Origin of the sequence: Centipeda artemidis DSM 19719 (genome assembly GCF_000426665.1) — a bacterium.
GTDB classification, from domain to species: Bacteria; Bacillota; Negativicutes; order Selenomonadales; family Selenomonadaceae; genus Centipeda; species Centipeda artemidis.
This window is the reverse complement of record NZ_AUFU01000001.1, coordinates 346,030-461,372: the sequence shown is the minus strand read 5'-3', so window position 1 is coordinate 461,372 and position 115,343 is coordinate 346,030. Positions and strand designations below refer to the sequence as shown.

The window sequence follows — 115,343 nt, the reverse complement described above, 5'->3', positions numbered from 1 at the left end:
GCAGAGAGCCTGATGAAGAAGATTGAGGCGCTCAACGAGAAGAACGAGAAGAAGGTCGTGCGCACGTGGTCACGCAGCTCGACGATCTTCCCTGACTTTGTTGGACATACCATCGCCGTCCATGACGGCCGCAAGCATGTTCCCGTGTATGTCACGGAGGATATGGTCGGACATAAGCTCGGTGAATTTGCACCGACACGCACATTTAAGGGTCACGCAGGCGAAGAGCGCAAGACCTCGCTGCGCTGATAGAGAGGAGGACGATTCGTGGCACAGGAAGTACAGGCTACCGCCAAATACATCCGTATCGCGCCGCGCAAGGTTCGCATCGTGATGAACCTCGTGCGCGGCAAGAGCGTCGCCGACGCTCTCGCAATCCTGAAATTCACGCCGAAGGTCGGCGCGGATGCCGTGGAGAAGGTGCTCCGCTCCGCCGTTGCAAATGCGGAGAACAACTTCGACATGGATGTGGATCGACTGTTCATTTCCTCAGCTTTCGTTGACCAGGGACCGACGCTCAAGCGAATTCATCCGCGTTCCCGCGGACAGGCGTTCAAAATCTTGAAGCACACGTCCCATATCACGGTTGCCGTAAACGAAAAGTAATAAGGAGGGAAACAGTTTGGGTCAGAAAGTAAATCCCCATGGCATTCGCCTTGGCATCGTCAAGGATTGGGATGCCCGCTGGTATGCAGATAAGGATTTCGCGCAGAATCTGCACGAGGACATTAAGATTCGCGATTACCTCAAGAAGAGCCTCCAGACCGCAGGCGTGCCGCGCGTTGAGACCGAGCGCAGCAAGAACCGCCTGAAGCTCACCATCCATACGGCTAAGCCGGGCATGGTCATCGGGCGCGGCGGCTCAGGCATTGAGCAGATCAAGGAAGGCCTCAAGGGGCTTACCGATAAGCGCGTTGACATCAATATTGCAGAAATCAAGCAGCCCGATCTCGATGCGACGCTCGTCGCAGAGAACATCGCCGCGCAGCTCGAGCGCCGCATTGCGTTCCGCCGCGCGATGAAGCAGGCGGTCGGACGCACGATGCGTCTCGGCGCAAAGGGCATTAAGATCGCCGTCAGTGGACGTCTCGGCGGTGCGGAAATCGCACGCCGCGAGTCCTACCGTGAGGGCAGCATCCCTCTGCACACACTTCGTGCAGATATCGACTACGGCACGGCCGAGGCGCACACAACCTACGGCCGCATCGGCATTAAAGTTTGGATCTTCAAGGGCGAAGTGCTCCCTGATAAGAAACAGCAGCCGAAAGCCGCCAAGGAAAGGAGCGAGGCATAATGTTACTCCCAAAGCGCGTTAAATACCGCAAGCAGTTCCGCGGCCGTATGAAGGGCAAGGCACAGCGCGGCAACACGGTCAGCCACGGTCAGTACGGCCTCGTCGCCTTGGAGCCCGCATGGATCACGAACCGCCAGATCGAGGCGGCACGTATCGCTATGACGCGTTACATCAAGCGCGGCGGTAAAGTTTGGATCAAGATTTTCCCGGATAAGCCGGTCACGGCAAAACCCGCCGAGACCCGCATGGGGTCCGGCAAGGGCTCGCCCGAGTACTGGGTTGCCGTCGTGAAGCCCGGCCGCGTCCTCTTTGAGATGGACGGCGTCGCACGCGATGTGGCGGCGGAGGCAATGCGCCTCGCGGGACACAAGCTCCCGATCAAGACGAAATTTGTCGTACGGGAAGAACTAGAGGGCGGTGAAGTGAATGAAGGTTGATGAGATCCGCGGTCTGAGCGCCGACGAGCTCACGGAAAAACTCGCGTCGCTCAAGGAAGAGCTCTTTGGCCTCCGTTTTCAGCACGCCACAGGACAGCTCGACAACCCGATGCGTATCAAGGACGTAAAGAAGACGATTGCCCGCATCAAGACCATTCAGCGCGAGCAGGCGAACGCCTAATCGAGAGGATGGGGCAGCAGCCGAAAAGATACGCAGAAGGAAGGAGGCTCATCCAATATGAGCGATAGAAACGTACGCAAGGTAAGAGTCGGCAAAGTCGTGTCCGATAAGATGGACAAGACTGTTGTCGTCGCTGTCGAAGAGCTCGAACAGCATAAGATGTATAAAAAGCCGGTCAAAAAGACCGTGAAGTTCCACGCACATGACGAGAAGAACGACGCCCACATCGGCGACCGCGTGTCCATCATGGAGACGCGTCCGCTCTCGCGCACGAAGCGCTGGCGCGTCGTTGAGATTGTCGAGCGCGCGAAGTAAGGAGGAAGCAATCAATGATACAGCAGGAAACAATCCTGAATGTCGGCGATAACACAGGAGCCAAGGAAATCCTCTGCATTCGTGTGCTGGGCGGCTCGTACCGCAAGTATGCCAACATCGGCGACGTGATCGTCGCATCGGTAAAGTCGGCGGCGCCGGGCGGTACCGTGAAGAAGGGCGACGTCGTGAAGGCGGTCGTCGTTCGCAGCGTGAAGGGCAAGCGCCGCGCCGACGGTTCCTACATCCGTTTTGACGAGAATGCAGCAGTGATCATCAAAGACGATCACACCCCGCGCGGAACGCGCATTTTTGGACCCGTTGCCCGCGAGCTGCGCGAGAAGGATTTCATGAAGATCGTCTCGCTCGCTCCCGAAGTACTTTGAGGAGGAGGTGTTATTTTGTCGCTGGCAAAGCTGAATGTCAAGAAGGGCGATACGGTTCTCGTTCTTTCCGGCAAGGATAAGGGCAAGCAGGGCAAGGTCATCGAGGCGCAGCCCAAAAAGGGCAAGGTCATCGTCGAGGGCGTCAACAAGGTGAAGCGCCACACGAAACCCAGCCAGAGCGCCCCGCAGGGTGGAATCATCACGAAGGAAGCACCGCTCTTCGCGAGTAAGGTGCAGCTCGTCTGCCCCGCCTGCGGTAAGGCCACGCGCATCGCACACCGCTTCGTTGACGGGCGCAAGATCCGTGCCTGCAAGAAGTGCGGCGAAGCGATTGAGCAGTAATCTTTAGCGGAAAGGAGGAATACGCAAAGTGGAAAGACTCAAGGAAAAGTATCAGAAGGAAGTTGCCCCGGCGCTGACCGAAAAGTTCGGCTATAAGAACGTTATGCAGCTACCCAAAGTCGAGAAGGTCATCATCAACATGGGCGTCGGCGAAGCCGTCGGCAACCCCAAGGCACTCGACGCCGCCGTGACGGATCTCACCGCAATCGCAGGTCAGAAGCCCCAGCTCACGCGCGCGAAGAAATCTCTCGCCGCATGGAAGCTGCGCGAGGGTATGCCGATTGGCTGCAAGGTCACGCTGCGCGGCACGCGTATGTATCAGTTCCTCGACAAATTCATGAATGTGGCGCTTCCGCGCGTCCGCGATTTCCGCGGCGTCAGTGAGAAGGCGTTCGACGGGCGCGGCAACTACGCCGTGGGACTGCGCGAACAGCTCATTTTTCCCGAAATTGACTACGATAAGATCGACAAGATCCGCGGCATGAATATCGTCATCGTCACGAGCGCGCATACCGACGAAGAGGCCAAAGAGCTGCTCCGTCTCATGGGTATGCCGTTCCGCGCGTAACCACAAGGAGGAACAACTGTGGCAAAGAAGGCAATGATTGAGAAATGGAGCAAAGAGCCCAAATTCTCGACACGCAAGTATAACCGCTGCAAGATCTGCGGACGTCCGCACGGATATATCCGCAAATTCGACATGTGCCGTATCTGCTTCCGTGAGCAGAGTTACAAGGGCGCCATCCCTGGTGTAACGAAGGCAAGCTGGTAAGACAAACACAAAGGAGGATATCGATTCATGGCAATGACTGATCCTATTGCAGATATGCTGACCCGCATCCGCAACGCAAACTCGGTCTACCACGAGAGCGTCGCAATCCCGGGGTCAAAGGTCAAGACCGCGATTGCAGAGGTCTTGAAAAAAGAAGGCTTCATCAAGGATTATACCTTCAAAGAGGACGGCAAGCAGGGCGTTCTCACCGTCACGCTGAAGTATGGAGCAAAGCGTGAGCATGTTATCTCCGGCCTAAAGCGCGTCTCGAAACCCGGACTGCGCCAGTATGCAAAGCACGATGCACTCCCGCGTGTCTACGGCGGCCTCGGCATCTCCGTGATCTCCACATCGAAGGGGATCATGAGCGACAAGGATGCACGCAAGGCAGGTCTCGGCGGCGAAGTGCTCGCATTCGTATGGTAATGCACAGGCAGGAGGTGTAAGAATGTCAAGAATTGGAAGAGCACCGATTGACATCCCGTCCGGCGTTACCGTCACGGTCGGTGCGGATAATCTCGTGAAGGTCAAAGGCCCGAAGGGCGAGCTTTCACGCGTCATCCATCCGGATATGAAAATCACCGTCGAAGGCGCGGTCGTTACGGTCGCACGTCCCTCCGACGATAAACAGCACAGGTCGCTGCACGGGCTTTCCCGTAGCCTCATCCACAACATGGTGGTTGGCGTGTCGGAAGGCTTTACAAAGACCCTTGAAATCAGCGGCGTCGGCTACCGCGCGGCAAAGCAGGGCAAGAACCTCAATCTCTCGCTCGGCTTCTCGCATCCCGTAATCGTCGAACCGCCCGAGGGCATCACGTTTGAGTGCCCCTCGGCAACCGTGATCACGATCTCCGGCATCAACAAGGAGACCGTCGGTCAGACCGCCGCAGAGATTCGTGCCCATCGCGAGCCTGAGCCGTACAAGGGCAAGGGTATCAAGTACGCCGGAGAGCATGTCCGCCGCAAAGAGGGCAAGGCCGGTGCGAAGGGAAAGAAATAAGAAGGAGAGGAGTGACACTCTGTGCTTATCAAACAGGATAAGAATAAGGCGCGCCAGAAGCGCCATCTGCGTGTACGCAACCATATTGCGGGCACAGCTGCGCGTCCGCGTCTCAACGTGTTCCGCAGCCTCAAGAACATCTACGCACAGATCATCGACGATGAAAAGGGCGTGACGCTCGTCTCCGCGAGCTCCAAGGACAAGGATTTCGCGCAGTACGGCGGCAATGTTGCGGCGGCAAAACTCATCGGCGAGGCTGTTGCAAAGCGCGCCCTCGAAAAGGGCATCACCGAGGTCGTCTTTGACCGCGGCGGCTACATTTACCATGGCCGCGTCGCTGCTCTCGCCGAGGCGGCACGCGAAGCCGGACTCAAATTCTAAAGGAGGGAAAGCATGGCTAGACATAACGAAAACGAGACGCCGGAGTTTGAGGAGCGTGTCGTATTCATCAACCGCGTATCGAAGGTTGTCAAGGGCGGCCGCCGCTCCTCCTTCAGCGCGCTCGTTGTCGTCGGCAACAAGAAGGGCAAGGTCGGGGTCGGACTCGGCAAGGCCGCAGAAGTGCCCGAAGCAATCCGCAAGGGCGTAGAGGATGCAAAAAAGAGTCTCATCGAGGTTCCGCTGCGCGAAGAGCGCACGATCACGCATGAGATCACGGGCATCTTCGGTGCCGGCCGCGTGCTCTTAAAGCCCGCGACCAAAGGTACCGGCGTCATCGCCGGCGGCCCCGCGCGTGCGGTGCTCGAGCTTGCGGGCGTCCGTGACATCCTCACGAAGTCGCTCGGCTCGTCCAACCCGAACAACATGGTGCGCGCCACGATGGAAGGCCTCCTCGGGCTTAAGAGCCCGGCGGAGGTTGCGGCTCTGCGCGGCAAATCCGTGGCTGAGATCTTTGGCTGATAAGGAGAAACGAACATGGCAAAAGTCAGAGTTACCTTGACCCGAAGCCTGATCGGTCGTCCTGAGACCCAGCGAAAGACCGTGAAGTCCCTCGGGCTCCATAAGCGCAATTCCGTAAAAGAGCTTCCCGACACGCCTGCCGTGCGTGGACAGCTTCATAAAGTCTCCCACCTCATCACGGTGGAAGAGATCGCAGACTGAAGAGGGGAGGCTAAGAATCTATGAAACTGCATGAACTACAGCCTGCCGAAGGTTCGAAGAAGACGCGCAAGCGCGTCGGACGCGGCATCGGCTCCGGACTCGGAAAGACGTCCGGCCGCGGCATGAAGGGGCAAAAGTCCCGATCCGGCGGCGGCGTCCGCACCGGGTTTGAAGGCGGTCAGATGCCTCTCTATCGCCGTCTCCCGAAGCGCGGCTTCAAGAACATCTGGGCAAAGACCTTTGCCGAGGTGAACGTCGGGAGCCTGAACTGCTTTGAAGAAGGTACGACGGTTGACCCCGTTGCCCTCATTGAGGCGGGCATCCTCAAGAATGTCCGTGACGGCATTCGCATTCTTGGCGACGGCGAGCTCACGGTTAAGAACCTCACCGTCCGTGCGAACGGCTTTACACAGTCGGCAGCGGACAAGATCGCAGCGGCAGGCGGCAAAGTCGAGGTGATCTAAGGTGCTCGACGCCCTTGGAAATATCTTCCGGATTCCCGAACTGCGGCAAAAGATCATATTTACACTCATCATGTTCGCCGTGTTCCGCATGGGGACGCATATTCCCGTGCCGGGCGTCGACCCGAGCGCGATCGAACAACTCTTCGCGCAGGGGACACTGTTCGGACTGCTCGACCTCTTTTCGGGCGGTGCGTTCAGTAAATTTTCCGTATTTGCGATGAGCATCACGCCCTACATCAACGCAGCCATCATTATTCAGCTCCTCAACGTCGTTGTACCGACGCTTGAGCAGTGGTCGAAGGAAGGTGCGGAGGGGCAGAAGAAGACGACGAAGGTCACACGGTATCTAACGGTGGCGCTCGCATTCTTTCAGGCAATCGGCATGTCGATCGGTCTTAAAAGTGCGATCCTCAACCCGAATCCCGTGAATATCCTTATCATCGCCATCACGCTCACTGCAGGAACCGTCTTCCTCATGTGGCTCGGCGAGCAGATCACTGCGAACGGGGTCGGCAACGGGATCTCACTGATCATCTTTGCCGGTATCGTCGCGGCGCTGCCGAAGAATATCGGCACGATCTACGCTTACCTCAAGGCGGGCACGATCAGTTATTTCAGCGTCTTTGCCTTTGCCGTGATTGCACTGGCGATGATCGTCTTTGTTATCCACATCGAGACGGGCTTCCGCCGTGTTCCGGTGACCTATGCAAAGCGTGTTGTCGGCGGACGCATGGGGGCGGGGCATTCGAGTCATATTCCGTTCAAGGTCAATCAGGCGGGCGTTATCCCGATCATCTTCGCTTCGTCGGTGCTCATGTTCCCAATTACCGTGGCGCAGTTCATCGACATCCCGTGGGTCAAGACCGTAGCGAGTTATCTCGAGTGGGGCAAACCGCTCCAGACGACGCTCTACGTCCTCATGATCATCTTCTTTACCTATTTTTACACATCCGTGACAGTGAAGATCCAGGATATGGCGGACAACCTCAAGAAATACGGCGGATTTGTCCCCGGGCTTCGCCCCGGACAGGCGACTGCGGACTATCTGGACTATGTGCTGACCCGCATCACGCTCGCGGGAGCCTTCTTCCTCGCATTCATCGCCGTCCTGCCGAATATGGTAGCGGGGGCGACGCATATTCAGGGCGTGTACTTCGGCGGCACGGCGCTGCTCATCGTCGTCGGCGTTGCCCTGCAGACGATGAAGCAGATCGAATCCATGGTCGTTATGCGCAACTATGAAGGCTTCATGAAATAAAGGAGAGTCTATGCACATCATTTTAATGGGTCCCCCGGGTGCCGGCAAAGGCACACAGGCGACGAACCTTGTAAAACGATACGGTATTCTCCACATCTCCACGGGTGATATGTTTCGTGAAGCAGTGAAAGAGGGAACACCGCTTGGCAAAGAGGCCAAGTCCTATATGGATGCGGGCAAACTTGTGCCGGACAGCGTTACCATCGGTATTGTGCGGGAGCGTCTCAGCAAGCCCGACTGCAGGAAGGGCTTCATCCTCGACGGGTTCCCGCGCACCGTGGAACAGGCGGATGCACTTGGAGAGATCCTAAAGGATAATGGTCTTCAGCTCACGGCGGTACTGAACATCAACGTACCGACGGAAGACCTCATCGAGCGTGCCGTCGGACGGCGTATCTGCAAATCCTGCGGACACTCCTTCCATGTGAAATTTAACCCGACGAAAGTCGAGGGCGTCTGCGACGACTGCGGCGGCGAAACTTATCAGCGCGCCGACGACAGTGCGGACACCATGAAGAGCCGTCTTTCCGTCTACGAATCCTCCACGCGTCCCCTGATCGAGTACTATCGGAAGGCCGGCGTCTACAAGGAGATCGACGGCAGACAGGACATCGCAAAGGTCGAGGCGGATCTTTCCGCCGCCCTTGGGGCGTAAAAGGAGCGAAAGGGAAGTATGTCAAAACAGGATGTCATCGAGGTAGAGGGACGAGTCGTTGAAAAACTCCCCAATGCGATGTTCCAGGTCGAGCTTGAGAACGGACATGTCGTCCTTGCTCACGTTTCCGGAAAGATACGCATGAACTTCATCCGTATTCTGCCGGGCGACAAAGTGACCATTGAACTCACCCCGTACGATCTGACACGCGGACGAATTACCTATCGCTTCAAATAAAAGATAATAGCGCAACAAGGTATGCAGCGTAAAAAATCTTTTCATCAAAGAAATTTTGTGCTAAAATAGGAAAGATCGACTTGAACGCAGGCAGGACGGAAGGAGGAAGCGTCGTGAAAGTAAGACCGTCTGTCAAGAAAATCTGTGAAAAATGCAAGATTATCAAGCGCAAGGGCCGTGTTATGGTCATTTGCGAGAATCCCAAGCATAAACAAAGACAAGGATAAAAGGAGGTGTAATTATGGCACGTATTGCCGGTGTAGATTTGCCCCGTGACAAGAGAATTGAAATCGCCCTGACGTACATCTATGGAATCGGTCTCACGACTTCGAAGAAGCTGCTCGCGATTGCAGACGTGAACCCCGATGCCCGTACGCGGGATCTCACGGAGGATGAAGTCGTCAGACTTCGCGATGCCATCGACAAGAACGCCGTGGTCGAAGGAGATCTTCGCCGCGAGGTTCAGATGAACATCAAGCGTCTCGTTGATATCGGCTGCTACCGTGGCCGCCGCCACCGTCTCGGCCTGCCTGTCCGCGGACAGAATACGAAGAACAACGCGCGCACGCGCAAAGGCCCGAAAAAGGCCGTTGCAGGCAAGAAAAAGTAAAGGAGGCTCGTAGAGGTGGCTGTTAAGAAAACAACACGTTCCAAGAAAAAAGTTCGCAAGAACATAGAGTCGGGCGTTGCACACATCAGCTCGACGTTCAATAATACGATCGTTACGCTCACGGATAAGAGCGGCAATGCACTCTCTTGGGCGAGCGCCGGCGGCCTTGGCTTCCGCGGCTCCCGCAAGAGCACCCCGTTCGCGGCACAGATGGCTGCGGAGACGGCGGCAAAAGCTGCAATGGAACATGGACTCAAGTCCGTCGAGGTCTTTGTCAAAGGCCCCGGCGCCGGACGCGAGGCGGCAATCCGCTCGCTGCAGGCCACGGGACTTGAGGTCAACATGATCAAAGACGTGACGCCCATCCCGCACAACGGATGCCGTCCGCCGAAGCGTCGCCGCGTCTAACAGGAGGTGTATGTAAAGCATGGCAATAGATAGAGTACCGGTCTTAAAGCGCTGCCGCGCCCTCGGCCTCGAGCCCGCCACACTCGGCCGCTCCCGCCAGTCCACGCGCCAGCTCCGCCGTACGAACCGCAAGGTTTCCGAGTACGGCCTCCAGCTCAAGGAAAAGCAGAAGGCAAAGTTCATCTACGGCGTCCTTGAGCGTCAGTTCCGCGGCTACTACGAGAAGGCAAAGAAGATGTCCGGCGTCACCGGCGAGAACCTCCTCAGCCTCCTCGAACGCCGTATCGACAATGTTGTGTTCCGCCTCGGCCTTGCCAACACGCGCCGTCAGGCGCGCCAGCTCGTCCGCCACGGTCATTTCACCGTGAACGGCAAGCGCGTTGACATCCCTTCCGCACTCGTACACGAGGGCGATGTGATCGAGGTTGCCGAGAAGAGCCGCGCAAGCGCATTTTTCAAGGAACTCAAAGAGAGCAGCAATGCACTTTCCGCTCCCGCATGGCTGACTGCCGATCAGGCAAACCTCACCGGCACGGTGACACGTTTCCCGCATCGTGAGGAGATTGACGTTCCTGTCAACGAGCAGGCCATCGTCGAGCTTTACTCCAAATAATGAATGTGAATGTGTCTGCATTACGCGTTTATTATGGAGGAGGCACATAGATGACAGATATCGAGAAACCGAAAATCGAGATCACGGAGATCAGCGAGGACGGACGCTACGGGCGTTTCGTCTGCGAACCGCTCGAGCCTGGATACGGTACGACGTTCGGCAACAGCCTGCGCCGTATGCTCCTCTCCTCGCTCGAAGGAGCGGCCGTGACATCCATTCAGATTGACGGCGTGCTTCATGAGTTTTCCACCATCCCGGGCGTACGCGACGATGTCACGAGCATTGTGCTCAACATCAAGCAGCTCTGCCTCAAAATGCAGGGCAGCGATCCGCATACCATCCGTATTGACGTGGCGGGAGAGCGTGAAGTCACGGCGGCCGACATCGAGTGCGGCAGCGACATTGAGATCCTCAATCCGGAGCTGCACATCGCGACGCTGAACGCGACGGGCAAACTCAAGATCGAAATGACCGTCGAACGCGGCAGAGGCTATGTCCCTGCCGATAAGAATAAAAAGCCGGATGACTCCATCGGCGTCATTCCCATCGACTCCATCTTCTCGCCTGTCCATCGCGTCAATTACACGGTGGAGGACACGCGTGTCGGCAACGTCACGGACTATGACCGCCTGATCCTCGATGTGTGGACGAACGGCTCCATCCGTCCGGAGGAAGCCGTGAGCAAGGCGGCCGCCATCCTCGTCATGCACCTGCGCCTGTTCCAGAACATGGACGGCAACGTGGTCGAGGAGGAGGAGGAAGTTGCGAACTTCCCACCCGAAGAAGTGGACGACAGCGCAAAAGTGCTCGAGATGACCATTGACGATTTGGATCTTTCCGTTCGTTCCTTCAACTGTCTCAAGCGTGCGGGGATTAACTCCGTCGCCGATCTGACGCAAAAGACCGAAGAGGACATGATGAAGGTACGCAATCTCGGGCGCAAATCCCTGGATGAAGTGAAGAAAAAACTTGAGGAGCTTGGACTCTCCTTGAGACAGGAAAACGAATAACGATAGGAGTGGGAACACACATGAGAAAGCTCGGACGCAATTCTGCGGCCCGTAAGGCACTCCTGAAGAGCATCCTCACATCTTTCTTCAAGTACGGACGCATTGAGACGACTGAGGCAAAGGCAAAGGAGCTGCGCTCCCTCGCGGACGGCCTCATCACGCTCGCAAAACGCGGTGATCTCAGCGCGCGCCGTCAGGCCATCGCAGCACTGGCAGAGGAAGATGTTGTGCGTAAACTCTTCGGCGAAATCGCAGAGAAGTACACTGACCGCAAGAGCGGATACACCCGCATCTTGAAGCTCGGTCCCCGCCGCGGCGATGCCGCCCCGATGGCGATCATCGAGTTGGTCTGACAAAAGAATACGGTAATAAAGAGCCGTCGTATCGAAAGATACGACGGCTCTTTTGCTGTATTCAGAAGAAAATTCATTTATCTATGTAAACAAAAAGTTATTATCTCAATAAATGATAGAAATATATCAAAATATAAAATATAAAATGAAATAATACTTGCATAAATGTATCAACGGTGATATACTTTCATCAAGGTTATCCGGAAACCAAAATTTCTGAGCGGTATAGGGCATCGATCTAAATTTGGCGATGCAGACAGCAGAGAAAGGAGAGAAACATGGACGAGCAAAAGGATTATACTGAGCTCATGAAGAAGTTCAATCGGTATAAGATGGAATCGCTCGTAGGTATTTTTGTGGGCTATGCAGCGTATTATATCGTACGCAATAACTTCATCTTTTCCACACCGTACCTCAAAGAAGAACTTCAGCTCAGTACAACGGAAATCGGGCTCTTGAGCAGCTGTATGCTCATCACGTACGGTCTGAGCAAAGGTTTTATGAGTGTGCTGGCGGATAAGTCTAATCCAAAATACTTCATGGCGCTTGGCTTAGTACTCTGTATTTTGGTCAATATCCTCATGGGATTCAGCACGAGTTTTTATATTTTCGTGGCGCTGGTCATTCTCTTGGGGCTTTGTCAAGGAATGGGCGTCGGGCCATCCATCATTACGGTCGGTCATTGGTTCTCTCGGTCACAGCGGGGGCGTGCGAGCACGACATGGAATATTTCGCACAATCTTGGCGGCGGTCTGGTGTCGCCGATTGTCGGTGCGGCACTGGCATGGCTTGGGACGGAGCATTGGCGGATTGCGGCCTATATCGTTCCTGCGGTCATTGCCCTGCTGTGCACAGGGGTGGTGTTAAAGCTCGTCAAGCGGCGTCCGGTCGAGGAGGGATTTCCGCCCGTTGAGGAACTGACGCATGAGGATTCAGTCACGGAAAAACTCCTCAAGAATGCCCAGGAAAAGCCGAAGGACATGTCGGCGTGGCAGATTTTCTATAACTATGTGTTCAAAAATGACAACTCATGGTACCTCGTGCTTATCGACGTCTTTACCTACATGGTTCGCTTTGGGATGATCACATGGATTCCGCTCTATCTGCTGACGGTCAAAGGGCTGTCGCGCGAGGAGATGGGCGTCTCGTTCATGCTCTTTGAATGGGCGGCGATTCCGTCGACTTTAGTGGCAGGATGGCTCGTTGATAAGTATTTCAAAGGGAAGGTCATGCTCCTCCCTCTTGCATGTCTTATTGTTGTATTCCTCTGTGTGTTCGGCTACATGCAGTCGTCCTCTGTCTTTGCGATCACGATCTTTGCGACGATCACGGGTTGTCTTATCTATATCCCGCAGTCCATGGTAGCGGTACAGGCGATGGAGGTCATACCGAGTTTTGCACTCGGGTCGGCGGTCGGTCTGCGCGGCTTTATGAGCTATCTTGTCGGCAGCTCGATGGGAACTACGCTCTTCGGTTTTGTGGTCGATCGCTTCGGCTGGGACAGCGGCTTTTACCTCATCATGTGCGGCGCTGTGCTCTGCATGACGTTCTGTTACCTGTCGCATCGCGGTGTACAAAAGATTTATGGAACGCAGCAGTAAAATTCCTTAGAATGGGTCGGAAAGGAAGTGTGATGTGGCAAACATCGGTGTTTACGGGATGGGCGTCATGGGCAGCAATCTTGCGCTCAATTTTGCAGATCACGGCTTTTCTGTCGCTGTCTGCAATGTTACGCCGGATCTCACGGATAAAGTACTCCGAGAGCACCCGCATGAACAGATCAAGGGATATTATGACCTGAAGGCGTTCGTAGGAGCGTTGGAGCGTCCGCGTCGGGTCATTATAATGATCCTTGCAGGGAAGCCCGTGGACGATGTGATTGACGAGCTGCTCACGGTGATGGAGCCGGGCGACATGATTTTGGACACCGGCAATTCGTACTTTGAGGATACGGTGCGCCGTGCGGCATATGTCGAGTCAAAGGGGCTGTTCTATTTTGGCGTCGGTGTTTCCGGCGGAGAACGCGGCGCGCGCTTTGGCCCCGCCGTTATGCCCGGGGGAGATGCTGACGCCTATGCGCATGTCGCACCGTTTTTTGAGGCGATCGCAGCACGTGCGGCGGACGGCGTTCCCTGCTGTGCCTATATGGGTACGGACGGTGCGGGTCACTATGTCAAGATGGTGCACAACGGCATCGAATATGCGGATATGCAGCTCATTGCAGAAGTGTATCTCCTGCTCAAATATGCGGGCGGCTGTGACAATGCGCAGATGTCCGATATATTTGAGGAGTGGAATACAGGCGAGTTGAGGAGCTTCCTTGTCGGCATTACGTCCAAGATTCTGCGTGAACCGGATGATCTCGGGAGCGGTATGCTCATTGACCGGATTATTGATCGTGCGGGACAAAAGGGGACGGGGCGCTGGACGAGCATCGAGGCACTGCGCGAGGGTGTTGACCTGTCCTTGATTACGGCGGCGTGCAATGCTCGTGTTCTGTCCAACTGTACGGCAGAGCGTGCGGCTGCCGCTGCAGGGGTCGGGACAGAGCCGTGCGCGGATGTCCCGGCGAATTTTGTCGAGACGGTGCGGCGGAGCCTCTACATAGGCAAGATTATTGCCTACACGCAGGGCTTTGCGCTTTATCGTGCGGCGGCACGTACGCACGGATGGCATCTCGACTATGCCGGGATCGCACGCATTTTCCGTTCCGGCTGTATCATTCAGGCAGAGCTTCTGGGGCATATCGCGGCGGCATACGAGAAGGATCCGGAGCTGCCGCTGCTGCTCCTGGATGAGTTTTTCCTTACACGGATTCGTTCGTATCTGCCTGATCTGCACAGTACCGGCGCATATGCCGCGGCACACGGTATCCCGGTGCCGGCACTGTTGAGCGCCGTGAGCTATCTTGACATGCTCTGCGCTCCGCAGATGGGGGCGAATCTCATACAGGGACAGCGTGATTATTTCGGGGCGCATACCTATGAGCGCACGGATCGTCCCGGTAGTTTTCATCATCAATGGGATCATGTGATTCAATCGTATTGATGAAAAAGCCTTTTGCGATAAACAGCCCGTACATGATGTGCGGGCTGTTTTGCTATGGGAAAATATGAAATTGTGCTATAATGAATTACCGGAGGAAGGGGGAACGGCATGGCGGCAGAACAGATGGATCGATTTCCTCGGATTCGAACGGCATATGGGAGTCTTACCAAGGCGGAAAAACGCATTGCCGATTATATTGTGCAGCATATGGAGCATCTGGTAGAGTGCACGATCTCGGAGGTTGCCGAGGATACGGGGACGTCTGAGATTACGGTGTCGCGCTTTTGCAAGAAACTCGGATGCAGCGGATGGCAGAGTCTCAAGATCGCCGTCGCAGTCGAACAGTCCGCCGAGGGCGGCGCGGAGAGCACGGATATACACGCCGACGATTCGTTTGAGAGCATTACGGCAAAGATTTTTCGCAATATCACGGACGGTTTGCAGGATACGCTGAAACTGCTCGACTATGCGGCAGTAGAGCGAGCGGTGGAAACGCTCATCGGAGCAAAGCGCATCGCAGTCTACGGCGTCGGCAACTCGGCAAATGTATGCCGCGACATCGAGACCCGTTTTCTGCGGTTTGGCATGGCGATACGGGCATATTCGGATACCCATATGCAGATCACATCCGCAGCGCTGCTCGGTGCGGGCGATGTTGTAATTGCGGTATCGCATACGGGCGATACGGTTGAAATCCTTGAGAGTGTAAAACTGGCGCAGAGCCGCGGGGCAGTGATCATCGCCGTCACAAGCCATGCGCGTTCCCGGCTTGCGCGTGTGGCTGAGATTGTCTTGGTCGGTATGGGACGCGAAGTACACTACCGATCAGAAGCTGTCGCTTCACGGCTTGTCCATCTTGCAATTGTCGATGTGCTTTATGCGGGCATTGCGCGGCAGATTCCCGAGCAGTACCGCGAGAATCTGCGGAACATGCGTAAGGTGATCGCAGAGCACCGATTGTGAGCGGATTACAATGCCGAATCCTGTACGAGAATGTCCTTCAGACGCTCTTCGTCCTCGGTGACGAAGAGCGTTTTTTCGTTGACGAAGCGGACGAATCCGGGGACGGCACCGGCAGGTTTCTTGACGAAGCGGATACCGGTGTAGTCGACGGGGACGTTCGAGGAGCCGCGCGCCTTGCTGAAATGTGCGGCGAGCTGCGCGGCGAGGTGGAGCGTCTCGTCGGCGACGGGTGCGCCGCCCGTGCGCAAAACGACGTGCGAGCCGGGGATGTCGCGGACGTGGAGCCAGATGTCGCTCGGCGCGGCGGTCTTAAAGGTCAGCGCGTCGTTCTGCGTGTTGTTCTTGCCGACGAGGATGCGCGTCCCGTCGGGCGCGGTGAAGGTAAAGGGCTGCGCGCGGCGGTCTTTGCTGCGCTTCGGCAGTTTCTCATGAAGATAACCGGCCGTGATGAGTTCGTCTTCGATCTCCGCGATCTCGGCGAGCCGTGTGGAGACCTCGAGCGATGCCTCAATGCTCTCGAGATGACGGATGCTCGCGGCGCAGCGTTCCTGCTGGACGGCGAGGAGGGTGCGGGCGCGTTTGAGCTTGTCGTATTTTTTGTAATACGCCTGCATATTTTGGATGATCGTGTGCCGCCGGTCGAGCGGGATGGTGAGCTCTTCGCCGCTCTCGCTGTAGATGTTCGCGACGGTGATTTCAGCATCCGCATGATCTTGGTACTGATACTGATAGGTCATAAGGTTGTCGGCGTAAATTTTTTGCTCCTCGGCGTTCTCGGCGGCGGCGATCTCCTCGTCGAGCTTGCCGTATTTTTCGCGTGCGCGGGCGAGCTCTGTGCGTACGAGACGGCGGAACCGTTCGCGGTCGGGGATGACGTAGCTGCCGAGCCTGCGGTCGGCGTCGATCATGAGGGCGCTGACGGTCGGATAGGAGAGCCGCCGCGTGCCGGGCATCTCGCTGAGCGGGAACGCTGCCATCGCCGTGATCTTGCCGTTTTCATCGAGGCGCAGGGAGGGGGCGGGCTGCTCCATGAGCGCGCGGAGCTCGTCGAGTACAGCGGAGAGCGTTACAAAATCTGCCTCGTCGAGTGTGGAGACGGAGATATTCGGCGCGAGCCCCGCCATAAAGCAGACTTCCTTCGCCGAGACGGGACCGAATCCGAGACATGTTCCGATGAGCGCTTGAAAGAGCTTTGCTTCGGTTTCCGACTGTACGCACGTGATGATGTCGTCGATATTTGCCGAGAGCAAATCCATTTTATCCTGCGCGGGAGGGAGTGTATACGGCAGTCCCTTCAGCACAGTGCGGACGCGGCTCGAGTTCTCGCCGATACGGCGCAGCGCTTCGACGATCGTGTCGCCCTCGGTGAGGATGATGTTGCTGTATTTGCCGATGAGCTCGAGGGTGAGCGTGCGCGTGACGATGCGTCCGCCGCCCGCGATGACGTCGATGTCGAGGTGCAGGATGCGGTCGCGCCCCTCCTGCCGGACGGCGGCGATGCGCCCCGTCTCGAGCTGTTTGCGCAGTACCATGCAGAACGTCGGCGGTTCGGGCGGGTTCTCGGGGGCGGTCTCGATGATGTACGCCGCAGGATTGGCCGCGTTCGTGTTGATGTAGAGGAGGAGGTTTTTGCCCGGCTGACGGACGGAGAAAACAACGGACTGTTTGTTGGGCTGGGTGATCTTGTCGATGCGCCCGCCCGTGAGGGCGTCCGCGAGCTCCGCGGCGAGCGCGGACATGGAGAATCCGTCAAGGCTCATAGCAGTATCCTTCTTTCGTAAATCGTGTCGGGGAAAATTATAGCACCCGCGGGGCGGAATGCGCAAGCGTGCCTTGCGCCGAAGGGAAAATCATCGTATAATACAGCAAGAATAAATGAACGGAAGGCAAGGAAAAACGATGGAATTTACCAAATGGCAGGGCTGCGGCAACGATTTTGTCGTCGTGGACTTCCTTGATCGGGAGCCCGTGGACTTCGCGGCGCTCGCCGTGCGCATGTGCGACCGGCATTTTGGCATCGGGGCGGACGGGCTGATGGTCGTTTTGCCGTCGGAGACGGCGGATATCCGGATGCGCGAATTCAATCCGGACGGAACGGAACCCGAGATGTGCGGCAACGGCATCCGCTGTTTCGCGCGCTATCTCTACGAATACGGGCGCATCGAGAAGGAACAATTCACGATCGAGACGCTCGCGGGCATCATGACGCCGCGCATCCTCATAGAGGACGGAAAAGTGACGGCGGTCGAGGTCGACATGGGCGTGCCCGTGCTCACAGGCGACGACATTCCCGTGCGCGGCTTCGGCACGGAGCGCGTTATCGCGGTGCCAATCACGGTTGCAGGTGAGGAGTACAAAATGACCTGCGTCTCAATGGGAAATCCGCACGCGGTCATCTTCGTGGACGATGCGGAGCATTTTCCCCTCGCGGAGCTCGGCGCGCAGTTTGAAAATCACGAACTCTTCCCGCGCAAAATCAACACGGAGTTCGTCGAGGTAAAGGATCGCAGTCATGCGCGGATGCGCGTGTGGGAGCGCGGCGCGGGTATCACGCTTGCCTGCGGGACGGGCACCTGCGCGACGCTGACGGCGGGCGTCCTGACCGGCGTGCTTGACCGCGCGGCAGACATCGAGGTCGACGGCGGCGTGATCCGGGTGGAGTGGCGCGAAGACGGGCATATCTTCATGACGGGACCCGCGGAACCCGTCTTTACGGGCGTATGGCAGGGGGCGGTATGAGCGGGACGCAGCGCAAGAGCATGACGGGGTATGGAGCGGCAACGGTGGAGACCGAGGCGTACCGCGTCACCGTCGAGATGAAGTCGGTCAATCAGCGGTTCCTCGAGATCGCCCCGCATATGCCGCGCGCATTCGGCGCGTGGGAGAGCGAGCTGCGCGAGACGATCCGCACGCGTGTTGGGCGCGGGAAGCTCGACATCTTTGTGAACTTCGAGGATCGCAGCGAAAAAGAGTACGATGTCCGCGTCAACGAAAGCCTCGCGCGCGCGTATTATACGGCGCTCGTGAGGGTCGCGCGGGCGGCGGATGCACCGCTGAGTGACGGCGTGCGCATCGTTTCAGAGCAAGACGGCGTGATCGAGGTCAGCGAGCGTGCGGACATCTCCGGTGCGCGAGAGGTGTTCATGGATGCCGTGCGCGGGGCGCTCGACGCGCTCGACCGGATGCGAAGGGCGGAAGGCGCACATATCGCGCGTGACCTCGCGCGGCGCATCGACCGCCTCGAAGAGCAACGCACACAGGTGAAGGAGATCGCGCCGCAGATCGTGGCGGAGTACCGCGCGCATCTGAGGGACGTACTCGCGGAGTTTAGGGACGTCACCCCCGACGAGACGCGCATTGTGCAGGAGGCGGCGATCTACGCCGACCGCGTGAACGTGACGGAGGAGCTGGTGCGGCTCGCAAGCCATTTTGCCCAGTTCCGCGCGATTCTCGCCGAGGACGAACCGGTCGGGCGGCGGCTCGATTTCCTCCTGCAGGAGATCAACCGCGAGGTGAACACGATCGGGTCAAAGGCAAACAATGCCGATGCACAGCAGATCGTCGTCGCGATGAAGAATGAGGTCGAAAAACTGCGCGAGCAGGTACAGAATTTGGAGTGAGTGCATGGAGATTAGACCGGTGAATATCGGTTTCGGCGACATCGTGTTCGCCGGGCGCATCGTCGCCATCGTCGCCCCGACGTCCGCATCCGCCAAGCGCATGGTGCAGGATGCGCGCGACGCGGGACGGCTCGTCGACGCGACGTACAAGCGGCGGACGCGTGCCGTCATCGTCACGGACAGCGGTCACATCGTGCTCTCGGCGCTCCAGCCGGAGACGCTCGCGAACCGCGTGGGCGGCGAAAAGGAGGATGCGGAATGAAAAAAGGGCTTCTGATTGTCATCTCCGGCGCCTCGGGGACGGGCAAGGGGGCGGTCTGTAAGGAACTCCTCTCCCGCGAGAGGGAGCTTGCCTACTCCGTTTCCGCGACCTCGCGCGCCCCGCGGGACGGCGAGGCGGAGGGGCGCGAATATTACTTCCGCACGCGCATAGAGTTCGAGGAAATGATCGCCGCAGGCGCGTTTCTCGAGTATGCGGACGTCTACGGCAACTACTACGGTACGCCGCTCGCCCCCATCGAGGAGCGGCGCGCCGCGGGCGAGGACATCCTGCTCGAGATCGACACGCAGGGGGCACTGAACGTGATGGAGCGGTGTCCGGACGGGACGTTCATCTTCCTCCTGCCGCCCTCCTTTGAGGAACTGCGACGCCGCATCACGGGGCGCGGGACGGAGACTGAGGAGAACCTTGCGCGCCGTCTGAGTGCGGCGCAGGACGAGATCCGTCTCGGCAGGAAATACCGCTACGCGGTCGTCAACGATACCGTAAAAGCTGCGGTGAAGCGCATCCAAACGATTCTCGCGGCGGAGCGGTTTCGCGCGGATATGAACCCGGCGCAGTTTGAGATAGAGAACTAAGGAACGAGGTACGAATAATGAAAACGAATGCGGAAATCGGCATGGTCAACCCCTCCACAGACGAGCTGCTGACGAAGGTGGACAGCCGCTACGGCATGGTTGTGCTCGCGGCGAAGCGTGCACGGCAGCTCCTCGAGGGCGACCCGGTCAAGTCGGAACTCGCGCGCTCGACAAAGAACGTCACGAACGCGTTTGAAGAGATCGCCGAGGGCAAGATCAGCTACGATCTTTACAAGGAGAGCATCTGACCATGGGAACTCTTGCGGGGCGCAGCATCGTACTCGGCGTGACGGGCGGCATCGCCGCGTATAAGGCGGTCGAGATCGCAAGCAGACTGAAAAAGGCGGGCGCCGAAGTCCGCGTCGTCATGACGCGGGCGGCGGCGTCCTTTGTTGCACCTCTGACCTTTCGCGAGATCACTGGGCAGGCGGTCGCGACCAGCATGTGGACGGAGATTCCCGCGCATCACGTCGAGCACATCGCACTCGCGGAGCTTGCCGATCTCGTCCTCGTCGCGCCCGCAACGGCGAATTTCATCGCAAAGGCGGCGGCGGGCATCGCCGACGACCTCCTCACGACGACCGTGCTTGCCACGCGCGCACCGCTCTACATCGCGCCCGCGATGAATACGGGCATGTGGGAGAACCCCGTCACGCAGGAGAACGTCATGCGCCTGTGTGAGCGCGGCGCGCAGGTGATCCCACCCGCAGAGGGACTGCTCGCGTGCGGTACGACGGGTGCGGGACGCCTGCCTGAGCCGGAGGAGATCGTCGCCGCTGTCGAGCGTCACTTCGCTGCGGCGGAGAGCCTTGCAGGGCGGCGCATCATCGTCACCGCAGGCGGCACGGAGGAGGCGATCGACCCCGTGCGCTACCTCAGCAACCGCTCTACCGGGCGCATGGGCTATGCCGTCGCGGCGGAGGCGGCGCGGCGCGGCGCGGAGGTCATCCTCATCTCCGCTCCCACGCATCTTGACACACCCGCGGGCGTGCGCCGCGTCAACGTGCGGAGCGCGCGGGAGATGCACGCCGCGGTCATGGCGGAGTACGAGACCGCCGACGCCGTCGTCAAGGCCGCGGCAGTCGCCGACTACCGCCCCGCAGAGATCGCCCCGCAAAAGATTAAAAAGTCGGACGGGGAACTCACGATACACCTTACGCGCAACCCCGACATCCTCATGGAACTCGGCCGGAAAAAAACACATCAGGTGCTCGTCGGATTCGCCGCCGAGACCGAGAACGTTGAGACGTACGCGCAGGGCAAGCTCGCGAAGAAGAACCTCGACTTCATCGTCGCCAACAACGTCGCCGAGAAGGACGCGGGCTTTTCCGTCGGCACGAACCGCGTCAAAATCTTTTTCAAAGACGGCAGAGCAGAAGAACATCCCCTCATGGCGAAATCCGAGCTCGCGGGCATCATCCTCGACCGACTGGCAGAAGCATTCAAGCAAAAAACGTAGGCTTAGTTGATTTTCCATAGAAGATATGCCGCGCCGCAAAGAGCAGGCGAGTGCGGCAGGCCTTCCTATGGGGGCTGCACAACAAGTTCTTCGGGAGGTGGCAGGATGACTTATACGGCACATTACGCATCCCCGCTCGGGGATATCCTGCTCGCAGAGCGCGAAGGGGCGCTCGTCGGGCTCTGGATTGCGGGGCAGGACTACGTATCCGACCTGCGTGGGGAGAGCGTAGAGGAGCGCGAGACGCCGCTCCTCGTACGGACAAAGGCGTGGCTCTCGCGGTACTTCGCGGGAGAGCGCCCCGCAATCGCAGAACTCCCCCTCGCCCCGCGCGGGAGCGCGTTCCGTCGCGCTGTATGGAATCTGCTCTGCGGCATCCCCTATGGCGCGACGACTACCTACGGTGCGCTCGCGCGCGAGATTGCCGCTCTGACCGGCAAGTCCCGCATGTCCGCGCAGGCCGTCGGCGGCGCCGTCGGGCACAACCCCATCTCCATCATCATCCCCTGTCATCGCGTTGTCGGAACGAACGGCAGCCTCACCGGATACGGCGGCGGTCTCCCGATGAAGATTGCCCTCCTCGAACACGAGGGCGTCGATATGAGCGCGTTCTTTGTGCCGAAACACGGGACGAAACTCTGATACAGTGAAACGCATAGAAAAAGAACCTGATGAATTAGCGCAGAGAGTTGATTCATCAGGTTCTTATCGTTAGGAGATGTAGTGATAACCGTGCCGCTCGGCATTGCCGAGCAGATAGAGAAAGGCAAATGCCGGAATACGAAGGAGGATTGCTCTTGTTTTCGTCATTTGCAGACCTAGATCATTTGCCGTCTTTGTAATGACAATGGCAGCCGACGCCTCGTCTGCCAGCACGCTGACGGCGTCGTCATCCGAGATGGTCGTATTTTCACGATATTTTACCTCGATGAGTATTTTTTTCGCCATCGGATAGTCAATGACAATATCGACTTCTTTGTTCTTTGTTCCGCCGCGAAAATAACCGATGGAGGTGACATATCGATAATAGAATGCGGCGACGTGTTTGTAGACGGCCGTTTCGACGATTTTCCCCATCTGAATCGGATCGGTGAGCAGAGTATCGTCCATGAGGACGGCGTTTCTGATGGCGGCGTCGGCGATGTAGATTTTGGGGCGCGCTTTGAGAACGCGCTTGCCCGCCATGTCGATGGGCCAGCTCCGATAGATGAGATTGGCGCTCTCCAGAAACCGGATGTAGTTCTCTACGGTGGGGCGGGAGACGCCGCTCAGCTCTTTTGAGAGCGCATCGACGGAGACAATCTCTGAAGATACGCTGCAAAGGTAGAGGAAGATGCGCTCCAGCTCCGTGATGTTGCGGATGGCGTAGAGCGAGGGAAGATCGCGCTTGAGCACTTTGTCGACGACATCCTCCCGCATAATTTGCTGTGCGAGAATGTCGTTGCTTGCAAGTGCAAGTTCAGGAAATCCGCCCACTTGCAGGTAGCGGGTAAAGTGCTGTTGCACCTTGGATAACTGGAGCATGATTTCGGTCTGCTGCGGACGCTGCATATAGGGCAGATCGGTCGCTTTGAGGTCCTCCGGCAGCTGCGGGCGGTCAAGTGACAGGAGGTTGCAATATTCGTAGAATGACAGCGTCGGGACGGGGATTACCGACCAACGGCCGACGCCGCTCTCTTGATTGCCCTTCATCAGCGCGGGGCTTGCAGACCCCGTTGCGACGACCTGTGTCTCCGGTGTGCTGTCATAGATGACCTTGAGCCATTTATCCCAGTCCCGAACGTATTGAATTTCATCAAAAAAATAGTAAACATCATGATCAACATAAATGTTTTCATGATAGCAGTCGAGGATTTCTTGAAAGTCGCTGAGTTTCAGCATTGGGTGATCCATCGAGATAAAGAGAATTCGCTGTGGAGAAATTCCGCGCGCGAGCAGCGCCTCGATTAACTGGTATTGAATGGTCGTTTTGCCGACGCGCCGCATACCGCTGAGGACGAGGATGCGGCGCATCTCTGTTTCCGCTAAACGAGCCATTGTCTCGTAGAAAGCAAAGCGCTTATAATGCTTTGTCAGAGCGGGGATTACCGTACCGGTTTTCCACCAAGGATTGTAGCCTATGAGTACCTTTAGGATGTTTTCCTTGTTGATGATGGACATTCTGCGTCACCTGCCTTTGCAGTAATTATAACTATACTTTACAATTTTGTCTACAAAAATGCAAAGTATAGTTTATATTTTTGTATTACAACGGGGGAATACAGCAAAAAATACGCCCCCATCATTTTGGGAGTGTGCATTTTATGTCATATAGATTATGGACTTGTGGTAAAATGATATATGGACAGAAGGGAGATAATAGTTTGGACATGCGGGCGTTGGAGAAAATGCGGGCGTTACGTCGTCTCATGAACGAGCTTGAACAAGGAAAACAATCCGGCGAGGAGAGAGGTTGGCTAACATTGGAGGAAGCTGAGAAGCGGCTTAGCGTTGCCAAGAATAAGGGGAACATTTATGGAGCAGATCCATCTTGTTCAGCACAGTTATGAGGTTGCTGACTTCGATGAAGTGAAATATATCGGCGCGTATTCTTCGGAAAAGAGGGCGAAGGAAGCCGTCGAGCGGATTATGCATCTCAGCGGTTTTAAGGAGTTTTCACGAGAGCATTTTTCTGTAGAAATTTATCGGTTAAATGAAGATGCCGATTGGAAAGGAGGATTTTATCACGCAGTCGATGAGGGCGACGAATACGACGAGTGTGAAATTTGGTACGAATCGCAGACGCGGGGAGCGGCACACCGCACATTACAAAGAACGAACAGCGGGGGAGATGCGGTTGCGCGTTATGTTTACATCTTAGAGCATGTGTATCGCGTGAGGTCATTTGCCGAAGGGAAACTTATCGGCGTTTATGATTCGAGGGCAGCGGCAGAGGAGGCCGTTACGCGTTTTGAGCATCTGCCGGGCTTTTGTTATCATCCGCAGGAGTGCTTTCATATCATGCCCTACGGCATCAATCAGACGCATTGGACGGAGGGCTTTGCGGATATCAAAGTGCCGACGCCAAAAGAAAAAACGTGGGGCGTAGACCTTCCCGCATAGCTTTATATTGTATAGGAAGAGCTTTACATGAGATGCTGTGATGCGATTTATGTTGAGAGGTGTATGGTGAGAGAAAAGATTGTTGTTGAAGGGAGTCCTATGATTATGATATCAATGCGCGTCTTTTTTATGCTGTTCGCCGTGTGTGTGTCGCTTTTTACTGTACAGAAATGTGGCGCTGCGCAGAGGTTCTCGGGCAGCATTTTTTTACAGGATCATTCGCGGCCCGGTTTTGTAGTTATCAATCCGAACCGTGTCACCGATGAGGTGAAGATCGATCTGTCACAGGCAATACCGCGTGGATACCGGATAGGGAGTTCCGTTCTTACAGAATCCGGGATATATTTCCTCGTAGAGTTGGATTATAATTGCTGTCTCGCAGAGTCGAAAGCCGAGATAGAAAAGGTGAGGCCGCATCTTTTTCATTTGACGGAGGAGGGGGTCGCAGAAATTCCTATTGATTGGCCGGACCAGGAACTTGAGTTATACCCGTGGGATCTTTATGAATTTGATGATAAATTCTACATTACGTTCGTTGGGAATGAGATTCCTCTTGTCCCAAAGGATCGGTGGCCTTCCGATCGTATTTATATGATCCCTAAGAGCGGCGGCAAGGCAAGAGAACTTTATACAAAATGCAGGCTTAAGAATTTTGGAGAACCGTCGCAGCGTGACAGTCAGCCGATCGAGTATGGCGACGGTGTGATATGTGTGCGCAGTGAGGATTTGGCTGTCGTGTTCGTTCATGATGAGGAAGAAGAAAGACTATTTTCCCTGCCCGTCGGGACGGCATATTTGCTGAAAGGATGGTATGAAGAGGGGAAGAGTCTGCTGCTGTGGAGTGAGTCGCCAAACGTCAGTGTCGTTGTCGATCTGCAAGGGAACATCCTGCAGGAATGGCACCATGGTTACGGCAGTACGTGCTGTTGGAATATATATGGAAACATGGAAGGCGGCATATTGTTTCGCCGGTCGTCAACCTCTACGCTCCAAGAGGATGATCGGCGGCCGAAGTTTGGAAATCATGATGCCTTTTGTACGGAGCGTATAAAGCAGAATAAATTTGGGATCTATGACATACGGACGGGAGATGTTATTCCGTTGAATGGTCATAAGGGAGATGAACCTTATTCTGGTTGTTGGTCTAAAATAAGTTATAGAAAAGTACAATTTGAGCGCCTTGCGGTGGCGGCATGGGAGAGCAAGGAATTGTCACTGCCATTGACAGAATGTGCTATCAGTGCGACCGGTTTTGCCGGTTCTTTCGATGATGATTCATGAGTAAAGTCAAAGCGTTATAAAAATCTCCCGACCGCCCCTTGACAACGCCCCGCACTTTCGTTACAATGCGACGTATAGAAGAGAATATACCTCATCCAGAGCAGTGGAGGGACGGGCCCTATGAAGCTGCGGCAACCATGACGTTTTGGTCAACGGTGCCAATTCCTTTAGGCGGAGCAGCCTATGAGATGAGAGCGGTCATAAGCCTCCCATCTGATAGGGAGGCTTTTCTTGTGGGGATGAGGATGTCTTTTTGGTAAAATATTTTTCGACAACCGGGGGAGGTTTTTGTATGAAAAAAATGTTGTTTACATCCGAGTCCGTGACCGAGGGGCATCCCGATAAACTCGCCGATCAGATTTCCGACAGCATCCTCGATGCGATTCTCGCGCAGGATCCGCAGGGACGCGTTGCCTGTGAGACGCTCGTGACGACGGGGCAGGCGCATGTGGTTGGGGAGATTTCGACGTCGTGTTATGTGGACATTCCGAAGATCATTCGTCAAACGGTGCGCGAGATCGGCTATACGAACGCGAGCTACGGGTTCGACGCCGACACCTGCGGCATTCTCGTCTCGCTCGACGAGCAGTCGCCCGACATCGCGCAGGGCGTCAACGAGGCGATCGAGTCCCGCGAGGGCAAGATGGACGCGGCGGATGCGATCGGTGCGGGCGATCAGGGCATGATGTTCGGTTACGCGACGAACGAGACGCCCGAGTACATGCCGCTGACGACAGTGCTCTCGCATAAACTCGCACGCCGCCTGACGGACGCGCGCAAGAGCGGTGAGCTCTCCTATCTGCGCCCGGACGGCAAGACGCAAGTGACGGTCGCCTATGAGGACGGAAAGCCCGTCTATGTCGATACGGTCGTTATCTCGACGCAGCACGACGAGGCGGTTGACCTTGCGACCATCCGAAAGGATATGATTGAAAAAATCATTAAAGAAATCATCCCGGCAGAACTCCTGCGCACGGAGACGAAATACTTCGTCAACCCGACGGGAAAATTCGTCATCGGCGGCCCGCACGGCGACTCGGGACTGACGGGGCGCAAGATTATCGTCGATACCTACGGCGGCTGGGCGCGGCACGGCGGCGGCGCGTTCTCGGGCAAAGACCCCACGAAGGTCGACCGCAGCGCGGCGTATGCGGCACGCTATGTGGCGAAGAACATCGTCGCGGCGGGGCTTGCCGACCGCGTTGAGATCCAGCTTGCATATGCCATCGGCGTGGCGCATCCCGTGTCCATCATGGTGGATACGTTCGGCACTGGCAAGATCGACGAGGAGAAAATCGTCGGTTTAGTACAGAAAAACTTTGACCTGCGCCCCGCGGGCATCATCAAGATGCTTGACCTGCGCCGTCCGATCTATCGTCAAACGGCGGCGTACGGGCATTTCGGCCGCACGGACGTCGATCTGCCGTGGGAAAAGACGGACAAAGCCGCCGTGCTGAAACAGGATGCGGGACTCTAATCCGTATTGTGCAATATAAAACAGTCTTGCGCGTCCCTCTTTTGCCGGGGTGCATAAGACTGTTTTCCTATATGGGGGTGAAATGATGACGGAGCAGGAAATCATGGAGTTTGCGCGCGCCGAGTTTTACTGGCTGCACGCGCATCCGGAACTTTCCTATGAGGAGTTTGAAACGACGGCGCGCCTGCGGGCAGCGTTTGAACGCTTTGGCATACGTGTGCTCGATGTGCCTCTCGAGACGGGGCTTGTGGCGGCGATCGGATCGGGGGGGAAACCCATTGTTGCGCTGCGGACGGATATCGACGCGCTGCCGGTGACCGAGGCTACCGATCTGCCGTATCGTTCTTTAACGGAAGGGAAGATGCACGCCTGCGGGCATGATTTTCACATGGCGGCGGTGCTTGCGGCGGCGCTCCTGCTGAAAGAGCGGGAAGCGGCACTCGAAGGGACGGTCTATATCGTCTGTCAGCCGGCGGAGGAGGCACCCGGCGGGGCGCGTTGTGTGCTCGATACGGGAGTCCTTGACGGTGTGACTGCGATATTCGGCATTCATACGCGTCCCCTTTATCCGGTGGGGACATTTGGGCTGTGCACAGGCGGCATGATGGCGTCCACGGATAAGTTCGAGATCGCGTTCACGGGCGTGGGAACGCATGCGGCGCAGCCCGACCGCGGATGCGATCCCATCGTGATGGCAGCGCAGTTCGTGACGGCGGCACAGACGATCGCCGCACGCAACGTGAACCCGCTGCACGCCGCCGTTGTGAGCATCGCGCACATTGAGGGCGGGACGACGTGGAACGTGCTGCCGGAGCGGGTATGGATGGAAGGAACGATTCGGCTCTTCGATGCGGACGACCGTGTGCTGGTGAAGAAACGGATGGAGGAACTCGCCGCGGGGATCGCCGCAGGGCTCGGCGGGCATGTGGAGATCTCTTGGAAGTCGGGTGCGCCCGCCGTGGTGAATACGCCGCGTTGGAATGAACTCGCGGCGGACGTGGCAAAGCGGGAGGGATTTACCGTTGTGGATGCCGTACCGTGGATGGCGGGAGAGGACTTCGCGTATTATCAGGAGACGATGGAGAGCTGCTTTGCATTCGTCGGGACGGGGCTGGGACCGGAGAATCATCATCCGCAGTTCACGGTCGATCCGGCGGGGATTCCGCAGACGGCGCGATATTTGGCTCGTCTAGCTGAAACATCTCTACGCTGCGTGACGCGCGATTTTGGCGCATAGCTGTGTCATTCGATCAGACACGTCGGTTGACGTAGCTTTTTACTACGCCTGCCCTTGTGTCCTCCTCATTCCTTGCTCTGCATCGAAACTTCCGCTTCTCCTAGATCGTGAATGGATTTTCGCGCCTAGCTGTGTCGTAAAATGTTTCTGCACCGTTCGGGTATCTGCCTTGCCAAAAAAGCATGGCTTAAAAATGGCTGCGGCAGATACCGCTCACGGCACGGTGGTTCATTCGCACTGATTATCGAGAAAATTCTGCATCAAAAAAGATAAGGACGAGGCGTTTATCCTTATCTTTTTTGTTTCTATTTCTTTTTTTGTATCCCAATGGTCAGTGCGTTGACGATCGGCACATGGTCGCCGATGCGTCGCACGATGATGGCGGAGCAGAGGGTGAGGAGGAGGGTGGCGGTGTAGAGCCCAAGGGCGATGGGGGCGGTGAGGAGGTATCCGTGCGCGTGGATCAGCATCAGCAGGTAGGTGATCGCGACGGGATGCGCGAGGTAGATGAAGTAGGAGTGTTTTCCGAGCGTTTGAAAGGCGCGCCCGAGCGGGTTCTGCGTGCCGAGACGCGTGAAGAACGCAAAGAGGGCGAGCGATGCTCCGATGGTATAGAGAATGCCGAGCGGCGAGAGCTGATGCGCGGTGTAGATCGCCTCGAGCGGGGTGTACCCGTCGATGAGAATCAGCTTGTAGTACCACGCGAGGAGCAGTCCGAGGCTGAGAAGTCCAAATGCATAAAGGCTTCGCGCCCGTCGCTCCATCAGCGTGCGGAACGCGTCAAAATGCAGGGCGAGATACCCGCCGAGCAGGAAGATAAAGACGTAGTGCATGACCCAATAGTTCAGGCGATAAAAGAGCAGCGCGCGCAGGAGTGTTCCCTCGGGCAGGCTGTAAACATAGAGGTTGAACGCACTGTCAAAGCTCGACCAGTAGTCGAACGCGACCTGCACGGCGAGCAGAACGCCGAGGCGCGGGAGCGTCATATGCCGCAGCAGGACGCGCCAGAGCGGCATGAGGAGGTAGAACCAGATGAGGATGACCATGAAGTAGAGCTGATATTTCGCATTCCCAAAGAAGAGTATCCCCGGAATGGAGAGCAGCGGCGGTATGCCCATACCGTAATGCCACGCATCGTGGAGGATGTAAAAGAGCGACCACACGAGATAGGGCAGGGCGACCGCGTGCCACCGCCGCCGGAGAAATGCGCGGTAGGAAAACGGTACGGCGGGATTTTGCCCATAGAACAGCCCGAACGCAGAGATGAAGAAAAAAATCGGCACGCTAAAGCGCGTGCCGATGTCAAAAAGCGCTGTGAGATGAAGATTTGGCGAGGGGTTTGCAAGGTACTCCGCACCGATGTGAATGCCGATCACACCCATCATGGAGATTCCGCGGATCGCTTCGACAGCGGAGACCCGCTCACCTTTACTCGATGACATAAGTAATGGTTACAGATGCCTCGAAGGAAAGCTCCCCTGCAGAGATCGGAGTCGAGGCGTCGTATGCCTCCTTTGCCATCATCACCGGCATATAGTTGCGCGGGGCGTGAGACTGCGCGTCCGCATAGACATTCTGAATGCGGACAATGCGCATGCCCAGCGTCCGTGCTGTTGCGTCTGCCTTGTTCCGTGCATCTTGTGCTGCATCTGCAAGGGCGGCATTCTTTGCGGCACTCGGGTCGTTCGCCGAGAACTCGAGCGAGTCCACACGGTTCGCACCATTTGCGAGCGCTGTTTCAATCACTTTGCCTATGTTTTCGAGACCGCGCACCTTGACCACGACGGCGTTCGTCACCGTGTAGCCTGTGATCACACTGCGCCCGTTGTCTTTCACATCGTAGACGGGTGAGAAATCATAGCGCGATGTCTGGATATCACGCTCTGCGATACCGAGCCCCTTTACCGCATTCTTCACCCGTGCCGCAGCGGCAGAATTCTCCGCATGCGCCTTCGCCGCGTCCTTTGCCTCTGTGATGACCCCCAGCGTAATCTCAGCCGTATCGGGTACAACCCGTGCTGTACCGACGCCATTCATCGTCAGCGTCGACACAGTCTCCTCGGCGGACACCGTTCCCGTCGGAATGACAAGCGCGAGCGCAAGTGCTGCGGTGCATGCGAGCGAACGAAAAGAAATATACCTCATAGCAATCCTCTGTTCATTGAACGAAACCTATCAAACTGCATTCATTATAGCATATTGGCGCAGCAGTCGAATGAAAAAGATGTTAGAGGGCTTCTGCGAGAAGTCTTTCGTTGTACTTTTTTGCCGCAAGGTATGCCCAGACCGCACAGATCGGCCACGTCAGAAACAGACCGAATCCGAGCGTGATACCCCCGACCACAAAGTTGACAAGAAACATAATGATTGCGCCCTTGATCGTTGCATAGCACATGCCGATCGGCCCGAAGAAAAATGCGAGGCCCGTAGCAAGCGCGACATTCTTCGTCGACTTTACGATGATGGTCTGTGCCTGTCCGGTGTTCTGTTCGTTGTCCATGATAAAATCTCCTTTTCCCTATACAGATGATAAACAATATCCAAAGATGAGTATAGTGCAAAACGCTGTGAATTGCAAACACTGTGAATGAAAATCATGCCGGGTGCATTATTTAGGAAAAAGGAGGAAATGATATTTGATTTTTTGCCGTTTTTTGTGTAATATAGAGCATAGAAATCGAGTCGTATAAGACGAAACGATATACAAAAATAATTACACGTAAGGGAGAGCGATATTATGGCAAAGGAAACGCATGAGTTTCAAGCCGAGACAAAACAATTACTGGATCTGATGATTCACTCCATCTATACGAACCGCGAGATCTTTTTGCGCGAGCTGATTTCGAACGCGTCGGACGCAATCGACAAGCTCCACTTTGAGAGCCTGACAAACCGCGACATCCTCGAGGGAAACGACGCATATGAGATTTTCCTGATACCGGACGCGGAGAGTAAAACGCTGACGATCTCCGACAACGGCATCGGCATGACGCGCGCCGAGGTTGTCGATAACATCGGCACGATCGCAAAATCCGGGACGAAGGCGTTCATGGAGCAGCTCGCAAAGGCGAAGGAGGAGAGCGGCGGTGCGCCGGACAAGGATCTCATCGGGCAGTTCGGCGTCGGCTTCTACTCCGCGTTCATGGTCGCCGAATCCGTGACCATTGTCACGCGCCGTGCGGGCGAGACGCAGGCGACGCGCTGGGAGTCGAGGGGCGACGGCAGCTATACGGTCGAGGACGCGGAGAAGGAATCGCGCGGCACGACCATCACGATCCGCCTTGCGCAGGAGTTCACCGAGGGCGAGACGGACTACACGGACACCTACACGCTCGAACGTCTTGTGAAGAAATACTCGGACTATGTGCGCTACCCGATCAAGATGAACGTCACGACGGAGGAGCTTCCGCGCGACGCCGAGGGGAAAATCGTCGAGGGCGCGGAGCCGGTCAAAAAGACGGAGCTGCGCACGCTGAACTCGATGCAGCCACTCTGGACGCGCGCGAAATCGGAGATCAAGGAAGAGGAGTACAACGACTTTTTCAAGAACCAATTCCACGAGTGGGAAGCGCCGATGGAGGTCTTTCACACGAAGGCGGAGGGCACGGTCGAGTACACGGCGCTCCTCGAGATCCCCGCGCGCGCGCCGTTCAACCTCTACCAGTCCGACTACGAGCCGGGCATTCAGCTCTATTCGCGCCATGTGTTCATCATGGACAAATGCAAGGATCTTCTGCCGGACTATCTGCGCTTTATGAAGGGGCTTGTCGACTCGCCCGACCTCTCGCTCAACATTTCGCGCGAGCTGCTCCAGCAGAGCCGCGAGCTCAAGACCATCGGGCGTGCCCTTGAGAAAAACATCCTCAAGACACTCGGGAAAAAACTCGAAAAAGACCGTGAGGGCTACGAAAAGTTCTGGAACGAGTACGGCCGCTCGCTCAAGATCGGCATCTACAACAGCATGTATTCCGGGCGCGAGACCGTGGACAAGCTGAAGGATCTCATCCTCTTCACGAGTTCGCAGGAGGGCAAGCTCGTTTCGCTGAAGGAATACGTCGCGCGGATGCCCGAGAGCCAAAAGAGCATTTTCTACGCGACGGCAAAGGACAAGGCGACGATCGAGCAGCTCCCGCAGATGGAGCAGCTGCGCGAACGCGGGCTTGAGGTGCTCTTCCTGCTCGATCCCGTGGACGAGTTCGCGATCGAGACCGTGCACGAGTACGAGGGCAAGCCGTTTCACTCCATCAGCCGCGGCGATCTCGACCTCGGCGATGCGGAGAGCGAGGAGACGAAGAAGGAGACCGAGGAGATCGCAAAGACGAACGACGATCTCATCAAGGACGTGAAGGAAGTACTCGGGGACAAGATCGCCGAGGTCAAGATCTCGCAGCGTCTGCGCTCAAGCGCGGTCTGTCTCGTGGCGGATGAGGCAGGTCCCTCGCTCTCGATGGAGCAGACCTTTGCCGAGATGAACAATCCGATGTTCAAGGCGCGTCGCATCCTCGAGATCAACCCGCATCACGATCTCTTTGAAAAGCTCCGGCGCGTCCACGCGGCGGGCAAGGAGAGCGAGGAGTTCAAGGACTACTGCGACCTCCTCTACACGCAGGCGCTGCTCATCGAGGGCATCCTGCCGGAGAATCCCGTCGCCTTTGCGCAGAAACTCGCAAAGCTGATGGCGAAATAAGGAGATATTTGTGGAAATCGAACTCTTTTCGTCACAGTTCTTTGTGGCGCTCTTTTCGATCATCGTTCTCGACCTCGTGCTCGCGGGGGACAATGCGGTCGTCATCGCGATGGCGTCGAACCGTCTGCCGGCGCAGCTGCGGACGCGGGCGATCTACGTCGGCACGGCGGGCGCGGTGCTCGTGCGTCTCATCATGACGTTCTTTGCTGTGGAGATGCTGACCGTGCCGTATTTGCAGGCGCTCGGCGGGCTCGTTCTCCTGCCGATCGCGGTGAAACTCATGCGCCCGTCGAAGGAGGCGCATGTCAAAGCGGCGGATACGTTCGCGGGCGCGGTTAAGACGATCATCGTTGCGGACGCCGCGATGGGGCTGGACAATGTGCTCGCAATTGCGGGCGCGTCGCAGGGGCATTTCCTGCTCGTCGTGATCGGGCTCATCATCAGCATTCCGATCGTGGTCGGCGGCAGTCAGCTCATCGCTCGTCTGATGGATCGGTACCCCGTGCTCATCGTGATCGGGGCGGCGATTCTCGGCTGGACGGCGGGCACGATGATCGCGCACGATCACTCGGTGGGACCGATGATTTTGAATATCCTGCCGAACGCCGGGACGCTGCTTCCCGCCGCGTGCGCAGGTCTCGTGTGCGCCATTGGCGGACGGAATCGGAGTGCATAATATGGTCGGCCTTGTGATTGTAACGCACAGCCCCACGCTCGCCAAGGGAGTCGTGGAGACCTGCTGCATGATGGCGAAGGATGCCCGCATCGCGACCGCGGGCGGCATGGAAAACGGCGCGTTCGGGACGAGCTATGCGCGCATCATGCATGCGATCGATGCGGTGTACGGCGCGGACGGCGTGGTCATCCTCGTGGATGCGGGCAGTTCGATCCTGACCGTGGAGACGATCCTGGACGAGCGCAAGGACGCGCTCTTGCGCATGGCAGATTGTCCCGTCGTGGAGGGCAGTCTGGTCGCCGCTGTTGCCGCCGTGTGCGGCGCATCCCTCGACGAGGTGGTGCGCCGCGCGGAGGAGACGCGGCGCGCGGTAAAGATTGACGATTGACAGCGTAAATATTGGGTGTTACAATATACAAAGCGATGCTCTTTGAGGCGGGGTGAAAATCCCCACCGGCGGTACAGCCCGCAAGCCCGCGACGGACGGCACAGATGCCGCTCCGCGGGGCACGATTCGGTGAGATTCCGAAGCCGACGGTGAAGGAGGCAACTCCGCAGTCCGGATGGGAAAAGGCGCGTCTTTTATGGACGATTTGTGTGCCGCCGAGAGAGATTCTCGGCGGTATTTTTATTTGGGTGGATAACGATGGACGAACAACGAGCGCGTGACGAGCATTTTATGTGGGAGGCGCTGCACCTTGCAGAGTTCGCGCGCGGGCGCACGTCTCCAAATCCGTTGGTGGGCGCGGTGATCGTGCGGGACGGCATCGTCGTCGGGAGCGGTTGGCACCGCGTGGCGGGCGAGCCTCATGCGGAGATTCATGCGCTGCGCATGGCGGGGGAACTCGCGCGCGGGGCGACGCTCTATGTAACGCTCGAGCCGTGTTCCCACCACGGGCGTACGGGACCCTGCGCGGAAGCGGTGATCGCGGCGGGCATTGCGCGCGTCGTAACGGCGCTCAGTGATCCGAATCCCGTCGTCGCGGGGCATGGCATCGAGCGGCTGCGCGCGGCGGGCATCGAGGTCACGACGGGCGTTCTCTCGGAAGAGGCGCGCCGGCAGAACGAGGTGTTCCTCAAATGGGTGGTGACGAAGCGTCCCTTCGTGACGCTCAAGACCGCCATGACGCTCGACGGCAAGACCGCGAGCCGGACGGGCGCGTCGCAGTGGATCACGGGCGCGGAGGCACGCACGCGCGTGCACGAGTGGCGCGACGCGCACGATGCGATCCTCGTCGGGATCGGCACGGTGCTTGCGGACGATCCGAGTCTCACGGTGCGCCTGCCGCACCGCACGGGGAAAAATCCCGTGCGCGTTGTGCTCGACAGCACGGCGCGGACGCCGCACGATGCGAAGCTCCTCACGGACGGGGCGGCGCGGACGATCATTGCCGTCAGCGAGCGCGCCGCGCCGAAGCGCACGGCGCTCTTGCAGGCGTGCGGCGCGGAGGTCGTGACCTTTGGTCGGGAGCGGGTGGACATTCCCGCGCTCATGGATTTTCTCGGGAGAGAGGAATTGACCTCGGTCTTTGTCGAGGGGGGCGCGTCGGTGCATTGGTCGTTTCTCTCGGCGGGACTTGTGGACAAGGTGTGCGCTTTCATCGCGCCGATGCTCATGGGCGGGGCGGATGCCCCAACGGCGGTCGGCGGTGCGGGCTTTGAAAGTCCGCAGACGGCGCTCCGTCTCACGGATACGACGGTGGAGCAGGTCGGCGCGGACATCCTCATGACGGGCTATCCGCAGTACGGGGGGTGAGCAGATGTTCACGGGCATCATCGAGGAGGTCGGCTCCTTCGAGGGCTTCACGGGCGGCGCAATCTCCGTCGGCGCGCATCTCGTCGTATCGGACGTGCACATCGGCGACAGCATTGCCGTCAACGGCATCTGTCTTACGGTCACGCATTTTGATGCGCACGGCTTTCGTGCGGACGTCATGCCGGAGACCGTGCGGCGCACGTCGCTCGCGGGGCTTGTGCGCGGCGCGCAGCTCAACCTCGAGCGGGCGCTCCTGCCGACGACGCGCATGGGCGGACATTTCGTCAGCGGGCACATCGACGGCTTGGGGCGGATCACGCGCATTCGAGAGGAGGGCAACGCGATCCTTATGACCGTCACGGCGGACGCGGAGCTCCTGCGCGGCATCGTGGAAAAAGGCTCCGTCGCCCTCGACGGCATCAGTCTCACGGTCGCGCGCGTCGGCACGGCGGATTTTACCGTCAGTCTCATCCCGCACACGCACACGGTGACGAACCTCGGCACGAAGCACACGGGCAGTCCCATCAATATCGAGACAGATATTTTAGGAAAATACGCGCTGAAGCTGCTCGGCGGGAGAGCGTCGGAGCAGGCGAGCGGATTGACGCAGGAGCTTCTTCTGCGCAGCGGATTTTAGGAGAGATACACATGGATTTTGCAACGATTGAACAGGCAATCGAGGATATTAAGAACGGGAAAATGCTCGTCGTCGTGGACGATGAGGATCGCGAGAACGAGGGCGACGTCATCGTCGCCGCCGAGAAGCTGACGCCCGAGCACATGAATTTCATGGCGACGCACGCGAAGGGGCTCATCTGCACGCCGATCATCGGCAGCCGGCTCGACGAGCTGCAGATTGGTCAGATGGTGGAGAACAACACGGACAATCACGAGACGGCGTTTACCGTCTCCGTCGATGCGTACGACACGACGACGGGCATCTCCGCGTTCGAGCGCTGCCGCACGGTGCGCCTGCTCATCGATCCTGCGGCAAAGCCCGCGCAGTTCCGCCGCCCGGGACACGTCTTCCCGCTGCGCACCGTCGAGGGCGGCGTGCTGCGCCGCGCGGGCCACACGGAGGCGACGACAGACCTCGCGCGGCTCGCGGGGCTTTACCCCGCGGGACTCTGCTGCGAGATCATGGCGGACGACGGGCATATGATGCGCACGCCGCAGCTCAAGGAGTTTGCAAAAAAACACGGGCTCAACATTATCACGATTAAGTCTCTGATTGAGTACCGCACGCGTACGGAGAACTTCGTGCATCAGGTGGCGGACGTTGATTTTCCAAGCAAATACGGGCATTTTCGTCTCATTTCGTACGAGAACAGCCTGAACGGACGCTGCGATCTCGCGGTCGTCAAGGGCGATGTGCGCGGCAAGGAGAACGTGCTCGTGCGCGTGCACTCCGAGTGCCTGACGGGCGACGCGCTCGGCTCGATGCGCTGTGACTGCGGCGATCAGCTCGGTACGGCGCTCCGCACGATCGAGGCGGAGGGCGAGGGGGTTCTGCTCTACCTGCGGCAGGAGGGGCGCGGCATCGGTCTCGCGAACAAGATGCGCGCGTACGCCCTGCAGGATAAGGGGCGCGACACGGTCGAGGCGAATGTCGAGCTCGGCTTTGCGCCTGACTTGCGCGACTATGGCATCGGCGCACAGATTCTCGCCGATCTCGGGCTTTCGACCATCCGCCTGCTGACGAATAATCCTGCCAAGCGCGCGGGGCTCGAGGGCTACGGGCTGACGATCGTCGAACGCGTGCCGATCGTCATGCACACGCACGAGTTTGACCGCCGCTATATGACGGTGAAAAAGGAAAAGATGGGACATCTCTTGACGGATGCGGAACTGGGAGGAAAATAAGATGGCAAATATGCTCGAAGGATATATCAGCGGCAAAGGACTCAAAATCGGCATCGTCGCCGCGCGGTTCAACGAGTTCATCACGAGCCGGCTTCTCAGCGGCGCGCTCGACGCGCTCCACCGTCACGAGACGGCGGACAGCGATATTGACGTCGCGTGGGTGCCGGGGGCGTTCGAGATCCCCATTGCGGCAAAGAAGATGGCGGAGAGCGGACGCTACGACGCCGTGATCTGTCTCGGCGCGGTGATCCGCGGCTCGACGACGCATTATGATTATGTGTGCAGCGAGGTTTCAAAGGGCGTCGCGCAGGTCGGGCTTGCGAGCGGCGTGCCGACGATCTTCGGCGTCGTAACGACGGAGAACATCGAGCAGGCAATCGAGCGCGCGGGGACAAAGGCGGGCAACAAAGGTGCAGACGCCGCCGTCGCCGCGATGGAGATGGCGAATCTCTTTCGGAAGATGTGATGGCGCAATTTAATTTTTTGGATAGGATAAACGGTGGGATATTTCATCTCACCCCGGATTGGTAAGAACAATGGATCAACTGGTAAAGGCGATTGCGGCGGGCGGCGCATTGCGCGCCTATGCGGCGGTAACGACGGACGCGGTCGCGGAAGCGATGCGCCGGCACGACTGTTACCCCGTCGCGGCGGCGGCGCTTGGGCGCACGATGACGGGAGCGCTGCTCCTCGCCGCGAATCTCAAGAATAAGGAATCTGTCACGATAAAGTTCAAGGGAGACGGCGCGCTCGGCACGGTCACGGCGGACGCGACGGCGGAGGGATCGGTGCGCGGCTATGTGGATCACCCGCATACGAATCTGCCGCTGAACCCGCTTGGCAAGATCGACGTCGGCGGCGGCATCGGGCGCGGCATCCTCACGGTGACGCGTTTCACGGGGCTAAAGGAACCGGTCACGGGCAGCGTCGACATCACGACGGGCGAGGTCGCGGACGACCTCATCAACTATCTCTATACCTCGGAACAGACGCCGTCCTCCATCGGGCTCGGCGTGCTCGTCAGCCCCGAGCTGCGCTGTCTCGGCGCGGGCGGCTTCTTCGTTCAGCCCCTGCCGGGCGCGTCAGACGAGGTGATTGACAAACTTGAGAGCAATCTGCGGCTCGTCTCCTCCGTTTCTCATATGGTGGAACAGGGCATGGATCCGCGCGGCATCATCGGCGTCCTGCTCGGCAATTTTGACGACGTGAAGATTCTCGCGTCAACCGATCTCGCGTTCCGGTGCAACTGCTCGAAGAATTACATCACGGATCGCCTTATTACGCTCGGCGCGGACGACCTCGATAGTCTCGTCGCGGACGGGCAGGCGGAGGTGAAATGTCACTTTTGCGGCGCGGCGTATCAATTTGACAAAGAAGAACTCACCGCGATCCGCAACGTCGCCATCAAGATGCGCGCCATGCACGCGCGCAGCGCGAAGTGAAGCGGCGTACGAGGCTCTTGCGCGAGGAGCGCGGCATGATGGGCGGATACGACGTTCACATCCGCTATAAAAATATCAAGAACCTCTACCTCCGCGTTCAACCGCCGGGCGTCGTGGAGGTGAGCGCACCGCAGGGCATGACGGGCGCGGCCATCGAGGGATTTATCAGCCGCAGACGTACGTGGATCGACGAACGCCTGCGGCTGATTTGTGCGTCTGCGGCGGCGGAGAAACGGCGGCGCTATGAGACAGGAGAGATGATTCTCCTGTGGGGCGTGCAGTGTCCGCTCGAAGTGCGCCCCGTTACGCGCGGCAAAGCGTACGCGGAATATGCGGACGGGCGGATTCTCCTCTATGCATCGCCCGATGCGGACGTGGAGGAGCGTGCCGAGGCAGTGCGCGCTCTTTACCGTGCGGAACTCGCCGCCGCGATTGAGCGCACCGTGCCGGAATGTGAGCACATTGTAGGCAAACACGCCGCCGCGTGGCGCATCCGCGCGATGAAAACGCGATGGGGGAGCTGCAGCACGCGCACCGCGTCCATCACGCTGAACCTCGCCCTCGCGCGCTATGAGCGCCGCGCCCTCGTCTACGTCATCCTACATGAGCTCACGCATCTGTGGGTGCGCGGACACGGCGCCGTCTTCCACGCGCGCATGGATCGTTACCTCCCGGATTGGCGTGACGTGCGCCGCGTGCTCAACGCACAGGCGCGAGAGGACGAGGAGGGGCGGTGAACATCGGTGCGTGGACGAATATAGGTCGTCTAAAATGCGGGGAAATCGCATTTTAGACGAAAAAATTTTCCATGCCGGTAATTTCGTGGAATAAAAAGTTGCAGAATCGCGCAAATTATATTACAATAAAATAAAATAAGAAGACAGAACTCATGCACAAGGGGGCGGAGGAACGGAATGACGATAGAAATGCTGCGCAGCCGTTTCGCCGCCCTTTCACGCCGCGATATCTGCATGGGTGCGGCGCTCTTCTGCGCTCTCGCCGGACTTATTTACCTTGCACAAACGCCCGCCTCGTCCGCCGTGATCGAAATGCCTGCACCTGTGCGCGCGCAGGAAGAGGACGAGACGCGGGAGATCGTCGGACTGGACGCAGCGGCTCGTCGTCCCGAGCTGCGCAATCCCTTTACCTACGCACACGAGACACGCGGCGAAGCGGCGCATACGCCGGGAGTGTCACCGCCTCCGGATGAGAAGCGGGCGGGCGCGGCGGAGCATTCCGCGCCGCTGATACTCGCAGACCGCATGTCCGCGACTGCGCCCGCTTTGCCGGACGGCACGGCACAGCCCGCCAAAGAGCTGCGCCCGATCCTGCGCGGGACGGTGACGGGGGCGGACGGCAGATGCATTGCCATCCTTGCGATGGGGGAGGAGAGTGCCGCCGTTGCAGCGGGCGATACATGGCGGGACTATGCGGTGGAGGATGCCCGCGATGATGCCGTGACACTGCGGCGCGGAGCTGAGACACTGACGCTGCGGCGGGAATAGGAGTGGACATATGAAGCGTTTCGTCATCATGGGGCTCGCTTGTCTTGCCCTGCTCGTTCCCGTACGGCTCTATGCCGCGCCCGTGACCATCGACGTGACGGGCGGCGATGTCCGCACCGTTCTGCTCGCTGTCGCGCGCATGGGCAACGTGCCGCTCATCGTGGACGACGGCGTGACGGGCGCGGTGACGGCGCATCTGACGGGCGAGCCGGAGGAGCTGCTGCATCTCATTGCGGCGGCGCGCGGCATTCATATTGAGCGGCGCGGCGACGTATTCCTCGCGCTCGGTGCGGAGGCACGCACGGAGAATCGCCGCGTACACATCTATCCCGTACGTTTTGCCGACCCCGAGGAGCTGGCATATGCCGCAAATTTATCCCTTAGTGGTGAAGGAAAACGCGGAAACATGTCGAAAACTAACGATGAGAGTGGAAATGAGGTCTCAGCGTCCGATACCGGGCGGCGTGTGCTCGTCGATACCGCGACGAACACCCTCCTCTTTTACGGTACGGAAGCTGAGGCGTTTGCTGTGCGCGAAATTATTTCCGCGCTCGACGTGAAACCGCGGCAGGTATCGCTCGAGGCACGCGTCGTCTCCGTCTCGAAGGCGGCGGCAAAGCAGCTCGGGGTCGACTGGACGTGGTCGGCGCTCCCACAGTATCCAAGCGTCGATGCCGGCGGACGCGTCACCGGGCGCAGCACCGGCGGCGGCAGAACGGGGACGAGCGCACCGGGCATCATACGGTTCGGCAGAGGTCCTGCGGGCGTCCCGTATGAATTTTATTATTCGGCGGCGATCAGTGCGCTCATCACGGACGGCAAGGCAAAGATGCTCGCCCGTCCGAACGTGACCACGGTGCAGGGGCGCGAAGCCCTCATCAACATCGGCGCCGAGGTGCCCGTGCCGCGCACAACGATGTCCGATCATGTGACGACCAGTGCGATTGACTACCGCGAAGCGGGGATCATCCTGCGATATACGCCGCGCGTAACGGCGGACGGCACGATCACAGCGCGCGTCCACACGGAAGTCAGCACCCCCGTCTACGTCGAGGAGCTCAAAGCGTATCGCTTTCAAAAGCGGAGCGCGGATACGACAGTGCGCCTGCGCGACGGCGAGACGATGGTGATCGGCGGGCTCATCGACAGCGACGAGTCGCGTTCGCTCTCAAAGATTCCGTTTCTCGGCGATCTGCCCGTCCTCGGTGCATTTTTCCGCAGCGTACGCACGAACAAAACGGAGTCCGAGCTGATGATATTCCTCACCGCCCGCGTTTTAGATGAGAATTGATATTTGCAGGAAGCAAAGAAAAGAGGAGATGTAAGTGGCGATTAGAATACTTCTTGCGGACGATCATGCGTTGCTCCGTCAGGGGATCAAGCGCGTGCTGAATTTTGAGGACGACCTCGAGGTCGTCGGCGAGGCGGAGGACGGACAGGAAGCCCTCGCGCGGACGCTTATGCTGAAGCCCGACATCCTCCTGCTCGACATCAACATGCCGGGGCTGACGGGACTCGAGGTCACGAAGCAGCTCAAACAGGCGCGCTCGCGGACGAAGATCATAGCACTCACCATCCATGACAGCGACAACTACGTCCTCGAACTTCTCAAGAACGGCGCGCTCGGCTACCTCCTCAAGGATGTCGAGCCAAATGTGCTCATCAAGGCGATCCATATGGTCAACGAGGGCAATCCCTTCGTCTATCCCAAACTTGCCGAACGGCTCTTCGGAAGTACGGCGGTCTACGGTGATGTGAGCCGCATGGCGAAGGAGATCTGGGATGAGAGCCGCGGCGAGCGGCTGACCCCGCGCGAGATGGACGTACTCGGCTGTATCGCAAAGGGATTGTCGAACCAGGACATCGGCAAGGCACTAGGACTCAGCGAAAAGACGGTGAAAAACCACCTCACGAGTATCTTCCATAAGCTCAAGGTCAATGATCGCACGCAGGCACTTGTATACGTTCTTAAAAATAAAATAGTCACTTTAGAATAAAAAGAAGCGGTTCACATGAAATTGATGTGAACCGCTCATTTTATATTGTTTTCTGAAAAAAGAATAAAGAAAAAGAGCCGCCGGCAATCCACTGCTCGGGCGTGCTCTTCTTCTTGGAAAGGGATGCTCGCAGGTCGGGAAAACCTGCGGCTTGAGAAATGGGATGTAAGGACTTTGCCTTACAAGAGGAACGCAGGGAGACGTTCCTTTAGAGGGATGATCAACAGGGTGAAGATGTCGGGGAGGACGTTTCGTATCCCTGTTGACATTTGTATGATACCATATTGATTTCGAAAAATTTTGTGACTAAAGTCACGCAAAAACAAAATAATTCGATTAAAAATCGATTCATATAATAATGGCTTACGTTAAAATAGTGGGGCAGCAGAAAGCCGGAGAATTGAAACAATTCTATGTAAGAACCGGCACATCCTCTCTAAAATATAACACCCGATTGCGTTGCTTTTTGTGTGAAAGAATCGTATAATGTAAGATAAGGGTTATCAAGTGGAAACGCACCCGGAAAGAGCGTTTCCCGGAGGGAGGCATCCCTTCTTTGGTGATGGAGGAGGAATATTCATGAATGATTACTTAAGAATCGCTCAGGTCATCGGACGTGAGATCATTGATTCGCGCGGCAATCCGACGGTCGAGGCGGAAGTCGTTCTCTTCGACGGTACGATCGGACGCGGCGCATCTCCCTCCGGTGCGTCCACGGGCGAGTTCGAAGCGCTCGAACTGCGCGACGGCGACAAGTCGAAATACGGCGGCAAGGGCGTTTCCAAAGCCGTCGAGAACGTCAACGAAAAGATCGGCCCCGCCCTTGAGGGACTTGAGGCGGCGGACATCTACGCCGTGGATCAGGCGATGTTCGACGTGGACGGCACGAAAGATAAATCGAACCTCGGCGCGAATGCAATCCTCGCGGTCTCCATTGCGGCATCCGATGCGGCGGCGAAGTCCGAGGGCATTCCTCTCTATCGCTTCTTCGGCGGACTTCAGGCGAATGTCCTGCCCGTGCCGATGATGAACATCCTCAACGGCGGCGCACATGCGACGAACTCCGTGGACACGCAGGAATTCATGATCATGCCCGCAGGCGCGCCCACGTTCCGCGAGGCGCTCCGCTGGTCGACCGAGGTGTTCCACGCGCTCCAGTCCCTCCTCAAGAAGGAAGGCAAGACCACGGCGGTCGGCGACGAGGGCGGCTTTGCGCCCGACCTTGACTCCGACGAGGATACGATCGAGCACATCCTCAAGGCGATCGAGGCGGCAGGCTATAAGCCGGGCGAGGACTTCGTGCTCGCGATGGACGCGGCATCCTCCGAGTGGAAGGACAAAGAAAAGGGCAAGGGCTTCTACCATCAGCCGAAATCCGGCAAGAAGTTCACATCCGACGAACTCATCAAGCATTGGGAATCGCTCGTCAACCAGTTCCCGATCTACTCCATCGAGGATGGGCTCGACGAAGAGGACTGGGACGGCTGGAAGGCGATGACGAAGGCTCTCGGACACAAGGTGCAGCTTGTCGGCGACGACCTCTTCGTTACGAACACGGAGCGTCTGAAGAAGGGCATCGAGATCGGCGCTGCAAACTCCATCCTCATCAAGCTCAATCAGATCGGCTCTGTCTCCGAGACGCTCGAGGCGATCAAGATGGCGCACAAAGCGGGCTATACCGCCGTCACCTCCCATCGTTCGGGCGAAACCGAGGACACGACGATCGCGGATCTCGCCGTTGCACTCAACACGGCACAGATCAAGACGGGCGCACCGTCGCGCTCCGAGCGCGTCGCGAAGTACAACCAGCTCCTGCGCATCGAGGAAGAACTTGGCGCGAGCGCCGTTTATCCGGGCAAGCGCGCATTCAGCTTCATGAAGTAAGAGTCCCTTTAGGACAATAGAAAAACCACCGCTGCGGCGGTGGTTTTTCTTGTGGGGTGCGCGTATCTTCATAGGACTGTTACAATCTCCGACATCTCCTTACGCACCTCGTGACGCGGCGAGGGGACGCCGTTTTCCGCCGGATAGCCGACGGGGAAGATCGCGATGAGGTCATAGTCCGCCATCTCGGGGAAGAACTCCTTGAGTTTCGGCGCGTCAAAATGACCGACCCATGTCGAGCCGAGCCCCTCGTTGTGAATGGCGAGCATGATATGCGTTGCGACGATGGCGGCGTCCACGTCGGCGAAATTGCGTGCGTCGTACTGCCGTATCCATGCCTCGCCCGGCTTGCCGCCGACAACGAGGAAGAGCCCCGCGCCGAAGGTGAATTTCGTCGTCTCCGCGAGTTTGGCACAGGCCTCCGGGCTCTCTACCGCCCAGACTTTGAACGGCTGCTTGTTGACTGCCGTGGGCGCGAGCCGCGCCGCCTCGAAGATGCGTTCCGTCACGTCGCGGGGAATTGCTCTGTCCGAGAGCGCGCGGCAGGAGAACCGCTCCTTGATGAGTTCGTTAAATTCCATGGTATGACCTCCTTCTTTACCGGATATGTCCATTATATCACAGGTCGAAAACCTTTTTCAGCAGAAAATAAGAAAAGGATGCTATTCTGCACATATCATCACATGGGGAATGAGGTGCAATATGCGGAAGAAACTCTCTGCGGTGCTCGCAGCCGCCGTCCTTGCGGCAGGGATACTCCTCCCGATGCCGCGCGCGCAGGCAATCGACGCATGGGCAATCGCGGCGCAGGCGCTCGGCGTGTTCGGTGCGTATAAATCGTCGCTCGCCGCCGTGCTTGCGATGGGCAACGACGTTCAGGCGCAAGTGACGAGCAAACGGCAGGATCTCGAGGAGCAGGGGCGTGCCAAGAACGAGAATGACATCCGTCTCGTGGACAGCATCATGGAGCGGCTGGTCAAGGACGGCGACTATGTGCTGCGCGCGAACTCCCTGCCCTTTACATGGGCGCTGACAGACAGTCCGGTCTTTAATGCGGCGTGCTATCCGACCGACTACGTGACCATCAACCGTGGACTCGTTCATGGGCTGAACGGGAACGTGGACGAGCTTGCCGCCGTTCTCGGGCATGAGATGACGCACGGGCTCCGACAGCACAGCGCGCATAACTATGCAAAGGCGGCGGCACAGTACTACGGCATGGCGTTCCTCAACATGAACACGGGACTCATGGACTGGGGAAAGATGAATGCACTTGTCAACTATTCGATTGCCAAGAATGTTACGCTCCCTACGGAGTACGAGGCGGACGAGGGGGGCTTCCGCATCATGACGAGCGCGGGGTTCAATCCCGGCGGCGGCGCGGCGGCAATGGCACGTATGGGCTATTATCTCACCTACGAGACGCAGGAGCTGCAGGAGTACCAAGATCCGACGCAGAAAGATCTGCCGCAGGATGATTTCTCTGATCATCCCGCGACGGAAAAGCGCGAAAACCGTCTCGCGCAGTATATGACCGACTACAGTGCGGGGCACGTTACGGTCAAAGACCGCAAAACGGTCTGCATCGACGGGACGCCGCTCTTTACCGTAACGTGGACGGACGAGAACTACGACAACAGCCCCGAGAACGCATACCTTGCCGCAGGAGCGCTCGCGCGTGCCTTTCATGACTTCGATGCGGCGGAGGATTGGGGGCTCGCCCTCACGCGGGACGGCGGCGCGACGCTGCGCGGCGACGCGCGTGTGAACGAGCTGCTTTACTATTTTTTGAAGACGTTGCATACGGGCGGACAGCTGCGTGACCTCGTGCAGGCAGCGTATGCGGGCGAGGCGGCGAGCGGTGCACGGGAGAAGCTGCGTGCCGAGGAACAGTCGCGTGCAGATGCCCGGGCGAAGGAACGCGCGGCGGTGGAGGCGGCGGATGCCAAGGCGATTACGAAGATGCGCGAGAACAGCGACGCGTACAGCGACTACGGCGATACGGAACGTGCTCTTGTCCTCATGGATCGCATTTTTGCTTCCCCCAACGACAACGACCGTGCGCTCAGCTATGTGATCCGCGCTCGCGCCTATGCCGCGCGCGGCGATGCTGCCGCTGCGCTCCAAGATGCCGATCGGGGCGTCGCCGAGGGCGGGAAGAACGTCCTCACATGGGTGAACCGCGCGGATGTGCGCCGCACGCTCGGCGACCGCGAGGGCGCGCTCGCCGACTGCATGAAGGCAATGGAAGTGGACGCGAAGAGCCCGTATGCCTACCTCATAGCGGGGGAACTTTATGACGAGATGGAGGATACCGCGCAGGCACAGACGTATTTCAAGAAACTCTACGAGGTCGAGCCGCGTGCCGTTGCGCGTATTCCGGACACATACTTGAAGGACATTGACAAGAAAGCATACGATAAACGCATAAAGGAGCAGAAACAAGCGCGCGAAGAACGGGAAAAGGCGCTGCGGGAGAAAAATAAAAAGGAAAGCAAAATAAAATCCTGAGCATTCGAAAAGGGCTGCTGCACGCGCATATGAAACGCCGTGCAGCAGCTTTTTTATCGGATGATGTCTGCACAGAGCTGCAGAGCTGTCGCACCTCATTATCGGTACACCTCGTATGGGAGCTCTGTGCTGCGCGGTTATATATTCCGGCATATAAAATACATATACAATAAAAGGTTTTTTGCAAAATATATCGAAATAATAAAATTATTGTGCATTCATTGTAACCATACGACTTCTTTGTTGTCTTACACAATAAGATGAAGTCCGCAGTCAGGAGGAATCGTTATGACAAAAGAACTGCCGAAATCCCCGCCGCCAAAACAAGAGGTCGGCGGCATCCTTGGATGGATCGAGCGCATGGGCAACCGCATCCCCGACATCACAATGTTGTTCATCTGCGCCTTCGTCATCACCTGCATTTTATCCGCAATCCTATCGCAGATGCATTTCGACTACATCCATCCCTCGACGCACGAACCGATTGCGGTCAATAATATGCTGGACCCCGCCGCGCTCGTCACGTTGCTCACGAAGATGGTGACGAACTACACGGGATTCCCGCCGCTCGGCATGGTCATCGTGGCGACGCTTGGCATCGGCATCGCGGACGGCTCCGGCTACATCAATACGGGGCTCAAGAAAATCCTCGCCGTCACGCCGAAACGCCTCATCACGCCCATCGTCATCCTCGTCGGCATGGCGAGCCACCTCGCGCCGGACTCGGGCTATATGATTATCATCCCCATCGCCGCGTACATGTTCTATGCTTCGGGCAAGCATCCGCTCGCGGGCATCGGCGCCTCCTTCGCGGGCATCGCGGGCGCCTTCGCCGCCAACTACACGCCGTCGGCGATTGACCCCGTCATTCAAGGGTTCACGCAGATGGCGGCGCAGATCATCGACCCGACCTATGAGGTCAACGTTCTCTGCAACTACTTCTACGCGCTCGGCTCGACGTTCATCGTCATCGCGGGCTGCTGGTGGGTCACGGAAAAAGTCGTCGAACCGTGGTGCCGCAAGGCCTGCCCCGTGGACGCGGACATCGACGTCCCCGCGCAGGACCTCTCCGTCACGCCGCGCGAGAACCGCGCGTTCTATATCGCGAGCGTGTTCCTCGTGCTGCTCCTCGTCGGGCTCGTCCTCGCCCTCCTGCCCGAGGATTCCATCCTGCGCGACCCGGCGGGCAATATCGCGAGCTTTAAGGCGCCCGTCATGCAGTCCATCGTCGCCATCATCTTCCTGCTCGCGGCGGCGGTCGGCGTCGTCTACGGCATCATCAGCGGCAATTTCCGCAGTTCCAAGGATTTCACGCATTCGATGGAGGAGATTACGAAGACGCTCATTCAGCTCATCGTGTTCTACTTCTTCGCCGCACAGTTCATGTATGTGTTCGGCGCGTCCGGCATCGGCGCGCTGATTGCCATCGCGGGCGCGGAGTTCCTGAAGTCGCTCGCACTGCCGCCGCAGGTCACAATCTTCGGCATCATCCTCTTCGTCGGTATGCTGAACCTCATCATCACCTCGGCGTCGGCGAAGTGGGCCATTCTCGCGCCTATCTTCGTGCCGATGCTCATGGCCGTCGGCATCGCGCCGGAACTGACGCAGGCGGCGTTCCGCGTCAGCGACTCCGCCGTCAACGTCTGCACGCCGATGTTCGCGTTCTACCCGCTCATCATCGTCTACTGTCAGAAATACTATAAGGCGACGGGCGTCGGCACGCTCAGCTCGCTCATGCTGCCGTACACGGCGACCCTCCTCGTCACGCTGACGATTATGCTCTACCTCTTCTGGTGGCTGAACATCCCGCTCGGGTTCCAAGCCGACTATGTCTATCCGCGCGTCATGTTTTAACGCAGATTGAAAGGAGATTCCGATGACCGACCATGAAACAGAAGAAGAACTCGTCAAACGCTTTCTCCGCTACGTCAAGGTGCCGTCGCAGAGCGAGGCCAACGGCGGCGTAAAGGTGCCGAGCACCGAGAGCCAATGGGATATGGCACATCTCCTCCAAGAGGAACTGAATGCGCTCGGCATGGCGGATGTCTCGCTGAGCGATAAATGCGTCCTCACGGGATATCTCCCCGCGAATCTGCCCACAGGCGCGCCGCACGTTCCCGCCGTCGGGTTCTGCGCGCATATGGATACGGTCGACGTCTCGCTCAGCCCCGTCGTAAAGCCGCGCCGCGTGCGCTACGAGGGCGGCGATATTGTACTGAACGAGAAAGAAAACATCGTCATGCGCGCGGCGGAGCATCCGGAGCTCGCGCCGTACGTTGGGCAGGAGCTCATCGTCACCGACGGCACGAGCGTCCTCGGCGCCGACAACAAGGCGGCCGTCGCGAACGTCATGACCGCGCTCGCAACGCTTGCGGGCGATGCGTCCATCCCGCACGGCGACATCTACGTCTCCTTCGTCCCCGACGAGGAATGCGGCCTCTGGGGCTCGAAGAATATGGACTTTGCGAAGTTCCCCGTCGCCTACGCCTATACGATCGACTGCTGCGCCCTCGGCGAGGTCGTTTACGAGACGTTCAACGCCGGCAGTGCGGCCGTGACCATCCAAGGTGTGACCGCGCACCCGATGAGCGCGAAGGGCGTCCTCGTCAATCCGACCCTGCTCGCCGTCGATTTCGTCAATCTCTTCGACCGGAAAGAAACGCCCGAATGTACCGAGGGCACGGAGGGATATATCTGGTGTCAGACCATCCGCTCCAATCCGAGCACGGCGGTCGTCGAACTGAACATCCGCGACCACGATAAGGCGCGCTACGAAGGACGCAAGCGGCTCATCCTCGAAAATATCGAAAAGCTGCAAAAGAGTGAGCCGCGCGCGCGTGTGACGTACACGATGGAGGATACTTACGGCAATATCGCGGACGCCGTAACGGACGCGAACCGCAGCGCCATCGACAACCTTTACGAAGCGATGAAGCGGCTCGGCATCATACCTAAGACCATCGCCATGCGCGGCGGCACGGACGGCTCCTTCATATCGACAAAGGGCATTCTGACGCCGAATTATTTCACAGGCGCGCTGAATTTCCACTCGAACTGCGAGTTCCTCCCGATCCCCTCGCTGCGCAAATCGTATGAGGTGACGATGGAGCTGATTGCACTGGCGTGTGAAAAGGCGCAATAGTCGGCGAAGCGAAAGAACTTCTGATATTGTAAAAAGGTTGCTGCATGAATGCATTTTAGCACGCGTGCAGCAGCCTTTTTTTCAATCAGCCGCGCCGCCACCATGCATAGCACAGAGCCGCACACGCGACGACGGCGACATCGACGACGCCGTAGGTGGAGGGAAAACCGCAGGTGACGGCGACAATGCCGAGCCCTGCCGCGGCGAGTCCGACGCTGATGTCGAGTGACCAAAAATAGGTCGCCGTTGCAACGCCTGCGCGTGCGGGCGGCGCGCTGCGCACCGCGAGCGTCTGGAATGCGGGCGTCGCCGCGCCGAACCCCATGCCGAGGAGCACTGCCGCCCCGAGCAGAGACAGTATGTCCGATGCATGTCCGAGACAGAAGAGACCGATCGCAAAGAGCAGCAGCCCCGGATAGACCACATAGTCCGCACCCTTGCGGTCAAAGATGCGCCCCACGAAGGGGCGCGTCACGACGATCGCGCCCGCATAGCACGCGTAAAAGAGACTTGTCTCCTCCGCGAGCCCGAGCGAGCGCGCATAGAGCGGGATGAAGGTGAGCACGCTTCCGTAGGCGAAGAACGTAATGCCCGCGACGGCGGCGGGTGCAAGGGCTTTTCGTTCGATGAATGTTTCGACAGAGAGCTTCCGCGTTTGCCCCTGCGGCAGGATGATTTCATCCGGCAGACGGAATGAACTCGCCGCGATCGCACAGGCGGCGAGCGCTGCGAGCAGGGCAAAGAGCGTCGCATCGGAAAAATACGCGAGCAGCAGCAGACCTACGAGCGGCCCCACAACCATGGCGAGATTCGTCGAGAGGGCGAAATAACCGATGCCCTCGCCCTTGCGCACCGCCGGGAGCATCATTGCCGCGAGCGTCGCCGCCGTTGTCGTTGACACAGCGAAGATCACGCCGTGCAGCAGCCGCAGGCCGTAGATCGCCGACAGCGATGCGGCAAAGACAAACGCCGCCATTACGAAGAAGAACGCGAGGAGTACGGTGTGCATGAGTTTTCGCTTGTTCACCGCGTCGATGACGAGTCCCGCGAACGGCCGCGCGCTGATCGTACCGATTTGGAAAAATGTCATCGCAAGCCCCGCCTCCACCTCGCCGCGGCCGTATTCAGTCATAATGACGATGGGCAGCGCCGCGATCATCGCATACTGCGCGATGTAGAGGAGGAAATTGCTCAGACTGATCCCGAGAAATTCCTTCGTCCATAATGGTTCACGCGGTTGTGTATTCATGTATGCCTTCCCCCGTTCCGATTCCCGGATCCAATATACTACGACTGCAGTTGTCTGTAAAGCCGCACATAAAAATGACTGCATAATTCTTCGTATGAGATGATATTCTCATGAAAATAAAAGAAAAATGTTATTAAATACAAGTAACAAAACGCCGTTGATCTTATCATTGAGGGATACAGTGAAGATAAACGGTATTTTTTCGATAATGATTTATGGGAAATAAGTCCGGGGGGACTTATCCAAACAGGGAGGAATACGCCGATGTGTTACATGGGGAGCGGCGGAAAGAAGATACGGAAATACTTGTGTGCGGCGCTCGCCGCAGGATGCGGTCTGTCCGCATTGTGGGGAACAGTCGCCGCGGCGGCGGAGGAGCCGTTCGCGGAGACGGCAAGCCCGCAGAAGTCCGGCATTTGGGTGAGCCGCTATACATTTATCGGCGAGAATCCTGTACCGGAGGAGGAACTGCAAAAAATCCTCGTCATGCATCGACATCGCTGTATGACGCCGGAAGAGCTTGACAGCGCGGCGCAGGAAGTGACGAAATATCTGCGCTTGCAGGGACACTTTGTCGCGTTCGCCTATGTGCCGCCGCAGCGCTTTGAACGCGGCGTTGTCGAGATGCGCATCGTTCCGGGGCACTACGATACCATTATCATTAATAATACTTCTTACCTAACAGATCACGCAATTCGCCGCGAGATTGGCGTCACGACCGGCGATGCGGTGAAAAAAGAACCGCTGAACCGCGGCGTGTGGCTGACGAGTGACCTCTCGCGCGTTGAGGCGCGCACACAGCTGAAGGCGGGGAGCAGGCAGGGCACGACCGATCTTGTCGTAAATGTGAAGCCCAAGGGCAACCGCATGTGGGGGTACGTCGGCATCGACAACGGCGGGTATCGCTATACGGGACGTTACCAGTACAGCGCATTCTTCAACTACGCGAGCCCGTTCCGGCAGGGCGACCTCTTCTCCATCGGCGGCGTCCGGAGCAACGGCGACATGTGGTCGGGCTCGGTCTCCTATGTGACTCCTGTTGCAAAGCAGGGGGAGAAGCTCGGCATCAGCTACGCGCGCTCGCATTATACGCTTGGCGGCGCATTCGCGGCACTTGGATATATCGGTTCTGCCGAAACGCTCAGCGTTTGGTGGCAGCACAACTTCCGCCGCAGCCGCAACTTCAACCTCTACGGAACGGTGCGGCACGATTGGAAGGATCTGGACGAGAGTGCGTCGAGCATGTTCTACAAGAACCCGAAAAAGGCAAGCAACTGGGTCTTCGGCATCAACGGCGACAGCATCGACAGCTTTTGGACGGGCGGGCGCAGTACCTTCGCTCTGAACTACACGCACGGCGATATTCGATTTGACGATGAGATGCAGCGCCTCGCCGACCGCATGACTGCGCGGACGGGCGGGCATTTCGGCAAGTACAATCTCTCGCTTACGCGCCTGCAGAACGTGCGCGATCGGCTTGCGCTCTACCTCAGCTACAGCCGCCAATGGGCGGAGAAGAACCTCGACGCATCGGAGAAAATGTCACTTGGCGGTCCCTACGGCGTGCGTGCCTATCCGCTCGGCGAAGCGTCGGGCGACGACGGTTGGATGTGGACGTCCGAGCTGCGTTGGAACCTGCCTACGGGCGAGGGGGATAAAAATATCTGGCAGCTCATCGCTTTCGCTGACGGCGGGCATGTGGACAGTTATCATAACGGTGCGCCCGCGGGACAGCCGAACGGACGGAGTTTATATGGGGCGGGCATCGGCGTGAACTGGAGCAATGAGGCGAACTGGGTGGCGCACCTGCACTACGCGCGGCGCATCGGCGGCGCGCGTGCACTCTCTGAGCGCGACATCGGCGGACGGTTCTGGTTCCAACTCTATAAATTTTATTGATTCGTAATATCATATCGTGGGGAAATATGCGGCGTCCGGGGGGATATCCGCAGCTTGGCATCAATGGGGGAAATGTTATGCGTATCCAAAGAACACGTCGTCGGGCTGAAAAACGAAATACTTTTTTGGTGACACTACAGGATCGGATTCGCCGGCACCTCGGCGGCGGCATCGGTGCGGTCACGGCGGGGGCATTTATGCTCGTGGGAAGCGGACACGCCCTTGCACTGCCCCAGGGCGGTGAGGTCGCTGCGGGCGCCGCAGAGATTGCGCAGCACGCCGCGGAGATGGCGATCACGCAGGCGACTCAGAATGCCGTCATCAACTGGAACTCGTTTAACATCGGCGCGGGTGAGCGCGTCAATATCCTTCAGCCGAACGCACAGGCGGCGCTGCTCAACCGCGTCCTCGGTGGGAACCCGTCCGAGATCTTCGGCACGCTGCAGGCGAACGGGCGCGTGTTCCTCGTCAACCCTACGGGCGTTCTCTTTGCCCCGGGCGCACATGTCGACGTCGGCTCGCTCGCCGCGTCCACGATGAACATCACGAACGCCGACTTTATGGCGGGACGCTACGCCTTCCTCGGCGCGTCGGACGGGAAGGTCATCAACCGCGGCTCGCTTATCGCGCAGAATGAAGGAACAATCGCTCTCCTCGGCCGGGATGTCCGCAACGAGGGCGTCATTGTCGCGCGCAAAGGGACGGTCGCGCTCGCTGCGGGGGAAGCGGTGACGCTCGACTTCAACGGCGACGGCAAGGTCGGCGTTATCCCCGGGGAAGCAGCGCTCGCGCAGGTCGTCGAGAACAAGGGGCTCGTCGAGGCGGACGGCGGTCTCGTCTTTATGTCCGCGGCGGCGGGTGACGCGCTCACGAGTTCCGTCGTCAATCAGGACGGCATCGTGCGTGCGGGCAGTGTGAACGGCAGGACGGGTACGATCCGCATGACTGCGGGAGAGGTGCGCCTTGGCGCGGGAAGCCGTACGGACGCGGGCGGCGCATCGGGCGGACATATTGAGATCGGCGGCGGTTGGCAGGGCTCGGGCGACCTCGCACACGCACGGAATGTGAACATCGTGCAGGGCGCAGAGGTGCATGCCGACGCGCAGGCGGACGGCGGCACGGGCGGCACCGTCGCCGTATGGTCAGACGGGCGCACGGACTTCCGCGGCGCGATCTCTGCGCGTGGGAAAGGCACAGGCGCGGGCGGCAAAATCGAGACCTCGGGGCGCAGCGTTTATATCACGGGCGATGTGAACGCCTCCTCGGAGCGCGGCAAAGCGGGCGAATGGCTGATTGATCCGGGCAACCTTGTTGTACGCAACCTTACGGGGAGTGAAACGGAAACGGATTCGCTTACCGATGCGCAGCGCGTCAGCAGTACGCTGAGCGGCGGGACGTCGGTAACGGTACAGACGGCAGGCGGCGATAACGGAGCTAATGACTACAGCTTGACCGTGCAGGACAACATCACGAAGACGTCGGGCGGCGACGCAACACTGACGCTGAAGGCGACGGGAAGTATTGCATTGAATGCCGACATCACTTCTGCGGCAGGGAAGCTTGATCTCGACATTATATCCGATACGAACCATTTGGGCGGGGGCAACTTCAGCATCGCAAATGGCAAGCAGCTCAAGACATTCGGCGGTGACCTTAAGATCCGCGGAGGCGTTGTAGAGAATCGTATCGGATTTGCCAATTCACCAAATATGGGGACATCCGGCGTGGATATTGACAACGCTGTGATTGATACACGCGATGGCGGCGGCACAGGCGGCACGGTCGAGATGGCGGGCAGTACGACAACGGCGGACGCGGGCGTGAAGCTCTCCGGTACGCAGATTCAAACCGGAACGGGCAAGGTCACGATCATCGGCAAGTCGGGAAGCGGAAAAGGTATCTCCATCGACGGCGGTTCAAACATCACAACGCGCACCGTCGAGCTGCGCACGGATTCGCTCGATCTGCAGGGGACGATCACGGGAGATGCCGACCCCACAGGTTCCGCGAAAATTTGGACGCTCTCAGATGGGAAGACCATCAATTTCGGCGCGGGTTCAGGCGAGCTTGAGCTCGCGGGCAATACGTTCTCGAGCGCGGGCAAGATAACGAATTTCTATAAGAACATCGTCGGCGATGCAAATCAAGCGGCAAATATCGCGGTAAGCGGCGTGACGGCGGATCATGACCTCGCGCTGTATTCCGGCGCAGGCACGCTGACGGTCGGCGGCGCGGTCAATGCCGCAGGCCATGCGCTGACACTCGGGTCGAAGAACGCGATCACGGGGGCGGGCGTCCTCACGGCGGACGCGCTCGTGCTCGACGCGGCGGATGCGACCGTAAACCTCACGGGCACGCATCAGCTCGGAAAGCTCGACGGCAAGGCGAAGGGGCTCGCGCTTAAGAACGGCACGAATCTCAAGGTCGGCGCCGATACGGGGCTGACGACTTCGGCGGGCGGCGCAAGTCTTGACGTGACGGGCAGCCTCACCGTCGGCGCGCGCGGCATGACGAACGGCGCGGGCGCGCTCTCCCTGAAGGCGAGCGGAACATTGACGCTCGACCCGAATGCCGAGGTCAAATCGACGGGGGCGGCGGCAACCGCACTCGAAGCCGGCGCCGTCAGCTTTGGCACGGACAGCAAGGTATCGACCGCAGGCGGAACAATCAAAGTCAAGACGGATGCGCTGACGCTCCCCGCAGGAGCGCAGGGCACGCTTTCGAGTGCAAACGGCGCGGTCACGGTCGAGACCAGGACGGCGGGCAAGACAATGTCCGTCGGCGCGGCTGCCGCCGACGTGCACATGTCGGACTTCGGATTTATCAACTCCGGCACGGGCGAAGTGCACCTCGGCAACGCGAATACGGGCAACATCGACGTCGGCGCGGCGGACGTGAAGGCGCCGCTGACCGTGGAATCCGGCGCGACGGTCAAATTCACGGGCGCGCTCACGAACGCGAACGGGAAGAATACGACTTTTAGTGCCAACGCCATTGATTTCGGCACGGGTGCAAGCCTCGCGGCTGGCGCGGGCACGATGACGATGACCGCCGACAGCATCACGAATTGGAGCAACGTTACCTTTGCCGACACGACAGGTAAGGGGACACTTGCGATTAAGCCCAAGACGGCGGGTGCGTTTTCCGTCGGCGGGACGAGCACGCTCGTTTCGGATGCGGGATTTAGCAGGATCAAGGCGGGCAATTTCTACAACGTCGCGATCGGCGACAAGACGAACGCGGGCACGGCGACGATCGATGCCATTTCGAGCGGCAACCTGCCCTCCCATACGAGCATTTTGACGAACGGGGCGATCTCCGTCGTGGGCGCGGTGCAGGGAACGGCGGCGGATACGCTCGCCCTGCACGGCGACGGGCTGACCGAGACCGCGCCGATTGAGGTCGGGAACCTGCTGCTTCTCGGTAAGGGCGCGATGGATCTCTCCACGCAGCCGAACAAGATCGGCAACATCGCCGCCGATATGACGGAGGGCACGCTCAAACTCAAAAACCAAACGGATATGAAGGTCGCGGTCGTGGAGAACCGCACGGTCACGCCGAAGGCGAACGTCGACGGACTCAAGACGAAGTCCACGAATATTAAGCTGGACACAGGCAAGAAACTCACGGTCGCGGGCAACTTGAATTCCACGGACGATACGCAGCTCGAAGCCGACAACATGGATCTTGGCAATAAGGTCAACGTCGGCAAGACGCTCACACTCGAAAAGGCGGACAAGACGCAGGCAATCAACGTCGGCACGGGCGCAAACGATTGGAACATCGACAACGCGAATTACGGGAAGATCAAGATCGGCGGCAATACGCAGACGGGCAATATCAACATCAAGGGTGCGACCTTTAAGAAGCTCTCGGACATCGAAACGACAGGCTCTGTCAAGCTTACGGGCGCGACAAAGGCAGGTGCGGACGGCAAGTCCGACATGAAGATCAAAGCGCACGACGCCGCGCTCCCGACGGCAAGCGATACGCTTGCCGTGAAGAACCTCGATCTTGACCTCTCAGGCGGCATCGACCTCGGTCTCGGCAAGGTTATCGGGCAAAAGGACGGAAAAGTCGCGGCACGCGGCGCGGCGGCCTCGCAGGACATCTACATCAAGGACGATGCGGCGGATGTGCCGACCACGGACTACCGCATCTCCTACCGCTCGATCAACGATACGCTGGCGGGCTTCGGCGGTTTTGACATTGCGGGTGAAAAGCATGTCTACTTCTACGGCGGCTCGGTCAAAAAGTCCATGAATGCCGCAGGCAAGCTCGGAGTCGAGGTGCGCGACAACGTGACGATCGAGGGCGAGGGGACAAAGCTTACCGTTGGTTCGGATCCGTCCGCGACGCCATCGAATCCGGAAACGATCATCACGGGCGGCTTTACCGTCAAGAGCGGCAAGAGCGTCAGCGTCAAGGGCAAGGGCGCGGCGATCGCCGTCAACACCGACGGCGACATTACGCTGGAAAATAACGCAAAGCTCCTCGTCGAAGGAGACAATGCGGACTTCAGGCTCAAATCGCGCTCGCACAACGTCATCCTCGGCGACGATGCTGCGGTCAAAGTCCTCTCGGGCACGGAAGTGCACGGAGACGTGACGGGCACGACGCTGAATCTTGGCGCGCGTGCCGTGCTCAATACGGGCGCGGACACTGTCGGCGCACTGCGCGTGCATGTGGATAATATTGACACGCCTGCGGCGGACGACGGCGTGACGAATATTGAGGGCAAGAGCGGGCTCGTCATCACGACGCGCACCGCCGGCAGGGGCATGGTCGTCGATAATTCGACCGCGGCGACGCCGGGTGCGCTGCACGTTACGGCAGATCAGCTCAACGGCAAGCTCTTCGGCAATCAATTTGTCGCGCTCACCCTCGGCAACGGTCAGACGGGCGATGTCACGATCGACGGCGTGAATGTGGACAACCATGTCGCGATCGGTACGGGTTCCGGCAATAAGGTCACGATTGGGACGGGCGGCCTCACGGTCGCCGCGAACCGCCGTGTGACCCTCAAAACGGGATCGATCGAAAATTCGGGCGGCATGGGTAGGATGGCGGTCGGCGCGGGCGGCACGCTGACGCTCAAGACAGACAGCATCGCGAACCTCGCGGCGAACGGGTCGAATCCCTCCGTCACAGGCACGGGCACGCTCGGCATCGGTACCTACGACGGCACGAAGAGCATCGGTCTCGGCAACGCGGCGACGGGCGATCTCCTCCTGCCCGATGCGAAGTTAGGCACGGTCTTTGGACCGGGCTTTACGCACTACAGCATCGGCGACGGCACGCAGGGCACGATCAACGTGAACGGCTCCACACTCGGCAAAGACGTGACACTCCAAGCAAATACGATCAACTTCGCGGGGGATCTGACGCTCGCCGCGGGCAAGGCGCTGACCGTCAATGCCAAGACGGCGGCACAGCAGACGGGGGGCAAGATCACGGCATCGAATCTCGCCGCGCTCGGCGGCAATATTATGCTCGACCAAGCAAACGAGATCGGCACGCTTGCGGCGGACGCGCTCTCCGTGAACGTGAAGTCGAACGCGCTGACCATCGGCACGGTGACGATTCCCGCAGGCTCGCCGACCGCGCAGACCGCTCGCACACTGAGCGGTATCAAGGCAGGCGAGTCGGGCGGCACGGCGGGAGACATTGTGCTCAGTGCCGACACCATGACCTTTAACGAAGCGGTCGAGGGCAAGGGCAACCTCACCGTACAGCAGGCGACAGATACCACGAACCTGAACGTCGGTACGACGAGCGCAGGGCTGACACTGCCCGAGACGCTTTTCGGCGGCAATAAAATCAAGGACGGTTTCAAGCACGTCTACCTCGGCAGCGAGACCGCGACGGGCGCGGTGAAGGTCGGCGGCAGTCTGAACTTCATTGACCCGACGACGATCCGCTCGGGCAAGACCTCGGGCACAATGACGCTTGACGGCACGGCGAAGATCGCGACGAACGGCAACGCATTTGCGCTCGAGTCGAAGGATCTGACGACAGCGGCGGGCAGCGAGGTCAATACCGGAGCGGGCGATCTCACGCTCAAGACGGACAAGATGGATCTGAACGGTAAGATGAAAGGCGTGAAGGCGCTCAATATCCTGCCGCTCTCGCACACACAGGATATCAGCCTCGGTGCGGATGATCCCACGAAACTATCCTTGCTCGAGAAATATTTCAATGGAAATAACCGTGCATTCTGGGACTATGAGGTCATCAACATCGGCGATAAGGACGGCGGCGGACACCTTTACCAGAGCGGTACGATCAACATGCCCTTTACCGTCAACATCCAACAGGCAATCACGAGCGGTTCGGGCGGCGTCAACATCACGGGCACGATCAATACGAACGGCAAGGACTACACCATCGGCAGCCGCGAGGTCAATTTCAATAATGCGACGATCTCCGCAGACAATCCGGACGGCGTGCACCACGGCAACGTCTCCATACAGGCGGACCAGCTCCATCATACGAACAGTAAGATCACAGGGCACGGCGACGTATCCTTCGACACCTATACGCCGGGCAAGACGATTTCCTTCGGTACGCCCGGCGGGGGCGGCTCTCCTGCGGGGCTGGTTCTGCCCTCCGATATTTTCAGCGGCACCGGTCTGCTGCAGAAGAATGCGGACGGCAAGGGCTTCCGCAAGATCCGCATCGGCGGGGAACGCGCGGGCGACATCTCGGTCGGCAACGTGACGCTGCCCGGAGGACTCGCCGACGGCGTCGCCATCAAGACGGCGGGCAATGTGACCTCGACGGGCGTCCTCAAAACCGTGCCGACGCTCGACGTCGACGCGCATTCCGTGAACCTCACGGGTGCGAACGAGATCACGAATCTCGGCAATATCACGTCCGCGACGGGCGTTGCCGTCGAAACAAAGGGCGGCACGACGGTTGCGGGCACGATTACGGGCAAGGACGCGCCGATTAAAATCACGAATACGAACGGCGGCAATGTGAGTATCGCGCCGGGCGGCAAGATCGTCGGCACGGGTACGTCCGACGTCCTTATTGAGGCGCGGGGCGGCGCATTCAAGAACAAGGGCGGCGCAAACGCCATTCAAACCGCGCCGGGGCAGCGTTACGTTGTGCATACCGAGGACTCGGTCGAGAACGAACTGGACGGGCTTGTCTTTGAATTCCGCCGATACGGAACGCCCTACGGAACGACGGGCTCGATCACGATCCCCGCGGGCAAGAACGCGATGTTCTATGCCTATCAGCCGGAGATCAAGCTCTACAGTTCACGCGCCTACGGCGACGCGAACTCAGCGTTCTTCAACGACGGCTCGGGCTACCATATCGTCGATGACGGCAATCTGAAGCGCCGCGAACTGGATAAAGTGGAAATCAAGAAAATTCACGATACGCGTGCAGACTCGGGCAGCCATTCCTTCGGTATGGGGATTAATACATCGACGAACGTCAACGCAGATATTAATACTGCGACAGGCGAAGTTGCCAAAGCGGATATCGATACGACGATGCGCGCAGGCGCACGCACCTACGGCTCGGATGCGACGAATCCCAACGAGAAGATCTCGTTTACGGGACCGAACGACCTCAACTACAAGGTCACGGTCGATTACCGCATCGTCCCGCGTACCGTCACGGTGAAAGGTATCGCTGATACGAAAGTCTATGACGGTACGGCAAAACAATACAGCGGATATAACGGTGTTACGTTTGCAAACTTTGCCAACGGTCAGACGGCAGCGACAGCGGGTATTATTAGTTCGACCCATGTGGTCTATACGCCGAATGTCGATCCGACCAAGACAAACGGGTTTGCAGAGGGCGCGCTTCACGCGGGCAATTACACACTTGGCGTGTCGGGGGATCTCCGCGCAAACAACTATAAGTTCAAATATGAGCCGGGAACGCTGACGATCACAAAGCGTGCTCTCAGCTTCACTGCTCCGAGCGGCACGCGGGTTTATGGCGCGTCTAACGACACGGTAGTCCCGGGAACAACGGGGACACTTGCTCCCGGTGATACGCTTGCCAAATACACGGTGCGGGCAATGGACGGTGCAAACCCAGTGACAGAGCGCACAAATGTCGGCAGCTATACGATGACGGTTGAGGGCATTGGACTAACGCCCGGTAGCCGCGGATACAGCTCGGACTATGCAGTTACATCGACACCGGGGACACTGACCATCACAGCGCGTCCGCTCACGCTGCGTGCGGGTGATAAAGCGCGCGCCTATGGTGCTGATAACGGAACTGCTGTCTATACGGGCGGTACGGGGAAATTCAATGCCGATGCTGCGACGGCAACGACGGGACTTGTCAATGGAGACACTGTCGGCGACGTTGCGGAAATGATCGATCCTACAGCAACCCTGACGACGGATGCCGGAACGGCGGGGCTTTGGACACGGATCGACGGTGCAGCCTTTACACGCGGCACGGCATCCAATTATACGATTACTTATGTAGACGGCAGTTTCAGAATCTTGCCGCGTGAGGTTCAAATTGCGGCGGGCAATGCAAGCCGCTATGTCAATGAGCCGAATCCCACGCCGACCTATACGATTGAACGCGGTACATCGGCGGGGAGCCGCGGGTTGCTGTCGGGCGACGAAATTACTAATATCATCGCCTCCTATGCACCGTCGATGACGGAAAATACGCCGTTTGGCACCTATGAGGGCGTGATCAGCGTCGCCCCGGGAACATATGTCGGCGGGACGAATATGGCGAATTATCGGTTCAACTATATGCCGGGGAATCTCATCATCCGACCGCGCGGCTTCGACAGCAATACGCCGGGCGGGAGAGCCGTCATTTCAGGCGTTGTGGTCAACGCGCCGCGCAGCGCAGCGGACGGCGGCACATCGTCTGCCGGGGGGAACGCGCCGGGCGTACGTGTGCCGGAGTCGCGCGTTACCGTGGGCAATGGTACAGGGACGATGCTTATTCCTCCGGATGAACTGCAAAATCACATAGGTTCATGGGAGAATCGTGTTGTCTCGGGCGGAACAACGACCGAAGCACATGAGCTGATCACAGGTACGGACGGTTCGTTCGGCTACGACCTTGCGCGTGACCGCGGACGCGTCGGCATTCCCGACGAGCATATCCTGGGCGGCACGGCGGAAGCTATTCCCGTGCTCTTCACGAACGGCGGGACGCGCGACCTTGACGGCATCTATGCCATCAATTACAATCCCAATAAACTTTCGATTCAGCCCGCTTCAAAGAAAGTGGATATCCCCGATCCGAAGGAAATCCGTGCGGATTCCCAAGAACCGATGCAGTTCCTTTATCGCAACCAAGGCGGTGAATTCAAGGTGCTCTTCGGCAACGGTATTGTCACACTCCGTCCGCAGAACGACAGGGCGCTTGCGATTGTGAAGGACAAGGATAAAACCGCGGAGCGTGCCGTTCTTGCATCGGGACTTCTGACCGCGATTGAGGATCTTGGCGTCACACCGGCAGAGATTCGGGCTGTGTATATCTTTAACGTTCTCGAGGAAGATGAGGAGTAACAGTGCGTGATATGCGCCGACGCTTCACTTCCATAATAAAATAAAAACCGCCGCATCGACGATTCTTTCATGTCGGTGCGGCGGTTTTGCGTTGCTTTTTCTTTTTTCTGTGATAGAATGGCAGGTGTTTTTCGGAAGGGGGACGGTCATGGGGAGATATCAAAATATCGGGGATACGCAGGCGCATGCGGTGCGCGCGTTTTTCTTTATCGGGGGATTTGGTTCGGCGTCGTGGGCGCCGCTCGTACCGCTCCTGCGCGAACGGCTCTCGATCGGCGACGATGTGCTCGGTCTGCTGCTGCTGTGCGTTGGGATCGGATCGCTCGTGACGATGCCGCTCGCCGGAGCACTGTCGTCGCGGCTTGGATGCCGCCGCGTGCTGACGGTGGTATCGGTACTCTATGCGGCAGTGCTTCTTGCAATCTGCACGGTGGATTCGCTTTGGTTTGCAGTTCCGGTGATTCTGCTCTTCGGGGCGCTGATGGGCTGCGTGGATGTCGTCATCAATGTTGCGGCGGTCATTGTCGAGCAGGGCATTGGGCGGCGCATTATGAGCGGGATGCACGCCTTTTGGAGCATCGGCGGATTTGTCGGGGCGGGGCTGTACGGCGTGTGGGTCGGCGCTCTGGGACTCTCGCCGATGCAATCGACGGCAATCGCGGCGGGCATCATTCTGCTCTTTACGGGGCTGTTCGGAAGGAATCTGATCCCATACGGCGGCGGGGGTGGGAAATTAATCGCCTTGCCGCGCGGCATCATTGTATTCGTCGGCATCGCGGCGTTCATCGCGTTCCTCAGCGAGGGCGCTGTGATGGATTGGAGCGGTGTCTATCTGACGACGGTGCGGGGCTATGATCTCGCGCTCGCGGGCATGGGGTTCTCGGTGTTCTCCGCGGCGATGTTCCTCATGCGTCTCTTTGGAGATGCCGTCGTGCAGCGGCTTGGACAGCGTCCGGTCGCTGTGGGCAGCGCGCTGCTCGCCTGCGCCGGGATCCTGCTCGTCATGTTCGCGCCTGTCGATGCGCTCCTCTATGCGGGGTTCTTTGCGATCGGTATCGGGGCGGCGAATATTGTTCCGGTCTTTTTCTCTCTCATGGGGAAACAGAACGTTATGCCGATCGGCGCGGCGGTTTCTGCCGTGAGTACGATGGGCTACCTCGGTATCCTCGCAGGTCCCGCAGCAATCGGCCTTGTCTCGCATCTGGTGAATTTGCAGGCTGCATTTGGGATTTTGGCGGCGCTGTGTTTACTTCAAGCTTGTGTCGGTATGCATGTTTTCCGACGCATCTCCTAGTGTGACGAGGGGGGACGCCAAAATCCCGCGTCAGGTACGCCCTTATGCCGTAACCCTAGTGATGCGCCAAAATCCCTCATCACGTCCGGCGCAACAAAAAACACCGTTCCGATGATTCGAAACGGTGTTTTTCTATGATTACTGTGCCAGCGCGTTGACCTTTTTGGCGAGACGCGACTTCTTGCGAGCTGCGGCATTCTTATGATAGACGTTGTTGGCAGCCGCCTGATCGATGGACTTGTATGCTGCGACGAGGAGGTTCTTCGCCTCGTCCGCATTGCCGGCAGCAACGGCGTCGTTGACACTGCGGATGGCGCGGCGAACGCGCGTCTTCTCCGCGACGTTGCGCGCATGACGCTTAGCATCAGACTTTACACTCAGGATAGAAGCTTTGATATTCGGCAATTCGTTCACCCCCTCAACGAAAAATGTACTCGGCTATTCTATCATACGGGTATGGAAATTGCAATCTTTTTTTCCACAGGTGTAATTTTCACATTCCAATAAACAAAAATAATGCACATATAAATAAAAATATATCCGTTTAGGACGATTTTACCGCCCTCAATTATAAATTGAAAAAAACGGTGAAAGTACGACAAAGCCTTGCAGGAAATCGGACGTATTTATCGAATTTAGTTATCAAGATATATAATAAATAAGGTAGGAAGGAGGATATGCAAACTGCAACTCAAAATGAAGAGAACGATTGTAAATGAGCTAGAAACACGGCGTATCGGACGGATGTACGTCGAGTCCGACCGGTTTGCCATAGCATATATCATGGGGATACCGCCCGGTCGGTATCCGTGAGGGGAGAAATACCTTATGAAAAAAACAGAGTGCTTGGCAATGATTCTTGCAGGCGGTCAAGGCAGCCGCCTTGGCGCGCTGACAAAGCGCGTCGCAAAGCCCGCGGTACCGTTCGGGGGGAAGTACCGCATCATTGATTTCCCGCTGAGCAACTGCGTCAATTCGGGGATCGAAAAGGTCGGCGTTCTCACGCAGTACCGGCCGCTCGAACTGAACCAGTATCTTGGATCGGGCAGCGCGTGGGATCTCGACAAACGCGACGGCGGGCTTTTCGTCCTGCCTCCCTATGCGCGCGAAAAGGGGGCGGAGTGGTATCGCGGTACGGCTGATGCGATTTACCAGAACCTCAATTTCATCGATATGGCGGATCCCGACTACGTGCTCATTCTGTCGGGCGACCACATCTACACGATGGACTATGCGTGGATGCTCGAGCATCACAAGAAATGCAAGGCACAGGCGACGATCGGCGTGTTCGAAGTGCCGTGGGACGAGGCGCCGCGTTTCGGCATTATGAATACGGACGAGAGCGGACGGATTGTCGCGTTTGAGGAGAAACCGGCAAAGCCGAAGAGCAACCTCGCCTCGATGGGTATTTATATCTTCAACCGCGACTATCTTGCGAAGTATCTGACGGAGGATGCAAAGAGCGAGACGTCGAGCCACGACTTCGGCAAGGACATCATCCCGAAGATGCTCGCCGATGAGGGGCGGCTGTATTCTTACGCCTTCAACGGTTATTGGAAGGACGTCGGGACGATTGAGAGCCTGTGGCAGGCAAATATGGATCTCCTGCAGGACGAGCCGCCGTTTGAGCTGTCGGGCAAGTGGCGCATCTACTCGTTCAATCCCTCCATGCCGCCGCAGTTTGTCGGAAGAGACGCAAAGATCACGCGCTCGATGATCAGCGAGGGGACGATGATTCTCGGCACGGTCGAGAACTCGGTGATTTTCCCGGGCGTGCGCGTCGGTAAAGGTGCTGTGGTACGCAACTCCGTGCTCCTGCCGGGAGCAGTCGTTGCGGATGGGGCGCTTGTCGACTACACGATCCTTGCGCAGAACGCTCTGATCGAGTCCGGCGCGCAGGTCGTTGGTGAAGAGACGCAGATCACCGTGATCCCCGAGGGTGAGACGGTGCTTTCGGAGGCATCTCAGCAGCGCGTCGGCTGACGGTTCGGAAGAGAATGGAGTGAAAGCAATGAACAGTATCATGGGTCTCATCAACCTGCAGGAGGACGGCAGCCTCATTCGAGAGCTTGCCGATCGCCGCGCCGTTGAGTCCATTCCCTTCGCCGGACGCTATCGTCTGATCGATTTTGCCCTCTCAAGCATGGTCAACTCCGGCATCAACAAGGTTGGTATTATGCTGCCCGACGAGCCGCGTTCTGTGCTCGATCATCTGCGTTCGGGAAAGGATTGGGATCTGGCACGCCGCCACGACGGCCTGTTCTACCTTCCTGCCTCGCAGGAGGACGCGATGCGGCGCAAAGGAGATCTCAAGAATTTTTATCACAATCTTGACTTCATTGAACACTCGTCAGCGCGCTATATTTTGCTGACAAACGGCAGCTTTGTCTATAATATAGACTTTGACAAGATACTGCGGTTTCATCAGAATACAGGCGCGGACATTACGCTCGTCTCGCATACGACGATCGATGAGAATACGGGCAACAACATTGTCATTGAGACGGCGGAAAACGGGCTCGTGCGCGATATTGCAGAAAAGCCCGTCGCTTATCAAGGAATGAAGGTGTCGATGGGCATCTATCTCATGGATAAGCGCTCCTTTGTCGACATTGTACGCTATGCTTACGAGCACGGCGGGCAGGACTTTGTCCTCGACGGCATCATTCGCCGGGCGGCAGACTATACGATGTTTGCGTACGAGCACGACGGCTACATGGCGCATGTGGATTCGATGTCCACCTACTACCGTGCGAACATGGAGATTCTCGATCCGGAGGTGTGGGAGAGCCTCTTCATGGGAGATCGCCCCATCTACACGAAGATCAAGGACGGTGTGCCGGTGCAGTACAAGGAGACGGCGAAGGTGACGAACTCGCTCATTGCGAACGGCTGCGTCGTGCGCGGTGAAGTGGAGAACAGCATCCTGTTCCGCGGGGTTAAGGTGGGCAAGGATGTGAAGATCAAAAATTCCATCATTATGCAGAAATGCGATATCCGCGACGGCGCGCTCGTCGAGAACGTCGTCTGCGACAAGAATGTCGTCATCACGGCGGAAAAATGGCTCAAGGGGGCACAGGAGTATCCCCTTGTCATCAAGAAGAATATCACGATTTAACACAGCATGTTTTGCCGTTAGAGTCATTTCTCACCCGCCTGCAGGGGGCGGGAAGGTGCTTTAGCGGCTTCTTGTTTCCCGGGGACTCTCATGGGGATGCCGCATGTGCGGCGAGGGATAGGGGACGACGCTTTTGGAAAAGGAGTGGACGATTTGGCACAAAAGGATCATGTTACAAGCCCTAAGGGGAAAGCGCTTGACACAATGAAGAAAATCTTGAAGAGCAGGTTCATCACGACGGCACACGTTATGTTCGGGCGTGATGTGGATCAGCTGACGGAGATCGAAATCTACAAGACGGTCGCCGCGACTGCCAAGCAGTCCATTTCGGACAACTGGGTCAAGACGAATAAGCAGTACTCCGAGCGCAGGGAAAAGCAGATTTACTACTTCTCGATCGAGTTCCTGCTGGGGCGCCTGCTCAAGGCAAACCTCATCAATCTCGGCATTGAGGAAGCGCTCAAAGAAGTGCTTGAGGATTTTCACCTCAAGCTCAGCGACGCCTACGAGGCAGAGCCTGACGCGGGGCTTGGCAACGGCGGCCTCGGACGTCTCGCTGCCTGCTTCATCGACTCGCTCGCGGCGCATCGCCTCCCGGGACACGGGTGCAGCATCCGCTATCAATATGGGCTCTTCGAGCAGAAGATCGTCGGCGGCAACCAGGTCGAGATCCCGGACAACTGGCTGCGCGACGGCTTTGCGTGGGAGTACCGCAAGCCGGATAAATCCGTCGATGTCAAATTCGGCGGCAATGCGTACATGCGTGATGTCGGCGGCGGCAAACTAGAGCTCGTGCACGAGGATCCTATGATTGTCATGGCGGTGCCGTACGATATGCCGATCGTCGGCTACCACAATGCGACAGTCAATACGCTCCGGCTGTGGAACGCGGAGGTCAATCGCGATTTCTCCGACTACGGGATGCTGACGCAGGAGCAGATCCAGCAGCGCAACGACTACCGCAGTTTCGTCGAGGCGATCACGCGCTACCTCTACCCCGACGACAGCACATACGAAGGGCGCCGCATGCGCCTCATTCAGGAATACTTCTTCGTCTCTGCGGGCGTACAGAGCATTGTGCGTCACTACAAGAAGACGGGGATGAGCATCTACGATTTTGGCAAGAAGATCGGCATACATATCAACGATACGCATCCGGCACTCTGCGTGGCGGAGCTGATGCGCATCCTTGTGGACGAGGAACAGCTGACCTGGGAGGATGCGTGGGCGATCACGCGCGACACGATCGCATACACGAACCACACGATCATGCCGGAGGCGCTTGAGACGTGGAGCATTGACATGTTCCGTCCCCTGCTCCCGCGCATCTATATGATCATCGACGAGATCAACCGCCGCCATCTTGAGGAGGTGCGCCGCCGCTACCCCGGCAACGAGGAAAAGGTACGTGCGCTCTCCATCATACAGGACGGCGTCGTGCATATGGCACGTCTCTCCATCGTCGGCGGGCACAGTGTCAACGGCGTGGCAAAGATACACACGGGCATCCTGAAATCCACGACGCTCAAGGATTTTTATGACTACACGCCGCGCAAGTTCAACAACAAGACGAACGGCATCACACATCGGCGCTGGCTCATGGGGGCGAATCCGGAGCTGTCGGCACTCATCGACGAGGTGCTCGGCAGTCATTCGTGGCACCGCCACCCGGAGCAGATGCGCGGGCTGCACGACTATGTGGACGACAAGTCGTTCCGCGACCGTTTGATGAAAATCAAGCATCTGCGCCGCGAGGGGCTTGCCCGCTACATTGAGCAGCACAACGGGATAAAGCTGAACCCGGATTCGATGTTTGACATTCAGGTGAAGCGCATCCACTCCTACAAGCGGCAGCTCATGAACATCCTGCACATCATGTACCGCTACCATCGCGCGCAGAGCGATCCTGCGTTCCTCTCACAGCCCGTCACCTATTTCTTTGGAGGCAAGGCGGCGCCCGGTTACTACATCGCGAAAGAGACCATCCGCCTCATCAATGCGGTTGCGGAGAAAATCAATAAGGATCCGCAGGTCTCAAAGTTCATGAAGGTCATCTTCATTGAGAACTTCGGTGTCTCCATCGGCGAGCTGGTCTATCCTGCCGCCGACGTCAGCGAGCAGATCTCAACGGCATCGAAGGAAGCGTCCGGCACGGGCAATATGAAGTTCATGATGAACGGCGCCATCACGCTCGGCACGCTCGACGGCGCGAACGTCGAGATCCGCGAGGCGGTTGGAAACGATCACTGCGTGATCTTCGGGCTGCGTGCCGAGGAGGTCATGAACTACTATGCGGGCGGCACTTACTCCGCGTGGGATGAGTACCATGCGAACGAGAAGGTACGCACGGTGATGAACCAGCTTGTGGACGGCACCTACGGGGATTTCCGCTCCATCTACGACTATCTCCTGCACGCGAACGACGAGTTCTTCATACTCAAGGATTTCAACGCGTACGACGACGCACGCCTGGAGGTGATGCGCCGGTTCAAGGACAAGGACGGCTGGGCGCGCACGGCGGCAATGAATGTCGCGCACTCGGGCGGGTTCTCATCCGACCGTACGATTGATGAATATGCGCGGGATATTTGGGACATCCACCCCGTCATCATTTCGTAACAGACGCTTTTAGACCATATAGGAGGGGACTTTGTGAAAACATCAGCGTTAAGTGAGTTTGATCTTTACCTCTTTCACCAGGGGACAAATTATCATGCACAGGAGATGCTGGGTGCGCATTTCCTCGAGCGGAACGGAAAACGCGGCGTGCGCTTTACGGTGTGGGCGCCGAACGCGAAAGCCGTCAGTGTTGTCGGCGTGTTCAATGATTGGAATGCCCTTTTGAACCCGATGAACCGTATTGCCGACGGCGAGATCTGGGAGACCTTTGTCGAGGGACTCGGCGAGGGCGAGATCTATAAATACGCCATCGAACCGCAGTGGGGCGGACCGCGCATCATGAAGGCGGATCCCTACGGGTTCTATGCGGAGAAAAAACCGCAGACGGCGTCGCGCACGTACGACATGACGAAATACGAATGGCAGGACGGCGCGTGGCAGGAGCAAAAGGCGCGCGAGACGTCGTACGAGCGTCCGATGCTCACCTACGAAGTCCATGCCGGTTCATGGCGGCGTACGCTCGAAGGCGAATACCTCTCCTATCGTGAGATGGCGGATCAATTGATCGGCTATGTCAAGGATATGAACTACACACACATCGAATTCATGCCGCTCTGCGAGCATCCATACGACGGCTCGTGGGGCTATCAGGCGACGGGCTATTTCGCCGTGACGAGCCGCTATGGCACGCCTGACGATTTCCGCTATCTCGTCGACACTGCGCATCAAAACGGCATCGCCATCATCATGGACTGGGTGCCGGGGCATTTTTGCAAGGACGAGCAGGGGCTTCGCCGGTTTGACGGTAAGAACCTCTACGAATCCGACAACGAGACGCGCGCGGAGAACCGCGAGTGGGGTACGACGAATTTTGACTACGGGCGGACGGAGGTGCAGAGCTTCCTCATCTCGAACGCACTCTTTTGGCTCGAGGAGTTCCACATCGACGGACTGCGCATCGACGCGGTCGCGAACATGCTGTACCTCAACTATGGGCGCAGGGACGGCGAGTGGCAGCCGAACAAATACGGCGACACGGGCAACCTCGAGGCGATGGATTTCCTCAAAAAGCTCAACGAGACGATCTTCAAGTATCATCCGCATGCGCTGATGATCGCCGAGGAGTCGACCTCGTGGCCGCTCATCTCGAAGCCCGTCTACATGGGCGGCATGGGCTTCAACTACAAGTGGAACATGGGCTGGATGAACGATATGCTCGACTATGTGAGCCTCGATCCCATCTACCGCAAGTGGAACCAGGACAAGATCACATTCTCACTCATGTATGCGTTCTCCGAGAATTTCGTCCTTCCGCTCTCGCACGACGAGGTCGTGCACGGCAAACGCTCGCTTATTGAAAAGATGCCGGGCGACTACTGGCAGAAGTTCGCAGGACTGCGCGGGTTCTTCGGCTACTGGATCGCGCATCCGGGGAAAAAGCTGCTCTTTATGGGCGGTGAGTTCGGTCATTTCATCGAGTGGAACTTCGACGACAGCATGGACTGGCATCTGGTGGAGCAGTACCCGATGCATACGAAGATGCTTGCGTATTCGAAGGCGCTCAATAAGTTTTACGTCGAAAATAAATGCCTTTGGCAGGTGGATTTCGATTGGAGCGGGTTCCAGTGGATCGACTGCAACGACAATGAGAACAGCATCATCGCACTCGTGCGCCGCGCGGACGATCCGAGCGATTTCCTCGTCTGCGTGCACAACTTTACGCCCGAGGTGCATCACGGCTACCGTATCGGCGTGCCGACGAAGGGCTCGTATGTCGAGGTGTTCAACTCGGACGAGGAGGCGTACGGCGGCAGCGGCGTCGTCAACGCGGGGGATCTCGTGAGTGAGGACTACGCCTACCACGGACGCGAGCAGTCCATCGTCATCACCGTGCCGCCGCTCGCATCGACATTCTATCGGTTGAAACGGCAGAGCGGGGCAGGGACACCCGTCAGCAAGCTGCCCGAGATCGCCGACGCCGTTGCAAAAAAAAGGGCAACACCCGCTCAGCCCAAAGCCGCCGCCGCACGCAAGAAGAGTGCCGCAGCGGACGAGGGGGCTAAGCCCGCCCCGAAGAAGAAGGGGGCGGTGAAAGCAAAGGCAGAGACTGCGGCAGAGGAAAAGCCCACGCCGAAAAAACGTGCGAGCGCGAAGAAGAGCACCGCAGAAAGTGATGCCGACGCAAAGCCCGCCCCGAAGAAAACGCGGACGGTAAAGGCAAAGACGGAGGAGTCCGCGGAGGAAAAGCCCGCCCCGAAGAAGCGTGCGGCGGCGAAAAAGCCCGCCGCAGAGAAAGTAGGCACACAGGGCATGACCGCAGTCAAGAAAAAGACCGTTCGCAAGACGGCACAGGGGGCGGGGGACGCGCCCAAAAAAGCAAGAAGCACGAAGGGATAGAAAGATACATCCCCCGCGTGCGGGAATAGGAGAGAAAGAAGCCACGAAACAGATATAAACGGCGCGCGGGGCGGATGATTACGGCATCGCCCGCGTGGATCAAAGGAGGATATAGGGATGAAGGTTCTATATGTTGCATCGGAAGCAGTTCCATTCGCTAAGACGGGCGGACTCGCGGATGTGGCGGGGGCACTCCCGCCTGCGCTCGTCCGGGACGGCGTAGACTGCCGCGTCATTTTGCCGAAATACGGCACGATTGCCGAGGAGATCCGCAGCTCCATGGAACACGTCTACGACGGCGTACTGAACGTCGCGTGGCGCGATAAATTCGTCGGCATCGACAAGTATGTATTGGACGGCGTGACCTATTATTTCGTCGACAATGAGGAGTATTATAACCGAGAGGGATTCTACGGTTACCCCGACGACGCGGAGCGGTTCTCGTTCTTTTGTCGTGCCGTACTGAACTTCCTGCCTGCGCTCGATTTTTGGCCGGACATCATCCATGCCAACGACTGGCACGCGGCGCTCGTCCCCGTCCTTCTGCGGCTTGAGCACATGGACGACCCGCGCTATACGGGCATCAAGACGCTCTTTACCATCCACAACCTCAAGTATCAGGGCGTCTTCCCAAAAGATGTCATGACCGATGTCCTGGGGCTTGATTGGCAGTATTACAACAACGGCGACTTTGAATTCTTTGACGCCGTGAACTTCATGAAGGCAGGCATCATCTACGCCGACTATGTGTCCACTGTCAGTAAGACCTATGCCGAGGAGATCCAGTACGAATACTACGGCGAACATCTCGACGGACTTCTGCGCAGCCGCCGCGCCGAGCTCTCCGGCATCGTCAACGGCATCGACTACGGTGTCTACAACCCGGAGACGGATACGAACCTCTACGTCAACTACGGGGTGAAAAATGCCGTCGAGGGCAAGAGCGACAACAAGGTACGTCTCCAGCGCGACCTTGGCCTGCCGGAAAACCGCCGTACGCCAATGGTTGCCATGGTCACGCGTCTCGTTGAGAACAAGGGGCTCGACCTCGTCGTGCGTGTTCTCGACGAGATCCTCCAGCACGAGGACGCCCAGTTCGTCCTCCTTGGCACGGGCGACCGCGGCTATGAGGACTGGTTCAAGGAGCTCGCTTGGCGGTTCCCGAACAAGGCATCCATCAATATCCGCTTCTCGAACGAGCTGGCGCAGCGCATCTACGCCGCGTCCGACATCTTCCTCATGCCGTCCATGTTCGAGCCGTGCGGGCTCGGGCAGATCATCGCCATGCGCTACGGATCGATCCCTGTCGTGCGGGAGACGGGCGGACTGAAGGATACCGTTGTGCAGTTCGACCGCTCGGATGTCGACAAGGGGAACGGCTTCCTCTTCTATGAGTACAACGCGCACGAGATGATGTACGCGCTGAAGCGCGCCCTCGCCGCCTATGCTAATCTGCGCGAGTGGCGGCAGCTCATATACACAGCGATGCACAGCGACTTTAGCTGGGCGCGCGCAGCAAAGGAATATGAGAAACTTTACGACCGCGTCATGATCGGAGAATAAGGGGATTCCGACCGAGGAGACAACTGTGTGCAGCGCATGGGAATGCTTGTTGCGACGCGAAATTCAGGAAACCGCCGATGAATATACCCGAATGATAGCATTCGATTCGTCGGTGGTTTCTGTGCGTTTATTTTCAGGGAAAGGAGAGGCGCTATGCTCGAACAATATCAAGTGGAGCACAACTCACAGGACATCTATTACCGTTCCATCGTTGGAGCGGCGGAGGCGGGCGCGCGGCTGCGGCTCGGCATCCGCATCCGCACCTATGAACCGATCAGGCAGGTGCTCGTGCGCCTGTGGCAGGATCGGACGGGGGAGCGTCTTGTTCCGCTTGAGACAAAGGACACGGAGGGGGAGCAGCATTTTTATACCTGTTGGGTGAACCTGCCGGATCATGGCTGCCTCCTTTGGTACTACTTCATCATCACGGCGGAAAGCGGCACCTATTTCTACGGCAACAACGAAGAGATGCTCGGCGGCGTCGGCACGCTCAGCCGCACCGCACCCGCCTCGTACCAAATCACGATTTACAACAAGGGCGCGCACACACCCGACTGGTTTAAGAACGCCGTCATGTACCAGATCTTCCCGGATCGGTTCGCGCGCGCGGGGGATGAGATCGTACGCAAGAAAGGCGCGGTCATTCGGACGGACTGGACGGACGATCCCATGTATCTCAAAGACCCTGATACGAAGGAGATCATTGCCTATGACTTTTTCGGCGGGAACCTCAAAGGGATCATCGGCAAACTCGACTACCTCGCCGATCTCGGCATCTCGTGCATCTACTTCAACCCCGTCTTTGAGTCCGAGAGCAACCATCACTACGACACAGGGGACTATCATAAGATCGACCCCATACTTGGCGACATCGAGGATTTCCGCACGCTCGTAAAGGAAGCGCGTGCGCGCGGCATCCGCATCATCCTCGACGGCGTGTTCAGTCACACGGGCAGCAACAGCATCTACTTCAACCGGCGCGCGCAGTACGGCTCGCTCGGTGCGTACCAGTCCGAGGAGTCGCCGTATTACTCGTGGTATCACTTTCGGAATTACCCGAACGAATACGACTGCTGGTGGAACTTTGATACCCTGCCGAACGTCAATGAGACCGATCCCGCTTACATGGACTTCATCATTACGAGCGAGAACAGCGTCCTGCATCATTGGATGAACGAGGGAATCGCGGGCTGGCGTCTTGATGTCATCGACGAGCTGCCGCCGGCGTTCTCCAAGACATTTTTCTCAGAGCTGAAAAAGCACGACCCCGACGCCGTTATGATCGGCGAGGTGTGGGAGGACGCTTCGAACAAGGTCGCGTACGGAACGCCGCGCGAATACCTCTCGGGCAATGAGATGGATTCGGCGATGAACTATCCGCTGCGCACGATCCTCTTCGACTTTCTCACCGGGAGTGCGGACGGCACGCTGACGGCACGGCGGCTCGCGAGTCAGATCGAGAACTATCCGAAGGAAAATCTCTATGCGATGATGAACCTCATCGGCAGTCACGATGTGCAGCGCGCCGTCACCGTGCTCGCGGGCGTGCCGTACTATGAGGGGATGCCCGCGATCGAGCAGTCGCGCGTGCGCATGACGCCCGAGCAGTTCGACCTTGGATCGCGGCGTCTCCTCATGGCGACGCTGTGGCAGATGACCTATCCCGGCGTGCCGAGCGTTTACTACGGCGACGAGATTGGGATGCAGGGCTTCAAAGACCCGTTCAACCGCCGCCCCTACGACTGGACGCACGGCAACAAGGAGATCCGCGGCTGGGTGGAGCGGTTCATTGAGATCCGCAACAAGAACGACGCGCTGCGCACGGGCGACATCCTGCCGCTCTACGGCGCGGGTGACGTCGTTGCCTATGCGCGCACGATCCGCTCCGGCTATGACGTATTCAATCACGAGAAGGAGGACGGCGTATTTATCGCCGCGTTCAACCGCAATACCGAGGAGAGCATTACGATCGAGCTGGACGTCAGCGACTTTGCCTGCGGCACGTTCGAGGACTGTTTCAAACCCTCGCGCACCTACGAGGTCGAGCGCGGGCGGCTGCGCGTTAAAATTCCGCCGCTCTACGGACTGCTTCTGCACGAGCGCAAAGAACCGCGCCGCTACGAGCGCAAGGCGGGCATCCTCCTGCACCCGACCTCGCTCCCGTCGAAATACGGTGTGGGCGACTTCGGAAAGGAGGTATACCGGTTCGTCGACTTCCTTGCAGAAGCCGGGCAAAAGGTCTGGCAGATTCTCCCGCTCAGTCCCGTCGGCTGCGGATACTCGCCCTATCAGTCCATCTCGGCGTTCGCCGGGAACATCATGCTCGTCGATCCCGAGCCGCTTGTCGCGCGTGGATGGCTCACAGAGCGCGACCTCTTCCTGCCGTACGAGGCGAATACCGCCTTCATCGACTTTGACCGAGTGAAGCAGTTCAAGAAAGATTTGCTCGAAAAGGCGTGCGTTGCGTTCCGCACGGACGGCAAGGACGACCCCGACTACCGCGCGTTCTGCGAAAAGGAAGCGTATTGGCTCGACGACTACGCACTCTTTCACGCGGCGAAGAAGGAATACGACCGCGCCCCGTGGACGGAGTGGCCGGAGAAGATTCGCCGCCGCGATCCCGCCGCGCTCAAAGAACTCGCCGAAAAACAGCGGGATGAGATCGAACTCGACCGGTTCAAGCAGTACATCTTCCACACGCAGTGGAATCGCCTGCACGACTACGCAAAGAAAAAGGGAATCGAGATTCTCGGCGACATGCCCATCTTCATCGCGCGGGACAGCGCGGACGTATGGGCGCACGCGCAGCTCTTTGACCTCAACGAGGACGGCACGCCGCGCACTGTTGCGGGTGTACCGCCCGACTACTTCGCCGCGAGCGGGCAGCTCTGGGGCAATCCCCAGTACGACTGGGGCGCCATGGCAAAGGAGCATTACGCATGGTGGAAGGATCGCTTCCGTAAACTCAGTCAGCAGGTCGACATCATCCGCATCGACCATTTCCGCGGCTTTGAATCCTATTGGTCGATCGACGGCAAGGCGGAGACCGCAATCAACGGGCGCTGGATCAAGGGACCCGGTAAGGTGTTCTTTGACGAGATCGAAAAAGAACTCGGCACGCTCGACATCGTCGCCGAGGATCTCGGCATCATCACGAGCGAGGTAGATCGACTGCGCGAGGACTGCGGATTCCCGGGCATGAAGGTTATCCAGTTCATGCTCGCACCGAACGAAGCGGGGCGCGTTGGTTTCGCCGTGCCGGAGAACACGATCATCTACACCGGCACGCACGACAACAACACAACCGTCGGCTGGTACATGCACGACATCGACGAGGTGATGCGCGAGACCCTCGCGAACATGGTCGGCACGACGTCCGACCGTCCGCAGACCATCTGCAAGCGCCTCATCAAGACGGCGTACGCATCGCACGCACGCATGGCGATTATCCCGATGCAGGATCTCCTCGCTCTTGACGAGCGCGCGCGCATGAATACGCCCGGCACCGTCGGCATCAACTGGCGCTGGAGTCTCAAAAAAGACTACCTCCTCCAACTCGACCCGCAAAAACTCAGGGCGCTCTGCATCCAATATCACCGGTAGCATATCGGCCGCATATATGGAGTCGCCGTACCGTATTGCGTGGCGGCTCCGTTATGCGGCGGCATATTGTCGCGGTATTATTATTTACATCGGTAAACCATGCATTGTGGTCATGAGAGGATTTTAAGGCATCATGTCGAAATATCCCGCATATGGAATTTTATGATGAAGGAGGGCGTTTATCATGAAACGGCTTGCGGCAATTCTTGCTTTTACTTTTACGTTTGGTCTCATGACCTTCTGTGCAGCTTCAATTTCTATTGATGATTGTGTGTTGGGCGGAATTACAATAAGAAGCAATGCAGAGTATGTGAAAAGCGTTTATGGTGAGCCGACGCGGATAACTCGATCGCTCATGCATGATTTACCGATGTATGAGTATGGTGATTCATTTTATATTGTCTTTAGCGATGATATGAACTTTGTTCAGGTGATGGGGACAACCGCGAATAACGGCATTGCGACGCCCAAGGGCATCTCCGTAGACATGAAACGCATGGATGTGCTGGGAGCCTACGGTACACCGACGAAGACGGGGTATGATAATAAGCGGCGCGTTACCTCATGTTTTTACGATGCGGGATACAGTTATTTTGGCATCGTATTCAAAATCAATCCAGAAACGGATCAGGTAACGGATATCTTCGTTGGGATGCTTGATTGATTTGGAAAAACGATAAATGTACATAGAAAAAGCCTTTTGTTCACGGCACTGCCGATGGCAAAAGGCTTTCTTATTCTATATATCCCAGTGCAGCGTCTCCGGATTCGGCGTTGCGCGGTCGATTTCGCGCAGAATCCACGCAGCGTTTTCATGCGCGGCGGCAAAGGCATCCGCGAGAGGCTGCTCATAGGCGGGCGGAATCTCCATCGCGTGAATCGCCATGTGCATATAGTCCTTGGCGACGAGGGGGACGCCGCGCTCGGCGGCGAGGTGCGCCTTGAATCGATAGCCGTAGTAGAGATAGCTGTTGTGCGGCACGTCGGCGTCCAGCCCGTCAAAGGCGGCGATGCGCTCGTCCGCTTCCTGCTCGGCTTCCGCGGTCATCTGCATCTTGTGCATGAGGTTCCACCGATCCGCCCACAGCTCGCCGCGCAGGATGTACTTGTAGAGAAAATCGGTGGACTCGGCGCACTCGATCGCCAGATTGATATGTTCGAGCGCTGCGTCGCGCAGCTCCGGATTCTCGGATTCCGCGGCGGAAAGGGCTTGGAGTGCGTAGACTTTCTCCTCGACATCCTGCGCGAGGTCTTCGTTGACCTCCGCGTCGGCAGTACTTTGGAGGAGCGCGATGCTGTCGGCGCGGTGCTCGGGCATCTGTAAAAGGAAGTGGGCGAGCCGCGCGCGCGAATGCCAATCGTCCACACCACCCGCAAAGAGATCGTGGGGCGGCGCGGACGCACCGAGACGATCGATAACGACGTGGATGAGCCGGTGAAATGTTTCTTGATTCATAGTTCTATTACCTGTTTCATATGATCCAGCAAGGGCAAATCATGCGTGATGACAATGAGCGTGCGCCCTTCGGCGCTGAGCTCCGTGAGGATGGCGCGGATGAGCCGTTCGCCGAGTTCCGCGTTTAGTCCTGCCGTCGGTTCGTCGAGCAGGAGCACCGGGGCGTCCGAAGCTAGCGCGAGCGCGGTGAGGAGACGGCTGCGCTGTCCGCCCGAGAGCCGCGCTGCGTTCTCGCCGAGCGGTTCGTCCAATCCTGCGGGCAGGGCACGCACGATATCGGCGAGCTGCGCCGTCTCAAGTGCGCGGAGGATGCGCTCCTCACTAATTCCCTCGTGCAGGCGCGTGAAATTATCGCGGATCGACGTGCTGAAGAGATAGCTGCCTTGGAGCGCCGCGCCGAAGAGGGCACGTGTCTCCGCAAGCGAGAGTGCGTGTGCAGGAATGCCGCGATAGCGGATTGTCCCGCCGTCGCACTCCCATAGGCGGAGCAGGAGACTTGCAAGCGTCGTTTTGCCCGCGCCGCTCTCCCCGATGATCGCGGCATGTTCGCCGCTGTTGATGGCAAAGGAGAGACCCTGCAGAACGGGAAGCGCGGGATCATAGCCGAAGGAAAGAGATTGTACTTCGATGAGCGGGGCATCCGAGCGTGCGGCGGCGGAAGACGGGGCGGCGGAGTCCGAGCGGGGGGCGGAGGCTTCCGTATGGTTTGGGACATCGCCTTTCGACAAAATCGTCTCTGCCGCGCGCCGTGCCTCGGGCATGCCAAGCGCTGCGGCGGGCAGGGGACGATACTCGGCGAGTACCGCTTCGAGCACGAGCACCCATACGGCGAACGTCACACCGCTGAGAGATCCCCCGGCGACATGCGGGATCAGCAGGACGATGAGCGCGATCCAAAGTCCCGTGCGCAGTACGTCGAGCGCACAGAAGAGACGGTCGCGCGACATGCCGCGTCGCTGCGTGCGATTTTGGAATGCGGATGCCGTGCGGGCGAGGTGTTCCTCCGCGTGCGGGAGCGCGCCCGCCGCGATCAGCTCGTCCCGTCCTGCCGTAAGATCGAGCAGGACGCCGCGGTAGGCGGCGCTCTCCTCGCGCATACTGCGCTCGCGCAGAATGACCTGCGGGAGGATGAGATGGAGCAGATAGACGGCGGCAAGACCCGCCGCGCCGAGCGTCGTGAGCGGCAGGAGCGCGGCGCAGGTCAGCGCCGTCAGAATCCCCGCGATGACGGGCTGCGGCACAGTGCGCAGGTAGAAATCGCGCAGCGTCTCACATCCCGTGAGCAGGTCGTGCAGGAACGCGCCCTCGCGCACGCCGCCCGCGCGCAGGGGAATGCTCTCCGCGGCACGCGCATAGGTTTCCCGCTGGAGTTTTTCATAGCAGTCGAAGGCGAGCACATGAGAGAACCAGCGGTCGAGGTAGCGGAACACCGCGCGCCCGATGCCGCAGGCGCGCACGAGCGTAATGGCAAGCGCGAGTGCGGAGAGGGGCGGACGGAGCGCGGCGCTCGCGATGATCCACGCGGCAGTGCCGATGAGCCCAACGGCTGAGAGGACGGCAAGCGTTCCCGCGAGGAGGGCGGGCAGGGCTTTCGCCGGCTCAGCAAAGGAAAGCAGACGGCGCAGGACAAAAACGCTCTGCATCATGTCTCACCTCCCAGTGTAATCGTATGATCCGCCCACGCCATGACTGCAGGGCGATGGGAGGATACAATGAGCGTGCGCCGATGTGCGAACTCCGTCAGCGTCCGGAGAACGTGCTCCTCCGTCTCTGCGTCAAGCCCTGCCGTCGGTTCGTCAAGGAGTACGATGGGGCGGGCGGCACAGAGCGCACGAGCGATGCCGAGGCGGTGCCGCTGACCCGCTGAGAGCGGATGCCCGCCCGCGCCGAGCAGGGTATCGAGCCCCTGCGGCAGGGCGCGCAGGAAATCGCCGAGCGCCGCGCCTTCGAGTGCGGCGGCGGCGTCCTCCGGACTGCGGTTATCCTGCCATAGCGTGACGTTTTCCGCGAGCGTCGCGGAAAAAATGTGTGGCTCCTGCGGCACATAGCTGATGAGGGCACACTTCGTTTTCTCCGAGAGCGTTGCCAAATCAAAGGCATGATCTGCACCTGCACCGTCCGAAATCTGCACACTGCCCTCTGTCGGTGCGGCAAGCCCCGCGAGCAGGGTGAGCAGCGTCGTTTTCCCCGTGCCGCTTGCTCCTGCGAGCACCGTCCGCTTGCCCGCGGGGAAGGTGAGGGAGAGACGCGTCAGCACGGTTTCCTCCGTCAGCGGATAGCGGTAGGTGAGTTCCGACGCAGCGAGTGCGGGCGGGGAGAGGACGCGGCTTTGCGCGCCGTCCGCGGGTGCTGTGGGGCTGAGATAGGGGCGCAGGGCTTCCTCGGCAGTCTTTGCCTCCATCGCCGCGTGGAACGCGATGCCGCCCTCGCGCAGCGGCTGATAGAAGAGCGGCGCAAGGATGAGGACGAAGAACGCCGTCCAAAAATCCATCATGCCCTCGACGAGCCGCAGACCGATCGATACGGCGATGAGCGCGATGGAGAGCGTCGTGATCAGCTCCAGTGCAAAGGAGGAGATGAACGCGAGGCGCAGGACGTGCAGGGATGCCTCGGAAAAGGAGCGGCTCATCCGCGCGAGATGCTCTCCCTCCGCATCTGTGCGGTGAAAGATCTTCAGCGTCATCGCCGCACGGATCAACTCGCCAAATCCCGATGTGAGCCGTGACATCTCGTCCCACTGCTGCTCGCTCGCGCGCCGCGTCGCGCGCCCGATGAGGTAGAGCAGGAACGGCGCGATGGGCAGCGTTGCGAGGAAGAGCAGGGCGGAGAGCGGATCGAGGATCGCCGCAACGATGAGAATCAGCGGCACGAGCACAGCGAACGAGATCGCCGTCGGCAGTACCGTGCGAAAATATTGATCGAGCGCATCGACCCGCTCGAGCGCAAGCGTCAATAGCCCCGACACATCGTGCCGCTCCGAGAGCAGCACCGCGTGCAGTTGACGGCGGCAGGAAAGGCGCGCCGCATCGGAGAGCCGCCGCTCCAGACGCGCCTTCGGCATACGCAGGAGCGCCATGCCGAGGAGGCACAAAAACAGCACCGTGAGTTCCGGTGCTGTTTCCGTGCTGCAGTATCCCTCGATGAACACGAGGTTCACGACGGACGCGGTTTCCCATGCGGCGGCGACGACGAGCAGTGAACTTGCCAGTTCGGCGCCGATGCGCGCATAGAGAATATTCTTTTGTGTCCTTAACGTATCAAATAGAATGCGTCGTTTCATATCCGTCCGGGATCAATAGTCCGTATGTGCCGCACTCTCGGGAGTGATGCGCTTGCGGAAGATGTAATATGTCCAAATCTGATAGATGAGGACGATCGGCACGAGGATCACCGCCGCGATCGTCATGATCGAGAGCGTGTACTCCGTGGACGACGCGTTGCGGATCGTCAGGCTCCAGCCTGGATTGAGGCTCGAAACCATGAGACGCGGGAACAGCCCCGTGAAGAACCCGACCGTCGTGCCGACGATGGCGAGACCGCCGAGGATGAACGCCGGCTTTTGTGCGCGCATATACATCGCAACGAGCCCCGCGACAAAGAGCACCGCCGAGACGAAGAGCGCCGCGCCCGCGGCCGTGCTGTCATAGAGATCCGTCTCCGTATAGGTGAGGATCATGCAGAGCACGTAGAAGACCGCCGCCGCTGCGCCGAATTTCAGCGCGAGCGTGCGCGCCCGCGCGAGCAGGTAGGTATTCGTCAGGCGGAGCGAGAGGAACGCCGCGCCGTGGAACGCGAACACGCAGAGGAAGGTCACGCCGCCGACGACGGTATAGGGCGTGAGCAGGTCAAAGAAACCGCCCTGATAGACCATATTCGCGCCGATGGGGAGTCCCGCAATGAGGTTCGTGACGGCAACGCCCCACAGGAACGCGGGAATCACACTGCCGATCGTCAGCGCGCACGACCAGCGGCGTTTCCACTCGTCGTCGTCGCGGTGATGACGGAACTCGAACGCCACGCCGCGTAGGATGAGCGCGACGAGCATGAGGAAGAGCGCGATGTAGAACGTGCTGAACATCGTCGCATAGACGTGCGGAAACGCCGCGAACATCGCGCCGCCCGCCGTGATCATCCACACCTCGTTGCCGTCCCAAACGGGACCGATGGTCTGAATGATCTGCGTGCGGTCCTTTTCATCCTTTGAAATAAAATGGAGCAGCGTGCCGACGCCGTAGTCAAAGCCCTCGAGGAAGAAGAACCCCGTGAAGAGCACGGCGATGAGGACAAACCAAAGAATATTGTAATCCATTATTGTGCGCCTCCTTCCGGTGTCGCCGTGATCTGCGTGCGGCGGATGAAGCGGAACGCGATGTAGAGCGCCGTCACGATGAGCAGGAGATAGAGCACGGTGAAGCCGAGCATCGTGAACCAAATCTCAGGAGAGGTGAGGTTCGGCGACACGCCGTCCACCGTCTTTTGCAGACCGACAACAAGCCACGGCTGACGGCCCATCTCCGCGACGATCCATCCTGCGGAGTTCGCGATAAAGGGGATCACGACGAGCCACGGCAGCGCAAAGAGGAGTTTCTGCATCGACTCCAGTTTGTTCTTCTTTGCGAAGTAGTACACGAGGAAGGAGACGAGCACCATGAAGAACCCGGCGCCAACCATCGCGCGGAACGCGTAGAAGAGGAGCGTGACGTGCGGGCGGTAGTCGCCTGCGCCGTACTTCTCGACCGCCTCCTTTTGTAGGTCGTTGATGCCGCGCACCTCGCCCGAGGGCTTATCGTGTACCATGAACGAGAACATGTAGGGAATCGTGATCTCAAAATCGTTCTTGCCCTGCTCCATATTGGGGTAGGCGAGAACGGCAAAGGGCGCGGGATCTTCCGTGTCCCACAGCGCCTCCATCGCGGCGAGCTTCATCGGGCTTGCCTGCGCGAGATACTGCGTGTGGAAATGCCCGCTCGCGATGACGCCGACGACGCCGACCATCGTGTAGATCGCGCCCGCCTTGATCGCCTGCGTGAAAGCGTAGCGCGACGCGCCGTCGTTGAGAAGCTTCCATGCGGAGACCGCCATGACGACAAAGCCCGCCGTCGTGATGCCCGCGAAGAGCGTGTGCGACTGTTCGCCGAGAATGTAGTGATTCGTGATGAGCTCGCCGAAGCTCGCCATCTCCGCGCGCCCGTTGGCAAGCGTGTAGCCGACGGGATGCTGCATGAACGAGTTTGCGACGAGAATCCAGAACGCGGAGAGGTTGCTGCCGATGGCGACCAGCCAAATGCAGGCGCAGTGCGCCTTCTCGGAGAGCTTGTCCCAGCCGAACATCCAAATGCCGAGGAACGTCGACTCGAGGAAGAACGCCGTCAGCGCCTCAAGCGCGAGCGGCGCGCCGAAAATATCGCCCATGAAGCGCGCGTACTCCGACCAGTTCATGCCGAACTGGAACTCCTGCACGAGTCCGGTGACGACTCCCATGGCGAAGTTGATGAGAAAGAGCGTGCCGAAGAACTTCAGCAGCTTGCGGCAGGTTTTCTTCCACTCCGGATTCTTCGTCCGCACATAGCACGTCTCAAGCAGGGCGACGAAAATCGCCATGCCGAGCGTGAGCGGAACGAAGAGAAAGTGGTAGATGGTCGTGATGGCAAATTGCCATCGCGACAGCAGCACTTCTTCCATTTCCAAAACCCTCCTAAAAAGATAAAATAAAATGACCTGTAATATAATACCCCGGGCTTTCGTCTATATATTTAAGACGAAAGCCCTGAATTGGATGAATTATATCATAGGTCAAAATGAAATACAAGTTAAGTTGATATATTTTACTATATAAGAATAATTTTTTATTATAGTCGCTATCTTAGGGCATTTACCGCGAGCAAAACAAGCATTATAACGAGCGAACCAACGACGAAAACGAAAGGAAGTGCGACGCCTCCGAAGAAGGCGGGGGCACCTGCCGCAAGCACGGTGAAGAAGAGGAGGAAGAGGAATGCCAGCCCGTTGTTTTGTTTGGCACGGGAACGAGCGGCATCTCCGGCATCGAGGAGCGCCGCGAGTCCCGGCAGCCCCTGTACATCGAGCATGATGTCGGGGGTATAGTTCTCGGTGCGTCCCTGGCTGCGCAGCGCCTGAGCCTCGAAGTATGCCGCATCCTCAGCCGGCATCAGAGGCTCGACGGGCTGCGCCGCGGGGGCGTCGGCATCAGGAGAACTGCGCAGAAGTTCTTCGTGCAGCGGATCTTTTTCTTCTGTTTCCGCATGCGGGCGAATGAACGAGGAGGGGCAGCCGATGCTGATATCGGCTGCACGCAGTGCGGGCTGATCCGCCTCCGGGTCTCCGACCATCGCGATGACCGCGCCGCGCGATTGGAGCAGTCGGATCTCGCGCGCCTTATCCGCGGCGGTGAGGTCACCGCGCACCTCCGCGATGTGGAGCTCTTTGCCCGTAGCGTTCGCAAGGCGCTTTGTCTCGCCCGTCAGCAGCGTGAGAGTAAGGCCGCGGCGCCGCAGTTCGCCGAGCGTGCGCCTGACATCGGCACGCACGTCGTCGCGTACGGCGATGATGCCGCGCGCGTATTTGCTTGAGCTGACGAAGAGCGGCGTCTGTCCGCTGGTCGCGAGCTGATCGGCACGGGTGAGGAGTGCGGCGCTGATCTCTACATCCTCATCCTGTAAAAATTCCTTTTTCCCCACGCGGACGGGCGTGCGCGCAATCAGCGCCTCCACGCCGAAGCTCTCGGTTTCGCGTGCAGCGGAGTGCCGCTGCAGGTGCAGACCGCGCTGCACCGCCGTATCGTAGATTGCATGTGCATACGGGTGCGACGCTTCACGCTCCGCGCTTGCGGCGAGGGAGAGCAGAGAGCCTTGCGTCATGCCCTCGGGGACGAGTCCTGAGATAAACACACTGCCCTCCGTCAGCGTGCCGCTGCGGTTGAACGCAACGGTATCGACACGCATCAGCTCCGTGAGAGCGGCGGTTCTGCCGCACGTCACGGCGGATGCCTTGAGGCAGCGCTTGATGCGCAGCGCGATGAGCCGGCGTGATAGGATGAAGGGAAGCGGCGACGCGGCGAGGAACACGCCGACGAATACCTCGGACGCCGTTTCGAGCGACATATCGCCCGCGATATACCAATAGCCAGCGACCGCCGCCGCGAGGATGACACTCCCGATGAAGTGGAAAAAACTCGAGAAATATTTTTTCAAGGACACTCGGCTCCTTTTTGAACGACAATTTTTCGAGAAAATTATACCATAGGCGAGGGAAAGAGACAAATTTATCTCACACGCCGGTGATATGGTAAATCATATAACCGGAAGCTTTCGTACTATGTCGCTTTTGCATCAGGAAACAGATTATTCATTTGAAATCAATTCGGTTCAATGTTAGAATACAGAAGAGTAGAAAAATTTTGTAGGAGGAAGCGGCATGAACACGCATCATGAAGAGGCAAATCGGGAGAAGGTGCTCCGCCTTATGGCGGAGAAATATCCGACCAAGGAGATTGTCTACGAAAAGATCGTCTATCTCCGCTCGCAGCTCATGCTTCCGAAAGGAACGGAGCATTTCATGAGCGACCTGCACGGCGCGTACGATTCGTTCTTTCACATCCTCAACAACTGTTCCGGCGTCATCAAGGAAAAGGTGGACTACTGCTTCGGCGAGCGCATGACGGAGGAGGATAAGGCGGAGTTCTGCACGCTCATCTACTATCCGCGTGAAAAAGTTGAGCAGCTTGCGGCAGAGGGGAAGAATACCGCGATTTGGTACCAGCAGAACCTCGCGAACCTCCTCGAGCTGACGAAGCTCATGAGCTGGAAATTCCCCGCATCCAAGGTATACAGCTACATTCCGAAACGCTATGAGTCCGTTATCGTCGAGCTGATGAACACGCGTCCCGAGCAGGATGAGGCGCAGCTCTTTTACTATAAGCAGCTCATCGAGACCATCGTTGAGATCGGCGGAGGTACGGATTATATCGAGGCGTTCAGTGTCCTCATCAAGCGGCTTGCCGTCGAGCGCATCCACATCGTCGGTGACTTCTTTGACCGCGGTGACCGCCCTGACGGCATTTTGGATCTCCTCATGGAGCACCCCTCCGTCGATATTCAGTGGGGCAACCACGACGTCCTATGGATGGGCGCGGCGCTCGGCAGCGAGGTTTGCATCGCGGGCGTGATCCGCAACTCTCTCCGCTACCGCAATACCGACGTCCTCGAACGCGGCTACGGCATCAGCCTGCGTCCGCTCTCTACATTTGCCTCGCGCATCTATCCGGACGAAAACCCGATCAAGGCGGCGGAGCGCGCCATAACGATGATAATGTTCAAGCTCGAAGGTGCGCTCATCCGCCGCAATCCGGATTTCCGCATGGAGGATCGTCTGCTCCTCGATAAGATTGACTTTCGCTCGTCCTATGTCACGCTTGGAAACGGGCGGCGCGTTGAGCTCGAGAGCGCATATTTCCCGACCATTGACGACGGTACGGACTGCTACGAGCTGACCGAGGAGGAACGGCACATCATCGAGGATCTGCGCTCGTACTTTCTCGAGAGCAAAGTGCTTCAGCGCCATGTGGACTATCTCTATCAGCGCGGCAGCATGTATACGCGCTATAACGGCAACCTGCTCTTCCACGCCTGTGTCCTCCTCGACGAAGAGGGCGAGTTTCGCACCGTCACATATAAAGGAAAAGAATATCGCGGGCGTGCATGGATGGATTTCTGCGAGGAAAAGGCGCGCGAAGCGTGGAACGCGCACACGCAGGAAGGGCTCGACTTCATGTATTTCCTGTGGTGCGGCCTGCTCGCGCCGACGTCGGGGCGCTCGTTCACGACCTTTGAACGCTCGTTCATTGCCGATGAGAGCACATGGGAGGAGCCGTCCGATCCATATTTCCGCCTGATCAAGGACGAGCGCATCTGCGAGAAAATATTGGAGGAATTTGACCTCGACCCGAAGCGCGGACACATCATCAATGGGCATGTCCCCGTCAAGGTGAAAAAAGGGGAGAGCCCCCTGCGCGCGGGCGGTCGCGCGCTCGTCATCGACGGTGGATTCGCCGCCGCCTTCCGCGCCAAGACGGGCATCTCCGGCTATACGCTGATCTACAACTCGCGCGGCCTGCGCCTGCTCCAGCATCAGCAGATCGCGAGCGTCAGAGACGCGCTCAAGGAGAACCAAGACATCGAGTCCGTCTCGCAGACCGTCGAACTCCAATCGCGGCAGACCATCGTGCGGGACACTGACCGCGGCGCCGTGATCGCCGCCGAGATCGCCGACCTGCATGAATTGCTGCATGCGTATCAGAGCGGGCATATCAAGCCGGAGTGAAAGAGAAGACTACGTCTGATAACAAAAAGAGACTACTGCACGAACCTTCCTCGTGCAGTAGTCTCTTTCTGATTGTGTTACAGGCTGCCGGCTTTGATGACATCTTCTAAATGGGCTTTATTGCTCGCGACAGCGACAGAAAAATCATGATAGCTGCGATAGGCGCGTATCAGATTGACGGGCGCGATGAGCAGCGCTGTGAACCAGTGAAAAAGAGCCAGATTGCCGGCGGCGGAAAACGATGTGGGGACATATGGGTCGGGGGCGCCTCTCATTATGTAGAGGGAAATGGGGAACGACAGTATCCAAAGAGCAAGCAGCAGGAGCTCGGTCAAGTCTGAGAAGCTGCCAATGCCGCGTACATAGGGAAGTACAAAGAGTACGACCAAGACAATCCCTACAATGAAACGGCGGCGCAGTGATCTTATATGTTTTTCCTGCATCGCAATGAAGTTGGAGAAACATGTTGGGCAGAGGATGAATGAACCCAGATCAACGGCGCAAATGCGGCATAGGTGCTTATGACACTCCTCGCAGGACGCAACGGAAGGCGCACCGGGATGGTTAAAACATTCCATGAAAGTCTCCCAAAACGATGCGATTATTTTCCTGCAAAAGAAAAGGTGAGTCCCTGCATGAGCGAGGGGACGCTGCCGCCCTCGACTTCGATCTGCCCGGGCATCGAGCCGGTTGTGTTAAAGAGCAGTGTGCAGTGTCCGTTCTCGCGGATGGTATCGTTGGCGTTCTCGCCGACCCGTGTGACCTTGTATTTTTGCTTTCCAACGGTGAGCGTGTCACCGACGGAAATATCCTCTTTCAGCTCACCCGGGGTATGCTCGACCACCATCTCGGCGAGGTTGGGATGCGTGCCGTCGTCGAGCAGGATCACGCTGTTGTTCGTTTCAAGGAATTTACGCGCCAGCTTGCCGATGGCGGTGGATGTGATTTCGTATTTTACGCTCATTCGTATGACCTCCCTGAATGATGACCCGAAATTCATATGAATCTCATTGTACCACAACGGTTTCTCCTTGTAAATTCTTTCACTGCGCCTTTATTGACAAGTGAAAGGGAACTTAGTACACTTGACTTCAATAGAAGGAATCATAAATTATCCGGGGGATTTCAAGGAAAAATTTTATAGGGGGGATTTGATATGCAGGACGTTCGTATTGACAGCCCGCTGCGCGGGCGGCTCATTCCTCTTTCGGAGGTATCGGATCCGGCATTTGCGAGCGGTGCGATGGGGCGCGGCGCTGCGATTGCCGATCCCGAGGGGCGCGTCGTTTCGCCGGTGGACGGCGAGGTGACGGTGCTCTTCGATACGAAGCACGCCATCGGGATTCATTCTTCAGACGGGATGGATCTCTTGATCCACGTCGGCGTGGATACCGTGAAGCTTGCGGGAGAGCATTTTACGGCGCATGTCGCACAGGGCGATACGGTAAAGCGCGGACAGCTCCTGCTCGAGTTCGATCCTGCGGGCATCAAGGCGGCGGGCTACGAGACAACGACGCCCGTCCTCGTGACGAATGCGGCGGACTATGGGAAGATCACGCTCACGCTGGACGGAGCGGAGATTTCCTCGGGCGGCGATGACGCTGCGGAAGAGCCGGCAGGCTCTGCGGAACGGGCATCCGTCATGGCAGCAGCGGAGACCAACATCGACCCTAATCTGCCGAAGGAGGAGCGCGTCGCAAAGCTCATTTGGAAATACGTCGGCGGTGTGGGCAATGTGCGCTCTGCGGAGCACTGCGCGACGCGTCTGCGCCTCATTGTAAATGATAAATCGATCATCGACGAGAAGGCGATCGAGAATATCGACGGGGTGAAGGGGCAGTTCTTTGCCGCCGCGCAGTATCAGATCATCCTCGGCACGGGCTTTGTCGATAAGGTATACGAGGCGTTCGTCGCGGGGACGAATCTCGCGGGCGCGTCAAACGGTAAGCAGGAGGCGTACGATCAGATGACGCCGCTGCAAAAGATTTCGCGCACGCTCGGCGATGTCTTTGTTCCGGTCATTCCGGTGCTTGTTGCGACAGGCCTTTTCATGGGACTGCGCGGGATGGTGCAGAGTCTCGGCATCGAGATGAACGAGAATCTCCTGCGTATGAGCCAGATCCTCACGGATACGGCGTTTGCATTCCTCCCCGCGCTCGTCTGCTGGTCGACGATGAATCGATTCGGCGGGACGCCGGTCATCGGCATCGTGCTCGGGCTGATGCTCGTTGCACCGCAGCTCCCGAACGCCTACGCAATTGCATCGGGCGACGCCGTACCGCTCAGCATGGAGCTCTTCGGCATTCCGATCCCCGTGGTCGGCTACCAAGGCTCGGTGCTCCCCGCACTTGTGCTCGGCATCTTTGCGGCACGTCTGCAAAAGTGGTTCAAGACCTTTGTGCCGGACATCATCGATCTCATCGTCACGCCGTTCCTGACGCTGCTCGTCTCGATGCTGCTCGGTCTGCTCGTGATCGGTCCCATCATGCACACGCTCGAGATCGGGATCTTCGGCGCGGTGCGCGCGTTCCTTGAACTGCCGTACGGCATCGGCGGCTTTATCGTCGGCGGTGTGCATCAAGTGATCGTCGTCTTTGGCGTGCATCATGTGTTCAACGCGCTCGAGGTACAGCTCCTCGCGACGACGGGCGTGGATCCGTTCAACGCCATCATCACGGGCGCGATCGTGGCGCAGGGCGGCGCGGCGGTCGCGGTGGCTGCGCGCACGCACGACGCGAAAAAGCGTGCGCTTTACATCTCCTCGGCGGTGCCGGCGTTCCTCGGAATCACGGAGCCTGCGATCTTTGGCATCAATCTGCGGTTCATGAAGCCGTTCCTCTACGGCCTCGCGGGCGGTGCGTGCGCGGGCGCTGTGGCGGGCTTCCTGCACCTCGCCGGGACGGGCATGGGCATCACGGTGCTGCCCGGCACGCTGCTCTATATGGATCATCTCGTTGAGTACATTCTCGTCAACGCGGTTGGCTTTGCCGTCGCGTTCGGTCTGACCTTCACATTCTTCCGCCCCGAGGAGTGAGTGCAGTGGAGCATTTTGACAAAGTGGAGATCGATGCGCGGATCGCGGCGGGATTCCCGCCGGTGCATCATCTGCACAACCGTCTGCATATCGAGATGCCGTTCGGTCTCATCAACGACCCGAACGGGCTCGTGTATCATGACGGCGCGTACCATATTTTCTATCAGTGGAATCCCTTTGGCTGCGCGCATAAAAATAAGTCGTGGGCACATACGTCTACACGTGATTTCTGTACCTACACGATGCCGACGCTCGCGCTCTGGCCGAGCGACGCGCATGATAAGGACGGATGTTATTCCGGCTGCGGCACTGTGGAGGACGGGCGGCTGCGCGTCCTCTATACCTGCAACGCAAAGGACGAGGCGGGCGTCCGCAGTTCTGCACAGCGGTTCGGTACATTCGTGCGGGGGGCGGTTCAAAAGGAAGAGATCATCATCAAAGGGCCGCCCGCAGGATTTACGGCGCATTTTCGCGATCCCTATCTCTTTGACCGGGAGGGAACGCGGCATCTCGTCATTGGCGCGCAGACAACGGATGAGCGCGGCTGTGTGCTCATCTACCGGGAGCAGCCCTATGGATGGGAGTGCCTCGGCGAGCTCAAGACGCAGCTGAAGGACTTCGGTTATATGTGGGAATGTCCGAACCTGCTCTCATTCGGCGACTATGATGTGCTCGTGTTCTGCCCGCAGGGCGTACCCGCGCGCGATTATGACCGGCAAAATATCTATCAGGCGGGCTACATCGCGGGGCACGCGTCGATCGATGCGATGGAGATGCTGATGCACGGGCGGTTCAAGGAGCTTGATCACGGATTTGATTTCTACGCGCCGCAGGTCATGACGCATGAGGGGCGGCACATCCTCATCGGCTGGATGGGAATGCCCGACCGCGAGGCGGACTACCCTTCGCGCGAGGAAGGCTGGATGCACAGTCTCACGCTGCCGCGTGTCCTGACGCTGCGGCAGGGGCATATCTTCTCCGAACCTGTGCGCGAGCTAAAGGCGCTGCGCCACCGCGAGACGGAGCGCGCGCTGGAGGCGGCGGGGGAGAGCGAGTTCAGCACAACGCTCTACGATCTGACGGAAATCCTTTTGGATCTGACGCTCGGCGATGCGTACAGCGTCTCGGTGGAGCTGCTCTTTGGTCTTGAAAAACTCGTGCTGCGGTACGATCGTCTCGCTCAGGTCATGCGCATCGACCGCACGGGCATGAAGCGCGGCGGGCGCGGCGAGCGGAAATTCAAGCTCTATGCCGAGCAGACGCTCTCCCTGCGGATGTATGTCGATCGCGGCGCGGTGGAGGTGTTCTTCCAGCACGGTGAGGAGGCGGCGACGATCGCGCTCTTCCCTGAGAAGAACATCCGCCCAACGATGCGGATCTTCTCCGACGTCGATATGGAGCAGATTTCGGGCGTCCTGTGGGAACTCGAGCCGCTGCATTTCGAGGGAGGAAGAAACGGGTAGGCGTCTGACGCCGGGAAACACCTCAAAAACAATTTGAAATCAAAAGGGGCTGTAACGAAATGCCCACAACAAAACAGGTATCACATTCAGATACCTGTTTTGTTGCGTTTAGTATTTGGTAAATACACTACATATTGTGTTTCTTACGTCATATAGAAAAAGAAGCTGCAACGAAATTGTGTAAAAACACTATTTCGTTGCAGCCCCTTTCTATATACGGAATCAACTCATCCTTGATTGAACTTCGGTTTGCGTCCTTCGAGGAAGGCTGTGACTGCTTCGCGATGGTCGGCGGATGCGCCCGCCTTGGCGAGATTTTCCGCCTCGAGGCGGCTGTAGTTCATGTATTCCCGGTAGAAGATTTCATAGTAGAGCTGCTTCTGCATGGCGATCGCGCCGAGAGGGCGGCGCAGGAGTTTTTCTGCGAAAGTCTGCGTCTCCTCAAGGAGCGACCCTTCAGCCGCGAGACGCGTGGCGAGTCCGAGGTAGAGCGCCTCCTCGCCGTAGACGGGGGCGCTGAATGCCATGAGTTCCGCGGTCTTTGCGAGGCCGACGATCTGATGGAGGTGGTAGATGCAGCCCGTGTCGCCCGGGAGCGCGACGTTCGAGAACGCGGTGAGGAGGTAGCTCGACTCGGTCATGATGCGGAAGTCCGCGCCGAGGGCGATGCCGCAGCCGCCGCCTGCCGCCGCGCCGTTGATCATGGCGATGACGGGCTTCGAGCATTTCTTGAGCGCGAGCGATGCCTCGCCCGTGAGCATGGATAGCTCGTAGCTGATGAACTCGAACGTCGCCATCTCGTTGATGTCGCCGCCGGCGGAGAAATTCTTGCCCGCGCCTGTGACGATGATGATTTTGACTGCGTTGTTCGCATCACAGTGTTCGACGGTCGCAATGAAGTCGCGGAACATCTGCGTGTTGAGGGCGTTGTTTGCCTTTTGGCGGTCAATGGTGATCGTTGCGACACCGTCCTCGACGGCGAGCTTGATATGTTCGTACATGAGAGCCTCCTTTTTGGCACAGCCTTGTTCAAAAATCTATGAACATTATAAAATATTTTAGGGCATTTGGTCAATGACGGCATGGAATGCGATATTTTGGCGGTTAATCCATAATTTAATTGAAAAAAAATGCGTCAACTGATACAATGAGATAGCCTGTCAATAGATTTTATCATATTGACATATTTTTGGAGCAGCCTGCCGCTCGGGTGCATCCTGCTTATGCACGAGGAGGAAAGATTTTTGGACAAAGGGGAAAAATTTGCGAAGCGTCTTGCACGGGCACTCGCACTGACTGCGGCGATTGGTCTTTTTACCGGGACGGTTTCGGCGGAGACGGTCAAGGTGAGCCTCTCCGACAGCGTGCAGATGGCTCTCAATAATAATCGTACTATCAAAGAATCACTGACGGATGTCGATAGTGCACGCTGGGCGCTCTCGAAGGCGAATCGGTCGATGGGACCGACGCTCACATGGGAGTCGACGGCGAACCGTATCGGCGGCGAGGCGTATGAGCAGGCGCGATTGACCGGCATTAAATATGATTATAACTACGGCAATACGGGTACGGTCTCGATGCCCGTCTATAATGCGACACTGAATGCACAGCGGAAAGCGGCACGTTACGGACTGAACTCTGCAGATCTTACACTCGAGCAGACGAAACAGTCGATTCGCCTGACGGCGACGACGGATTATTTCAACATCCTGCAGGCGCGCAATCTCGTGAAGGTGCGTGAGGACGCTGTGGCGACAATGACGACGCATCTCTCGGACGTCAACGCGCAGCTGCGCGTCGGCACGGTCGCGCGCGCCGATGTGCTTGCCTCCGAGGTCGATCTTGCAAATGCAAAGCAGGCGCTCACGACGGCACAGAACAACTATCAGGTGGCGGTTGCGACCCTCAACAATGTCATCGGTCTGCCGACGGATACGGAACTGCAAATTGATGATGAGCTGCGCTATACGAAATACGATCTCGCACTTGAAGACTGCACGGACTACGGACTTCTCTACCGTGCGGATGCAGCGGCAGCACATTATGCGGTAAAACAGGCAGAGGCGAGCGTACGTGCGGCAGAGGCGGGCTATCATCCGACGGTCAGTGCAGCGGCGACACGCTCAATTGCGGGCGAGAATGCCTTTAAGGACGATCATACGAGCAGTAATCAGTGGGCTGCGGGGCTGAGTCTGTCGTGGAACCTCTTCGACAACGGCGTGACCGCAGCGCAGGTACGTTCTGCAAAGGCGTCGCTGCGCAAGGCGGAAGAGGCGCGTGCCGCGACAGAGGAGCAGGTTCGTCTCGATATACGTACGGCATATTTGAATCTGCGTGCAGCGGAGCAGAACATCGCGACGACGGAGACAGCAGTTGCGCAGGCAGAGGAAAATTATAAAATTGCACGTGTACGCTATAATGCAGGCGTAGGGACGAACCTTGAGGTCATGCGTGCATCGGACGATTTGACGACGGCGCGCATGAACTACTATACGGCGCTCTATTCCTACAATACGGGAAAGGCGACCCTCGATAGTGCGATGGGCGTTCCCGTCGATCTTGATGCCATGCAGTACCGCGCGGCGGAGGAAGAAGGCAAGCGTGCCAAAGGAGCACGTGAGGCGGCGCGGCTGCATGATGACGCGCTCTTTGAGACCCCGAAGGGGGATACCGTACGTGAGACGCCCGGCGTTCCTACATCTGCGTCAGCAGCGCAGGCAGTACAGCATGTAAATGCAGCGCACGACGCCTATGATAAGAGCATGAGCAAATAATAGGAGCGAATGATGCTCCCCGCAGAGGAGACCTATGAGACGGAAAGCGTATGTCGGGATTGCGATACTCGCCGCAATCCTTGTCTGCGCGGCAGCCGGCATCCACATCCTGCGCGCGCAGGCGTTCATGACGCAGATCGGCGCGATGGCGGAGAGTCTCGCGGCGCAGACGCTCGGAACGGACGTGCACATCGGTGCGGTGCGGATTCTCTCGCTGCATGAGGTGTCGATTGACGATATTGTGATTTACGATAAGCAGGCGGAGGCTGTCCTGCGCGCCGATGAGGCGCGGGTGACGCTGCGCCTGCTTTCGTTGCTTTCGTCGCCCGAAGCATCTGTTGACGAGATTCGTCTTATAGGGGCACATGCGCATATTGTGCAGCGTGCGGATGGGTCGTGGAATTATGCCGATTTGGTTCCGGAAACGACGGAGCCGAGTACCTTCACGGGGCGCATCCGCGTTGCGGATGCGGAGGCGGACATCACGGCCGACGGTCGTGCGGCGTCGGCAACCGGCATTACGGGGACGGTAGATATTGATCGCGGTGAAGCTGCATGGGATCTCGCCGGGGATCTCTCAGGCATAATACTGCGGGTGCGGGGAGAGACGGCAGGGGGGACGCAGAAGCTCCTCTGTACGGCAGATGGTGCGGATCTCCTGCCCGTACTTGATCTGCTCCCGCAGGGAACACTTCCTGCAGAAATCACAATTCACACGCTCCGTGCTTCTCACATTGAGGGGCTGATGACGCGCACGGACGGCGTACTTGCGTTAGATGGACGCGCGGACGGGCTGGAAGGGACGGCGCTGCTCTATGGGACGGAAACAACGCTCCGGAGCGCAGCACTGCACTTTAACGAGCGAGAATTCTACATCGCGGCGACAGCGGAGGCAGAGGGGGAAACTGCGCGCATCGACGGAACGATCCGCTTTGACACGGAAGAGCCGTATCTCGATCTCAATGTGCGGGCACAGGATTTTGCCGTGGGGAAAATTCTCAAAAATGCGCCGTACGAAGGCGATGTTACGGCGGATGTTCGGCTGACCGGAACCGTGAGCGATTTTGCGGCCGCAGGCAAACTCACAGCGGCGCAGGGAACCGCTTACGGCGTTCCGTTTACGGATGCATCGGCGGATGTCTCCTATGACGCCGGCGTCCTTTCGTTTCATGACCTCTCGGCATCGGCATTTGGCGGCACGATTGCGGGCGAGGGAAGGCTTGATACATCCGACCTTTCTTATATCGCGCATCTGACGACGAAGGGCGTGCAGCTCGCGCGGCTCTCTGTGGACGTCGATGCTGCTCTGCCAGTCGGCATTGAGGGAGCTCTTGATGCCGATCTCGGTATTGTCGGGCACGGCACGGATCGGACGGCGCTGTCCCTATCCGGCAGTGCCAACGTGATGAACGGCATGTACCGCAATATTCCTGTGGAACGTGCGAGCGCATCCTTTGCGATGCAGGGCGGGGACATCACGATCGATTTCCTCAGTCTCAATCTGCCGAATGATACGGATCTTGGCATCGAGGGGCAGATTATAGGCGGTTCTGCGCTTGATCTGCGCTTTTACGGCGGTCACGTCGATCTCTCTTTGCTGAATCGACTTGACGACCGCATCAATTGTTCCGGATTCTCGGATTTCAGCGGGACGGTGCGCGGCGATATCCATGACCCTCAGGTCACACTGCAGGTGTCGGCAACGCGCGGCACATTGATGTATCAGCCGTTTGACAGCTTAATCTTTCGCGCAGAGGGCTCTCTCTCCGGGGTTGGTATCCATGATTTTTCAATGGAACGAAATGGGCGCGTGGTCTGGCTTGTGAACGGTACGGTCGGTTTTACAGGCGCACGCAATATTGATCTGCAAATCGACACCATCGGTGCGCGCATGGAGGATGTCGCGGCTCTTGTGGCACCGGATCAGCCGATTACGGGCAATATCGATAATATCATCAAATTCACAGGAACCCTCGATAACCCCCATGCCGTCGGCTATGTGCATTTCTACCGCGGCAGCTACGGCGGTGTCCTCCTCTCAGGGATGGACGGCGACTATTTCATGGAGAACGGCATCATTCGTCTGCAGGTGTTCCATATCTTCTCACCGATGGTCGATATGGTGCTGAACGGAACCGTTACGTCACAAGGGATTCTTGACCTTGATGCCGAGGTGCGTGATCTTGATATGAAACGGTTCCAGCACAAACTCCCCTATGAGGTGGAGGGACACGGCACGTTTGACGGCAAGATTGTGGGCTCTATCTCTCATCCCATTTTCCGCGGAGATCTCAAAGCGGACCGCATCGTGATGAACGGCACCGAGCTGACGGAGATTCGGAGCATCGTTCATTATGAAAACGGTATCGTCGAGATGGATCATACCGGATTCCGTCAGGGCGAGTCCGGCAGTGTGACGGCAAATCTGCGTTACGATACGCAGACGGAAGCCCTGCACGGGACGATGGATATGGAAAACTTTGATGTGGGAGCACTCCTCGCGCTTGCAGATCAAAAAGAGGATCGCATCGCGGGTAAAATTACCAGCCGTGCATCCTTTGGCGGAACCCGGGACAACCCGTCCGCCGTGCTGACGGGGACAATTTCAGAGGGGACGGTCGCGGGCTATCCCGTGACCGACGTCGCAGTGGATATTTCATATGTCAACCATGTATTGACGATCAAGACGCTCGCGGGGAAACAGGGAAGCGGAACGTTCTCCGCTGCGGGAACGGCTGATTTTTACGGCACGTCGAACGTGAACATCACAGCGTCGGATATTGCGCTTGGCATGTTCACCGGTCTCGCAGGCATCCCCGACGAGGTGACGGGAACGGCGTCGGCCACAGTGCATATCGGGGGCAATACGCAGAGTCCCGAGGTGGATATGAATCTCACGGCAGTGAACGGCGGCATTCGCGGTTCCGCCTTTGACGAGCTGACGGGAGCGGCACAGCTGCGCGGCTCCGTCATTGAACTCAGCAGCCTTACGGTGAAAAAAACGATCGACGGTGTTGCCTATACGGCAAGTGCCCATGGAAAACTGCCCGTGCGCGCCCTGACGGCGGAGCGCGGCGAAACGCTCAGCTCCTACGAGCAGATCGATCTCACGCTGTCGCTCGACAACGCCGATCTCTCGCTGCTGCCTGTGTTCTCTAATAGTGTGGAATGGGCGCTCGGAAAGACGGAGGGCGGCCTGCATGTGCAGGGATCGCTCGCGGCACCGCGCATTGAAGGTTCTCTGCGCGTTGCGGGCGGTGCCGTTAAAATTAAGGGCGTAGAAATTCCTATAACAGAAATGCAGGTGCAGATTGATGCACTCGGGGATTCCCTTGCCGTGCGCACCTGCACGGGACGGATGGGATCGGGCGGCTATATGCTGACGGGACAAACAAAGCTGAGCGGCGTCCGTCCGACTGCCTACGATTTCACACTTGTCATGAACGCGCTTGAGCTCAAAACATCGTTCTACGACGGGCCTTTTACCGGGACGCTGCATCTCACGGAGGATACCTATTGGGGAGAGACGCTGCCGAAGATTTCGGGCACGATCGATATTGACCGCGCGCTCATCTCCATTCCATCACTTCCGGATACGGAAGATACGCTGCCGAATATCATCCTGGATGTGGATCTTTCGGTCGATCGCCATGTGCATTTCTTTAGTCCAAATCTCTACGATATGCATCCCTCGGGGCATGTGCATTTTGGCGGGACGACCCGGCATCCGCGCACGACGGGACAGATCAGTGTGCGACGCGGCGATACGGTCAGCTATCTGCGCACAGTGTTCAAGATTCGCGAGGGTACGGCGACGTTTAATCAGATGGAGTCGTTCCTCCCGGAGATCGATTTCTATGCGCAGGCGCAGCTCTCCCGCACGCGGGTATACCTCTCTGCACACGGACCGCTCGATCATATGGATTTCAAGTTGGGGTCATCGCCGGAGATGTCCGAAGAGGAGATTATTCGGATGCTCACATTGCGCAGTGCCTATAACAATGGAGAGAGCGGCATCACGGCGGCAGATCTGTTGTCGATCGGGCTTCAGATGAGCATCCTTTCAGAGGTGGAGGATACGGTGAAGAACTTCCTCCGGCTCGATGTGCTCCGCATTTCGAGCGGCAGCGGTGCGTTGTTTGAAACCAAGGATGATGAGGCGATCAAAAAACATGAGGACGAGTATAACATCGAGATAGGGAAATATCTTGGCGACCGCGTGCTTGTCCGCTATGTACAGGGACTTGGCGGCGCGGCCGATAAGCATCGCTATGGCATCCAGTATGATTTCAATGATAAATTCGGCATATCCTACGATCGTGACGAAAGCGGGAAGCATCTGCTCGGCGTAGAGGCGCGGATTCGGTTCTAGAATATGCTTCAGGAAAAGAGGTGAGACCATGTTTGCAGATTATGTGAAAAAACTCTCTGCCGTCAAGAAACTGCGCCCCGACGAGGAGCGTGCGCTCTGGCGCGCCTATAAGGAGAAGGGAGACGAGGGGGCGCGGCGGCGCATCATCGAGGCATATCAGCCGCTCGTCTTTCGGGAGGTGATGCCGTATCGTGCACTGCCTGCCGTCATGGATGCGGTACAGGAGGGAACCATCGGTCTCATTGAGGCGGTCGAGCGCTATGACCCGGCGCGCGGTGTTGCCTTCAGCCTCTATGCGGTACACCGGGTGCGGGGATGCATTCTGGATTTCCTGCGGCGTGAGGGAACGGTGGATCTCCCCTGTCTCGAGGCATCGGATGAAATGCATGAGACGGCAAAGGAACTGATCGCCGCCGTGCAGCCCTCCGTCCCCGAACTTGCAGAGCATCATGCGCTCGTCGGTGTGCTTGGTGATGCGATGGCACGTCTGCCGCTGCAGGAGCGCCGCGTCTTGGAGGGCGTTACCATCGGCGGAACCGGGGCGCAGACGATGGCGCAGATGCTCGATGTGACCCCCGCGCATATCTATCGGCTGCAGCAGAGCGGCATTCGCCGCATACGCGGAATGCTCTCGCGGTTTATGCAGTACTGGTAAGACTTGAATCTATTACCCTGCTTGTAGTATAATCTAAAATATCTGTGCAAAAGGAGGTGCGGCGATGGATGTGGATCGCCAAGAACGGCAGAAGTCTATCTGTGCTGCCCGTGACTGGCTCTCGGGTGCGGCGGATGCCATTGCGGGTGAGGACGATCTCGCAGGTGATCTGAAGGTCATGCTCGCGCATGCGGAGCTCTCCCGTCTCGCCGCAGCGCGCAGAAAACGAGTGCGCCGCGTCCTGCGGTGGCTCGTTCCGCCCCTTGCGGCAGCGGCCGTATGGGCGGTGGTGTCGTGGAGCGAAGCACCGCCCGCAGAGCGGGCGCAGGCAGTACCGACCCCACCCGCTGCTCCGCCGCAGGAGCAGCGCATTGAGACACGTGCACCTGTGACGGTACCTGTGCAGACGGAACAGGCGGCACATACCGCCGCAGAAACCGAGGGCGCAGCGCAAACGGCGGCAGCCCCCTCCGCACCGCAGGAGGAGCGTGTACCAAACGCCGCGCAGCCGCAAGAGACGCAGGCGCCGGCGCCGCGGACAGGTTCCCATGAGACGATTCCCACCCGCGACATGCAGCGTCTGATGCAGGTCGGCGGTAAGATTTTAAGAGAATAGCCGAGTAGGAGGTTTCCCTTTGAACAGTAAAAGATATCAAAGACTTGCATGTGCCGTAGCTCTTGGACTTGGTGTGTCCGCATCCGGACTCCCGCATGGATTTGCGGCAGAGGAGACACAGGACGCAGGTGCGGCAAGCGCCGCCGCAGAGATGGCAGGAACGCCTGCGCCCGCGTCGGCCGAGACTGCCCCCGCACAAGCTGAGCCACTGACCACCGACGATACCGCCGTTGTATCAACGGATGGGCGTGCAGCGGCATGGGCGGAGAAGCGCCCCGCTGAGGAAGCGATCGAGACCAGCATGATGTCCGTTGTTGGAAAAACCATTGTGGAGATCAACTTCAAGGGTGCAGCCGAGGCGACCGAGTCGGCGGCACGCGGCGCATTGACACTGCACGTTGGAGATACAGTGACGGAGGAGGGACTGACGAAAGACCGCGATGCGATCTATGCTACGGGCTATTTTTACGACCTCTATCCCGTATTTGAATCCGTGCCGGAAGGGATTGTGCTCACCTACTATGTCCTCGAGAACCCGCTGCTCAAGGAAGTGAAGATTGAGGGCAATACCGCCGAGTCTACGGAGACCCTGATGGGGCTTATCACGGTGAAGCAGGGGGAGCTGCTGAACTCGCGCACATTACAGGAAAACGTGCAGGCGATTCAGGAGAAATACCGCGCAGACGGTTATATTCTCGCAAAAATCACGGATCTCAACATCGCACAGGACGGCACGCTCACCATTAAAATCAGCGAGGGCAATCTTGAGGGGTACAAGGTCAAGGGGAATAAAAAGACAAAGGATCGTGTGATCCTGCGTGAGATGCGCCAAAAGCCGGGCGAGCCGTTCAATGCGAACATGGCGCGCCGCAGTATGCAGCGCGTCTACAATCTGGGCTATTTCGAGGATGTCAACGTTAAGATGAACCCCGGTATTGAGCCGAATGCGGTCATCATGGAGATTGACGTTAAGGAGAAGCGCACGGGATCGTTCGGTATTGGTGCAGGGTACTCGAGTCAGGACGGCATGGTCGGTATGATCAGCATCAGCGACACGAACTTCCGCGGCGTGGGCGATACCATCAGCATCAGCTACGAGATGAGCGGCGACGATACGGATGCACGGGGCTATACGTTCATGTACCGCCGTCCGTGGCTCGATAAAAAGGAGACTGCGGGGACCCTGCGTCTCTACAACCGCACCTACGAATATGACGACTATGATGCGAACGGCAATCACAAGGAGTCGTTCATGCGCAAGTATGCGGGCGGAGAGTTCACGCTCAGCCGTCCGATGAGCGAGTATTCGACCAACTTTATCACCCTGCGCAACCGTAAGGACGAATATGTCAAACATACGGAGACGGGCAATGCGGGCGATCGCAGCGGCGATATGGTTTGGCGCAAGAAGAACTTTGGAACGACGCGCAGCATTACGCTCGAACATGTGACGGATACGCGCGACAATGTCTATGAGCCTACGATGGGCGCACGTACCTCGATCTCGGCGGAGTTTGCAGGTTTTGGCGGTGACTTCAGCTTCCGGAAATACACGATCAGCGACACGCATTATTTCAAGGCGGGACATGCGCAGGTCTTTGCTGTGCGGGGACAGTACGGCATCGGCAGCGGGTCGATCTCGGAGTACAACCAGTACCGTGTCGGCGGACAGGATACGATCCGCGGCTACCGTGAGGATCAGTTCCGCGGCGACCGCATGGCGCTTGCCTCGATTGAATACCGCTTCCCGATCGTCTCGAAGGTGACGGGCGCACTCTTCACTGATTTTGGCGGTGCGTGGGACAGCGGCTTTAAGCCGTCCAATATGCACGGCAGCGTCGGCATCGGGCTCGGGCTCAATACGCCGATCGGTCCGCTGCGCCTTGACTATGGGCGCGGCTCGCAGGGCGGACGCGTACACTTCCGCGTCGGCGGCACGTTCTAATGCGCGGGGGGCATCCCCCGGCGGTACTTCCGGGGTGGGGGCGTGCATTCGTATGCCTGCTCGTTCTCTTCTGCGCATCGCCCGTCTTTGCGGGAGAGCTGCGGGTGGATGGGGCGACGGCAGTTGTGACGGGAGCGCAGCCTATCCCACTGCTCGTACGTGCGCGCATGGAGCGCACGGTCGCGGCAATCGCGGCGGAACGCATGGAAGGACGGCGGATCTCTGAGATTGCTCCTGCAGAGGAGGAGCAAATCATCGGTGCGGTCTTTGACCGCCTGCTCGTCGGCTATACCGTCACCGGAGTGCATGTCCGACCGGATGTATCCGCTGTTGTTGAGATCACGCTTGCCCCGTGGGCGGACACGATTACGTCGGTCACGGTCACGGCAGAGGTGGAGGGAATGCCTCCCGCGGTGGAGGCGCTCGTGCGAGAGGATTTGACCGGCGCGGAGCAGGTCTTTTCCGATGCGCTCATTGGCCTGCCTGTTGCGGCGACGGACTGGGCGTCAGGCGCGTTAAAGCGCCGATTGACAGATTATATGGAAGAACACCTGCCGTCGTTTCGTGCGGATTATGATATCGATGTGGATCGGACGGCACATGTGCATCTGACGGTTTATCCGCGGCTGCCCGTTGTGCGGACGGTCGATCTTTCGATGCGCTCCGACACCATACCGAACGTAACGCTGCTCACGCGGCGCTCTGTCCTGGAGGCGGAGGTCAACCGCATGGTCGGTGTGCCGGTTGCCTTTATCGAGCAGCATCGCACGGATTTTGAGCGGCAGCTTTCCGGTGTGATTGACAGCGGGAGTGACTTTCGACGGCTGCATCTGGTTTCGCATGTTGAGATCACGCCGGGCGAGCGCATGAGCGTTATGTGCCGCACGGATACGACGCGTTATCGCCTGCGCCTTACCGGGTGGCTTGATATTGGGCGTTCGGCGCAGGGGAACGACCACGCACGGCGCAATCTGAACGTGCGTCTGCACGCAGGACAGATGCTCAGTGCCCGCGAGGAACTCTATGTGGAGGCGGATGTTGCTCCGGAGGATGTTCGCTTTGACGGGCGGATCGGCTATGCGCGCACACTCCTGCCGCATTTAACGGGAGAACTGCGCTATGACCTGCGCGGGGGGGAACTCTCTGTCGCGGGGCTGTATGCGTTCCATCCGCGCTGGCTGCTCCGCTATGAGCACTTTACGGAGAGCGGCACAGGGGAACTCGAACTGCGCTACAAGCTGCACGACTTCCTTAGCCTTGCAGGTCTCGTTGACCGACATGATGCGTGGCTCAGATTGATTGGCAACTTCTAGGGAAAACTGCCGTACAATAGGGGAGAGGAGGCGCAGACTGCATAGTGAAACGAATTTCCATTGTTGTTCCCGTTTACAACGAGGAGGACAACATTGCGCATTTTGCGCGCAGCATCGCCGGCGTAATGGCAGCGCTCCCCTATGACTACGAACTCCTATTTGTGGACGACGGCTCCCGCGACGGCAGCAGGGAGATCCTCCTGGAACTCGGCGCGGCGGATCGACACGTGCAGTCGATCTTCCTGGCGCGCAATGCGGGGCACCAGATCGCGCTGACCTGCGGCATCGACCATGCGGATGGTGATGCCGTGATCACGATGGACGGCGACATGCAGCATCCCCCCGAACTTCTGCCGGAACTCATCAAAAAATGGGAAGAGGGCTTTGAGATTGTACAGACCGTACGTCTGACGACCGAGGGCGTGTCCCTCCTCAAACGTCTGACGTCAAAATATTACTATCGTCTTCTCAACGCACTTTCGGATGTAGAGATTCAAGAGGGCGGGTCGGATTTCCGTCTGATGGACAGGAAAGCCGTCCTTGCACTGCGCCGTTACCGCGAACATGCACGGTTCATCCGCGGTATCGTCGGCTCGATGGGATTTCGTAAGACAATTGTGGAGTTTGTGGCACACGAGCGATTCGCCGGGCAGTCGAAGTTCTCCCTGCACAAGATGATTTCGTTTGCACTCGACGGTATCCTTGCGTATTCGGTGCAGCCGCTGCGCGCCGCGTTCTACGTTGGAATGCTCTCGGCGCTCTTTTCCGTACTGCTCTTCCTGCATGTTCTCTTTGAGACCATGCGCGGTGAGACGGTGCCGGGATGGTCGACTATCGTCGTCTGCTGTGCTTTTTTCGGCGGGATGCAGATGATGATGCTCGGCATCTGCGGAGAATATATCGCGCGCATCCTGCAGGAGGTCAAAAACCGCCCGCTCTACCTCATCGCGCAGGATAACCGGCAGGGGGCGGCGAAAGAGGAGGAGGTATGAACGACAGTCTGAAATACGGCGGCACGCTCTTTCTGCTCGCCGTCCTCTATTTTTGGGGCAACGCTGCCCTGCCCGTTACGGCACCTGTCGAGGTGAACTATGCCGAGACCGCGAAGGAAATGCTCGCTGCGGGGGATTATCTCTCGCCGCAGATCTATGGCAATTATTGGTATGATAAGCCCATCTTCTTTTACTGGGAGCTGATCGCGGCGTTTTCTGCGTTCGGTGTGACAGATTTTGCCGCGCGGTTTTTCCCCGCCCTCTTCGGTGTTTTCGGGCTTCTCTTGACTTACGCCTTTGCGCGGCGCCTCTATGACGAGCGGACAGCCTTTTGGTCGACGCTGATCCTCGGCTCCTGTGTGCTCTATGCCGTGCTTGCGAAGCTCATTCTTACGGATATGAGCCTTTTTGTCTTTTTTGGGGGGACGCTTGCGGCGTTTTTCCTCGGCTACGAAACGGGCGGGCGAGGATATTTCTACGCCGCGTATGCCTGTGCGGGATTGGCGACATTGACCAAAGGACCCATCGGGATTCTCCTGCCCGGTCTGGTTATCTTCGTATTTCTCGTACTGCGGCGGGACTTTGGTGCACTCGTGCGCATTCGGATTCTGACGGGGCTCGCGGTCTACCTCGCGGTCTGCGCACCATGGTACTGTTATATGTATCTGACGCACGGCGCAGATTTCGTGAATACGTTCCTGGGAATTCACAATGTCCTGCGCGCGACGGTCTCCGAGCATGCACAGTGGAACGTGTGGTACTTCTATCTCGGTATCTATTTCCTCGGCATGTTTCCGTGGAGCTTTGCGCTGCCGCTCGCACTCTTTCGCGCGTGGCGCGTGAGCACTGCGATCGATGTGCGTGCGCAGTTCCTGCTCGTTTGGGCGATTGTCGTGCCGCTGTTCTTTCAGTGCATGGCGACGAAGTACCCGACATACAGCTTCCCCGCTTTTTTGCCGACGGCGATTCTCACGGCGCGTCTGCTGCTGCAAAATCCTCGCGTCCTGCGCGCTGCAGGGACGGTGGGCGTCGGGATGTACCTCGCCGTGGTGCTCCTCGTGACGAATTACGCGATGCACGACGGGCATTTCAGCGGGAAGGAAGCGGCGGCGCTCATCCGCCCGCAGATGCAAGCCGACGATCTGCTCGTTTGTTACGGCGACTATACGGCGACCGTTCCGTACTATACGGGGCACACGATGTATGAGCTCGCGGCGCGCGAGGAGATTGCGGTGCGTGCACCAAAGGAGATGAGCTGGAACAGCAAGAACGTTATGCCGTTCCTTCCGCTCGACGAGCTGCCGCGTGACCGCACGGTCTATCTTGTGGTGGAGCGGCACGCCTTCGACGCTTTTACCGAGAATTTTGCGGCGGAGGAGTGGGAGCTGCTTGGCGAGATGCCCGCGCAGAAGACGAAGCTGCGCATCTACCGGCGTGCGGCACAGAAGGAGTAAGCGGTTTTATGTGTTTATCTTGCGGAATTACGCCGTATGGTGTATGATTGAGACATAACTATTCTGCGGGGAATTTTTAGGAGAGTTGTGCCCGTAAGGGCACGGAGAAAGAGGGGGAAGCCATGGTGAACATTAAAAAGCAAGGTCTTGCAGCCGCCGTCTTTGTTGTCTCGTCCATGCTGATCATGGGCTGCGGAGGAAAGTCGGCGGAGCGTGTGCCGGGATCGGGGGCTCTTCAGGGAGAGCGCGACCCGCAGCAGGTGATTACCGCCGAGAATTTTGCTTCTATCGAACCGGGGATGACGCGCGGCGATGTCGAGGCAATGTACGGAAAGGGACGCCACGTTGGTAAGAGTATCGAGAGCGGCGTCTACACGGATACCTATGAGTGGCAGGACGGTCCCTACAAAGTGGTCACATGCACGTTCCTGCATGAGAATTGGCTCAACAATCCGCTCTCTTATCCGCGGCTCGTCAGCAAGGAGCTCCGTGCAACGGATGAGATTGCCGAGACGGTGAACGGTTCCGTGACCAAGGCAAAATACGATACGCTCACCTACGGGATGAACCTTGTGGGCGTACGCTATGCGCTTGGTGCGGACGGGACGAAGCTCGGCGAGAGCGTCGTCCCGGGAGCCGAGACAGAGATCTACGGGTGGGCGGTACCCAACGGACGCGTAGCCCGCGTGACCTTTCAAGACGATAAGCTGATCGCGATGAATCTTGAAAACGCGCTTTCCTCTTATCGCAAAGCAAAATGATATTGAATTGCGGCGCACTCTTTGTTATAATGAGTGCATTCGGCATTCGTGCCGGAGTTTCTTAATAGGAAAAGGAGATTTTTTCATGATCAAACTTGAGAAGAAGCAGGTTAAATTCATCAGCATCCTCATCGCCGTCGTCTTCGTCGGCTCGGTGGTCGCGCTCGCGCTCACGCAGAGCGGCTCGGGCATTGCGTCGGCGGCGTCGTCCGCGGTCGGTGTTGTGGACTACCGTCAGGTCGGCAGCCAGCATCCGCAGCTCGCGGCGGCCAGTGCAGAGATGCAGAAGGCTGCGCAGGAGGCACAGGCGGATTTTGAGTCGAAGTCGGCAAACATGAATGATCAGGAGAAATCCGATTACTATCAGCAGACGAGTCAGCGCCTTCAGCAGAAGAATGAAGAGCTGATGGAGCCGATTGAGAAGAGCATTCAGGACGCCGTGAAGAGCGTCGCGGAGAAGAAGGGACTCTCCGTCGTCATCGATAAGGGCGCTGTGGTCTATGGCGGACAGGACATCACGCAGGATGTCATCAAGCAGCTCAGCAAGTAATCCACATCCTACGATATTGACATGCGCATATGTACCGGGCAGAGCGCTGCTCGGTACATTTTTATAGGAAAGCGCGGGAGGAGACGGGCGTATGCGCGAACTTTGGCACACAAGGCGCGGGCAGATTCTTGCGGGGGGAGCGGCGCTGCTGCTGATTCTCCTGCTCCTCATGTTCCTCACTCCCAAAAAAGAGCATGCTTCCGAAGAGAGCGATATTGCTTTTCTTCGAATCACGGAGGTACTCGCGGCACACCCCGCCTATGAACGTCTCGTGCAGCTTCGCGCCGAGGAACGCATGCTTTCGCTGCGCATAGAGGATATGCCGGCCGCACAGGAGGTTACTCCGCCTGATGCAGATCCCGCGCCATTTGATGACTCCGTGTGGCAAAAGAACGCGCAGACTGTCATCGGGGCGCGCGTTGCACTTGAACGTGAGCGCAAACGCCTGATGGAGGTCTATGCAAAGGAAACGGAGGCGGACTACAAGGCGCGCAGTAAGGCGATCGACGACGAGTATCTGAACGCGATCCTCAACCTCAACCTCAAGATCGACAATCAGCGCGCCATGCACGGGCTGCGCGTCTCCGAGGAGGAGCTTGCTCGCGAGCGCGCGGGCTGGGAGCAGCAGCTAGATGCGCTTAAGACCGAGCGCGGGGCGCGTCAAATTGCGCTCTACAATGCGTGGCGGGATGAGATTGCGGCACGTGTCGCGGCGCGCATCGAGCCGCAGGAGGCAGCATGGACGGCGCGCGCGGGGGAGACCGTCGCCGCGCAGAAAGCGGAGGCGGATCGTCTGCGCGCCGCAGCGGAGGAACGCGGCGCGCAGATGATGAAGCGTGCGCAGGAGGCACAGGAAGCGCGCAGTGCGGCGGCGCAGCGCGCCCTGCGCTTGGCGCAGGTACGCAGCAGTGCGGATGCCCTTGAGGAGCAGATTTTACGCGACGTGCGCAGCCGCGCGGCAAAGCTCGCGCTCATGCACAAGCTCTCCCTCGTCCTCGCCGCGCCCGAGGAGCGCGCCGCGGCACATCTGCCGGGGGCAGATGCATTTGCTCCCGTGCGGCGAACTCCGCTTGTCTCCGTGACGGCGCGTGATATCACAGCGGAGATGGTGCAGGAAATGCAGAGCATCAAAGAATGAAAGGAACTTTATCCATGAAATATTTCAGCGCAGCCCCTGCGGCTGTCCTTCTTGCGGCGAGTATCTTTACGGCGGGCTGCGGCCAGGTGCATGTCGGCACGGTCGATCGTGAGCGTGTGCAGAATGAAGCACCGCAGCTGCAATCTCTCGTTGCGGAAGCCAATACGAAGCTCGCCGAGGCACAGGCGGAGGCACAGCAGCGGTTCCAGGCGAACCCCAATATGACGCCGGAGGAAGCACAGCAGGTACAGATGGACGCCCAACGCAAGATGGCGGGGCTGAACCAAGTCTACAGCGTTCAGCTCGAACAGAAGATGGACGCTGCCGTCCAAGAGATTGTAAAGGACAAGAAACTCGACGTCGTGATGGACAGCTCAAAGAAGTACCCGACCGTCATCTCCGGCGGCACAGATCTGACCGATGAAGTCATTCAAAAACTTCAATAAAAGGGGAATCATGCATGGAAAAGACAGTCAGTGAGATTGCTGTACTGGTTGGCGGCAGGGCGGGCGGCGACACCGGACGCATCATAAAAAGCCTTGCCGCTCTCGATGAGGCGGGCGTGAACGATCTCGCCTTTGCCGTGCCCCCGCATATTGATGAGGCACGCGCCTGCGAAGGGCGCGTGGGTGCCCTCCTTCTGCCCGGCGGCACGGAGGGCTTTTCGTGTGCGGTGATCTATGTGGACGATCCCAAGGCTGCGTTTGCAAAGCTGCTCGCGATCTTTACTCCTGCGATCGACCACCCGGTCGGTGTGAGCGACGAGGCGTACATCGGCGCAGGCGTCCGCATCGGCGCGGGCGCGACCGTCCTGCCCTTTGCCTATGTGGACGACAACGCTGTGATCGGCGCAGGCGTGACGCTCTATCCGCATACCTACGTCGGGCAGTACAGCGAGATCGGCGACGGGACGACGCTCTACCCGAACGCCGTTGTGCGCGAGCACTGCCGCGTCGGGGCGCGCTGCACGATTCACAGCTGTGCGGTCATCGGCGCGGATGGCTTCGGCTTTACGACGGAGCGGGGCGTACATACAAAGGTGCCGCAGGTCGGCGGCGTCGTTATCGAGGACGACGTTGAGATCGGTGCCCATGTCGGCATCGACCGCGCGACACTCGGCGCAACCGTCATCGGCAAGGGGACGAAGATCGACAACCTCGTCCACATCGGGCACAACTGCAATATCGGGGCGAACTGCCTTATCGTCGCGCAGACAGGCATCTCCGGCTCGACGAAGGTCGGGCACAACGTCACGTTCGGCGGGCAGGTCGGCACGGTCGGACACATCAACATCGGCGCGAATTCGGTCTATGCCGCGCGCTCGGGCATCATCGGCGACATGCCGGAGGGAACGTTCGGTGCGGGCTTCCCCGTGCAGTCCCACGCGGAGTGGCTGCGCGTACAGGCGGCGATCCGCCGTTTGCCGGAAATGGCGAAAAAGCTGAAGGCGCTCGAAAAGAAGCTCTCCGGGGACGCCTGAGATGCTTTCCTACTATGCGGTAAAACTCCTCAGCCGTCTCATCTGTCTGCTGCCCCATACCGCGGCGATGCTGCTCGGCGAAGCGCTCGCAAAAATCGCATGGATCTTCGTCCCTGCAAAACGCAAGCGGCTCGCGCGTGAACAGGTCATGCGTTGCCTGCATACGGACGCGGCGGAGGCGGATCGCATCGCGCGTGCGAGCAGCCTGCGCTTTGGCACGATGCTCATGGAAGTGCTGCGTTTCCCGGTAATGAAGAAACGCATGTCGGACTATGTGACGATCGTCGGCGCGGTGGACGAGCTGAACGCCGTCATGGCGGAGGGCAAGGGCGCGATCTTTGCAACCTCGCACAGCGGCAACTGGGAGCTCATGGGAGGGGCGTTCGCCTGTGCGGGCTACCCGCTCGTCGGCGTCGCCAAGAAGCAGTCCTCGGCGGGGATGGATCGCTTCATCAATGAGTACCGCACACTCGTCGGGATGCACATTACCTACAGCAGCAGTGTGCGTGAGATGTTCCGGATGCTCGCCGAGGGCTGGATCATCGGGCTCATCAGCGATCAGGATCCGAGCCTGCGTGACGGCATCATCATCGATTTTTTCGGACAGGAGACGAACGCGTTCACAGGCGCGGCGTCCATCGGACGGTTCCGGAGCGTTCCGATTTTTCCCGTGTTCATGCATCGGGAGCCGAACGGGCATCATGTGCTCCTCGTCGAGCCTGCGATCCGTGCGCCCAAGACCGAGGATAAGGAAGCGGATATCCGCCAAACGACGCAGTACGTCAACGATCGTATCGAGGCATGGGTGCGGAAATACCCGGAGGAATGGTTTTGGCTGCACGATCGATGGAAATCTATTCGTGAGCGCAGCACTTGACAAGAATAAAATCAATGTTATAATAAGCGCGAATAATATAGAATGTGCAGAGAGAGCGGTGCACGCAGCATCTTGCGTGGTGTACCGCCTGTACTGCACGGGTTGGGTATCCGCAAGGATTTAATAGAGAAGCCGGAGCGTTTCCGGCGCGGTCACGCCACCGTATTGGGGAGCGAATTTGCAGAAAAGCGCGATGTTTTCGCCGAAAGGTGAAAATGTGCGTCTTTCGATAGAGCCACTGAAGCTGTTGCTTTGGGAAGGTGCAGAGGAGCTGTGAACCTGAGCCGGGAGAACTGCCCTACCGACAGTCACCGTTTGACCCACGAGCGATGGGGAGGGGATTTGCAGCGTCGGCAGAGCATTGACCGCATTGTGCCGCAGCTCGGCGCGTAGAATCCACCGAAGGGTGGATTTTTTTATTTCCCGGAGTATTATAACAAGGAGTTATCGGCGTTATGCATATCGCCTTTTATACGAATGTATCGCGAAATTATTATATGGCGGGGCGGCTTGTGCTGCCGGAGGGCATCTCCTGTGCGGCGTACTATGTGCAGGGGGAGGATGCATGGACGCCCGATCACATGCGCGCCGCGGCGGCGGCAGACGCCGTGCTCTTCCTGTGGATGGGGACGGGACTTGACCGTCCGTTTCTTCAGCGTGCGTCCGCGTACCTCCTGCGCGTACAGAAATGCCATGCGTTCCTCGTCGAGAACAGCGGCGCGGAGCGGATTTCGTTCGGGATGACGGACGACGATCTCATGGAGCTGCGCCGCTATTTCCGCTTTGACGGGGAGGAGAATGTGCGCGGTGCGATGCTCTATCTCGCGGCGCGCTTCGGCGGCTATACGGGAGCGGTGCCTGTGCCGCAGGAACAGCCGTGGCACGGCGTATGGCACCCGGACTACCGGGGGGACTGCGCGGACATCGCGGCGTACCGTGCGGCGCACGTCGACCCTGCGCGCCCGACGGCGGGCATTGTGTTCTACCGCTCCGAGTGGATCATGGGCGATTTCACCTATCATACGGCGCTCGCGCGTGCCTTTGAGGCGGCGGGGCTGAACGTCGTCCCCGTCTTTACGAATACGCTTGCGAACGCGGAGCTCGGCGCGCCGCCCTTTGCGGAGACGCTGCACCGATATTTTTACCGTGACGGGGAGCCGGCGGTCGATGTCGTCGTGAGCTGCTTGAAATTTTCCCTGCACGCGGCGGGGACGCCGATCGAGGAACTTGTTCGGCTCGGCGTGCCGTGGTTACAGGCGTACACGATACTAGCGGAGCGCGCGGAGTGGGAGGACTCTCTCATCGGGATGAATGCGATGGAGGTCTCCATCAGCGTGAGTCTGCCGGAGTTCGACGGCGTTATCCATGCCGTGCCGATTGCGGCAAAGCAGCGCATGGACGACGGGCTCTCCATCTATGTCGCGCTCCCCGAGCGCATGGAACTCCTCGCGCGGCGCGCGCACCGCTATGCCGTGCTGCGGCGCAAAGCAAATGCGGAGAAGAAGATCGCCGTTATTTTCCACAACTATCCGCCCACGAACGCGAGCATCGGCAGTGCGGCGGGGCTGGACTCGCCCGAGAGCGTCGTGCGTCTCCTGCGCGCGATGAAGGAGGCGGGATACTGCGTCGAGGACATCCCCGAGACGGCGCAGGCGCTCATGGACGAGATCACGGCGCAGGCGACGAACGACCGCCGCTATCTGACCGACGAGCAGATTCGAAATGCGTGCGGACGGCTCTCCGCGGCGGACTACCGCGATTACTTTTTGACGTTGCCCGCGCGCGTGCAGGAGCGCATGTGCGCGGATTGGGGCGAACTGCCGGGCGATGTGCTCGTCGCGGACGATGCCTTTATCCTGCCCGGCATCGAAAAGGGAAATATCCTCATCACGATACAGCCGCCGCGCGGATTCGGCGAGGATCCGGGGAAACTCCTCCACTCGCCCGACGCCGCGCCGACGCATCACTATCTTGCGTTCTATCACTGGCTGCGCACGGTACGCCGTGTGGACGCCGTTGTACACGTCGGGACGCACGGCTCGCTTGAATGGCTCCCGGGCAAGAACGCGGGACTCTCGCCCTCGTGCTACCCCGACATCTCCATCGGCGACCTGCCCGACATCTATCCCTACTGGATGACGATTGTCGGCGAGGGTATTCAGGCGAAACGGCGTGGGGCGGCGTGTCTCATCAGTCACCTCTCGCCGCCGATGAGCCTTGCAGGCGCGTGCGACGATATTGCGGAGCTCGAGCGCGCACTCGATGAGTACGGGCATTTTGCCCGCACGCAGCCCGAATTGGCGGACGCCGCCGCGGAGCTTGTGCGCGAAGCGGCGCGCGCGGCGCATCTCGAGGACGAGGTGCCCGAGGAAGAGGACTTCGAATCGTATGCGCTGCGCCTGCACAACTACATCACAGATCTTAAAAATCTCCAGATTCGCACGGGGCTTCATGTACTCGGACGGATGCCGCCCGAGGACGATCTTGTCGATTATGTGAAATCCCTCGTCCGCATGGACAACGGCGATATTCCCGCACTGACGCGCGTGCTCGCCGAAGGGCAGGGATATGACTACGACGCACTGCTCGATGCGGGCGGGACACTGCTCCCCGACGGGACAACCTACGGGATGGCGCTCGACCGCCTTGAAGAGCTTGGCACGCGTCTCATCGCCGCACTGATGGCGCGCGATTTCTCGCCGGACGCCGTGAATGCGGTCATGGAAACTCTAACCGCCGGGGAATGCCGCGCACAGATGCGCCCGCAGCTCGTGTGCGTGCTCTCCTATATCTGCACGGACATCGTGCCGAATCTGCGGCGCACGGACGAGGAGATCGTGCATACGATCACCGCGCTCTCGGGCGCGTACATCGAGCCTGCGCCGGGCGGTGCGCCGTCGAGCGGCGGCGCAGATCTCCTGCCGACGGGGCGGAACTTCTTCGGCATCGACCCGCGCACACTCCCCTCGCCCGCGGCGTGGGAGCTTGGAAAGCAGCTCGGCGACGCCGTGATCGAGGACTATATCAGGGAAGAGGGGCATTACCCCGAGGCGGTCGGCATCGTCCTCTGGGCGGGTTCAAACATGCGCAGTCACGGACAGTGCATCGCCGAGTTCCTCTACCTCATGGGCATACGCCCCGTATGGCAGCAGCCAAGCGGGCGCGTGCGCGCCATCGAGGTCATCCCGCTTGCGGAGCTCGGGCGTCCGCGCATCGACGTTACGGGGCGCATCAGCGGACTGTTCCGCGATACCATGCCCGACGGCGCGCGCTGGCTCGACGAGGCGGCACGCATGGCGGGCACGCTCGACGAATCCCACGAGGAGAATTATGTCCGAAAACATATGGAGGAGGACGCGGCGGAGCTGATCGCGGCGGGTGAAACCGAAGCGACCGCATGGGAAAAGGCGTCCTACCGCATCTTCGGCGACCCGCCCGGCGCATACGGCGCGGGCATCGGCGCACTGCTCGAATCCAAGGAGTGGGAAACGCTTGACGACCTCGCCGCCGTCTATACGCGCTTTTCCGGACACGCCTACAGCGGCGGCGTGTGCGGCAATTACGAACCGGAGATCTTTCGGCGGCGCATGGCGGGGCTTGTGGTCACAATCAAGAACGAGGACAACCGCGAGACGCACATGTTCAGCTCGGACGATTTCAACGCGTACCACGGCGGTATGATCGCGACCGTGCGCGCCCTCACGGGGAAAGCGCCGCGCTCCTACAGCGGCGACAGCTCCGACCGGCGGCGCACCTGCGTCCGCACGGTGCAGGCGGAGGCAAAGCGCATCTTCCGCGCCGAGGCGATGAATCCGAAATTTATCAACGGCATGAAAAAACACGGCTACAAGGGCGCCTCCGACCTCGCCTCCTATCTCGCGCACAGCTACCAATGGGATGCGACGAGCGCGGTCATGGAG

Annotated in this window: 101 protein-coding genes and 3 riboswitches (2 of these 104 only partly in view); of the genes, 84 read left to right on the top strand and 17 right to left on the bottom strand. The window is 58.5% G+C overall.

Annotated elements, in window-relative coordinates:
- The 28 genes from rpsS to K341_RS0102035 form a co-directional block, all read left to right on the top strand.
- Window positions 1-249 carry the 3' portion of a 30S ribosomal protein S19 gene (rpsS, locus tag K341_RS0102165; RefSeq protein WP_006695832.1) on the top strand. 33 nt of this gene lie to the left of the window's left edge, so 249 of the gene's 282 nt are visible here — the last part of the coding sequence; its start codon lies off the left edge, out of view; it ends in the stop codon at window positions 247-249.
- A gap of 18 nt (window positions 250-267) precedes the next feature.
- A complete protein-coding gene (rplV, locus tag K341_RS0102160; protein ID WP_009349621.1) occupies window positions 268-606 on the top strand; it encodes a 50S ribosomal protein L22 in 339 nt (112 codons plus the stop codon).
- A gap of 16 nt (window positions 607-622) precedes the next feature.
- Window positions 623-1,294, top strand: a complete 672-nt coding sequence (gene rpsC, locus K341_RS0102155; protein WP_009349622.1) for a 30S ribosomal protein S3 — start codon at window positions 623-625, stop codon at window positions 1,292-1,294.
- Window positions 1,294-1,731, top strand: coding sequence for a 50S ribosomal protein L16 (gene rplP, locus K341_RS0102150; RefSeq protein ID WP_009349623.1), 438 nt, complete (start codon window positions 1,294-1,296; stop codon window positions 1,729-1,731). The genes rpsC and rplP overlap by 1 nt, the downstream gene beginning before the upstream one ends.
- Window positions 1,721-1,912 (top strand): 50S ribosomal protein L29, encoded by a 192-nt coding sequence (gene rpmC / locus K341_RS0102145; protein ID WP_006307553.1) that lies wholly within the window; start codon window positions 1,721-1,723, stop codon window positions 1,910-1,912. Before rplP ends, rpmC begins: the two co-directional genes overlap by 11 nt.
- A gap of 57 nt (window positions 1,913-1,969) precedes the next feature.
- Window positions 1,970-2,227 carry a 30S ribosomal protein S17 gene (gene rpsQ / locus K341_RS0102140; protein ID WP_009349624.1) on the top strand — a complete coding sequence of 86 codons (258 nt, stop codon included), beginning with the start codon at window positions 1,970-1,972 and terminating at the stop codon, window positions 2,225-2,227.
- Between the two features lie 14 nt (window positions 2,228-2,241).
- On the top strand, window positions 2,242-2,610 hold the full coding sequence (gene rplN / locus K341_RS0102135) for a 50S ribosomal protein L14 (RefSeq protein WP_009349626.1): 369 nt from the start codon (window positions 2,242-2,244) through the stop codon (window positions 2,608-2,610).
- 15 nt (window positions 2,611-2,625) lie between these two features.
- Window positions 2,626-2,952 (top strand): 50S ribosomal protein L24, encoded by a 327-nt coding sequence (gene rplX / locus K341_RS0102130; protein ID WP_009349627.1) that lies wholly within the window; start codon window positions 2,626-2,628, stop codon window positions 2,950-2,952.
- A gap of 28 nt (window positions 2,953-2,980) precedes the next feature.
- A complete protein-coding gene (rplE, locus tag K341_RS0102125; protein WP_006307549.1) occupies window positions 2,981-3,520 on the top strand; it encodes a 50S ribosomal protein L5 in 540 nt (179 codons plus the stop codon).
- Between the two features lie 18 nt (window positions 3,521-3,538).
- Window positions 3,539-3,724 (top strand): type Z 30S ribosomal protein S14, encoded by a 186-nt coding sequence (locus K341_RS0102120; RefSeq protein ID WP_006307548.1) that lies wholly within the window; start codon window positions 3,539-3,541, stop codon window positions 3,722-3,724.
- Window positions 3,725-3,751: 27 nt separating this feature from the next.
- Window positions 3,752-4,150 (top strand): 30S ribosomal protein S8, encoded by a 399-nt coding sequence (gene rpsH / locus K341_RS0102115; RefSeq protein WP_009349628.1) that lies wholly within the window; start codon window positions 3,752-3,754, stop codon window positions 4,148-4,150.
- A 22-nt stretch (window positions 4,151-4,172) separates the two neighbouring features.
- Complete coding sequence (gene rplF / locus K341_RS0102110; protein WP_009349629.1) at window positions 4,173-4,724, top strand: 50S ribosomal protein L6; 552 nt, start codon at window positions 4,173-4,175, stop codon at window positions 4,722-4,724.
- A 21-nt stretch (window positions 4,725-4,745) separates the two neighbouring features.
- The gene (gene rplR, locus K341_RS0102105) at window positions 4,746-5,105 is read left to right on the top strand and encodes a 50S ribosomal protein L18 (protein ID WP_009349630.1); all 360 of its coding nucleotides are present in this window, start codon (window positions 4,746-4,748) and stop codon (window positions 5,103-5,105) included.
- Window positions 5,106-5,117: 12 nt separating this feature from the next.
- Entirely contained in the window at window positions 5,118-5,624 is a 507-nt protein-coding gene (gene rpsE / locus K341_RS0102100; protein ID WP_009349631.1) for a 30S ribosomal protein S5, read from the top strand.
- Between the two features lie 15 nt (window positions 5,625-5,639).
- Window positions 5,640-5,825 carry a 50S ribosomal protein L30 gene (gene rpmD / locus K341_RS0102095; protein WP_009349632.1) on the top strand — a complete coding sequence of 62 codons (186 nt, stop codon included), beginning with the start codon at window positions 5,640-5,642 and terminating at the stop codon, window positions 5,823-5,825.
- A gap of 20 nt (window positions 5,826-5,845) precedes the next feature.
- Window positions 5,846-6,289, top strand: a complete 444-nt coding sequence (gene rplO / locus K341_RS0102090; protein ID WP_009349633.1) for a 50S ribosomal protein L15 — start codon at window positions 5,846-5,848, stop codon at window positions 6,287-6,289.
- A 1-nt stretch (window position 6,290) separates the two neighbouring features.
- Window positions 6,291-7,547, top strand: coding sequence for a preprotein translocase subunit SecY (secY, locus tag K341_RS0102085; protein ID WP_009349634.1), 1,257 nt, complete (start codon window positions 6,291-6,293; stop codon window positions 7,545-7,547).
- A gap of 10 nt (window positions 7,548-7,557) precedes the next feature.
- Window positions 7,558-8,202 carry an adenylate kinase gene (locus K341_RS0102080; RefSeq protein ID WP_009349635.1) on the top strand — a complete coding sequence of 215 codons (645 nt, stop codon included), beginning with the start codon at window positions 7,558-7,560 and terminating at the stop codon, window positions 8,200-8,202.
- Window positions 8,203-8,220: 18 nt separating this feature from the next.
- The gene (infA, locus tag K341_RS0102075) at window positions 8,221-8,439 is read left to right on the top strand and encodes a translation initiation factor IF-1 (RefSeq protein ID WP_006307539.1); all 219 of its coding nucleotides are present in this window, start codon (window positions 8,221-8,223) and stop codon (window positions 8,437-8,439) included.
- Window positions 8,440-8,552: 113 nt separating this feature from the next.
- Window positions 8,553-8,666: a 50S ribosomal protein L36 gene (rpmJ, locus tag K341_RS12200; RefSeq protein WP_006307538.1), complete on the top strand. Its 114-nt coding sequence runs from the start codon at window positions 8,553-8,555 to the stop codon at window positions 8,664-8,666.
- 14 nt (window positions 8,667-8,680) lie between these two features.
- Window positions 8,681-9,049 (top strand): 30S ribosomal protein S13, encoded by a 369-nt coding sequence (gene rpsM, locus K341_RS0102070; protein ID WP_009349637.1) that lies wholly within the window; start codon window positions 8,681-8,683, stop codon window positions 9,047-9,049.
- 15 nt (window positions 9,050-9,064) lie between these two features.
- Window positions 9,065-9,457 (top strand): 30S ribosomal protein S11, encoded by a 393-nt coding sequence (rpsK, locus tag K341_RS0102065; RefSeq protein ID WP_009349638.1) that lies wholly within the window; start codon window positions 9,065-9,067, stop codon window positions 9,455-9,457.
- A 19-nt stretch (window positions 9,458-9,476) separates the two neighbouring features.
- Window positions 9,477-10,070 carry a 30S ribosomal protein S4 gene (gene rpsD, locus K341_RS0102060; protein WP_009349639.1) on the top strand — a complete coding sequence of 198 codons (594 nt, stop codon included), beginning with the start codon at window positions 9,477-9,479 and terminating at the stop codon, window positions 10,068-10,070.
- Between the two features lie 50 nt (window positions 10,071-10,120).
- A complete protein-coding gene (locus K341_RS0102055; RefSeq protein ID WP_009349640.1) occupies window positions 10,121-11,080 on the top strand; it encodes a DNA-directed RNA polymerase subunit alpha in 960 nt (319 codons plus the stop codon).
- A 20-nt stretch (window positions 11,081-11,100) separates the two neighbouring features.
- The gene (gene rplQ, locus K341_RS0102050; protein WP_009349641.1) at window positions 11,101-11,433 is read left to right on the top strand and encodes a 50S ribosomal protein L17; all 333 of its coding nucleotides are present in this window, start codon (window positions 11,101-11,103) and stop codon (window positions 11,431-11,433) included.
- A 278-nt stretch (window positions 11,434-11,711) separates the two neighbouring features.
- On the top strand, window positions 11,712-13,034 hold the full coding sequence (locus K341_RS0102045; protein ID WP_009349642.1) for an MFS transporter: 1,323 nt from the start codon (window positions 11,712-11,714) through the stop codon (window positions 13,032-13,034).
- A 34-nt stretch (window positions 13,035-13,068) separates the two neighbouring features.
- The gene (gene gndA / locus K341_RS0102040; protein ID WP_026761701.1) at window positions 13,069-14,481 is read left to right on the top strand and encodes an NADP-dependent phosphogluconate dehydrogenase; all 1,413 of its coding nucleotides are present in this window, start codon (window positions 13,069-13,071) and stop codon (window positions 14,479-14,481) included.
- 108 nt (window positions 14,482-14,589) lie between these two features.
- Window positions 14,590-15,444, top strand: coding sequence for a MurR/RpiR family transcriptional regulator (locus tag K341_RS0102035; protein ID WP_009349644.1), 855 nt, complete (start codon window positions 14,590-14,592; stop codon window positions 15,442-15,444).
- A 5-nt stretch (window positions 15,445-15,449) separates the two neighbouring features.
- Here the strand turns inward: K341_RS0102035 and K341_RS0102030 are convergent, their stop codons facing one another.
- Window positions 15,450-17,204, bottom strand: a complete 1,755-nt coding sequence (locus tag K341_RS0102030) for an Rqc2 family fibronectin-binding protein (protein WP_009349645.1) — start codon at window positions 17,202-17,204, stop codon at window positions 15,450-15,452.
- A gap of 139 nt (window positions 17,205-17,343) precedes the next feature.
- Between K341_RS0102030 and dapF the strand changes: the two genes are divergently transcribed.
- The 7 genes from dapF (at window position 17,344) to K341_RS0101995 (ending at window position 22,023) form a co-directional block, all read left to right on the top strand.
- Window positions 17,344-18,183, top strand: coding sequence for a diaminopimelate epimerase (gene dapF / locus K341_RS0102025; protein ID WP_026761700.1), 840 nt, complete (start codon window positions 17,344-17,346; stop codon window positions 18,181-18,183).
- On the top strand, window positions 18,180-19,064 hold the full coding sequence (locus K341_RS0102020) for a YicC/YloC family endoribonuclease (RefSeq protein WP_026761699.1): 885 nt from the start codon (window positions 18,180-18,182) through the stop codon (window positions 19,062-19,064). The genes dapF and K341_RS0102020 overlap by 4 nt, the downstream gene beginning before the upstream one ends.
- A 4-nt stretch (window positions 19,065-19,068) precedes the next feature.
- Window positions 19,069-19,326: a DUF370 domain-containing protein gene (locus K341_RS0102015; protein WP_009349648.1), complete on the top strand. Its 258-nt coding sequence runs from the start codon at window positions 19,069-19,071 to the stop codon at window positions 19,324-19,326.
- Window positions 19,323-19,922 carry a guanylate kinase gene (gene gmk, locus K341_RS0102010; protein WP_009349649.1) on the top strand — a complete coding sequence of 200 codons (600 nt, stop codon included), beginning with the start codon at window positions 19,323-19,325 and terminating at the stop codon, window positions 19,920-19,922. The genes K341_RS0102015 and gmk overlap by 4 nt, the downstream gene beginning before the upstream one ends.
- A 17-nt stretch (window positions 19,923-19,939) precedes the next feature.
- Entirely contained in the window at window positions 19,940-20,170 is a 231-nt protein-coding gene (gene rpoZ, locus K341_RS0102005; protein ID WP_009349650.1) for a DNA-directed RNA polymerase subunit omega, read from the top strand.
- Window positions 20,171-20,172: 2 nt separating this feature from the next.
- Window positions 20,173-21,381: a bifunctional phosphopantothenoylcysteine decarboxylase/phosphopantothenate--cysteine ligase CoaBC gene (coaBC, locus tag K341_RS0102000; protein WP_026761698.1), complete on the top strand. Its 1,209-nt coding sequence runs from the start codon at window positions 20,173-20,175 to the stop codon at window positions 21,379-21,381.
- Window positions 21,382-21,486: 105 nt separating this feature from the next.
- The gene (locus tag K341_RS0101995; RefSeq protein ID WP_026761697.1) at window positions 21,487-22,023 is read left to right on the top strand and encodes a methylated-DNA--[protein]-cysteine S-methyltransferase; all 537 of its coding nucleotides are present in this window, start codon (window positions 21,487-21,489) and stop codon (window positions 22,021-22,023) included.
- Between the two features lie 69 nt (window positions 22,024-22,092).
- On the opposite strand, the gene K341_RS0101990 is transcribed toward K341_RS0101995, so the two are convergent.
- Window positions 22,093-23,541 carry an ATP-binding protein gene (locus K341_RS0101990; RefSeq protein WP_009438220.1) on the bottom strand — a complete coding sequence of 483 codons (1,449 nt, stop codon included), beginning with the start codon at window positions 23,539-23,541 and terminating at the stop codon, window positions 22,093-22,095.
- Between the two features lie 354 nt (window positions 23,542-23,895).
- Between K341_RS0101990 and K341_RS12890 the strand changes: the two genes are divergently transcribed.
- The 4 genes from K341_RS12890 (at window position 23,896) to K341_RS0101970 (ending at window position 28,478) form a co-directional block, all read left to right on the top strand.
- Window positions 23,896-24,483: a DUF7336 domain-containing protein gene (locus K341_RS12890; protein WP_248676860.1), complete on the top strand. Its 588-nt coding sequence runs from the start codon at window positions 23,896-23,898 to the stop codon at window positions 24,481-24,483.
- Between the two features lie 63 nt (window positions 24,484-24,546).
- Window positions 24,547-25,764 (top strand): hypothetical protein, encoded by a 1,218-nt coding sequence (locus tag K341_RS0101980; RefSeq protein WP_051217770.1) that lies wholly within the window; start codon window positions 24,547-24,549, stop codon window positions 25,762-25,764.
- Between the two features lie 88 nt (window positions 25,765-25,852).
- Window positions 25,853-25,959, top strand: a riboswitch (SAM riboswitch).
- A gap of 97 nt (window positions 25,960-26,056) precedes the next feature.
- The gene (metK, locus tag K341_RS0101975; protein ID WP_009349658.1) at window positions 26,057-27,241 is read left to right on the top strand and encodes a methionine adenosyltransferase; all 1,185 of its coding nucleotides are present in this window, start codon (window positions 26,057-26,059) and stop codon (window positions 27,239-27,241) included.
- 82 nt (window positions 27,242-27,323) lie between these two features.
- Window positions 27,324-28,478, top strand: coding sequence for an amidohydrolase (locus tag K341_RS0101970; RefSeq protein ID WP_009349659.1), 1,155 nt, complete (start codon window positions 27,324-27,326; stop codon window positions 28,476-28,478).
- A gap of 305 nt (window positions 28,479-28,783) precedes the next feature.
- On the opposite strand, the gene K341_RS0101965 is transcribed toward K341_RS0101970, so the two are convergent.
- The 3 genes from K341_RS0101965 to K341_RS0101955 all read right to left on the bottom strand — a co-directional run bounded on the left by K341_RS0101965 (window position 28,784) and on the right by K341_RS0101955 (window position 30,978).
- Complete coding sequence (locus tag K341_RS0101965; protein ID WP_009349661.1) at window positions 28,784-29,920, bottom strand: acyltransferase; 1,137 nt, start codon at window positions 29,918-29,920, stop codon at window positions 28,784-28,786.
- Window positions 29,907-30,623 carry an SIMPL domain-containing protein gene (locus K341_RS0101960; protein WP_009349662.1) on the bottom strand — a complete coding sequence of 239 codons (717 nt, stop codon included), beginning with the start codon at window positions 30,621-30,623 and terminating at the stop codon, window positions 29,907-29,909. The genes K341_RS0101965 and K341_RS0101960 overlap by 14 nt, the downstream gene beginning before the upstream one ends.
- Window positions 30,624-30,705: 82 nt before the next feature.
- Window positions 30,706-30,978 carry a hypothetical protein gene (locus K341_RS0101955; RefSeq protein WP_009349663.1) on the bottom strand — a complete coding sequence of 91 codons (273 nt, stop codon included), beginning with the start codon at window positions 30,976-30,978 and terminating at the stop codon, window positions 30,706-30,708.
- A 237-nt stretch (window positions 30,979-31,215) separates the two neighbouring features.
- Here K341_RS0101955 and htpG point away from each other — a divergent pair, with 237 nt between their 5' ends.
- The 14 genes from htpG to eno all read left to right on the top strand — a co-directional run bounded on the left by htpG (window position 31,216) and on the right by eno (window position 44,288).
- Complete coding sequence (gene htpG / locus K341_RS0101950) at window positions 31,216-33,165, top strand: molecular chaperone HtpG (protein WP_009349664.1); 1,950 nt, start codon at window positions 31,216-31,218, stop codon at window positions 33,163-33,165.
- Between the two features lie 10 nt (window positions 33,166-33,175).
- Window positions 33,176-33,841: a TerC family protein gene (locus K341_RS0101945; RefSeq protein WP_009349665.1), complete on the top strand. Its 666-nt coding sequence runs from the start codon at window positions 33,176-33,178 to the stop codon at window positions 33,839-33,841.
- 1 nt (window position 33,842) lies between these two features.
- Window positions 33,843-34,229 (top strand): dihydroxyacetone kinase phosphoryl donor subunit DhaM, encoded by a 387-nt coding sequence (gene dhaM / locus K341_RS0101940; RefSeq protein ID WP_009349666.1) that lies wholly within the window; start codon window positions 33,843-33,845, stop codon window positions 34,227-34,229.
- Window positions 34,230-34,264: 35 nt separating this feature from the next.
- Window positions 34,265-34,420, top strand: a riboswitch (FMN riboswitch).
- Window positions 34,379-34,510, top strand: a complete 132-nt coding sequence (locus K341_RS12995) for a hypothetical protein (RefSeq protein WP_282705183.1) — start codon at window positions 34,379-34,381, stop codon at window positions 34,508-34,510. It overlaps the preceding riboswitch by 42 nt.
- Window positions 34,488-35,597, top strand: a complete 1,110-nt coding sequence (ribD, locus tag K341_RS0101935) for a bifunctional diaminohydroxyphosphoribosylaminopyrimidine deaminase/5-amino-6-(5-phosphoribosylamino)uracil reductase RibD (protein WP_009349667.1) — start codon at window positions 34,488-34,490, stop codon at window positions 35,595-35,597. Before K341_RS12995 ends, ribD begins: the two co-directional genes overlap by 23 nt.
- A gap of 4 nt (window positions 35,598-35,601) precedes the next feature.
- A complete protein-coding gene (locus K341_RS0101930; RefSeq protein WP_009349668.1) occupies window positions 35,602-36,234 on the top strand; it encodes a riboflavin synthase in 633 nt (210 codons plus the stop codon).
- Between the two features lie 11 nt (window positions 36,235-36,245).
- On the top strand, window positions 36,246-37,460 hold the full coding sequence (locus K341_RS0101925; RefSeq protein ID WP_009349669.1) for a bifunctional 3,4-dihydroxy-2-butanone-4-phosphate synthase/GTP cyclohydrolase II: 1,215 nt from the start codon (window positions 36,246-36,248) through the stop codon (window positions 37,458-37,460).
- Window position 37,461: 1 nt separating this feature from the next.
- Window positions 37,462-37,926, top strand: a complete 465-nt coding sequence (ribH, locus tag K341_RS0101920; protein WP_026761695.1) for a 6,7-dimethyl-8-ribityllumazine synthase — start codon at window positions 37,462-37,464, stop codon at window positions 37,924-37,926.
- Between the two features lie 70 nt (window positions 37,927-37,996).
- A complete protein-coding gene (gene hslO, locus K341_RS0101915) occupies window positions 37,997-38,902 on the top strand; it encodes an Hsp33 family molecular chaperone HslO (RefSeq protein WP_009349671.1) in 906 nt (301 codons plus the stop codon).
- Window positions 38,899-39,639, top strand: coding sequence for a M48 family metallopeptidase (locus tag K341_RS0101910; RefSeq protein ID WP_009349672.1), 741 nt, complete (start codon window positions 38,899-38,901; stop codon window positions 39,637-39,639). The genes hslO and K341_RS0101910 overlap by 4 nt, the downstream gene beginning before the upstream one ends.
- A gap of 177 nt (window positions 39,640-39,816) precedes the next feature.
- Window positions 39,817-40,407, top strand: coding sequence for a transcriptional initiation protein Tat (locus K341_RS0101905; protein WP_009349674.1), 591 nt, complete (start codon window positions 39,817-39,819; stop codon window positions 40,405-40,407).
- Between the two features lie 10 nt (window positions 40,408-40,417).
- Window positions 40,418-41,698 (top strand): type II secretion system protein GspD, encoded by a 1,281-nt coding sequence (locus K341_RS0101900; protein ID WP_009349675.1) that lies wholly within the window; start codon window positions 40,418-40,420, stop codon window positions 41,696-41,698.
- Between the two features lie 34 nt (window positions 41,699-41,732).
- Window positions 41,733-42,404 carry a response regulator gene (locus K341_RS0101895; RefSeq protein ID WP_009349676.1) on the top strand — a complete coding sequence of 224 codons (672 nt, stop codon included), beginning with the start codon at window positions 41,733-41,735 and terminating at the stop codon, window positions 42,402-42,404.
- Window positions 42,405-42,983: 579 nt separating this feature from the next.
- Entirely contained in the window at window positions 42,984-44,288 is a 1,305-nt protein-coding gene (gene eno / locus K341_RS0101890; RefSeq protein WP_009349678.1) for a phosphopyruvate hydratase, read from the top strand.
- Window positions 44,289-44,356: 68 nt separating this feature from the next.
- On the opposite strand, the gene K341_RS0101885 is transcribed toward eno, so the two are convergent.
- Window positions 44,357-44,869 carry a nitroreductase family protein gene (locus K341_RS0101885; RefSeq protein ID WP_026761694.1) on the bottom strand — a complete coding sequence of 171 codons (513 nt, stop codon included), beginning with the start codon at window positions 44,867-44,869 and terminating at the stop codon, window positions 44,357-44,359.
- 121 nt (window positions 44,870-44,990) lie between these two features.
- Between K341_RS0101885 and K341_RS0101880 the strand changes: the two genes are divergently transcribed.
- The 3 genes from K341_RS0101880 (at window position 44,991) to pepT (ending at window position 49,941) form a co-directional block, all read left to right on the top strand.
- Window positions 44,991-46,799, top strand: a complete 1,809-nt coding sequence (locus tag K341_RS0101880; RefSeq protein WP_026761693.1) for a M48 family metallopeptidase — start codon at window positions 44,991-44,993, stop codon at window positions 46,797-46,799.
- A gap of 288 nt (window positions 46,800-47,087) precedes the next feature.
- Window positions 47,088-48,653, top strand: a complete 1,566-nt coding sequence (locus K341_RS0101875; protein WP_009349681.1) for an AbgT family transporter — start codon at window positions 47,088-47,090, stop codon at window positions 48,651-48,653.
- A 22-nt stretch (window positions 48,654-48,675) separates the two neighbouring features.
- Window positions 48,676-49,941: a peptidase T gene (gene pepT / locus K341_RS0101870; RefSeq protein ID WP_026761692.1), complete on the top strand. Its 1,266-nt coding sequence runs from the start codon at window positions 48,676-48,678 to the stop codon at window positions 49,939-49,941.
- An 85-nt stretch (window positions 49,942-50,026) separates the two neighbouring features.
- Here the strand turns inward: pepT and K341_RS0101865 are convergent, their stop codons facing one another.
- On the bottom strand, window positions 50,027-51,190 hold the full coding sequence (locus K341_RS0101865; RefSeq protein WP_026761691.1) for an MFS transporter: 1,164 nt from the start codon (window positions 51,188-51,190) through the stop codon (window positions 50,027-50,029).
- Window positions 51,191-51,454: 264 nt separating this feature from the next.
- On the opposite strand from K341_RS0101865, the gene K341_RS0101860 reads away from it, so the two are divergent.
- From K341_RS0101860 to K341_RS0101850, 3 genes are all read left to right on the top strand, one after another.
- The gene (locus K341_RS0101860) at window positions 51,455-53,089 is read left to right on the top strand and encodes a ShlB/FhaC/HecB family hemolysin secretion/activation protein (RefSeq protein ID WP_026761690.1); all 1,635 of its coding nucleotides are present in this window, start codon (window positions 51,455-51,457) and stop codon (window positions 53,087-53,089) included.
- A gap of 77 nt (window positions 53,090-53,166) precedes the next feature.
- Complete coding sequence (locus K341_RS0101855) at window positions 53,167-62,610, top strand: two-partner secretion domain-containing protein (protein ID WP_071604394.1); 9,444 nt, start codon at window positions 53,167-53,169, stop codon at window positions 62,608-62,610.
- A 148-nt stretch (window positions 62,611-62,758) separates the two neighbouring features.
- Complete coding sequence (locus K341_RS0101850) at window positions 62,759-63,904, top strand: MFS transporter (protein ID WP_026761688.1); 1,146 nt, start codon at window positions 62,759-62,761, stop codon at window positions 63,902-63,904.
- A gap of 138 nt (window positions 63,905-64,042) precedes the next feature.
- On the opposite strand, the gene rpsT is transcribed toward K341_RS0101850, so the two are convergent.
- Window positions 64,043-64,309: a 30S ribosomal protein S20 gene (gene rpsT / locus K341_RS0101845; protein WP_009657256.1), complete on the bottom strand. Its 267-nt coding sequence runs from the start codon at window positions 64,307-64,309 to the stop codon at window positions 64,043-64,045.
- Between the two features lie 423 nt (window positions 64,310-64,732).
- Here rpsT and K341_RS0101840 point away from each other — a divergent pair, with 423 nt between their 5' ends.
- The 7 genes from K341_RS0101840 (at window position 64,733) to K341_RS0101810 (ending at window position 77,868) form a co-directional block, all read left to right on the top strand.
- Window positions 64,733-65,887: a glucose-1-phosphate adenylyltransferase gene (locus K341_RS0101840; RefSeq protein WP_009657367.1), complete on the top strand. Its 1,155-nt coding sequence runs from the start codon at window positions 64,733-64,735 to the stop codon at window positions 65,885-65,887.
- Between the two features lie 28 nt (window positions 65,888-65,915).
- Entirely contained in the window at window positions 65,916-67,022 is a 1,107-nt protein-coding gene (glgD, locus tag K341_RS0101835; protein WP_026761687.1) for a glucose-1-phosphate adenylyltransferase subunit GlgD, read from the top strand.
- A 90-nt stretch (window positions 67,023-67,112) separates the two neighbouring features.
- A complete protein-coding gene (locus K341_RS0101830) occupies window positions 67,113-69,641 on the top strand; it encodes a glycogen/starch/alpha-glucan phosphorylase (RefSeq protein ID WP_037349252.1) in 2,529 nt (842 codons plus the stop codon).
- Between the two features lie 33 nt (window positions 69,642-69,674).
- Complete coding sequence (glgB, locus tag K341_RS0101825) at window positions 69,675-72,038, top strand: 1,4-alpha-glucan branching protein GlgB (protein ID WP_026761685.1); 2,364 nt, start codon at window positions 69,675-69,677, stop codon at window positions 72,036-72,038.
- Between the two features lie 117 nt (window positions 72,039-72,155).
- Complete coding sequence (gene glgA, locus K341_RS0101820) at window positions 72,156-73,601, top strand: glycogen synthase GlgA (protein ID WP_026761684.1); 1,446 nt, start codon at window positions 72,156-72,158, stop codon at window positions 73,599-73,601.
- Between the two features lie 153 nt (window positions 73,602-73,754).
- Window positions 73,755-77,204, top strand: a complete 3,450-nt coding sequence (gene malQ / locus K341_RS0101815) for a 4-alpha-glucanotransferase (protein WP_026761683.1) — start codon at window positions 73,755-73,757, stop codon at window positions 77,202-77,204.
- A gap of 184 nt (window positions 77,205-77,388) precedes the next feature.
- Window positions 77,389-77,868, top strand: coding sequence for a hypothetical protein (locus K341_RS0101810; RefSeq protein ID WP_026761682.1), 480 nt, complete (start codon window positions 77,389-77,391; stop codon window positions 77,866-77,868).
- Between the two features lie 75 nt (window positions 77,869-77,943).
- On the opposite strand, the gene K341_RS0101805 is transcribed toward K341_RS0101810, so the two are convergent.
- The 6 genes from K341_RS0101805 to K341_RS0101780 all read right to left on the bottom strand — a co-directional run bounded on the left by K341_RS0101805 (window position 77,944) and on the right by K341_RS0101780 (window position 85,871).
- Window positions 77,944-78,660: a hypothetical protein gene (locus K341_RS0101805; RefSeq protein ID WP_026761681.1), complete on the bottom strand. Its 717-nt coding sequence runs from the start codon at window positions 78,658-78,660 to the stop codon at window positions 77,944-77,946.
- Window positions 78,657-80,306 carry a thiol reductant ABC exporter subunit CydC gene (gene cydC, locus K341_RS0101800; RefSeq protein WP_026761680.1) on the bottom strand — a complete coding sequence of 550 codons (1,650 nt, stop codon included), beginning with the start codon at window positions 80,304-80,306 and terminating at the stop codon, window positions 78,657-78,659. The genes K341_RS0101805 and cydC overlap by 4 nt, the downstream gene beginning before the upstream one ends.
- On the bottom strand, window positions 80,303-81,940 hold the full coding sequence (cydD, locus tag K341_RS0101795; RefSeq protein ID WP_026761679.1) for a thiol reductant ABC exporter subunit CydD: 1,638 nt from the start codon (window positions 81,938-81,940) through the stop codon (window positions 80,303-80,305). Before cydD ends, cydC begins: the two co-directional genes overlap by 4 nt.
- A 12-nt stretch (window positions 81,941-81,952) precedes the next feature.
- Complete coding sequence (gene cydB, locus K341_RS0101790) at window positions 81,953-82,969, bottom strand: cytochrome d ubiquinol oxidase subunit II (protein ID WP_026761678.1); 1,017 nt, start codon at window positions 82,967-82,969, stop codon at window positions 81,953-81,955.
- Window positions 82,969-84,342: a cytochrome ubiquinol oxidase subunit I gene (locus K341_RS0101785; protein WP_009349700.1), complete on the bottom strand. Its 1,374-nt coding sequence runs from the start codon at window positions 84,340-84,342 to the stop codon at window positions 82,969-82,971. The genes cydB and K341_RS0101785 overlap by 1 nt, the downstream gene beginning before the upstream one ends.
- Before the next feature lie 176 nt (window positions 84,343-84,518).
- Window positions 84,519-85,871, bottom strand: coding sequence for an HAD-IC family P-type ATPase (locus K341_RS0101780; RefSeq protein WP_026761677.1), 1,353 nt, complete (start codon window positions 85,869-85,871; stop codon window positions 84,519-84,521).
- A gap of 223 nt (window positions 85,872-86,094) precedes the next feature.
- Between K341_RS0101780 and K341_RS0101775 the strand changes: the two genes are divergently transcribed.
- A complete protein-coding gene (locus tag K341_RS0101775) occupies window positions 86,095-87,999 on the top strand; it encodes a fructose-bisphosphatase class III (RefSeq protein ID WP_026761676.1) in 1,905 nt (634 codons plus the stop codon).
- Between the two features lie 77 nt (window positions 88,000-88,076).
- Here the strand turns inward: K341_RS0101775 and K341_RS0101770 are convergent, their stop codons facing one another.
- Together K341_RS0101770 and K341_RS0101765 are read right to left on the bottom strand one after the other, a co-directional pair.
- Window positions 88,077-88,577 (bottom strand): hypothetical protein, encoded by a 501-nt coding sequence (locus tag K341_RS0101770; protein WP_248676859.1) that lies wholly within the window; start codon window positions 88,575-88,577, stop codon window positions 88,077-88,079.
- Between the two features lie 23 nt (window positions 88,578-88,600).
- Entirely contained in the window at window positions 88,601-88,963 is a 363-nt protein-coding gene (locus tag K341_RS0101765) for a PTS glucitol/sorbitol transporter subunit IIA (protein WP_026761674.1), read from the bottom strand.
- A 192-nt stretch (window positions 88,964-89,155) separates the two neighbouring features.
- Here K341_RS0101765 and K341_RS0101760 point away from each other — a divergent pair, with 192 nt between their 5' ends.
- Both K341_RS0101760 and K341_RS0101755 read left to right on the top strand, forming a co-directional pair.
- On the top strand, window positions 89,156-91,033 hold the full coding sequence (locus K341_RS0101760; RefSeq protein ID WP_026761673.1) for a glucose PTS transporter subunit IIA: 1,878 nt from the start codon (window positions 89,156-89,158) through the stop codon (window positions 91,031-91,033).
- A gap of 5 nt (window positions 91,034-91,038) precedes the next feature.
- Complete coding sequence (locus K341_RS0101755; protein WP_026761672.1) at window positions 91,039-92,496, top strand: sucrose-6-phosphate hydrolase; 1,458 nt, start codon at window positions 91,039-91,041, stop codon at window positions 92,494-92,496.
- 227 nt (window positions 92,497-92,723) lie between these two features.
- Here K341_RS0101755 and K341_RS0101750 read toward each other — a convergent pair whose 3' ends face one another.
- Window positions 92,724-93,497: an enoyl-CoA hydratase/isomerase family protein gene (locus K341_RS0101750; RefSeq protein ID WP_026761671.1), complete on the bottom strand. Its 774-nt coding sequence runs from the start codon at window positions 93,495-93,497 to the stop codon at window positions 92,724-92,726.
- Between the two features lie 243 nt (window positions 93,498-93,740).
- On the opposite strand from K341_RS0101750, the gene K341_RS0101745 reads away from it, so the two are divergent.
- The 15 genes from K341_RS0101745 to cobN form a co-directional block, all read left to right on the top strand.
- On the top strand, window positions 93,741-95,270 hold the full coding sequence (locus tag K341_RS0101745; RefSeq protein ID WP_026761670.1) for a TolC family protein: 1,530 nt from the start codon (window positions 93,741-93,743) through the stop codon (window positions 95,268-95,270).
- 34 nt (window positions 95,271-95,304) lie between these two features.
- Window positions 95,305-99,642, top strand: a complete 4,338-nt coding sequence (locus K341_RS0101740; RefSeq protein ID WP_026761669.1) for a translocation/assembly module TamB domain-containing protein — start codon at window positions 95,305-95,307, stop codon at window positions 99,640-99,642.
- A gap of 28 nt (window positions 99,643-99,670) precedes the next feature.
- Window positions 99,671-100,297, top strand: a complete 627-nt coding sequence (locus K341_RS0101735) for a sigma-70 family RNA polymerase sigma factor (RefSeq protein ID WP_026761668.1) — start codon at window positions 99,671-99,673, stop codon at window positions 100,295-100,297.
- Between the two features lie 64 nt (window positions 100,298-100,361).
- Complete coding sequence (locus K341_RS0101730) at window positions 100,362-100,913, top strand: hypothetical protein (RefSeq protein WP_026761667.1); 552 nt, start codon at window positions 100,362-100,364, stop codon at window positions 100,911-100,913.
- A 19-nt stretch (window positions 100,914-100,932) separates the two neighbouring features.
- The gene (locus K341_RS0101725; protein WP_026761666.1) at window positions 100,933-102,858 is read left to right on the top strand and encodes a BamA/OMP85 family outer membrane protein; all 1,926 of its coding nucleotides are present in this window, start codon (window positions 100,933-100,935) and stop codon (window positions 102,856-102,858) included.
- Window positions 102,858-104,171 carry a hypothetical protein gene (locus K341_RS0101720; RefSeq protein ID WP_026761665.1) on the top strand — a complete coding sequence of 438 codons (1,314 nt, stop codon included), beginning with the start codon at window positions 102,858-102,860 and terminating at the stop codon, window positions 104,169-104,171. Before K341_RS0101725 ends, K341_RS0101720 begins: the two co-directional genes overlap by 1 nt.
- A 44-nt stretch (window positions 104,172-104,215) precedes the next feature.
- Window positions 104,216-105,163 (top strand): glycosyltransferase family 2 protein, encoded by a 948-nt coding sequence (locus K341_RS0101715; protein ID WP_026761664.1) that lies wholly within the window; start codon window positions 104,216-104,218, stop codon window positions 105,161-105,163.
- Window positions 105,160-106,617, top strand: a complete 1,458-nt coding sequence (locus K341_RS0101710) for an ArnT family glycosyltransferase (RefSeq protein WP_026761663.1) — start codon at window positions 105,160-105,162, stop codon at window positions 106,615-106,617. The genes K341_RS0101715 and K341_RS0101710 overlap by 4 nt, the downstream gene beginning before the upstream one ends.
- A gap of 122 nt (window positions 106,618-106,739) precedes the next feature.
- Window positions 106,740-107,378: a hypothetical protein gene (locus tag K341_RS0101705; protein WP_026761662.1), complete on the top strand. Its 639-nt coding sequence runs from the start codon at window positions 106,740-106,742 to the stop codon at window positions 107,376-107,378.
- A gap of 85 nt (window positions 107,379-107,463) precedes the next feature.
- A complete protein-coding gene (locus tag K341_RS0101700; RefSeq protein ID WP_009349717.1) occupies window positions 107,464-107,928 on the top strand; it encodes an OmpH/Skp family outer membrane protein in 465 nt (154 codons plus the stop codon).
- Between the two features lie 91 nt (window positions 107,929-108,019).
- Window positions 108,020-109,066: a hypothetical protein gene (locus K341_RS0101695; RefSeq protein ID WP_009752744.1), complete on the top strand. Its 1,047-nt coding sequence runs from the start codon at window positions 108,020-108,022 to the stop codon at window positions 109,064-109,066.
- 14 nt (window positions 109,067-109,080) lie between these two features.
- On the top strand, window positions 109,081-109,512 hold the full coding sequence (locus K341_RS0101690; protein ID WP_026761661.1) for an OmpH family outer membrane protein: 432 nt from the start codon (window positions 109,081-109,083) through the stop codon (window positions 109,510-109,512).
- A 14-nt stretch (window positions 109,513-109,526) separates the two neighbouring features.
- A complete protein-coding gene (lpxD, locus tag K341_RS0101685) occupies window positions 109,527-110,546 on the top strand; it encodes a UDP-3-O-(3-hydroxymyristoyl)glucosamine N-acyltransferase (protein ID WP_009657261.1) in 1,020 nt (339 codons plus the stop codon).
- 1 nt (window position 110,547) lies between these two features.
- The gene (locus tag K341_RS0101680) at window positions 110,548-111,423 is read left to right on the top strand and encodes a lysophospholipid acyltransferase family protein (RefSeq protein ID WP_026761660.1); all 876 of its coding nucleotides are present in this window, start codon (window positions 110,548-110,550) and stop codon (window positions 111,421-111,423) included.
- 87 nt (window positions 111,424-111,510) lie between these two features.
- Window positions 111,511-111,738: riboswitch (cobalamin riboswitch) on the top strand.
- 140 nt (window positions 111,739-111,878) lie between these two features.
- On the top strand, window positions 111,879-115,343 hold the 5' portion of the coding sequence (gene cobN, locus K341_RS0101675) for a cobaltochelatase subunit CobN (RefSeq protein WP_026761659.1). The gene runs 219 nt beyond the window's last position; only the first 3,465 of its 3,684 coding nucleotides appear in the window; it begins with the start codon at window positions 111,879-111,881; its stop codon lies off the right edge, out of view.

What these genes read in the sequence shown, in the direction of transcription:
- rplP (WP_009349623.1), top strand. Translation starts at nt 1,294, where the DNA reads ATGTTACTCCCAAAGCGCGTTAAATACCGCAAGCAGTTCCGCGGCCGT.
- rpmC (WP_006307553.1), top strand. Translation starts at nt 1,721, where the DNA reads ATGAAGGTTGATGAGATCCGCGGTCTGAGCGCCGACGAGCTCACGGAA.
- rpsQ (WP_009349624.1), top strand. Translation starts at nt 1,970, where the DNA reads ATGAGCGATAGAAACGTACGCAAGGTAAGAGTCGGCAAAGTCGTGTCC.
- rplN (WP_009349626.1), top strand. Translation starts at nt 2,242, where the DNA reads ATGATACAGCAGGAAACAATCCTGAATGTCGGCGATAACACAGGAGCC.
- rpsH (WP_009349628.1), top strand. Translation starts at nt 3,752, where the DNA reads ATGGCAATGACTGATCCTATTGCAGATATGCTGACCCGCATCCGCAAC.
- rplF (WP_009349629.1), top strand. Translation starts at nt 4,173, where the DNA reads ATGTCAAGAATTGGAAGAGCACCGATTGACATCCCGTCCGGCGTTACC.
- rpsE (WP_009349631.1), top strand. Translation starts at nt 5,118, where the DNA reads ATGGCTAGACATAACGAAAACGAGACGCCGGAGTTTGAGGAGCGTGTC.
- rpmD (WP_009349632.1), top strand. Translation starts at nt 5,640, where the DNA reads ATGGCAAAAGTCAGAGTTACCTTGACCCGAAGCCTGATCGGTCGTCCT.
- rplO (WP_009349633.1), top strand. Translation starts at nt 5,846, where the DNA reads ATGAAACTGCATGAACTACAGCCTGCCGAAGGTTCGAAGAAGACGCGC.
- K341_RS0102080 (WP_009349635.1), top strand. Translation starts at nt 7,558, where the DNA reads ATGCACATCATTTTAATGGGTCCCCCGGGTGCCGGCAAAGGCACACAG.
- infA (WP_006307539.1), top strand. Translation starts at nt 8,221, where the DNA reads ATGTCAAAACAGGATGTCATCGAGGTAGAGGGACGAGTCGTTGAAAAA.
- rpsM (WP_009349637.1), top strand. Translation starts at nt 8,681, where the DNA reads ATGGCACGTATTGCCGGTGTAGATTTGCCCCGTGACAAGAGAATTGAA.
- rpsD (WP_009349639.1), top strand. Translation starts at nt 9,477, where the DNA reads ATGGCAATAGATAGAGTACCGGTCTTAAAGCGCTGCCGCGCCCTCGGC.
- K341_RS0102055 (WP_009349640.1), top strand. Translation starts at nt 10,121, where the DNA reads ATGACAGATATCGAGAAACCGAAAATCGAGATCACGGAGATCAGCGAG.
- rplQ (WP_009349641.1), top strand. Translation starts at nt 11,101, where the DNA reads ATGAGAAAGCTCGGACGCAATTCTGCGGCCCGTAAGGCACTCCTGAAG.
- K341_RS0102045 (WP_009349642.1), top strand. Translation starts at nt 11,712, where the DNA reads ATGGACGAGCAAAAGGATTATACTGAGCTCATGAAGAAGTTCAATCGG.
- K341_RS0102035 (WP_009349644.1), top strand. Translation starts at nt 14,590, where the DNA reads ATGGCGGCAGAACAGATGGATCGATTTCCTCGGATTCGAACGGCATAT.
- K341_RS0102030 (WP_009349645.1), bottom strand. Translation starts at nt 17,204, where the DNA reads ATGAGCCTTGACGGATTCTCCATGTCCGCGCTCGCCGCGGAGCTCGCG.
- dapF (WP_026761700.1), top strand. Translation starts at nt 17,344, where the DNA reads ATGGAATTTACCAAATGGCAGGGCTGCGGCAACGATTTTGTCGTCGTG.
- K341_RS0102020 (WP_026761699.1), top strand. Translation starts at nt 18,180, where the DNA reads ATGAGCGGGACGCAGCGCAAGAGCATGACGGGGTATGGAGCGGCAACG.
- K341_RS0102015 (WP_009349648.1), top strand. Translation starts at nt 19,069, where the DNA reads ATGGAGATTAGACCGGTGAATATCGGTTTCGGCGACATCGTGTTCGCC.
- gmk (WP_009349649.1), top strand. Translation starts at nt 19,323, where the DNA reads ATGAAAAAAGGGCTTCTGATTGTCATCTCCGGCGCCTCGGGGACGGGC.
- rpoZ (WP_009349650.1), top strand. Translation starts at nt 19,940, where the DNA reads ATGAAAACGAATGCGGAAATCGGCATGGTCAACCCCTCCACAGACGAG.
- coaBC (WP_026761698.1), top strand. Translation starts at nt 20,173, where the DNA reads ATGGGAACTCTTGCGGGGCGCAGCATCGTACTCGGCGTGACGGGCGGC.
- K341_RS0101995 (WP_026761697.1), top strand. Translation starts at nt 21,487, where the DNA reads ATGACTTATACGGCACATTACGCATCCCCGCTCGGGGATATCCTGCTC.
- K341_RS0101990 (WP_009438220.1), bottom strand. Translation starts at nt 23,541, where the DNA reads ATGTCCATCATCAACAAGGAAAACATCCTAAAGGTACTCATAGGCTAC.
- K341_RS12890 (WP_248676860.1), top strand. Translation starts at nt 23,896, where the DNA reads ATGGAGCAGATCCATCTTGTTCAGCACAGTTATGAGGTTGCTGACTTC.
- K341_RS0101980 (WP_051217770.1), top strand. Translation starts at nt 24,547, where the DNA reads ATGGTGAGAGAAAAGATTGTTGTTGAAGGGAGTCCTATGATTATGATA.
- metK (WP_009349658.1), top strand. Translation starts at nt 26,057, where the DNA reads ATGAAAAAAATGTTGTTTACATCCGAGTCCGTGACCGAGGGGCATCCC.
- K341_RS0101970 (WP_009349659.1), top strand. Translation starts at nt 27,324, where the DNA reads ATGATGACGGAGCAGGAAATCATGGAGTTTGCGCGCGCCGAGTTTTAC.
- K341_RS0101965 (WP_009349661.1), bottom strand. Translation starts at nt 29,920, where the DNA reads ATGTCATCGAGTAAAGGTGAGCGGGTCTCCGCTGTCGAAGCGATCCGC.
- K341_RS0101960 (WP_009349662.1), bottom strand. Translation starts at nt 30,623, where the DNA reads ATGAGGTATATTTCTTTTCGTTCGCTCGCATGCACCGCAGCACTTGCG.
- K341_RS0101955 (WP_009349663.1), bottom strand. Translation starts at nt 30,978, where the DNA reads ATGGACAACGAACAGAACACCGGACAGGCACAGACCATCATCGTAAAG.
- htpG (WP_009349664.1), top strand. Translation starts at nt 31,216, where the DNA reads ATGGCAAAGGAAACGCATGAGTTTCAAGCCGAGACAAAACAATTACTG.
- dhaM (WP_009349666.1), top strand. Translation starts at nt 33,843, where the DNA reads ATGGTCGGCCTTGTGATTGTAACGCACAGCCCCACGCTCGCCAAGGGA.
- ribD (WP_009349667.1), top strand. Translation starts at nt 34,488, where the DNA reads ATGGACGAACAACGAGCGCGTGACGAGCATTTTATGTGGGAGGCGCTG.
- K341_RS0101930 (WP_009349668.1), top strand. Translation starts at nt 35,602, where the DNA reads ATGTTCACGGGCATCATCGAGGAGGTCGGCTCCTTCGAGGGCTTCACG.
- K341_RS0101925 (WP_009349669.1), top strand. Translation starts at nt 36,246, where the DNA reads ATGGATTTTGCAACGATTGAACAGGCAATCGAGGATATTAAGAACGGG.
- ribH (WP_026761695.1), top strand. Translation starts at nt 37,462, where the DNA reads ATGGCAAATATGCTCGAAGGATATATCAGCGGCAAAGGACTCAAAATC.
- hslO (WP_009349671.1), top strand. Translation starts at nt 37,997, where the DNA reads ATGGATCAACTGGTAAAGGCGATTGCGGCGGGCGGCGCATTGCGCGCC.
- K341_RS0101905 (WP_009349674.1), top strand. Translation starts at nt 39,817, where the DNA reads ATGACGATAGAAATGCTGCGCAGCCGTTTCGCCGCCCTTTCACGCCGC.
- K341_RS0101900 (WP_009349675.1), top strand. Translation starts at nt 40,418, where the DNA reads ATGAAGCGTTTCGTCATCATGGGGCTCGCTTGTCTTGCCCTGCTCGTT.
- eno (WP_009349678.1), top strand. Translation starts at nt 42,984, where the DNA reads ATGAATGATTACTTAAGAATCGCTCAGGTCATCGGACGTGAGATCATT.
- K341_RS0101885 (WP_026761694.1), bottom strand. Translation starts at nt 44,869, where the DNA reads ATGGAATTTAACGAACTCATCAAGGAGCGGTTCTCCTGCCGCGCGCTC.
- K341_RS0101880 (WP_026761693.1), top strand. Translation starts at nt 44,991, where the DNA reads ATGCGGAAGAAACTCTCTGCGGTGCTCGCAGCCGCCGTCCTTGCGGCA.
- K341_RS0101875 (WP_009349681.1), top strand. Translation starts at nt 47,088, where the DNA reads ATGACAAAAGAACTGCCGAAATCCCCGCCGCCAAAACAAGAGGTCGGC.
- pepT (WP_026761692.1), top strand. Translation starts at nt 48,676, where the DNA reads ATGACCGACCATGAAACAGAAGAAGAACTCGTCAAACGCTTTCTCCGC.
- K341_RS0101865 (WP_026761691.1), bottom strand. Translation starts at nt 51,190, where the DNA reads ATGAATACACAACCGCGTGAACCATTATGGACGAAGGAATTTCTCGGG.
- K341_RS0101860 (WP_026761690.1), top strand. Translation starts at nt 51,455, where the DNA reads ATGTGTTACATGGGGAGCGGCGGAAAGAAGATACGGAAATACTTGTGT.
- K341_RS0101855 (WP_071604394.1), top strand. Translation starts at nt 53,167, where the DNA reads ATGCGTATCCAAAGAACACGTCGTCGGGCTGAAAAACGAAATACTTTT.
- K341_RS0101850 (WP_026761688.1), top strand. Translation starts at nt 62,759, where the DNA reads ATGGGGAGATATCAAAATATCGGGGATACGCAGGCGCATGCGGTGCGC.
- K341_RS0101840 (WP_009657367.1), top strand. Translation starts at nt 64,733, where the DNA reads ATGAAAAAAACAGAGTGCTTGGCAATGATTCTTGCAGGCGGTCAAGGC.
- glgD (WP_026761687.1), top strand. Translation starts at nt 65,916, where the DNA reads ATGAACAGTATCATGGGTCTCATCAACCTGCAGGAGGACGGCAGCCTC.
- K341_RS0101830 (WP_037349252.1), top strand. Translation starts at nt 67,113, where the DNA reads ATGGGGATGCCGCATGTGCGGCGAGGGATAGGGGACGACGCTTTTGGA.
- glgA (WP_026761684.1), top strand. Translation starts at nt 72,156, where the DNA reads ATGAAGGTTCTATATGTTGCATCGGAAGCAGTTCCATTCGCTAAGACG.
- malQ (WP_026761683.1), top strand. Translation starts at nt 73,755, where the DNA reads ATGCTCGAACAATATCAAGTGGAGCACAACTCACAGGACATCTATTAC.
- K341_RS0101810 (WP_026761682.1), top strand. Translation starts at nt 77,389, where the DNA reads ATGAAACGGCTTGCGGCAATTCTTGCTTTTACTTTTACGTTTGGTCTC.
- K341_RS0101805 (WP_026761681.1), bottom strand. Translation starts at nt 78,660, where the DNA reads ATGAATCAAGAAACATTTCACCGGCTCATCCACGTCGTTATCGATCGT.
- cydC (WP_026761680.1), bottom strand. Translation starts at nt 80,306, where the DNA reads ATGATGCAGAGCGTTTTTGTCCTGCGCCGTCTGCTTTCCTTTGCTGAG.
- cydD (WP_026761679.1), bottom strand. Translation starts at nt 81,940, where the DNA reads ATGAAACGACGCATTCTATTTGATACGTTAAGGACACAAAAGAATATT.
- cydB (WP_026761678.1), bottom strand. Translation starts at nt 82,969, where the DNA reads ATGGATTACAATATTCTTTGGTTTGTCCTCATCGCCGTGCTCTTCACG.
- K341_RS0101785 (WP_009349700.1), bottom strand. Translation starts at nt 84,342, where the DNA reads ATGGAAGAAGTGCTGCTGTCGCGATGGCAATTTGCCATCACGACCATC.
- K341_RS0101775 (WP_026761676.1), top strand. Translation starts at nt 86,095, where the DNA reads ATGAACACGCATCATGAAGAGGCAAATCGGGAGAAGGTGCTCCGCCTT.
- K341_RS0101770 (WP_248676859.1), bottom strand. Translation starts at nt 88,577, where the DNA reads ATGGAATGTTTTAACCATCCCGGTGCGCCTTCCGTTGCGTCCTGCGAG.
- K341_RS0101765 (WP_026761674.1), bottom strand. Translation starts at nt 88,963, where the DNA reads ATGAGCGTAAAATACGAAATCACATCCACCGCCATCGGCAAGCTGGCG.
- K341_RS0101760 (WP_026761673.1), top strand. Translation starts at nt 89,156, where the DNA reads ATGCAGGACGTTCGTATTGACAGCCCGCTGCGCGGGCGGCTCATTCCT.
- K341_RS0101750 (WP_026761671.1), bottom strand. Translation starts at nt 93,497, where the DNA reads ATGTACGAACATATCAAGCTCGCCGTCGAGGACGGTGTCGCAACGATC.
- K341_RS0101740 (WP_026761669.1), top strand. Translation starts at nt 95,305, where the DNA reads ATGAGACGGAAAGCGTATGTCGGGATTGCGATACTCGCCGCAATCCTT.
- K341_RS0101735 (WP_026761668.1), top strand. Translation starts at nt 99,671, where the DNA reads ATGTTTGCAGATTATGTGAAAAAACTCTCTGCCGTCAAGAAACTGCGC.
- K341_RS0101730 (WP_026761667.1), top strand. Translation starts at nt 100,362, where the DNA reads ATGGATGTGGATCGCCAAGAACGGCAGAAGTCTATCTGTGCTGCCCGT.
- K341_RS0101720 (WP_026761665.1), top strand. Translation starts at nt 102,858, where the DNA reads ATGCGCGGGGGGCATCCCCCGGCGGTACTTCCGGGGTGGGGGCGTGCA.
- K341_RS0101710 (WP_026761663.1), top strand. Translation starts at nt 105,160, where the DNA reads ATGAACGACAGTCTGAAATACGGCGGCACGCTCTTTCTGCTCGCCGTC.
- K341_RS0101705 (WP_026761662.1), top strand. Translation starts at nt 106,740, where the DNA reads ATGGTGAACATTAAAAAGCAAGGTCTTGCAGCCGCCGTCTTTGTTGTC.
- K341_RS0101700 (WP_009349717.1), top strand. Translation starts at nt 107,464, where the DNA reads ATGATCAAACTTGAGAAGAAGCAGGTTAAATTCATCAGCATCCTCATC.
- K341_RS0101695 (WP_009752744.1), top strand. Translation starts at nt 108,020, where the DNA reads ATGCGCGAACTTTGGCACACAAGGCGCGGGCAGATTCTTGCGGGGGGA.
- K341_RS0101690 (WP_026761661.1), top strand. Translation starts at nt 109,081, where the DNA reads ATGAAATATTTCAGCGCAGCCCCTGCGGCTGTCCTTCTTGCGGCGAGT.
- lpxD (WP_009657261.1), top strand. Translation starts at nt 109,527, where the DNA reads ATGGAAAAGACAGTCAGTGAGATTGCTGTACTGGTTGGCGGCAGGGCG.
- K341_RS0101680 (WP_026761660.1), top strand. Translation starts at nt 110,548, where the DNA reads ATGCTTTCCTACTATGCGGTAAAACTCCTCAGCCGTCTCATCTGTCTG.